106 protein-coding genes, 1 tRNA gene and 1 other RNA gene (1 of these 108 only partly in view) are annotated in these 113487 nt (G+C 73.7%); 36 read left to right on the forward strand and 72 right to left on the reverse strand.

All coding sequences use genetic code 11. The features are described from left to right. Nucleotides 1-423 precede the first annotated feature (423 nt). From NFX44_RS27655 to NFX44_RS27690, 8 genes are all read right to left on the reverse strand, one after another. Nucleotides 424-2376, reverse strand: coding sequence for a VWA domain-containing protein (locus tag NFX44_RS27655; protein WP_262286532.1), 1953 nt, complete (start codon nt 2374-2376; stop codon nt 424-426). A 2-nt stretch (nt 2377-2378) separates the two neighbouring features. After that, entirely contained in the window at nt 2379-3824 is a 1446-nt protein-coding gene (locus NFX44_RS27660; protein WP_262286533.1) for a magnesium chelatase, read from the reverse strand. Between the two features lie 49 nt (nt 3825-3873). Then, the gene (locus tag NFX44_RS27665) at nt 3874-4968 is read right to left on the reverse strand and encodes a hypothetical protein (RefSeq protein WP_262286534.1); all 1095 of its coding nucleotides are present in this window, start codon (nt 4966-4968) and stop codon (nt 3874-3876) included. 75 nt (nt 4969-5043) lie between these two features. Continuing rightward, the gene (locus tag NFX44_RS27670; protein ID WP_262286535.1) at nt 5044-5694 is read right to left on the reverse strand and encodes a response regulator transcription factor; all 651 of its coding nucleotides are present in this window, start codon (nt 5692-5694) and stop codon (nt 5044-5046) included. Next, nucleotides 5691-6941, reverse strand: coding sequence for a sensor histidine kinase (locus NFX44_RS27675; protein ID WP_262286536.1), 1251 nt, complete (start codon nt 6939-6941; stop codon nt 5691-5693). The genes NFX44_RS27670 and NFX44_RS27675 overlap by 4 nt, the downstream gene beginning before the upstream one ends. 58 nt (nt 6942-6999) lie before the next feature. Next, nucleotides 7000-7497, reverse strand: a complete 498-nt coding sequence (locus NFX44_RS27680; protein WP_154230147.1) for a hemerythrin domain-containing protein — start codon at nt 7495-7497, stop codon at nt 7000-7002. Nucleotides 7498-7502: 5 nt separating this feature from the next. Beyond that, nucleotides 7503-8057 (reverse strand): aldo/keto reductase, encoded by a 555-nt coding sequence (locus tag NFX44_RS27685; RefSeq protein ID WP_262286636.1) that lies wholly within the window; start codon nt 8055-8057, stop codon nt 7503-7505. After that, complete coding sequence (locus NFX44_RS27690; RefSeq protein WP_262286537.1) at nt 7976-8473, reverse strand: aldo/keto reductase; 498 nt, start codon at nt 8471-8473, stop codon at nt 7976-7978. The genes NFX44_RS27685 and NFX44_RS27690 overlap by 82 nt, the downstream gene beginning before the upstream one ends. A gap of 97 nt (nt 8474-8570) precedes the next feature. Between NFX44_RS27690 and mgrA the strand changes: the two genes are divergently transcribed. Further along, nucleotides 8571-9560: an L-glyceraldehyde 3-phosphate reductase gene (gene mgrA / locus NFX44_RS27695; RefSeq protein ID WP_262286538.1), complete on the forward strand. Its 990-nt coding sequence runs from the start codon at nt 8571-8573 to the stop codon at nt 9558-9560. 10 nt (nt 9561-9570) lie between these two features. Here mgrA and NFX44_RS27700 read toward each other — a convergent pair whose 3' ends face one another. Beyond that, complete coding sequence (locus NFX44_RS27700; RefSeq protein ID WP_262286539.1) at nt 9571-10500, reverse strand: lytic polysaccharide monooxygenase; 930 nt, start codon at nt 10498-10500, stop codon at nt 9571-9573. Between the two features lie 173 nt (nt 10501-10673). Here NFX44_RS27700 and NFX44_RS27705 point away from each other — a divergent pair, with 173 nt between their 5' ends. Both NFX44_RS27705 and NFX44_RS27710 read left to right on the forward strand, forming a co-directional pair. Then, on the forward strand, nt 10674-12923 hold the full coding sequence (locus NFX44_RS27705; RefSeq protein ID WP_262286540.1) for a DUF4153 domain-containing protein: 2250 nt from the start codon (nt 10674-10676) through the stop codon (nt 12921-12923). Between the two features lie 159 nt (nt 12924-13082). Next, nucleotides 13083-14150 (forward strand): glycerophosphodiester phosphodiesterase family protein, encoded by a 1068-nt coding sequence (locus NFX44_RS27710; protein WP_262286541.1) that lies wholly within the window; start codon nt 13083-13085, stop codon nt 14148-14150. 44 nt (nt 14151-14194) lie between these two features. Here NFX44_RS27710 and NFX44_RS27715 read toward each other — a convergent pair whose 3' ends face one another. Continuing rightward, nucleotides 14195-14536 (reverse strand): VOC family protein, encoded by a 342-nt coding sequence (locus tag NFX44_RS27715; RefSeq protein ID WP_262286542.1) that lies wholly within the window; start codon nt 14534-14536, stop codon nt 14195-14197. Nucleotides 14537-14606: 70 nt separating this feature from the next. After that, on the reverse strand, nt 14607-15254 hold the full coding sequence (locus NFX44_RS27720; protein ID WP_262286543.1) for a dihydrofolate reductase family protein: 648 nt from the start codon (nt 15252-15254) through the stop codon (nt 14607-14609). A gap of 137 nt (nt 15255-15391) precedes the next feature. Between NFX44_RS27720 and NFX44_RS27725 the strand changes: the two genes are divergently transcribed. Next, complete coding sequence (locus NFX44_RS27725) at nt 15392-15748, forward strand: hypothetical protein (protein WP_262286544.1); 357 nt, start codon at nt 15392-15394, stop codon at nt 15746-15748. After that, on the forward strand, nt 15745-16191 hold the full coding sequence (locus NFX44_RS27730; protein WP_262286545.1) for a MerR family transcriptional regulator: 447 nt from the start codon (nt 15745-15747) through the stop codon (nt 16189-16191). Before NFX44_RS27725 ends, NFX44_RS27730 begins: the two co-directional genes overlap by 4 nt. Before the next feature lie 46 nt (nt 16192-16237). Here NFX44_RS27730 and NFX44_RS27735 read toward each other — a convergent pair. Then, nucleotides 16238-16310, reverse strand: a tRNA-Ala gene (locus NFX44_RS27735). Nucleotides 16311-16399: 89 nt separating this feature from the next. Next, nucleotides 16400-16990 (reverse strand): YqgE/AlgH family protein, encoded by a 591-nt coding sequence (locus tag NFX44_RS27740; RefSeq protein WP_262286546.1) that lies wholly within the window; start codon nt 16988-16990, stop codon nt 16400-16402. Nucleotides 16991-17121: 131 nt separating this feature from the next. Between NFX44_RS27740 and NFX44_RS27745 the strand changes: the two genes are divergently transcribed. Further along, nucleotides 17122-17925: an S-methyl-5'-thioadenosine phosphorylase gene (locus tag NFX44_RS27745; protein WP_262286547.1), complete on the forward strand. Its 804-nt coding sequence runs from the start codon at nt 17122-17124 to the stop codon at nt 17923-17925. Nucleotides 17926-18034: 109 nt separating this feature from the next. Further along, nucleotides 18035-19630 (forward strand): benzoylformate decarboxylase, encoded by a 1596-nt coding sequence (gene mdlC, locus NFX44_RS27750; protein WP_262286548.1) that lies wholly within the window; start codon nt 18035-18037, stop codon nt 19628-19630. A 1-nt stretch (nt 19631) separates the two neighbouring features. Here mdlC and NFX44_RS27755 read toward each other — a convergent pair whose 3' ends face one another. The 10 genes from NFX44_RS27755 to pruA form a co-directional block, all read right to left on the reverse strand. Next, entirely contained in the window at nt 19632-20609 is a 978-nt protein-coding gene (locus NFX44_RS27755; protein WP_262286549.1) for a hypothetical protein, read from the reverse strand. 39 nt (nt 20610-20648) lie between these two features. After that, a complete protein-coding gene (locus tag NFX44_RS27760) occupies nt 20649-21101 on the reverse strand; it encodes a hypothetical protein (RefSeq protein ID WP_262286550.1) in 453 nt (150 codons plus the stop codon). 117 nt (nt 21102-21218) lie between these two features. Continuing rightward, nucleotides 21219-21881, reverse strand: coding sequence for a hypothetical protein (locus tag NFX44_RS27765; protein WP_262286551.1), 663 nt, complete (start codon nt 21879-21881; stop codon nt 21219-21221). A gap of 83 nt (nt 21882-21964) precedes the next feature. Next, nucleotides 21965-22341: a transfer-messenger RNA gene (gene ssrA, locus NFX44_RS27770) on the reverse strand. Between the two features lie 106 nt (nt 22342-22447). Next, a complete protein-coding gene (smpB, locus tag NFX44_RS27775) occupies nt 22448-22927 on the reverse strand; it encodes an SsrA-binding protein SmpB (protein WP_154230133.1) in 480 nt (159 codons plus the stop codon). Between the two features lie 111 nt (nt 22928-23038). Further along, nucleotides 23039-23914, reverse strand: coding sequence for a permease-like cell division protein FtsX (gene ftsX / locus NFX44_RS27780; protein ID WP_262286552.1), 876 nt, complete (start codon nt 23912-23914; stop codon nt 23039-23041). A gap of 65 nt (nt 23915-23979) precedes the next feature. Continuing rightward, complete coding sequence (gene ftsE, locus NFX44_RS27785; protein ID WP_262286553.1) at nt 23980-24660, reverse strand: cell division ATP-binding protein FtsE; 681 nt, start codon at nt 24658-24660, stop codon at nt 23980-23982. A gap of 118 nt (nt 24661-24778) precedes the next feature. Beyond that, entirely contained in the window at nt 24779-25900 is a 1122-nt protein-coding gene (gene prfB / locus NFX44_RS27790; protein ID WP_262286554.1) for a peptide chain release factor 2, read from the reverse strand. Between the two features lie 99 nt (nt 25901-25999). Next, nucleotides 26000-26515 (reverse strand): PadR family transcriptional regulator, encoded by a 516-nt coding sequence (locus tag NFX44_RS27795; RefSeq protein WP_107078404.1) that lies wholly within the window; start codon nt 26513-26515, stop codon nt 26000-26002. A gap of 176 nt (nt 26516-26691) precedes the next feature. Further along, nucleotides 26692-28320, reverse strand: a complete 1629-nt coding sequence (pruA, locus tag NFX44_RS27800) for an L-glutamate gamma-semialdehyde dehydrogenase (RefSeq protein ID WP_262286555.1) — start codon at nt 28318-28320, stop codon at nt 26692-26694. A gap of 417 nt (nt 28321-28737) precedes the next feature. On the opposite strand from pruA, the gene NFX44_RS27805 reads away from it, so the two are divergent. Then, the gene (locus NFX44_RS27805) at nt 28738-29763 is read left to right on the forward strand and encodes a hypothetical protein (protein ID WP_262286556.1); all 1026 of its coding nucleotides are present in this window, start codon (nt 28738-28740) and stop codon (nt 29761-29763) included. A 12-nt stretch (nt 29764-29775) separates the two neighbouring features. Here the strand turns inward: NFX44_RS27805 and NFX44_RS27810 are convergent, their stop codons facing one another. After that, a complete protein-coding gene (locus NFX44_RS27810; protein WP_262286557.1) occupies nt 29776-30285 on the reverse strand; it encodes a hypothetical protein in 510 nt (169 codons plus the stop codon). A 209-nt stretch (nt 30286-30494) separates the two neighbouring features. On the opposite strand from NFX44_RS27810, the gene NFX44_RS27815 reads away from it, so the two are divergent. Beyond that, nucleotides 30495-30722 (forward strand): AlpA family transcriptional regulator, encoded by a 228-nt coding sequence (locus tag NFX44_RS27815; RefSeq protein WP_262286558.1) that lies wholly within the window; start codon nt 30495-30497, stop codon nt 30720-30722. 102 nt (nt 30723-30824) lie between these two features. Then, nucleotides 30825-31448 (forward strand): Rv3235 family protein, encoded by a 624-nt coding sequence (locus NFX44_RS27820; protein ID WP_262286559.1) that lies wholly within the window; start codon nt 30825-30827, stop codon nt 31446-31448. 74 nt (nt 31449-31522) lie between these two features. On the opposite strand, the gene secA is transcribed toward NFX44_RS27820, so the two are convergent. After that, nucleotides 31523-34426 carry a preprotein translocase subunit SecA gene (gene secA, locus NFX44_RS27825; RefSeq protein WP_262286560.1) on the reverse strand — a complete coding sequence of 968 codons (2904 nt, stop codon included), beginning with the start codon at nt 34424-34426 and terminating at the stop codon, nt 31523-31525. Nucleotides 34427-34586: 160 nt separating this feature from the next. On the opposite strand from secA, the gene NFX44_RS27830 reads away from it, so the two are divergent. Together NFX44_RS27830 and NFX44_RS27835 are read left to right on the forward strand one after the other, a co-directional pair. Further along, entirely contained in the window at nt 34587-35753 is a 1167-nt protein-coding gene (locus tag NFX44_RS27830) for a GNAT family N-acetyltransferase (RefSeq protein ID WP_262286561.1), read from the forward strand. Next, nucleotides 35750-36856: a GNAT family N-acetyltransferase gene (locus tag NFX44_RS27835; protein WP_262286562.1), complete on the forward strand. Its 1107-nt coding sequence runs from the start codon at nt 35750-35752 to the stop codon at nt 36854-36856. Before NFX44_RS27830 ends, NFX44_RS27835 begins: the two co-directional genes overlap by 4 nt. A 67-nt stretch (nt 36857-36923) precedes the next feature. On the opposite strand, the gene raiA is transcribed toward NFX44_RS27835, so the two are convergent. The 5 genes from raiA to mtrA all read right to left on the reverse strand — a co-directional run bounded on the left by raiA (nt 36924) and on the right by mtrA (nt 42775). After that, nucleotides 36924-37568, reverse strand: a complete 645-nt coding sequence (gene raiA / locus NFX44_RS27840; protein WP_262286563.1) for a ribosome-associated translation inhibitor RaiA — start codon at nt 37566-37568, stop codon at nt 36924-36926. Nucleotides 37569-37818: 250 nt separating this feature from the next. Then, nucleotides 37819-38514, reverse strand: a complete 696-nt coding sequence (locus NFX44_RS27845; protein WP_262286564.1) for a ComF family protein — start codon at nt 38512-38514, stop codon at nt 37819-37821. 7 nt (nt 38515-38521) lie between these two features. Continuing rightward, entirely contained in the window at nt 38522-40324 is a 1803-nt protein-coding gene (locus tag NFX44_RS27850; RefSeq protein ID WP_262286565.1) for an LpqB family beta-propeller domain-containing protein, read from the reverse strand. After that, a complete protein-coding gene (gene mtrB, locus NFX44_RS27855) occupies nt 40321-41994 on the reverse strand; it encodes an MtrAB system histidine kinase MtrB (RefSeq protein ID WP_262286637.1) in 1674 nt (557 codons plus the stop codon). The genes NFX44_RS27850 and mtrB overlap by 4 nt, the downstream gene beginning before the upstream one ends. Nucleotides 41995-42085: 91 nt before the next feature. Further along, nucleotides 42086-42775: an MtrAB system response regulator MtrA gene (gene mtrA / locus NFX44_RS27860; protein WP_046564340.1), complete on the reverse strand. Its 690-nt coding sequence runs from the start codon at nt 42773-42775 to the stop codon at nt 42086-42088. A 200-nt stretch (nt 42776-42975) separates the two neighbouring features. Here mtrA and NFX44_RS27865 point away from each other — a divergent pair, with 200 nt between their 5' ends. Genes NFX44_RS27865 through NFX44_RS27885 form a run of 5 tightly spaced genes read left to right on the forward strand, consistent with a single transcriptional unit; the run spans nt 42976 to nt 48023 of the window. Further along, nucleotides 42976-43809 (forward strand): hypothetical protein, encoded by an 834-nt coding sequence (locus NFX44_RS27865; RefSeq protein ID WP_262286566.1) that lies wholly within the window; start codon nt 42976-42978, stop codon nt 43807-43809. Then, nucleotides 43806-44444, forward strand: coding sequence for a DUF4129 domain-containing protein (locus tag NFX44_RS27870; protein WP_262286567.1), 639 nt, complete (start codon nt 43806-43808; stop codon nt 44442-44444). The genes NFX44_RS27865 and NFX44_RS27870 overlap by 4 nt, the downstream gene beginning before the upstream one ends. Then, complete coding sequence (locus NFX44_RS27875) at nt 44441-45730, forward strand: DUF4350 domain-containing protein (protein WP_262286568.1); 1290 nt, start codon at nt 44441-44443, stop codon at nt 45728-45730. Before NFX44_RS27870 ends, NFX44_RS27875 begins: the two co-directional genes overlap by 4 nt. Then, a complete protein-coding gene (locus tag NFX44_RS27880; RefSeq protein ID WP_262286569.1) occupies nt 45727-46716 on the forward strand; it encodes a MoxR family ATPase in 990 nt (329 codons plus the stop codon). The genes NFX44_RS27875 and NFX44_RS27880 overlap by 4 nt, the downstream gene beginning before the upstream one ends. Then, nucleotides 46713-48023: a DUF58 domain-containing protein gene (locus tag NFX44_RS27885; RefSeq protein ID WP_262286570.1), complete on the forward strand. Its 1311-nt coding sequence runs from the start codon at nt 46713-46715 to the stop codon at nt 48021-48023. Before NFX44_RS27880 ends, NFX44_RS27885 begins: the two co-directional genes overlap by 4 nt. Here NFX44_RS27885 and NFX44_RS27890 read toward each other — a convergent pair. Then, nucleotides 48001-48954, reverse strand: a complete 954-nt coding sequence (locus NFX44_RS27890; RefSeq protein WP_262286571.1) for a stage II sporulation protein M — start codon at nt 48952-48954, stop codon at nt 48001-48003. The genes NFX44_RS27885 and NFX44_RS27890 overlap by 23 nt on opposite strands. A 35-nt stretch (nt 48955-48989) precedes the next feature. Here NFX44_RS27890 and NFX44_RS27895 point away from each other — a divergent pair, with 35 nt between their 5' ends. Continuing rightward, the gene (locus tag NFX44_RS27895) at nt 48990-49964 is read left to right on the forward strand and encodes an RDD family protein (protein ID WP_262286572.1); all 975 of its coding nucleotides are present in this window, start codon (nt 48990-48992) and stop codon (nt 49962-49964) included. A gap of 5 nt (nt 49965-49969) precedes the next feature. Here NFX44_RS27895 and efeB read toward each other — a convergent pair whose 3' ends face one another. The 15 genes from efeB to NFX44_RS27970 all read right to left on the reverse strand — a co-directional run bounded on the left by efeB (nt 49970) and on the right by NFX44_RS27970 (nt 67610). Continuing rightward, nucleotides 49970-51298, reverse strand: a complete 1329-nt coding sequence (efeB, locus tag NFX44_RS27900) for an iron uptake transporter deferrochelatase/peroxidase subunit (RefSeq protein ID WP_262286573.1) — start codon at nt 51296-51298, stop codon at nt 49970-49972. Continuing rightward, nucleotides 51295-52425, reverse strand: a complete 1131-nt coding sequence (efeO, locus tag NFX44_RS27905) for an iron uptake system protein EfeO (RefSeq protein ID WP_262286574.1) — start codon at nt 52423-52425, stop codon at nt 51295-51297. Before efeO ends, efeB begins: the two co-directional genes overlap by 4 nt. Nucleotides 52426-52453: 28 nt before the next feature. Then, nucleotides 52454-53443 (reverse strand): iron uptake transporter permease EfeU, encoded by a 990-nt coding sequence (gene efeU, locus NFX44_RS27910; RefSeq protein ID WP_262286575.1) that lies wholly within the window; start codon nt 53441-53443, stop codon nt 52454-52456. A gap of 211 nt (nt 53444-53654) precedes the next feature. Further along, nucleotides 53655-55154, reverse strand: coding sequence for an adenosylhomocysteinase (ahcY, locus tag NFX44_RS27915; RefSeq protein ID WP_262286576.1), 1500 nt, complete (start codon nt 55152-55154; stop codon nt 53655-53657). A gap of 297 nt (nt 55155-55451) precedes the next feature. Then, nucleotides 55452-56603, reverse strand: a complete 1152-nt coding sequence (gene manA, locus NFX44_RS27920) for a mannose-6-phosphate isomerase, class I (protein WP_262286577.1) — start codon at nt 56601-56603, stop codon at nt 55452-55454. 2 nt (nt 56604-56605) lie between these two features. Next, nucleotides 56606-57619 (reverse strand): cation diffusion facilitator family transporter, encoded by a 1014-nt coding sequence (locus NFX44_RS27925; protein WP_262286578.1) that lies wholly within the window; start codon nt 57617-57619, stop codon nt 56606-56608. 93 nt (nt 57620-57712) lie between these two features. Next, a complete protein-coding gene (locus NFX44_RS27930; protein WP_262286579.1) occupies nt 57713-58909 on the reverse strand; it encodes an SIS domain-containing protein in 1197 nt (398 codons plus the stop codon). Then, a complete protein-coding gene (locus tag NFX44_RS27935) occupies nt 58906-59115 on the reverse strand; it encodes a Trm112 family protein (protein WP_262286580.1) in 210 nt (69 codons plus the stop codon). Before NFX44_RS27935 ends, NFX44_RS27930 begins: the two co-directional genes overlap by 4 nt. A 178-nt stretch (nt 59116-59293) precedes the next feature. After that, entirely contained in the window at nt 59294-60265 is a 972-nt protein-coding gene (locus NFX44_RS27940; RefSeq protein ID WP_262286581.1) for a hypothetical protein, read from the reverse strand. Nucleotides 60266-60572: 307 nt separating this feature from the next. Beyond that, complete coding sequence (nfi, locus tag NFX44_RS27945) at nt 60573-61301, reverse strand: deoxyribonuclease V (RefSeq protein ID WP_262286582.1); 729 nt, start codon at nt 61299-61301, stop codon at nt 60573-60575. Between the two features lie 144 nt (nt 61302-61445). Beyond that, nucleotides 61446-62024 carry a DinB family protein gene (locus tag NFX44_RS27950; protein ID WP_262286583.1) on the reverse strand — a complete coding sequence of 193 codons (579 nt, stop codon included), beginning with the start codon at nt 62022-62024 and terminating at the stop codon, nt 61446-61448. Nucleotides 62025-62078: 54 nt separating this feature from the next. Continuing rightward, complete coding sequence (locus NFX44_RS27955) at nt 62079-62522, reverse strand: hypothetical protein (protein WP_262286584.1); 444 nt, start codon at nt 62520-62522, stop codon at nt 62079-62081. After that, entirely contained in the window at nt 62519-66508 is a 3990-nt protein-coding gene (locus NFX44_RS27960; protein ID WP_262286585.1) for a toxin glutamine deamidase domain-containing protein, read from the reverse strand. The genes NFX44_RS27955 and NFX44_RS27960 overlap by 4 nt, the downstream gene beginning before the upstream one ends. Nucleotides 66509-66835: 327 nt before the next feature. Further along, nucleotides 66836-67192, reverse strand: a complete 357-nt coding sequence (locus tag NFX44_RS27965; protein ID WP_262286586.1) for a hypothetical protein — start codon at nt 67190-67192, stop codon at nt 66836-66838. 4 nt (nt 67193-67196) lie between these two features. Further along, nucleotides 67197-67610 carry a YbaB/EbfC family nucleoid-associated protein gene (locus NFX44_RS27970; protein WP_262286587.1) on the reverse strand — a complete coding sequence of 138 codons (414 nt, stop codon included), beginning with the start codon at nt 67608-67610 and terminating at the stop codon, nt 67197-67199. Between the two features lie 81 nt (nt 67611-67691). Between NFX44_RS27970 and NFX44_RS27975 the strand changes: the two genes are divergently transcribed. Then, nucleotides 67692-68924: an SUKH-3 domain-containing protein gene (locus NFX44_RS27975; RefSeq protein WP_262286588.1), complete on the forward strand. Its 1233-nt coding sequence runs from the start codon at nt 67692-67694 to the stop codon at nt 68922-68924. Between the two features lie 6 nt (nt 68925-68930). Here the strand turns inward: NFX44_RS27975 and NFX44_RS27980 are convergent, their stop codons facing one another. Beyond that, a complete protein-coding gene (locus tag NFX44_RS27980; RefSeq protein ID WP_262286589.1) occupies nt 68931-70370 on the reverse strand; it encodes an aldehyde dehydrogenase family protein in 1440 nt (479 codons plus the stop codon). A 141-nt stretch (nt 70371-70511) separates the two neighbouring features. Here NFX44_RS27980 and NFX44_RS27985 point away from each other — a divergent pair, with 141 nt between their 5' ends. Together NFX44_RS27985 and gabT are read left to right on the forward strand one after the other, a co-directional pair. After that, nucleotides 70512-71948 (forward strand): gamma-aminobutyraldehyde dehydrogenase, encoded by a 1437-nt coding sequence (locus tag NFX44_RS27985; RefSeq protein ID WP_262286590.1) that lies wholly within the window; start codon nt 70512-70514, stop codon nt 71946-71948. A gap of 3 nt (nt 71949-71951) precedes the next feature. Beyond that, nucleotides 71952-73220: a 4-aminobutyrate--2-oxoglutarate transaminase gene (gene gabT, locus NFX44_RS27990; protein WP_262286591.1), complete on the forward strand. Its 1269-nt coding sequence runs from the start codon at nt 71952-71954 to the stop codon at nt 73218-73220. An 82-nt stretch (nt 73221-73302) separates the two neighbouring features. Here the strand turns inward: gabT and NFX44_RS27995 are convergent, their stop codons facing one another. Next, nucleotides 73303-73740: a hypothetical protein gene (locus tag NFX44_RS27995; protein ID WP_262286592.1), complete on the reverse strand. Its 438-nt coding sequence runs from the start codon at nt 73738-73740 to the stop codon at nt 73303-73305. Nucleotides 73741-73844: 104 nt separating this feature from the next. Between NFX44_RS27995 and NFX44_RS28000 the strand changes: the two genes are divergently transcribed. Genes NFX44_RS28000 through NFX44_RS28010 form a run of 3 tightly spaced genes read left to right on the forward strand, consistent with a single transcriptional unit; the run spans nt 73845 to nt 76137 of the window. Then, on the forward strand, nt 73845-74249 hold the full coding sequence (locus NFX44_RS28000) for a GntR family transcriptional regulator (protein WP_262286593.1): 405 nt from the start codon (nt 73845-73847) through the stop codon (nt 74247-74249). Nucleotides 74250-74260: 11 nt separating this feature from the next. Further along, the gene (locus NFX44_RS28005; protein WP_262286594.1) at nt 74261-75151 is read left to right on the forward strand and encodes an ABC transporter ATP-binding protein; all 891 of its coding nucleotides are present in this window, start codon (nt 74261-74263) and stop codon (nt 75149-75151) included. Then, on the forward strand, nt 75148-76137 hold the full coding sequence (locus NFX44_RS28010; protein ID WP_262286595.1) for an ABC transporter permease: 990 nt from the start codon (nt 75148-75150) through the stop codon (nt 76135-76137). The genes NFX44_RS28005 and NFX44_RS28010 overlap by 4 nt, the downstream gene beginning before the upstream one ends. 70 nt (nt 76138-76207) lie before the next feature. On the opposite strand, the gene NFX44_RS28015 is transcribed toward NFX44_RS28010, so the two are convergent. From NFX44_RS28015 to NFX44_RS28045, 7 genes are all read right to left on the reverse strand, one after another. Continuing rightward, nucleotides 76208-76891 carry a septal ring lytic transglycosylase RlpA family protein gene (locus NFX44_RS28015; protein ID WP_262286596.1) on the reverse strand — a complete coding sequence of 228 codons (684 nt, stop codon included), beginning with the start codon at nt 76889-76891 and terminating at the stop codon, nt 76208-76210. Between the two features lie 81 nt (nt 76892-76972). Further along, a complete protein-coding gene (locus NFX44_RS28020; RefSeq protein ID WP_262286597.1) occupies nt 76973-77608 on the reverse strand; it encodes a M15 family metallopeptidase in 636 nt (211 codons plus the stop codon). Continuing rightward, nucleotides 77605-78741: a D-alanine--D-alanine ligase family protein gene (locus NFX44_RS28025; RefSeq protein WP_262286598.1), complete on the reverse strand. Its 1137-nt coding sequence runs from the start codon at nt 78739-78741 to the stop codon at nt 77605-77607. Before NFX44_RS28025 ends, NFX44_RS28020 begins: the two co-directional genes overlap by 4 nt. Then, a complete protein-coding gene (locus NFX44_RS28030; protein WP_262286599.1) occupies nt 78738-80843 on the reverse strand; it encodes a pyridoxal-phosphate dependent enzyme in 2106 nt (701 codons plus the stop codon). Before NFX44_RS28030 ends, NFX44_RS28025 begins: the two co-directional genes overlap by 4 nt. 100 nt (nt 80844-80943) lie before the next feature. Continuing rightward, complete coding sequence (locus NFX44_RS28035) at nt 80944-81996, reverse strand: HAMP domain-containing sensor histidine kinase (protein ID WP_262286600.1); 1053 nt, start codon at nt 81994-81996, stop codon at nt 80944-80946. Next, nucleotides 81993-82658: a response regulator transcription factor gene (locus tag NFX44_RS28040; protein WP_262286601.1), complete on the reverse strand. Its 666-nt coding sequence runs from the start codon at nt 82656-82658 to the stop codon at nt 81993-81995. The genes NFX44_RS28035 and NFX44_RS28040 overlap by 4 nt, the downstream gene beginning before the upstream one ends. 183 nt (nt 82659-82841) lie before the next feature. Further along, complete coding sequence (locus NFX44_RS28045; protein ID WP_262286602.1) at nt 82842-83702, reverse strand: hypothetical protein; 861 nt, start codon at nt 83700-83702, stop codon at nt 82842-82844. A 131-nt stretch (nt 83703-83833) separates the two neighbouring features. Between NFX44_RS28045 and NFX44_RS28050 the strand changes: the two genes are divergently transcribed. The 4 genes from NFX44_RS28050 (at nt 83834) to NFX44_RS28065 (ending at nt 87553) form a co-directional block, all read left to right on the forward strand. After that, complete coding sequence (locus NFX44_RS28050; protein ID WP_262286603.1) at nt 83834-85117, forward strand: GAF domain-containing protein; 1284 nt, start codon at nt 83834-83836, stop codon at nt 85115-85117. A gap of 40 nt (nt 85118-85157) precedes the next feature. Beyond that, a complete protein-coding gene (gene adh, locus NFX44_RS28055; protein ID WP_262286604.1) occupies nt 85158-86663 on the forward strand; it encodes an aldehyde dehydrogenase in 1506 nt (501 codons plus the stop codon). After that, nucleotides 86663-87010: a DUF779 domain-containing protein gene (locus NFX44_RS28060; protein WP_262286605.1), complete on the forward strand. Its 348-nt coding sequence runs from the start codon at nt 86663-86665 to the stop codon at nt 87008-87010. Before adh ends, NFX44_RS28060 begins: the two co-directional genes overlap by 1 nt. Before the next feature lie 99 nt (nt 87011-87109). Continuing rightward, nucleotides 87110-87553, forward strand: coding sequence for a hypothetical protein (locus NFX44_RS28065; RefSeq protein ID WP_262286606.1), 444 nt, complete (start codon nt 87110-87112; stop codon nt 87551-87553). Between the two features lie 3 nt (nt 87554-87556). On the opposite strand, the gene speB is transcribed toward NFX44_RS28065, so the two are convergent. From speB to NFX44_RS28100, 7 genes are read right to left on the reverse strand one after another with little or no spacing between them, the layout of a single operon-like run. Then, nucleotides 87557-88564, reverse strand: a complete 1008-nt coding sequence (gene speB / locus NFX44_RS28070) for an agmatinase (RefSeq protein ID WP_262286607.1) — start codon at nt 88562-88564, stop codon at nt 87557-87559. Further along, entirely contained in the window at nt 88561-89763 is a 1203-nt protein-coding gene (locus NFX44_RS28075) for a saccharopine dehydrogenase family protein (protein ID WP_262286608.1), read from the reverse strand. Before NFX44_RS28075 ends, speB begins: the two co-directional genes overlap by 4 nt. Further along, the gene (locus NFX44_RS28080; protein ID WP_262286609.1) at nt 89763-91184 is read right to left on the reverse strand and encodes an FAD-binding oxidoreductase; all 1422 of its coding nucleotides are present in this window, start codon (nt 91182-91184) and stop codon (nt 89763-89765) included. Before NFX44_RS28080 ends, NFX44_RS28075 begins: the two co-directional genes overlap by 1 nt. Further along, nucleotides 91181-92053: an ABC transporter permease gene (locus NFX44_RS28085; protein ID WP_262286610.1), complete on the reverse strand. Its 873-nt coding sequence runs from the start codon at nt 92051-92053 to the stop codon at nt 91181-91183. The genes NFX44_RS28080 and NFX44_RS28085 overlap by 4 nt, the downstream gene beginning before the upstream one ends. Continuing rightward, nucleotides 92050-92961: an ABC transporter permease gene (locus NFX44_RS28090; protein WP_262286611.1), complete on the reverse strand. Its 912-nt coding sequence runs from the start codon at nt 92959-92961 to the stop codon at nt 92050-92052. Before NFX44_RS28090 ends, NFX44_RS28085 begins: the two co-directional genes overlap by 4 nt. Continuing rightward, nucleotides 92958-94112, reverse strand: coding sequence for an ABC transporter ATP-binding protein (locus NFX44_RS28095; protein ID WP_262286612.1), 1155 nt, complete (start codon nt 94110-94112; stop codon nt 92958-92960). The genes NFX44_RS28090 and NFX44_RS28095 overlap by 4 nt, the downstream gene beginning before the upstream one ends. A 5-nt stretch (nt 94113-94117) precedes the next feature. Beyond that, the gene (locus NFX44_RS28100; protein WP_262286613.1) at nt 94118-95302 is read right to left on the reverse strand and encodes a spermidine/putrescine ABC transporter substrate-binding protein; all 1185 of its coding nucleotides are present in this window, start codon (nt 95300-95302) and stop codon (nt 94118-94120) included. Nucleotides 95303-95511: 209 nt separating this feature from the next. Here NFX44_RS28100 and NFX44_RS28105 point away from each other — a divergent pair, with 209 nt between their 5' ends. The 4 genes from NFX44_RS28105 to NFX44_RS28120 all read left to right on the forward strand — a co-directional run bounded on the left by NFX44_RS28105 (nt 95512) and on the right by NFX44_RS28120 (nt 99617). Further along, the gene (locus NFX44_RS28105) at nt 95512-96024 is read left to right on the forward strand and encodes an Lrp/AsnC family transcriptional regulator (RefSeq protein WP_151464013.1); all 513 of its coding nucleotides are present in this window, start codon (nt 95512-95514) and stop codon (nt 96022-96024) included. A gap of 148 nt (nt 96025-96172) precedes the next feature. Next, on the forward strand, nt 96173-97519 hold the full coding sequence (locus tag NFX44_RS28110; RefSeq protein ID WP_262286614.1) for an aspartate aminotransferase family protein: 1347 nt from the start codon (nt 96173-96175) through the stop codon (nt 97517-97519). Then, a complete protein-coding gene (locus NFX44_RS28115; protein ID WP_262286615.1) occupies nt 97504-98241 on the forward strand; it encodes a pyridoxamine 5'-phosphate oxidase family protein in 738 nt (245 codons plus the stop codon). Before NFX44_RS28110 ends, NFX44_RS28115 begins: the two co-directional genes overlap by 16 nt. Beyond that, complete coding sequence (locus NFX44_RS28120; RefSeq protein WP_262286616.1) at nt 98241-99617, forward strand: FAD-binding oxidoreductase; 1377 nt, start codon at nt 98241-98243, stop codon at nt 99615-99617. The genes NFX44_RS28115 and NFX44_RS28120 overlap by 1 nt, the downstream gene beginning before the upstream one ends. Nucleotides 99618-99750: 133 nt before the next feature. On the opposite strand, the gene NFX44_RS28125 is transcribed toward NFX44_RS28120, so the two are convergent. After that, the gene (locus NFX44_RS28125) at nt 99751-100122 is read right to left on the reverse strand and encodes a DUF3499 domain-containing protein (protein WP_262286617.1); all 372 of its coding nucleotides are present in this window, start codon (nt 100120-100122) and stop codon (nt 99751-99753) included. Nucleotides 100123-100275: 153 nt separating this feature from the next. Here NFX44_RS28125 and NFX44_RS28130 point away from each other — a divergent pair, with 153 nt between their 5' ends. Then, entirely contained in the window at nt 100276-100725 is a 450-nt protein-coding gene (locus NFX44_RS28130; protein WP_091260118.1) for a metallopeptidase family protein, read from the forward strand. A gap of 102 nt (nt 100726-100827) precedes the next feature. Here the strand turns inward: NFX44_RS28130 and NFX44_RS28135 are convergent, their stop codons facing one another. From NFX44_RS28135 to NFX44_RS28160, 6 genes are all read right to left on the reverse strand, one after another. Beyond that, a complete protein-coding gene (locus NFX44_RS28135; protein ID WP_013284161.1) occupies nt 100828-101088 on the reverse strand; it encodes a WhiB family transcriptional regulator in 261 nt (86 codons plus the stop codon). Nucleotides 101089-101581: 493 nt separating this feature from the next. Continuing rightward, a complete protein-coding gene (locus NFX44_RS28140; RefSeq protein WP_262286618.1) occupies nt 101582-101923 on the reverse strand; it encodes a phospholipase in 342 nt (113 codons plus the stop codon). A gap of 15 nt (nt 101924-101938) precedes the next feature. Next, the gene (locus NFX44_RS28145) at nt 101939-103336 is read right to left on the reverse strand and encodes a DUF4331 domain-containing protein (RefSeq protein WP_262286619.1); all 1398 of its coding nucleotides are present in this window, start codon (nt 103334-103336) and stop codon (nt 101939-101941) included. Between the two features lie 90 nt (nt 103337-103426). After that, nucleotides 103427-103708 carry a hypothetical protein gene (locus NFX44_RS28150; RefSeq protein WP_262286620.1) on the reverse strand — a complete coding sequence of 94 codons (282 nt, stop codon included), beginning with the start codon at nt 103706-103708 and terminating at the stop codon, nt 103427-103429. 153 nt (nt 103709-103861) lie between these two features. Continuing rightward, nucleotides 103862-106369: a bifunctional FO biosynthesis protein CofGH gene (locus tag NFX44_RS28155; RefSeq protein ID WP_262286621.1), complete on the reverse strand. Its 2508-nt coding sequence runs from the start codon at nt 106367-106369 to the stop codon at nt 103862-103864. Between the two features lie 80 nt (nt 106370-106449). Further along, entirely contained in the window at nt 106450-107361 is a 912-nt protein-coding gene (locus tag NFX44_RS28160) for a hypothetical protein (protein ID WP_262286622.1), read from the reverse strand. A gap of 99 nt (nt 107362-107460) precedes the next feature. Between NFX44_RS28160 and cofD the strand changes: the two genes are divergently transcribed. Both cofD and NFX44_RS28170 read left to right on the forward strand, forming a co-directional pair. Continuing rightward, the gene (gene cofD, locus NFX44_RS28165; protein ID WP_262286623.1) at nt 107461-108408 is read left to right on the forward strand and encodes a 2-phospho-L-lactate transferase; all 948 of its coding nucleotides are present in this window, start codon (nt 107461-107463) and stop codon (nt 108406-108408) included. Next, on the forward strand, nt 108405-109490 hold the full coding sequence (locus NFX44_RS28170) for a coenzyme F420-0:L-glutamate ligase (RefSeq protein WP_262286624.1): 1086 nt from the start codon (nt 108405-108407) through the stop codon (nt 109488-109490). The genes cofD and NFX44_RS28170 overlap by 4 nt, the downstream gene beginning before the upstream one ends. Before the next feature lie 17 nt (nt 109491-109507). Here NFX44_RS28170 and NFX44_RS28175 read toward each other — a convergent pair whose 3' ends face one another. Next, a complete protein-coding gene (locus tag NFX44_RS28175) occupies nt 109508-110512 on the reverse strand; it encodes a helix-turn-helix transcriptional regulator (protein WP_262286625.1) in 1005 nt (334 codons plus the stop codon). Between the two features lie 252 nt (nt 110513-110764). Then, nucleotides 110765-111826: a DUF4185 domain-containing protein gene (locus NFX44_RS28180; RefSeq protein WP_262286626.1), complete on the reverse strand. Its 1062-nt coding sequence runs from the start codon at nt 111824-111826 to the stop codon at nt 110765-110767. Nucleotides 111827-111865: 39 nt separating this feature from the next. Between NFX44_RS28180 and NFX44_RS28185 the strand changes: the two genes are divergently transcribed. After that, on the forward strand, nt 111866-112438 hold the full coding sequence (locus NFX44_RS28185) for an NUDIX hydrolase (protein ID WP_262286627.1): 573 nt from the start codon (nt 111866-111868) through the stop codon (nt 112436-112438). Between the two features lie 12 nt (nt 112439-112450). Here the strand turns inward: NFX44_RS28185 and NFX44_RS28190 are convergent, their stop codons facing one another. After that, nucleotides 112451-113487, reverse strand: the 3' portion of a protein-coding gene (locus tag NFX44_RS28190; protein ID WP_262286628.1) for a mannose-1-phosphate guanylyltransferase. It continues 55 nt past the right edge of the window; the window shows 1037 of its 1092 coding nt (coding positions 56-1092); its start codon lies off the right edge, out of view; it ends in the stop codon at nt 112451-112453.

Consider the following 113487-nt stretch of genomic DNA (forward strand, 5'->3'; position numbering starts at 1 on the left):
TCCCGGGGTGCACCCGGGTCGGCGGGCGGTCGCGGAGGCCGGTCACCCCGTCGGGCGGGGCGTGGTCCTCGGTCGTTCACCGGGTATAACGACCCCCACCGGCCGGCCATTCCGCCGCCGGGATGCCACCGGTCACCCCGCAAACCGGACACCACGCCCACCCGCGCACGATCGGTGGAACGTCACGGGTGCATCCGGGCCCCGGAGACACCCACAGCGTTCCACCCACCACCCGAAGCCGGGCATGAACCGGACATCCGGCCCAGGCTGACTGCCCGCGCGTCGGCGCAACGTGACGACGTGAATGGATCGGCGCGTCGGCGCCAGCCCCACCCACAGGCCACCCGCCCACCCGTGCCGGGACGACGAACCGAACCCCGAGCCCCGACCGACCTGGCCTCACGGCGAACAGCCGCAGGACGCTCAGTGGCGGCCGTGGCGTGCGCGGAGGTAGTCGGAGACCACGTACTCGCCGAGGTCGTCGAGGTCGGGGGTGAACATCCGGCCCTTGGAGCGCCGGGCCACCGCATCCACGAAGCGGCGCAGGCCCGGGTCGTCGCCGAGCATGAACAGGTTCAGCGTGGCGCCGTACCGGGTCAGCTTGTCCACCTCGCGGATGGTCGCCTGGATGGTCTCCGGCAGCGGCGGCCAGTGGAAGTACGCCTCGCCGTCGGACGGGTCGAGGTGGGCGGTGGGCTCACCGTCGGTGACCACGAGCACGACCGGCTCGGCGCCCGGGTGCCGGCGCAGGTGCCGCCCGGCCAGCCGCAGCGCGTGCTGGAGGTTGGTGCCCTGCTCCATGTCGGGCTCCACCGCGGCGAGTTCCTGCTGGGTCAGCGGCATGGCCTCCCGGCCGAAGCCGATGATCTGCAGGGCGTCCTGCGGGAAGCGGGTCGCCATGAGGTGCGAGAGGGCCAGCGCGGTCTGCTTCATCGGCCCCCAGCGCCCCTGGGAGATCATCGAGTACGACAGGTCGACGCAGAGCGCCACGGCCGCCGAGGCACGCCGCTCGGTCTCCATGACCTCGAAGTCCTCGACGGCGAGCTGCACGGGCACCCGGGGTCCGGCCCGGCGGACCGCGCGGGTGAGGGTGCGCACCACGTCGAGGGGCTGCTCGTCGCCGTACTCCCACTGGCGGGAAGCGCCGCTCACCTCGCCGGCCGCGCCCGCGGAGCGCAGGTCGTGCTGGCCGCGGGGGCCGGCGGTCAGGTCGGCGAAGACCCGGCGCAGGGCGGTGCCGGCGAGCCGGCGCAGCGCCTTCGGGCTGAGCGTCAGCCCCTCGGCGTCCCGGGTCACCCAGCCCTGCCGGCGCAGCTCACGCTCCAGCTCCTGAAGCCGGCGTACGTCGTCGGCGGCGTCCCGGCCCAGCGTCCGGGCGACCGCCTCGACGTCGACGTCGTCCAGCGTGGCGCCGGGGTGGTCCTGGTCGAGGGAGTCGAGCAGCTCGTCCAGCTCGGCGATCTCGCCGAGCGCGCCGGTGGCCTCGCCGTAGCCGAGCTGCTGGTCGCCCCGGACCCGCTCGCCGCGGCGCCAGTTCAGGTCGGGGCGCAGCGACCGCAGGTGGTCGTCGAGCTGCGACAGTTCCCCGGCCAGCTGCTCGCCGAGGGACTGGCGCATGAGCCCGGCCAGTTCCTCGCGCTGCCGGTCGGACAGCGACCGCATGAGCCGCTCCCCGGCCGCCGACCGGCGGGCCAGCACGTCGATCAGCTCGTCGACGTCCTTCGGCTGCTCCGGGAAGAACTCGCCGTGCCGACGCATGAACTCGGCGAACGCGTCGGTGGTGTCCTCGGACCGGGCGTGCCGGGCGAGCAGGTCGTTGAGGTCGCGCATCATCTCGGCGAGCTGCCGCTGGGTGGCCGGGTCGCCGGCGGCCCGTGCCGCGTCGCGCAGCCCGGCGAAGCGCTGCTCCAGCACCTCGCCGCGCAGCCCGTCGAGGATCCGTTGGTAGCTGGCGCGTGCCTCGCCGCTGGCCCAGTCGTACCCGGACAGCTCCTCGACGGCGCGGGCCGTCGAGCGGGGCAGGTTGTCCAGCACCGCCTCGGCGAAGCGGGCGTCGTCGCCGTCCCGCCCGCGCAGCTCCTCCCGCTCGGCGGCGAGGGCCTGGTCGAGCAGCGCCTGAGCGCGGGTCACCGCGCCGTCCAGGTCGCCCCGGCGCAGCGCCTCGCGGCGCAGCCGGCGGGCCCGGGCGGCCAGGTCGTCCAGGCCGCCGCGACCCTGCGGGCCGCGCCGCAGCAGGTCGCGCAGCGCCTCCCGCAGGCTGCCGCCGGCGAGGACCTCCGAGCCGACCGCGTCCACCGCGGCGCGTACGTCGTACGGCGAGGCGAGCGGGTCGGGCCCGCCGCGCCACTGCCCGTACCGGAACCGGTTGCCGGCCACGGTCAGCCCCGGCCGCCGTAGACGGTGCGCCCGGACTCGGTGACGTCCTTGCCCAGCCGGCGGGTGAGGTGCAGCCCCTCCAGGACGAACTCGATCCCGGCGGCGGCCTCCTCGGGGGTGGGCGCGTCGCCGAGGCCGAGCCGGTCGAGCACCTTGGCCAGCCCGGGAACGGTGCCGACCTGGCCGAGCAGCTCCGCCGAGGAGACCAGCTCGCCGGTCTCGATCTCGGTGCCCTCGGCGACCAGCGCGGTGAACCCGGAGAGGTCCAGCCCGGCCAGGCGGGCCCGGAACGTCTCGGCGGTGGCGGTCCGCAGCAGGTGGCCGAGGACCTCGATCTCCCGCCCCTCCTCGCCGCTCTCGAACTCGACCTTGCCGCGCAGCGTGGAGGTCACCGAGACGGCGTCGCCGACCCGGGCGACCGGGGCCTCGTGGGCGGCGGCGCCCAGCAGGCCGGCGCGGCGCAGCGCGGCGGCGGCGACGGTCTCGGCGGCGGCGATGGCGAACCGGGCGGAGACGCCGGAGCGCGGGTCCACCGACGGTGATTCCCGGACGGCGCGGGCGAAGCGGGCGAGCACCTCCAGCACGTGCTCCGGGACGGTGGCGACCAGGTCGGCCTCCTGCCGGATCAGGGCCAGCTCCAGCTCCACGTCGAGCGGGTAGTGGGTGCGGATCTCCGCGCCGAAGCGGTCCTTGAGCGGGGTGATGATCCGGCCCCGGTTGGTGTAGTCCTCCGGGTTGGCGCTGGCCACGAGGAGCAGGTCCAGCGGGAGCCGGAGCTGGTAGCCGCGGACCTGGATGTCGCGTTCCTCCAGCACGTTGAGCAGCGCCACCTGGATGCGTTCGGCCAGGTCGGGCAGCTCGTTGACGGCGAAGACGCCCCGGTTGGTGCGCGGCACGAGCCCGAAGTGGATGGTCTCCGGGTCGCCGAGGGTACGCCCCTGGGCGAGCCGGATCGGGTCGACGTCGCCGATGAGGTCGCCGACGCTGGTGTCCGGGGTGGCGAGCTTCTCGCCGTAGCGCATCGAGCGGTGCAGCCAGCCGATCGGCAGGTCGTCGCCGCGCTCGGCGACCAGGGCGCGGGACGCCGGGGTGAGCGGGTGCATCGGGTGCTCGTTGAGCACCGAGCCGGGGATCACCGGGGTCCACTCGTCGAGCAGCGCGCCGAGCGAGCGGATGAGCCGGGTCTTGCCCTGGCCGCGCTCGCCGAGCAGCACCATGTCGTGGCCGGCGAGCAGGGCCCGCTCGACCTCGGGCAGCACCGTGTCCTCGTAACCGACGATGCCGGGGAAGCGCTCCTCGCCGGCGCGCATCCGGGCGAGGAGGTTGTCGCGGAGTTCCTGCTTGACCGTGCGGTGGCGATGGCCGGAGGCCCGCAGCTCGCCGAGCGTGCCGGGCAGGTCGGCGGGCGGGGCCGGGGGAACCTGGTTGGGCGCAGTCACCCGACCCACGCTATCTCGGTCGGGTGACCAGGCGCCGCCTTCGGGGACGGTCGGACCGTCACGGACGGGGAACGGGCCGCCCGCAGCGGGCGCAGCCGCCCCGCCGCCGCAGGTGGTACGCCAGGGTGGCCGCCCCGAGCGCGGCGCCCCAGAGGGGCCAGAGCAGCATCGGCGCCGAGGCGAGACTGAACCCGCCGGCCAGGTGCCAGAACTGGGCGTTGCTCATCAGGCCGAGGGTGGCCGCCGTCACCGACAGAGCCACCAGCGTCGCGGGGACGACCGCCAGCTTGATCGGCACCCGCCGCCCGGCCAGCCCCGGCAGCCAGCGCGGGAACCGCTCGCCCCAGGGGCGGACCAGCCCGAGGGTGAGGATCGCCCCGACGGTGGCGAATCCGCCCAGCCCGGCGCCGGCCCAGACCAGCCCGGTCTCCCTCATCTCGGCGAGGAAGTCCCGGGAGATGCCGAGCGGAATGCCGGCCGCCCAGGCGAACCGGGTGACCGCGTAGGCGAACGGGATGACGGCGGCCGTGTACGCGGCCCAGCGCCCCCAGCGGGCGGCCGCGGCCGGCGTGGTCCAGCCGCGCTCGTGGTCGTCCCGGCCGCAGGCCGGGCAGGCGCCGGCGGTCCGGCGCTGCCAGAGCAGCAGCGCGCCGGCCAGCAGGACGCCCCCGACGAGGGCGGCGCACCGGGCGGCCAGCGGCCAGTCGAAGATCTGCCCGTAGTCGACGGGCGGCCAGCCGAACGGCGCGCCGATGAGCAGGATCGGCAGGTAGCCGAGCACGATCAGCACCCGGGCGTCGGGGACGACCACGGTCAGCGCGAACGCGACCGCCCAGCCGTAGCCGAGCAGCAGCGCGCGGGGCAGGCCGGGCCGGCGTACCGTCGCCGGGCCGCTCATGGCCAGGGCCGCGACGGCCGCGAGCAGCAGCACCCCGGCGAAGAGCGGGGCGCCGACGTCCACCGGCAGCAGCCGGAGCAGGCTGACGTCGCCGCCGTGCGGGTCGTTGGCGCCGAACGGGTAGCCGGCGCCGGTCAGCGTCGAGAGCAGGGCGAGAACGCCCCAGCCGCCGAGCCAGGCGGCGGCGAGCGGTGCGGCCAGGTCGAGCCGCGTCCGGGCGGCCCGACGGGGTGGGGAATCGGTCGTTGTCGTCATGCTCTCAGCGTCGGCCGGTCGGCCCCCGGATCCCTCCCGCGCCGGGGTGGACCACCTCCCCCGCGGGAGGGACGGTCAGCCGGTCGGCACCACGAAGCCCGACTCGTACGCGGCGATCACGGCCTGGGTCCGGTCCCGCACCCCGAGCTTGGCCAGCACGTTGCCGACGTGCGTCTTGACCGTCTCCACGCCGACGACCAGCCGCTCGGCGATCTCCGGGTTGGACAGCCCGGCGGCCATCAGCCGCAGCACCTCGCCCTCCCGCTCGGTGAGCCGGGCCGCGCGCAGCCCGTCGCCGCCCCGGCCGCCGTACGCGCCGGCGAGCCGGCGGATCGCCGCCGGGAACAGCAGCGACTCGCCGGCGGCCACCACCCGGATGGCCTCCACCACCTCGGCCGGGCGGGCCCGCTTGAGCAGGAAGCCGCTCGCGCCGGCGCGCAGCGCCTCGTAGACGTACTCGTCGTTGGCGAAGGTCGTGACGACCAGGACCCGGGGCGGGTCGGCGGAGGCGGCGAGCAGCCGCCGGGTGGCCTGGATGCCGTCGATGGACGGCATCCGGACGTCCATGAGCACCACCCGGGGTCGCAGCCGGGCCACCAGCGGCGGCACCTCGGCGCCGTCGGCGGCCTCGCCGACCACCCGCAGGTCCGGCTGGGCGTCCACGATCGCCCGCAGGCCGACCCGGATCAGCTCGTCGTCGTCGACGATCAGCACGTCGATGGTCACCCGGTCTCCCCTCTCGGCGCCGGCAGGGTGACCCGGACCCGCCAGCTGTCGCCCTCCGGGCCGGCGGTGAGCTGCCCCCCGAGCAGCAGCACCCGCTCCCGCATGCCGTCGAGCCCGCGCCCGCCGCCACCCGGCCCGGTGGTGCCGCGCAGCCCGTTGACCAGCTCGATCTCCAGGCGACCGTCGGGTACGGCCACCCGCAGGCGCACCGGCCCCCGGCCGTGCCGGGCCGCGTTGGTCAGGCCTTCCTGCACGATCCGGTACCCCTCCCGGGACACCACGGCGGGCAGGCCACCGAGCGTCCCGCTGACCCGGGAGTCCACGGCCAGGCCGGCGGCCCGGGTGTCGGCGACCAGCCGGTCCAGCCCGTCCAGGGTGGCCTGCGGCGCGGTGGACGCGGGCGCCTGCCCGTCGGCCGTCTCCCGGAGCAGCCCGAGCACGTGGTCCAGGTCGTCCATCGCGCGGCGGCTGGTCTCCTCGATGGCGCGCAGCGCCCGCCGGGTGAACTCCGGGTCGCTGTCGAGCAGCTCGCGGGCGGCCCCGGCCTGGAGGGTCGCCACGGTCAGCGCGTGCCCCACCGAGTCGTGCAGCTCGCGGGCCAGCCGGTTGCGCTCGGCCAGCCGGGCGGACCGGGCCTCCAGTGCGGCGATCCGCTCGGCCTGCGCCGGGCCGAGCAGCACGGGCGCCATCGAGGCGGCGAGCGCGCCCAGCCCGGCGACCACGTACCCGAGGGCGACCAGCAGGACCAGCCCGGCCAGTCCCGCCACGACCGGGCGGCCCGGGTCGAACGGGCCGAAGCCGTCCTCGACGGTGGCGCCGGTGTCCACGCCGGTCAGCCCGGCGAGGAAGACCAGCGCCATGGGGAACGCGCTGATCGCCGCGAACAGCACCAGCGCGCCGGTGAGCAGATGCAGGGCGATCCAGAGCGCCGCGCGTACCCGGGTCTCCCGGTCGATCCGGTGGCCCGGGGCGGGCTCGGGGAGGTCGACGGCGAGCAGCGCCCGGGCGGCGGCGATCTCCAGCGCCCGGCTGCCGGCGAGGAACACCGGCACGGCGGCGATCCCGGCGGCGACCAGCAGCAGCCCGCCGCCGACCGGGCGGGGCACGTCGGCGTTGCCGAGCAGTTGCGCGAACGCCGCCGCGAGCAGCGCGTACGGCAGGGCGAGCACCCCGCCGAGGAGCAGGAACACGGCGCGCCGCCAAGTGCTCCCGCGCACCAGCGGCGCCAGCACGCCCGGGACCGTCACCCGGTCATTCTGCCGCCCGGAGGCGGCCCGCCGACTCCCCCGAGACGGGGAGATCCGGTCAGCGGTGGTCCTGGACGTACCGCTCCGGGTCCTTGTCGCGGAACGGCAGGTTGCGCCCGTTCTTGTGCTCGCCGTAGAAGGTCAGCCACCGCTGCCCCAGCTCGGCCCGCAGCTCGACGCTCGCGTGCCGGCGGAAGTCCGGCAGCGCCTCGTCCTCCTCCTCGGCCAGGTGCTCGCTGTTCTCCCGGCGGGCCCGCCACACGGCCGCCCACCAGGCGTCCGAACCGACCTCGTGGAGCTTGGACTCGGCGACGGCATCGCGGATCTTGTTGTGGTCGCCGATGGCGTCCTCGGTCTCCTCGGCGCCGTCGTCGCCGTGCTTGACCAGGTGCGGATAGAGGATGGCCTCCTCCGCCTCGGCGTGGATGTCCAGGTGCAGGGCCAGCGCCTCCCAGACGGCCAGCAGCTCGGCCGGGTCCCGGGCGTCGTCCAGCCGGGCGAAGCCACGGCGGAAGGCGGCGTGGTCGTCGAGGATCAGTGCGGTGATGTCGTCCATGGTGGTCACTTCCGGATGCGGGCGCGGATGAGCTTGGGTACGGCGGCCAGCCCGGTGACCGGGCGGAACGCGTGGGCGGCGGTGGCCAGCGCGGCGTACTCGTCGTCGGCCAGGTCGATCTCGGCGGCGGCCGCGTTGCGTTCCACCTGCTCCACGCTCGACGCGCCGGGGATGGCCACCACGGTGGGGCGGCGGAGCAGGTACGCCAGGGCGACCTGGCTGGGCGTGGCGTCGCGCGCGTCGGCCACCTCGCGCAGGGTGGCGATCAGCTCGGTGCCCCGGTCCAGGTTCTCCGGCAGGAAGTACGGGTTGGCCCGCCGGACTGCCCCGGCGGGCGGGTTCCGGGCGTCGTAGCGGCCGGAGAGGAAGCCCTGCCCCAGCGGGCTGTACGCGATGACGATCCGGCCGGCCTGCTCCGCGTACGGGATCAGGTCCTCCTCGGGGCCGCGGTCGACCATGCTGTAGCGGACCTGGTTGCTCAGCACCCGGCGGCCCAGCGCGGCCTCGGCGAACCGCCAGCGGCGCAGCGTGTAGTTGCTGACCCCGACCTCGCCGACCAGCCCGACGTCCTGGAGCGCGCGCGCATGCCGCGCATCGTGGTGGTGTCGGCGACCACCGGGTTGGGCTGGTGCACCTGGTAGAGGTCGATGCCGGTGACGCCGAGCCGGGCGGCGGAGGCGACCGCCCGCTGCTGCACCACCGGGGCGAGCGGCAGCACCGGGAACACCTTGCTGGCGACCACGACCTTGGCCCGGTCGTCGCCGAGGGCCGCGCCGAGGATGCGCTCGCTGCGGCCGAAGCCGTAGATCTCGGCGGTGTCGAAGAGGGTGACGCCCAGGTCGAGCGCCCGCCGGACGATCTGCGCCGCCCGGCGTTCGTAGTCGGGGCCGTAGCCCCACTCGCGCGAGCCGAACTGCCACGTGCCGAGGCCGATCTTCGAGATGGGCTTGGGGGTGTCGAGCGGGACGTAGCGCATGGACTCGAAGCTACCCAAGCGGACGGGACCGCACGCCGGTTCCGCCGGCCCACCTCCGCGCCGACCTGGGCGCCGGCCCCCGACTAGGGTCGGAGAGGTGACCTACCTCGCCAGCGAAGACCGTTACGACTCGATGATCTACCGGCGCAGTGGCCGGAGCGGCCTGCGCCTGCCCGCCATCTCGCTCGGGCTGTGGCACAACTTCGGGCCGGACCGCCCGTACGAGCGGCAGCGGGACATCGTCCGGCGCGCCTTCGACCTCGGGATCACCCACTTCGACCTGGCCAACAACTACGGCCCGCCGCCCGGCGCCGCCGAGGAGAACTTCGGCCGGCTGCTCGCCACCGACCTGAAGCCGTACCGGGACGAGCTGGTCATCTCCAGCAAGGCCGGCTATCTGATGTGGCCCGGCCCGTACGGCGAGTGGGGCTCGCGCAAGTACCTGATCTCCTCGCTGGACCAGTCGCTGCGCCGGATGGGCCTCGACTACGTCGACATCTTCTACTCCCACCGGTTCGACCCGGACACCCCGCTGGAGGAGACGATGGGCGCGCTGGACGCGATCGTGCGCTCCGGCAAGGCGCTCTACGTGGGCATCTCCAACTACAACTCGGAGCAGACCGCCCGGGCTGCCGGCATCCTCCGCGAGCTGGGCACCCCACTGCTGATCAACCAGCCGTCGTACTCGATGCTCAACCGCTGGACCGAGGCCGACGGGTTGCTGGACACGCTGGAGCAGGCCGGCGCCGGCTGCATCGCCTACAGCCCGCTGGCGCAGGGCCTGCTCACCGACCGCTACCTGGGCGGCATCCCCGCCGACTCCCGGGTGCGCACCAGCGTCTTCCTCAACGAGAGCGACCTCAGCGAGGAGCGGATGGCCACCATCCGCGGGCTCGCCGGGGTCGCCGAGCGGCGCGGCCAGAGCCTGGCCCAGCTCGCGCTGGCCTGGGCGCTGCGCGACCCCCGCATGACCAGCCTGATCATCGGGGCGAGCAGCGTGGCCCAACTGGAGGGGAACGTGGCCGCGCTGGACAACCTCGACCTCGGCGCCGAGGACCTGGCCGAGATCGACCGCCACCTGGGCTGACGGCGGGCGCTCACCAGATCCGGCGGCGGCCGGCGCGGTGGCTGCGGACCCCGCACGGCCGGCCCACCGGCACGCTGCCGGCCCGCCGCAGCCGCATCGCCACCACGACGACGAGCAGCACGGTGACCCCGGCCGCCGCGCCGACCACGAGCGGCCGGGGGAACCGTCCGGTGTCGGTCACGGCCGCCACCGGCACCCCCGCCGCCGGGTCGCCGGCCGCGTCGCCGGTTGCGGCCCTCGGCACGGTACGCGGGGCCGCCGCGCTCGCCGGGGGTGACGCCGACGACCTGGTACGCGGCTCGGACGCCGCCCCACCGGACGGCGACCGGAACACCACGTCGGAGCAGGAGTAGTAGGTGTCCTGGGTGTTCGAGTTCTGCCAGATGGTGTAGATGATGTGCCGCCCGGTGCGCCCCGCCGGCAGCCGCCCCGGCATCTGGTAGGCGCCGTCCCGGATCGGCGGGTCGGTGACCGTGAGGAACGCCTTCTCCGCCAGGTCCGCCCAGGTCAGCCGCCGCGTCGGCGCGTACGAGGCGGTAGTGGCGTAGAACCGGAACGTGCCCTTGTGCGGGATCGTGGTGCGGTAGCGGAAGGTGTAGCGGGCGCCGGCCGTGAGCGTGGTGGCCGGCCAGTCTGCCCGGGGCAGGTCCAGCCCCCGGTACGCCGACAGCCCGCCGCTGCACAGCTCCCCGTCGGGGATGCGCTCCCGGTCCCGCCCGTCGATCCGGGCCACCCGGATGTTGTCCCACTCCCGCACGGCGGCCCCCTCGACGATCGCGGCCCGGCAGGCCGGCGTGTCCGCCCGGCCACCCTCCGGACCGCAGGCGGCGGCCCGGCTCAACGGGCTGGTGGGGGCGCCGTGCGCGCTCGCCGGCACGCCGGTGAGCAGCAGGGTCGCGGTGACGGCGGCGAGCCCGGCGAGCGTGCGGCGTACGGCCATGTCATCGACCTCCCGCGCACTGGTACGGGCGCCGGGCGGCAAAGGTTCGATCCGCGCGCCGGCGTGCCGGACCCCACGGCCGGCTCGGGTGTGCTGACCGAACGGCCGGGCGGGGCGGCGGCGGAGCGGCGTGGGCCCTACAGTGACGAAACCCCGCGATCAAGGAGCGAGCCGTGTCCGAGCCGCCACAGACGCCCGAGGCGCCCCGACCCGCTCCGGCGGCCGGGTCCGACGTCACGCCGCACCTGCTCGTCGTGCCCGACGTGGCGGGCGCGCCGCCCGCGGTGCCGTGGCCCGGCCCGGAGGGGCAGCCCGCCTGGGCGATCCCGGTGGTCGTGCCGCCCGGCACCCGCGGCTACGCGCTGTTCGTGCCGCTGGTGCCCGTGGCGGAGGGCCAGCCCGCCGCGTCCGCCGAGCAACCGGCCGCCCCGCGGTTGCTGGTCCCCGCGCCCGGGGTGCCCACCCAGGCCACCCCGCCGGCCGTCGAGACCCCGAGCCGCGCGGCCCCGTCCGATCCCACGGCCGGCGCGGCCGCTCCTACGGCCGACCCGACTTCGACGACCCCGGCGGCGTCCCCGCCCGGTGCCGGTGGCGCCGGCACGGCGACCGACGATGCGGGCACGCCGGCCCCCTCCCCCGTCGGGCAGCCCAGCGCGGACGCCGGACCGACACCGGCCACCGAGGTCGGGCCGGAACCGGGGACCGAGCCGGAACCGGAGGCCCGCCCTGGCCCGGCGACCTCGACGGCCCCTGCTCCGCCCGCGGCCTCGCCGGCGACGCCACCCGTCGCCGAAGCTCATCCGGCCGCCGCCGTCCAGGCTCAGCCGATCGCCGCAGCCCCGCCGTACCCCGGGCACGGGGTGCAGCCCTGGGGCGGCTACCCGCCCGCGCCCGGCTGGACGCCCCGGCCCCGCACCCCCCGCACCTCGTTCCTCGGCGCGCGCTGGCCGGGCCCGAAGCAGGCCACCGGCCGGTCCGTCCCCCTGGCCGTGCTGGCCGGGGCGCTCGGCACCGCGTTCTTCGTGCCGCTGAGCCGGGTCGGCATCGGCTGGTTCCTGGGCTGGCTCACGCTGACCCTCGGCGTGCTGGTCGCGGTGCGCCGGCGCACCGCCGGCCTGCCCCGCACCGAGCGGCTGATCCGCGGCGGGTGGGCGGCGGCGGCACTGGTCCTGCTCGCCGTGCTGGCCTTCCGCAACGCCTGGTGGCTGGTGACGTTCTGCGTGCTCGGCGCGCTGGGCTGCGCCACCCTGGCGATCGTGGGTGGCCGGCTGGTCCGTTCGATCCTGTTCGGCCTGGTCGCCACGCCGTTCGCGGCGCTCCGCGGCCTGCCCTGGGTGCGGCGGCACGTCACCGCCTCACCGGAGGCCGGGACCGTCCGCAAGATCACCGGCTCGGTGGTCGCCACCGTGCTGGTGCTGCTGGTCTTCGGCAGCCTGCTCGCCTCGGCCGACGCGGCCTTCTCCGAGGTGCTCAACGCGATCGTCCCCGAGATCAACATCGGTACGGTGTTCCGCTGGATCTTCCTGGCCGCGGTCGGTGGCCTGATCGCCGTCGCGGCGGTCTACACGCTGGCCGCCCCGCCCGACCTGTCCACCGTGGACCGGCCGAGCGCCCGCCGACTGGGCGCGCTGGAGTGGGCGCCGGCCATCGGCGCGCTGACGCTGCTCTTCGCCGGCTTCGTGATCGTGCAGTTCACCGTGCTCTTCGGCGGCCAGCGGCACGTGCAGAAGGTCGCCGGGTTGAGCTACTCCGAGTACGCCCGCAGCGGCTTCTGGCAGCTCCTCTTCGTCACCCTGCTGACCCTGGCCGTGCTGGGCGGGGTGAGCCGCTGGGCCAGCCGCGAGCGGCCGGTCGAGCGCCACCTGCTGCGCGTCCTGCTGGGCCTGCTCAGCGCCCTCAGCGTGGTCATCGTGGTGTCGGCGCTGTCCCGGATGTGGACCTACCAGAAGGTCTACAGCTTCACCGGCGAGCGGATCTTCGTGATGGCGTTCGAGCTGCTGCTCGGCGCGATCTTCCTGATGATCCTGGCGGCCGGCGTGCGGTGGCAGGGCCGGTGGATCCCGGGCACGACCGTAGCGCTGGCCGTGGCGATGCTGCTCGGCCTCGCGGTGCTGAACCCGGAGGACTACGCGGCGAAGCGCAACATCCTGCGCTACGAGCAGACCGGCAAGATCGACGCGTGGTACCTGCGGGCGCTCTCGGCCGACGCGACGCCCGCGCTGACCCGGCTCCCCGACCGGGTCCGCCGGTGCACGCTGAGCTGGATCGCCGACGACCTGGAGGAGCCCGACCCCTGGTACGCCTGGAACCTGGGCCGGCACCGGGCCCGCCAGGCCCTCGACCGGGTCGGGCCGGGCGCGATCGGCGGCCCGAAGGACTGCCGGCGGGCCGACCAGTTCGACCTGCCCAAGTCCCGCCGGTGACCCTGCCGGCCGGGCCGCGGCACGCCGTGGCCCGGCCGGGGGCGCACCCGGCCCGTCCGCGAACGTTCACCGCCCCCTCACGTGAGGGCCACGGCGGACACCGACCCCGCACCTACCTTCGGCTGCGCGAACGTCAACCGAAGTAGCGGAGGTTCCTCCATGTCCGTCCGTCAGCTCATGACGGTGCTGGCCGCCGGGGCGGCGCTGGCCGTGCCCACGGCCGCCCACGCGGCCCCCGGCGCCGGTCCCGGCGTGCTGCCGCAGAAGACCCACTTCGACCTGCAGGCGCACCGGGGCGGGATCGGGCTGACCACCGAGGAGACGCTGGCCGGCTTCGCCAAGGCCATGCGCCTCGGCGTCACCACGCTGGAGCTCGACACCCAGGTCACCGGGGACGAGAAGGTGGTCGTCACGCACGACCGGCAGGTCAGCGCGCAGAAGTGCCGCGACACCGCCCCGGTGACCCCGGGCGACCCGATGTACCCGTACGTCGGGAAGTACATCAAGGACCTGACCCTGGCCCAGATCAAGACCATGGACTGCGGCTACCAGCAGCTGCCCGGCTTCCCGGAGCAGGAGCAGATCGCCGGGGTCCGGATGGCCGAGCTGCGGGACGTGCTGAGCCTGGTGAAGAGCTGGCGCGCCCACCAGCTCACGCTGAACATCGAGACCAAGGTGGAGGCGGGCGCGCCCGAGCAGACCGCTCCGCGCGAGCTGTTCGTCCGCCGGGTCTTCGAGGAGATCCGTGCCTCCGGCATCGAGGACCAGGTCACCATCCAGTCCTTCGACTGGGGCGCGCTGCGGGTGATGCACCGGCTCGCGCCGCGGTGGCCGCTGGTGGCCCTGACCAACTACGACTTCCTCCAGGTCGGCAAGCCCGGCGCCTCGCCGTGGCTGGGCGGCCTGGACGCCGACGACTTCGGTGGTGATTTCGTCCGCACGGCGGCCGCGATCCCGGGCGTGACCGCCCTCTCCCCCAACTACGGCTTCCCGCAGAACGGCACGGTGGCCGACCCGGCCTTCCGCTTCTACCCGGACGCGAAGATGATCGCCGACGCGCACGCCCGCGGCCTGAAGGTCGTGCCGTGGACCTGCGACGACCCGGCCACCGTGGCGGCGCTCATGGACCTGGGCGTCGACGGGATCATCACCAACTACCCGAACCGGGTCCGGCAGCTCATGGCCGAGCGGGGCATGCGCCTGCCGAAGGCGTACCAGCCGCGCTGACCCCACCGGCGGCGCCCGTCCGGCAGGGCGGGCGCCGCCGCCGGTCAGCCGGGGCCGCCGCCGAAGCCGATCTCGTTGCCGTCCGGGTCGCGGAAGATGGCCTTGCGGACTCCGTTGTCGTACGTCTCGCACTCGGCCGGCGTCAGGCCGCGCTCGGCGATCTGCGCGAGGCGGGCGTCGAGATCGTCGACGAAGACGGTGTGCATGGCGTGGCCGGCGTGCTCGGGCCGCACGTCGATGTACAGGAACCGGTGCTCGGCGAGCTCCCACACCGCCTCGGTGTCGTTCGGCAGGAACGCGGGTGGCGCGCCGAGGAGCCGCTCGTACCAGGCCGCCGCCGCGCGACGGTCGCGGACAGGAAGGCCCGCGAACAGGTCTACGGTCATGTGGCCATGCTAGGGATGAGAGAGCTTCTCCGCCGAAACGCAGGCTTGCCAGCGTGCGCGCGGCCGGTGGTCATCGTCGCCAGAACAGCAGGTGGGTGACCCCGCTCGGGCTCGGCACCGACTCGAGGTGGAAGCGGTCGAGAAGCTCGTCGGGGCTCTCCCACAGCCGCTCACCGCGACCGAGGTCGACGGGGGCGACGACGATGTGCATCTCGTCGACCAGGTCGGCCTCGAGGAATTCTCGGATGGTGGCGACTCCGCCGCCGAGGCGTACGTCCCGGCCGTCGGCCGCCTGCTTCGCGCGTGCCAGCGCCTCGGCCGGGCTGGCGTCGAGGAAGTGGAACGTGGTGTCCGCCAGGGTGAACGACGGGCGCTCGTGGTGGGTGAGCACGAAGACCGGCACGTGGAACGGTGGGTTGTCCCCCCACCACCCCTGCCAGTCGTGGTTCTCCCAGGGGCCGCGCTGCGGGCCGAACTTGTTACGGCCCATGATCTCGGCGCCGATGTTGCGGTCGTAGTCGCGGGTCAGGTAGTCGTCCAGGCCACGGGTGCCCCCGGGCTCGGTGCGGTACACGAAGCTGGCGGTGGCGGCACGCCAGGCGAACAGCGCGGTGGGGTCCGCGTGGCCGAAGGGCCGCTCCAGGCTCTGCCCCTCGCCGGCGCCGAACCCGTCGCGTGACACGGCGAAGCTCTGCACCCTCAACAGCTGCTGTGGCACGAATCCCCCTCTGGCGAGCACCGTCTGTTGGCAACCTACAACCTGTCGCGCCTGGAGCCTGCTCAGCGGGCACGACGGACACCCTCACCGGCTCGGGGCTTGCATCCGGTACCTCGGTACAGGCTTACCGTCGGAGGATGAGTGACCACGACATCACGACGGACGAATCCTGGGTGCCGGATGCGTGCACCCTGCCGACGGCCGAACGGCCGCTGCGGCTCGCCGAGTTCGATCAGTTCTTCCGCGCCGCGGTCCGGGGTGCCGATCGCGTCTCGGCAGAGCACCTGCGGTTGCGGCTCGACGGCGGGGAGCACGTCGAGGAGACGGCGCGGGCTCTGACGGCCCGTGAGTCGTCGTGCTGCTCGTTCTTCGCCTTCGACATCGCGCGACACGGCCCGGACCTGCTGACGCTGGACGTCCGGGTACCAGCGGCGCATGTCGACGTGCTCGACGCCCTCGCCGCGCGGGCCACGGCTGTCCGGGCCCCGAGATGACCGGATCGGGGCTGCGCAGCGGCGAACTGGCCGACGCGGCCGGTGTCAACCCGCAGATGCTGCGCTACTACGAGCGCCGGGGGCTCCTCGCCGCCCCGCGGCGGTCGCCGGGCGGGCACCGGCTCTACCCGTCCGACACGGTCACCGTGTTGCGGGTCATCAAGATCGCCCAGCGCCTCGGGTTCACCCTCAGGGAGGTGGCCGACCTGCTGGACGCCGGCCGGCACCGGCACCGCCGACCCGACAGCGGCCTCCGGGCACAGGCCAGGGAGAAGCTCGTCGAGGTGGAACAGAAGCTGGCCGACCTCACCGTCATCCGCGACACGCTCCGCGCCGCCGTCTCGGCCGGTTGTGACGATCTGGTCACCTGCGCCGGCAGCTCCAGCTGCCCGCTTCCCTTCGCCGAACTCACCGAGGGCCGGCGGGAACCGTGTCCGGAATGACGAAAGGGCGTCCGTCATGTCTGACGAACGCCCTGATCGCGAAGGGTGGAGCCGAGGGGACTCGAACCCCTGACCCCCACACTGCCAGTGTGGTGCGCTACCAGCTGCGCCACGGCCCCTTGCGGTCGTCCCGGTCGCCCGGGCACGGAGAGAACTATACACACGCCGGTTGGCATGGTCATCTCGCGGGGGTCTCCCGGCCGGTCGCTCAGTTCAGGGCCACATCCGGGGGGAAGTGGGCGACCGCCGCCATCATGCCGCCCTGCCGGCGCAGCACCATCGGCCACAGGTCGTCCGGGCGGTCGACGAAGGCGTCACCGGGGAGGGCGTCGAGCACGAACCAGGACCCGTCCTCGATCTCCCGCTCCAGCTGCCCGGCGCCCCAGCCCGAGTAGCCGGCGAAGACCCGGATCCCGCCGACGGCGTCGCGCAGCTTCTCCGGGTCGACCGAGAGGTCGACGGTGCCCACCGCGCCGGACACCCGGTGGAAGCCCTTCACCGGCTTGATCGGGTGGCGCATCCGGGCCAGGCAGATCGCCGAGTCGGGCTGCACGGGGCCGCCCTCGAAGAGGACCGCGGGATGCCGGGCCAGGTCGCTCCAGTCGCCCAGGACGTCGGCCACCGGCACCTCGGTGGCGCGGTTCAGCACCACGCCGAGGGCGCCGCCGGGTTCGTGGGCGACCAGCAGCACGACGGTGCGGTCGAAGTTCGGGTCCTTCAGCGCAGGCGTCGCGACCAGCAGCCGCCCGGTCATGGAATCCATGGCTCGGCCACCGATCGCCTGTCCCTCACCCTGCATGTCCGACACCCGTCAGCCGTACGCCGCGACCAGCCGCGCTGTCAACGCCATGCAAGGCACCATAGCCTGCGCTCCGCCCGCTGGCTAAGGTCTGACCGGCGGGTGATCGTGTGGGATCGAGGGAGGGTCGGATGGCGGCTACGGCCGAACTGGCGGTGATCGGCGGGTCGGGCCTCTACGCCCTCCTCGACGGCGCCACCGAGCACGTGCTGGAGACGCCGTACGGGGCGCCGTCGGATCCGATCACCATCGCGGAGGTGGCCGGCCGGCGGGTGGCGTTCCTGCCCCGGCACGGGCGCGACCACCGCTACCCGCCGCACCTGATCCCCTACCGGGCCAACCTGTGGGCTCTGCGGTCTCTGGGCGTACGCCAGGTGCTGGCCCCCTGCGCGGTCGGCGGGCTCCGGCCGGAGCTGGGCCCGGGCACGTTCGTGGTGCCGGACCAGCTCGTCGACCGCACCAGCGGGCGGGCCCAGACCTACTACGACCAGGGCGCCGTGCACGTGTCCTTCGCCGACCCGTACTGCCCGGCCGGGCGGCGGACGCTGCTCGACGCGGCGGCCGGGCGGGGCGTGCCCGCCGTGGACGGCGGGACGGTGGTGGTGGTCGAGGGGCCGCGCTTCTCGACCCGGGCGGAGTCGCGCTGGTTCGCCTCGATCGGCGGCACGGTGGTCAACATGACCGGCCACCCGGAGGCGGTGCTCGCCCGCGAGCTGGCCCTCTGCTACACCTCGATCGCCCTGGTCACCGACCTGGACGCGGGCGTCGAGGCGGGCGAGTCGGTCACCCAGGAGGAGGTCTTCCGGGTCTTCGCGGAGAACACCGACCGGCTGCGCGGGGTGCTGCTCGACGCGGTCGCCGCGCTGCCCGCCGAGCGGGACTGCCCCTGCGGGCGGGCGCTGGACGGGATCAAGCTCCCGTTCCCGCTGCCCTGAGCGCCGGGAAGCGCCCGAAAAACCACGCTCGGCCCGATAGATTCGGCTGGTCGGGGAGCTGATCACCGGGCCGTCCCCGGCACGCGCGGGGGACGGGAGGCAGCCGGCGATGGCAACGGTCCGCGACACGACCTACGACCTGCTCCGCGCCCTGGGCCTGACCACCGTCTTCGGCAACCCCGGCTCCACCGAGGAGCCGTTCCTCAAGGACTTCCCGGCCGACTTCCGCTACGTGCACGCGCTGCAGGAGGCGTCGGCCATGGCCATGGCCGACGGCTACGCGCAGGCCACCGGCCGGCCCGCGCACGTCAACCTGCACACCGCCCCGGGCTTCGGCAACGGCATGGGCAACCTGGTCACCGCCTGGCACAACCGGACGCCATTGATCGTCACCGCCGGCCAGCAGACCCGGGAGATGCTGCTCATCGAACCCCGCCTGGCCAACCCCCGGGCGGTCGAGCTGGCCCACCCGTACGTCAAGTGGGCCCACGAGCCGGCGCGTGCGCAGGACATCCCGGCGGCCTTCATGCGGGCGTACGCCTCGGCGGTGCAGCCACCGGCCGGGCCGGTCTTCCTCTCCCTGCCGATGGATGACTGGGACCGGCCGGCCGACCCGCCGCCGCAGGTGCGGACGGTGGCGACCCGGATCGCGCCGGACCCGGACCGGCTGCGCGGCTTCGCCGCCACGCTGGCCGCCTCCCGCGCTCCGGTGGTGGTGCTCGGCGCGGCGGTCGACCGGGCCGACGCCTGGCCGGTCGCCGTGGCGCTGGCCGAGCGGCTGGCCGCGCCGGTCTGGGCCGCCCCGGCGCCGGAGCGGGCCGTCTTCCCCGAGGACCACCCGCACTTCCGGGGTGTCCTGCCGTACGCGATCGGCCCGCTGGCCGAGGCGTTGCGCGGCCACGACACGGTGCTGGTGGTGGGCGCTCCGGTGTTCCGCTACTACCCGCACGTGCCGGGCGACTACCTGCCCGGCGACGCCCGGCTGCTGCACGTCACCGACGACCCGGACGAGGCGGCCCGGGCCCCGGTCGGGGAGAGCCTGCTCGGCGACGCCGGGCTGACCATGGCCGGGCTGGTGGAGCTGCTGCCCCCGGCGGACCGGCCCCCGCCGCCGGCCCGGGAGGCCCCGGCGCCGGCCGGGTCGGCGGACCCGCCGAGCGCCGACGCCCTCTTCACCGCGCTGGCCGGGCAGTGGCCGGCCGACGGGGTGCTCGTGCAGGAGTCGCCGTCCAACCTGGCGGCGTTGCGCCGCCGGCTGCGGATCGGCCGGCCCCGGTCGTACTTCACGATGGCCAGCGGCGGCCTCGGGTTCGGCCTGCCGGCGGCGGTGGGCATCGCGCTGGCCGAGCGGGACAGCGGGCGCGGCCGGCCGGTGGTCGCGGTGATCGGCGACGGCTCGTTCCACTACTCGGTGCAGGCGTTGTGGACCGCCGCGCAACTCGGCCTGCCGCTCGCCGTCGTGGTCGCGGTCAACCGGCAGTACGCGATCCTCAAGGCGTTCGCCGAGCTGAAGCACACGCCCGGGGTGCCGGCGCTGGACCTGCCGGGGCTGGACGTGACCGCGGTGGCGCGCGGCTACGGCTGCGCCGCGGAGGTGGTGGAGTCGCTGGACGGGCTCGGCCCGGCGCTGGCCGCCGCGCTCGCGGCCGACCGGCCGACCGTGCTGCCCGTGCCGATCAGCACCGACGTGCCACGGATCCTGTAGGTCAGCGGCGTACGACGAGCGGGGTGCCGCTGGCGACGTCGAGCACCGCCCGGTCGCCGAGGGGCGCCTTCAGCGTCACGGTCAGCGGCTTCATGACCAGTTGCATGGTGCACGCCCCGGTGGAGCGGACCACCCCGGCCCCGAGCACCACGACGTCGTCCCGCTCCAGCACCAGCGGGGTTGGCGGCCCGTCGCAGGCGCCCGTGCCGACCCGGTAGTCGATCCGGTTCCCGTCCACCGCGCGCAGGTCGGTCGCCGCCACGACACCGTCGTCCGCCGGGCGGCTCGGCGCGATCCCCTCCGGCGCGGTCCCGACCGCGCTGGGCGCCACGGCGAGGCGCGCCACCGGCACCCGGAGGCCCTCCACGGTGAACAGCCAGGCCGGCACGTCGGCCTCGCCCCGGCTGGTACGCACCGACGCGCTGCCCAGCGTCACCGCGGTGACCGTCAGCGGCACGCACGGGCTGGGCGCCTGGGTGGCGACCCAGCCGTCCGGGCCGGGCTCGATGGTCGGACCGCCCTTGGGCCGCCCCGGCCCGGGTGTGCTCGGCCGGCCCTCGCAGGGAGGCGGGTCGCCCTGGTCGAGCTGGGCGTACGCCTCGGCGGCGCTGACCAGCGGGACGCGCAGCGTGCCGTCCGGGAAGCGGATCGTGCCCTCGGCGGGCCGGGCGGTCGGGACAGTGATCTGGTCCCGGTACCAGCCGTTGAGGAAGGCCTGCTTCGTCTCGTCGTCGAAGCCGGGGTCGCCGGTCAGCACGGTGGCCTCGTCGAGCGGGACGTACCCGCTGCGCCACGCGGGCCCGGGGCGCCACGCGTCGGCCACCTCGGTGGCCCGCTGGTCGAACGCCTCCCACCGGTGGTCGGGGCCGGAGGCCGACGGACCACCGGCGACCGGCGGGCCGGCGGGGTCGGCGCCGGGCGCGGCGCAGCCGGCCAGGACCAGGAGCGGTAGCCCGAGCAGGGCGAGAGAGCGACGCATGCTGGTTGGACGCGGGCCTTTCCCGGCCGGTTCCCCCGGTCAGTCCTCCCCGCCCAGGTCGGCCTGGTACGCCTCCCAGAGCAGGTCCGCGCCGCGCTGCCGGTGCCGGTCGAGCGCCCGCAGCAGGTTCCGGGCCTGCTCCCGCAGTTCCTCGGCGGGCACCGAGGGCAGGCGCACCGCGTGCTGGAGCGCGGCGATGGCCGCCGCGATGGCGGTGTGCTCGCCGGCCAGCAGGCGTACGCCCCGGTCCAGCCGCGGCGCCTGGTGAAGCAGTTCGGCGTAGAGGCCGGCCGGGCCCTCGGTGAGCCGGACGTGCTCGGCGAAGCCCCGCCGGACCGGGCCGAGCCGGCCGACCATGTGCTCCCGCCAGCGCGGCTCGGCCGGCGCCGAGGCGAGCGCCCGGGCGAGGTTACGCAGGTCGCCGGGGAGCGGGGGCCGGGGGTGGGGCACGGCCGTGACCGTGGACGGCTGCTGGATCGGATTGGTGGCCATGGCACCTCCCGCGCTGCTGCGCTACCGCGTACAGCGATGGTGAACCCGGGTTCCCGAGCTGTCCAGGAGGGGTGGAAGCCTCATCTGCCCCATCTGCCCCGCCGGTCACAGGGGCCTCTACAGCCCCAACGGACTCGCCGCCATGGTCCGCAGGCGGCCGGCGAGGGCGTGCGCGTCGGCGTCCCGGCCCTGGTCCGGCCGGCCCGCCGTGATCGCCTCGGCGAGCGCCCGCAGCTCGTACGCCGGCAGGTTGCCCAGCCCCGGGCCCTGCAACGGGATGGTGACCCGCCGGCCGCTGTCCCGGTCCCGGGCGATCAGGCTGGGCACCCGCACCACGCCGTCGTCGCCGACCCGGTGGGCGATCGTGCCGCCGCGCACCTCGGCCGTGGCCAGGTCGACGGTACGGATACCGAGCGCGCCCCGGACCGACGCCCGGGTCCCGTCCAGCCAGGCGGCCGTGCGCAGCACCCGCAGCACCAGGTAGAGCCCGAGCAGCACGAACGGGAGCCCGCAGAGCCCGGCGTAGCGCAGCGGCGTGGGCGTGGCGGCGGCGCCGTCGTGCAGGTCGGGCGGGAGCAGCTCGGGCGGCAGGTCCCGGACGTCGTCGTACGAGGGGACCGGCTCGCCGAAGCCGGTGACCCGCCGCAGCAGGTCCTCGGCGACCAGCGGCAGCAGCACGAAGGCCGCGCCGAAGGCGGCGAACAGGACACCCACCACGACGGCCATCCCGCGTTGGCCGGATGCCGCGCCGACGGAGAGTCGGATCCGCTCGTTCGTCACAGGCGGAGCCTAGAGCGCCGGCGCAACCGGGTCCGGACACGACTGTGCGCCCCGGTCCGGTGGACCGGGGCGCACAAATCAGGTGGTGGAGGTGCCGGGAATCGAACCCGGGTCCTTCGCCGCCTTGTCAGGGCTTCTCCGAGCGCAGCTCGCTGTGCCTCTACTCGGCCCCACCGATCACGCGAGCGAGTCGGTGTGACGGGCCCAGTCGCTGATTAATCTCGCCGCACGGACCCCGCGACCGGGTCCGGTTGGCCAGCCTTCTAGCTGATGCCGGCGAACTGGGTCGAAGGCGCTCCCAGGCCGACAGACTTAGCTACTCGCCTCAGGCGGCGAGAGCGAAGTCAGCGCGATTGTTCTTGGCGCTTATTGGTTTCCGACGAACGATTCTCGAGACGACGTCGGCTTCCTCGGCTCGCTTCCCCTGCCGCAACGTACGAAGTCGAAACCAGTCACCCCCTCGACGGGCTGCCCCTGTCGGCAGCATCACCAAGCCTAACGCCTGGCGCAACCGGATTCATTCCGAGGCCGGCCCGAAGCCCGGCAACCGAACAAACCCGGACATCTTACTCAGCCATGCCCTTGCCGCGCCGGCCCACCACCCGGGCGATCTCCCGGTCGGCGTCCCGCTTGGCCAGGTCCTGGCGCTTGTCGTACGACTTCTTACCCCGGGCCAGGCCGATCTCCACCTTCGCCCAGCCGTCGGAGAAGTAGACCTGCAGCGGCACCATGGTGAGACCGCTCTCCCTGGTCTTGCCGATCAGCCGGTCGATCTCCAGCCGCTTGAGCAGCAGCTTCCGGGTCCGCCGGGGCTCGTGGTTGGTCCAGGTGCCCTGGGTGTACTCCGGGATGTGCATGCCGTGCAGGTAGAGCTCGCCGTCACGTTCCTGGGCGAATGCGTCGACCAGCGACGCCCGGCCGGCCCGCAGCGACTTGACCTCGGTGCCGGTCAGCGACATGCCCGCCTCGTACGTGTCGAGGATGGCGTAGTCGTGCCGCGCCTTCTTGTTGGAGGCGACCACCTTGCGACCCTTTTCCCGTGGCATCGGCGCCACCCCCTTCCCGGTCCAGAGCGAGATCATGCTACCCGAATGACAAGGACCCTCCCGCGCCGTTTATTCCGGCGCGGGAGGGCCCTCGGAGAGCCGTACCGGTAACTAGACCCGCAGGTAGAAGCGGAGCGTGACCCAGGCGGTGACCGCGCTGACCAGGCCACCGACGGCGGCCATCAGCGGGAAGGTCAGGAAGATCTCGGACCAGGAGATCGGGGTGATCAGGCCCTCCAGGGCCGCCATCGAACTCCCCGCCGCGAGTGTCTTCAACGCGATCAACGCGAGGAGGCCGAGGATCGAGCCGATCAGACCGGCGACCACCGCCTCCAGCACGAACGGCGCCTGGATGAACCAGTTGGAGGCGCCGACCAGCTTCATGACCGCGACCTCACGCCGCTTGCTGTACGCGGCCACCTGAATGGTGTTCGCGACCAGCAGCAGGGCGGCGATCGCCATGACGATCGCGACGGCCAGCGCGCCGTTCTGGAAGCCGGTGAGCACGCCGAAGACCTTGTCGAGCAGCTTGCTCTGGTCGACGATCGTGTCGATGCCCTCGGAGGCCTTGTACTCGTCGTAGATCTTCTTGTACTGCTCCGGGTTGTTCAGCGTGAGCCGGAACGACTCGGGGAGCTGGTCCGGCTTGACCGCGTTCACCAGGTCCGGCGCGTCGGCGTACATCTGCTGGAAGCGCTTGTACGCCTCCGTCTTGTCGACGTACGTGACTTCCTTGACCATCGGGTCGGCCTTGAGCTTGGTCTCGAGGTCGGTCCGCTGCTGTTCGTTGACGTCGGTCTTGAGGAAGATCGAGACCTGGACGTTCTCGTAGTAGAGGTCCTTCATGTCGCCGACCTTCTGGTACAGAAGGCCGCTGCCGCCCAGCATGAACAGCGACACCGCCATGGTGATGATCATGGCGAGGGTCATGGTGACGTTCCGCCACAGTCCGACCAGTACCTCGGACAGGACATACTTCATCCGCATCGGGATATTCCTCCGGCTCTCCGGCGTGAGGTGTTCGTCGTCAGGGTCTGCGAGTCGTCAGCGGCTCAGCCGTAGACGCCGCGGGCCTGGTCGCGCACGATGCGGCCGCTCTCGATCTCGACGACGCGGCGGCGCATCTGGTTCACGATGTTGGAGTCGTGCGTGACCATCACGACGGTCGTGCCGGTGCGGTTGATCCGGTCCAGCAGGCGCATGATCTCGATCGAGGTGTCCGGGTCCAGGTTTCCGGTGGGCTCGTCCGCCAGCAGGATCAGCGGCCGGTTCACGAACGCCCGGGCCACCGCGACCCGCTGCTGCTCACCACCGGAGAGCTCGTGGGGGTAGCGGTGCTCCTTCCCACCGAGACCGACCAGCTCCAGCACCTCGGGGACGACCCGGCGGGCGACCGCCTTGGTCTTGCCGATCACCTCCAGCGCGAAGGCCACGTTCTCGTAGGCCGTGCGGTTCGGCAGGAGGCGGAAGTCCTGGAAGACGCAGCCGATGGAACGCCGGAAGTGGGGTCGCTTCCAGGAACGCATCGACGTGACGTCCTTGCCGTTGACGACGACCCGCCCCTTGTTGGGGGTGACCTCGTGCAGCAGCAATTTGATGATCGTGGACTTGCCGGAGCCGGATGGACCGATGAAGAAGACGAACTCGCCCTTCTCGATCGAGACGGACACGTTGTCGAGCGAAGGCCGGGACGCCTTCGGGTACGTCTTCGTCACTTGCTCAAGCTGAATCACGGGTCGAGAGTCTACGCGGTGTAACCGGGGAGCCAAGCCCCCCGCCCCTCCGAAGCGAGTCGCGTCATCGATTCAGCCGGTCAGACAGAGATCGATGACGCGCTGCGTCGGAGATCGATCACGCACCGTCAGCGGTGAGCTGCTGCTGCTTCCGCCAGCGGATACCCGCCTCGATGAAGCTGTCCAGCTCGCCGTCGAAGACCGCGGACGGATTGCCCGTCTCCTGCTCGGTCCGCAGATCCTTCACCATCTGATAAGGGTGCAGAACGTACGAGCGCATCTGGTCGCCCCAGGAGCCGGCGGCGTCGGTCTTCAGGCCCTGGAGCTTGGCCTGCTCCTCCTGCCGCTTGCGCTCCAGCAGCCGGGCCTGGAGCACCCGCAGCGCCGAGGCCTTGTTCTGCAGCTGGGACTTCTCGTTCTGGCAGGTGACCACGATGCCGGTCGGGATGTGGGTGATCCGGACCGCCGAGTCGGTGGTGTTGACGCTCTGGCCGCCCGGGCCGGAGGAGCGGTAGACGTCGATCCGCATCTCGTTCTCGGGGATCTCGATGTGGTCGGTCTGCTCCACGACCGGCAGCACCTCGACGCCGGCGAAGCTGGTCTGCCGGCGGCCCTGGTTGTCGAACGGGCTGATCCGGACCAGCCGGTGGGTGCCGGACTCGACGCTGAGCGTGCCGAACGCGTAGGGCACCTTGACCGTGAAGGTGGCCGACTTGAGGCCCGCCTCCTCGGCGTACGAGGTCTCGTAGACCTCGGTCGGGTAGCCGTGCCGCTCGGCCCAGCGCAGGTACATCCGGAGCAGCATCTCGGCGAAGTCCGCCGCGTCCACGCCGCCGGCGCCCGCCCGGATGGCGACCAGCGCCTCCCGGGAGTCGTACTCGCCGGAGAGCAGGGTGCGGACCTCCATCTCCTGGATGGCCTTGGTCAGCCCGGTGATCTCCGACTCGACCTCGGTGAGGGTGCCGCTGTCGGACTCGGCCTGGGCCAGCTCCAGCAGGACCCCGGCGTCGTCGAGCCGGGAGCGGAGGCTGCCGAGCTTGGAGATCTCGCCGTTGACGTACGACAGCTGCGACGTCACCTGCTGCGCCTTGGCCTGGTCGTCCCACAGGTCCGGCGCGGAGGCCTCCTGCTCCAGGCGGGCCTTCTGCTCGCGAAGCTTGTCGAGGTCGAGTACGGCCTCGATGTTGCGTAGGGTGGCGTCGAGTTCCTTGAGCTGTTCGGCGTAATCGGCAGCGGTCACGACAGACAAGACTACTGCGCGTGCGAGCAGTGAGCTTGCGAGCCCCGCAGGCAGGCGCGAAAAGTCGCACCGCCAGGTCGCCCTGGCTGCGGCAGGTGGTCAGCCGACCGGGGCGCTCTTGAGCCAGGACAGCGCCGCGCGGTGGTAGGCGACGGCGAACTCCAGCGCGCTGGCGTCGTAGTCGTCGCCTTCCTTCTTGGCGTTCTTGACCTGCTCGCGCACCGCCGCCAGGGCCTCGGTGTGGTACTCGTTCGCCGACGCGTAGAGGTTCTTGAGCTGGCTAGCCGAGTGCAGGTTGCCGAAGGCGATCCGTAGCGCTATCGGGTTACGGATGGTGTCCCGGCCCGGGTTCTCCGCGAGCCAGCGGGAGAATGTCCGTTTCCCGGCCGCCGTGATCGCGTACGGCTGGCTCAACCGCGGCCCGGGCTTGCCGAGCCGCACGAGACCCTTCTCGGCCAGGACCGGAAGCTCGCGGTAGACCTGGCTGCGGGTCATCGACCAGTACGGCGCCAGCCGGCGCTCGGCGGCGGCCATCAGTTGACCGCCTGTCATCGGGCCGTCGTGCAGCAGGCCCAGCAGGGCCGCCGCCGTCGGGTTGACTCCGGATTCCGCCATGCCCTCTAAGCTGCCACTTTGTCGGACCTGGCGTCCAGGATTTGCCGTTTTCGCCGCCCTTCGGGTCGTCCGATGTGCACTGTCGGCCGACGACAGTCCGCCGGGGACGTCCGGCCCCTCCCCCGCCCGGCCGGTCGCCGGTGACGCTGGGTGCGCCACCGGCGACCGCGCGCAGGTCAGCCCATGTGCGGGTAGCCGTGCTCGGTCGGCGGGACGAAGGTCTCCTTGATCGTCCGCGGCGACGTCCAGCGGACCAGGTTGTGCCACGAGCCGGCCTTGTCGTTGGTGCCGCTGGCCCGGGCGCCGCCGAACGGCTGCTGCCCGACCACCGCGCCGGTCGGCTTGTCGTTGATGTAGAAGTTGCCGGCCGCGTAGCGCATCTTCTCCGCCACCTGGTCGACCACCCGGCGGTCGGTCGCGAAGATCGACCCGGTCAGCGCGTACGGCGCGATCGACTCGGCCTGGTGGACCACCTCGTCGAAGCGGGCGTCGTCGAAGACGTGCACGCCGAGGATCGGGCCGAAGTACTCGGTGGTGAAGGTCTCGTGCGCGGCGTCCGAGCACTCGAAGAGGGTCGGCCGGACGAAGTAGCCGACCGAGTCGTCGGCGGTGCCGCCGGCCAGGACCCGGCAGCTGTCGTCGCCCTTGATCAGCTCCAGCGCGGCGGTGTGCCGGCCGAACGCCTTGTCGTCGATCACCGCGCCGCCGAAGTTGCTGAAGTCGGTGACGTCGCCGTAGGTGAGCGAGTCGGCGGTGGCCGCCAGCCGGTCGCGCAGCCCGCCCTCCCAGATGGACCGGGGGATGTACGCCCGCGAGGCGGCCGAGCACTTCTGGCCCTGGTACTCGTAGGCGCCCCGGATCAGCGCGGTGTGCAGGGCGTCCACGTCGGCGCTGGTGTGCGCGACCACGAAGTCCTTGCCGCCGGTCTCGCCGACCAGCCGCGGGTAGCCCCGGTAGCGGGCGATGTTGTCCCCGACCGTCTTCCACAGGTGCTGGAAGACCTTGGTGGAGCCGGTGAAGTGGATGCCGGCCAGGTCCGGGTCGGCGAGTACGACGTCGGAGACCTCCTCGCCGCGCCCGGTCACCATGTTGATCACACCGGGCGGAAGGCCGGCCGCCTCGAACAGCCGCATGGTGAAGTGGGCGGCGAACTGCTGGGTCGGGCCCGGCTTCCAGACCACGGTGTTGCCGAGCAGCGCCGGCGCCGAGGGCAGGTTGCCGGCGATCGCGGTGAAGTTGAACGGGGTGACCGCGTAGACGAAGCCCTCCAGGGGCCGGTGGTCGAAGCGGTTCCACACACCCGGCGAGGACAGCGGCTGCTCGGCCAGGAGCTTGCGGGCGAAGTAGACGTTGAACCGGAGGAAGTCGATCAGCTCGCAGGCCGCGTCGATCTCGGCCTGGACCACCGTCTTGGACTGGCCCAGCATGGTGGCCGCGTTGAGCGTGTCCCGCCAGGGACCGGAGAGCAGGTCGGCGGCGCGCAGGAAGATCGCGGCGCGCTCCTCGAACGGCAGCGCCCGCCACATCGGCGCGGCGTCCTTGGCGGCCTTGACCGCGGCGCGGGCGTCGTCGTGGGTGGCGTGGCCCGTGACGCCGAGCACGTGGGCGTGCTTGTGCGGCTGGACCACGTTGATCGGGTCACCGGCGGCCATCCGCTGCTCGCCGGCGATGGTCATCGGCAGGTCGATCCGCTCGGCGGCCAGGTCGGCCAGTCGCCGCTGGAGCCGCTCCCGCTCGGCGCTGCCGGGCTCGTAGGTGTGGACCGGCTCGTTGCGCGGCTCGGGTACGGAGAACACGGCGTCCATCACAGGCTCCTGTGCGATCTCGACGGCGGTGGCGAAATCGGACCCGCGGGCGCCGGCCGGGTGGCCGGGTCGCCGGGCGCCGCTCGCGGGGTACCGGTCGCGGCGGCGGGACCTCGGCCAATTCTTTCATGCGAGGAGGCCGGCCCCACCTGCACCGCCCCGGTTCGGGTCGCCCCGGCCCGGGGCACCCGGACGCCACGCCGCACACCGGACCGTAGGCGACAAGCCACTCTCTCCCGACGAATCCTCGGTTGGCCCGATCGCTCGCCTGGGATCCGTCGCCGCCCGGCCCGGCGACCCGGGATCGACGACACCGGCCGGCCGGGCCCGGAGTGGGGCCGGCCGGCCGCGTACGCTGGATGACCGGTGACCTGCCCGGCCGTCGCGGCCGACCCGGCGTCCGTCGAGAGGGAGACGATGAGCAAGCAGCCCGGCAGCTCCACGGCCGCGGAGCCGGACCAGCCCGCCACCGAGCGGACGGTCGCCACGCCGGCCGGATCCCCCTCGGACGGGAGCGCCGAGGCCGCGCCCGCCGCCGGTGGCCGCCTCACCCACGCGCCCGGCGCCCTGGTGCTGGCCGTGCTGTCGCTCGGCTGGCTGGCCGCCATGCTCTGGTCCACGCGGGCGGCGATCGCCTCGGCCGCGGCCGGGGTCACCGCGCTCAGCCTCTCCGCGTACGCCCTGCCCGGCGTGATCACCGCCGCGCTGGTCGCCGGCGCCGCCGTCGCCCTGGCGGCGACCAACCGGCTGGACCGGGCCACCCTGCGCTTCCTCGTCGCCGTCGGCGCCGGCCTGCTGGTCGGGCTCGCCGCCGCGGTCGCGGTCAACCTGACCTACGCCGACAACGCGACCACCAACACCATCGCCGGCACCACCGCCGCCGCGGCGATCATCGGCGGGGCGGCGGCCGGTGCGCGCACCGCCCGGGTGGTCGGCGGGCTCGCCGCCGCCACCCTGGCCGCGCAGGTCTTCGTGGTGCTGTTCAGCCGCGCCCGGGACCCGCTCTCCGACCTGTTCGGCGCCGGCGACACCCAGCAGTCGGTGCTCGACGCCGCGAAGTGGGTGTCCCGGACCGAGTCCCTGCTCGCCGGGCTGATCGCCGGTCTCGTGGCCTATCTCTACCTGGCCTGGGCCCGCCGCCGCGCCGAGCGTCGGGGTGGGGCCGTCGCGGAGCTGCGCTGGCCGGCGTACCTCGTGGCCGGGGCCGGCGCGGGCCTGCTCCTGCTACTCACCGAGGTGATCATCCGGGTCGGCGGACGCGGGCTGCTCGACCTGGCGGCCGCGCTCAGCGAGGCGGACCAGGTGGCGCAGACGGCGCTGGGCACCTCGCGGGTGGACAACGGCATCTGGGTGCTCTTCGTGGGGGCGCTCACCACGCTCATCCTGTTCGGCCGCACCCTGGGCCCGCGCGCCGTGGAGGACGAGGACGAGTCCGACTCCTGAGGCGCCGCGGCCTCAGGAGACGTCGCGCAGCAGCAGGTCCAGCTCGGTCACGTCGTACCACTCCAGCTCGTGGTCCTCGGCGCCGTCGACGGTGAACTGGGCGTCCGGGTCACCGGCCTGCGCCTCGGCCACCACCTCGGCGGCGGCGGCCACGTCGTCGACCGCGTCCCCGCCGTCCACGTGGATCGCGGCGACGGACTTCACCGGCACCGGGCCGGAGAGCCGGACCACGCTGGAGCCCAGCTCGCCGCCGACCCGGCCGACCGCGCGGGCCGGCAGGTCCACCGAGACGACGACCCGCCGGCGGGGCGCGCCCGGATCGGCCCGGAGCAGCAGCAGGGCCTCCTGGGCCGCCCGGGTGAAGGCGACGTACTCCAGCTCCTCCTCGTCGCCCTCGGCGTACCACTCCCGCAGCTCCGGGGTGACGGCGTGCGCCTCCTCGCCGGCCAGGCCCTCCTCGCGCAGCCGGGCCAGCATGGGGACGGTCGCCGGCACGTACACCCGGACAAGCTCGTCGGTCACCGGTGTCTCCCCGCCCTCAGGCTGCCGGCCGGCGGACGCCGGCTCCGGGCGCCGATCATGCCGTACGCCGTGACCGTCATACACCCCGCACCCGTCGCGGAGAAGTTCCGCGCCGGTGTGTCCTCCGGCCGGATTCGCCGTGCCCGGCCTGGGGTGATCGGGCTCCTGATGGCAAACTGAAGCAAACGTAGCCAACCCCGGGAGTCACCGTGGAGCCGAGGTTCCTGCTGCTGTCCGACGTGGCCGCCGAGCTGAACGTCTCGGACTCGCAGGTCTACCACATGGTGCGCAGCGGGGAACTGCCCGCCATCAAGATCGGCGGCCGGGGCCAGTGGCGCGTGGAGCGCGCTCAACTGGAGCAGTACATCCAGCGGAAGTACGCCGAGACCGCCGAGTGGGTACGCGGCAACCCGCTCACCGACCGGGACGTGGAGTGACCACCCGATGGCGCACCGGCATTGACGATGGGCGTTGCCCTGCCCGAGAATGAGAAGTGATCGAAGGCAAACGAAGGCAAACGCAAGGAACAGGGGTTGAGGATGGCCGACACCCGCCGCCCGCTGGCACCGCGTCCCCCCGTCCGGCTCCGGCCCGCCCCGCCGCTCGACCCGCCCTGCACCGACCAGGATCCGACCTGGGGCGACAGCTGGGGGAACGTGGATCAGCTCGCCCTCGACCTCTTCGACCCGCGTCGCCGGGACCCCGACCGCCCCGCCGGCCGAGCCGCCGACCGGTCGACCGGCCGGGGCGCCGACGTCCGGCCGGTGCCGGCCGGGCCGGGGCGCTCGGCCGGCCCGCCGACCGCCGCCCTGGTGACCGCGACCCCCGAGGCGGCCCGGGCGGCCCACCGGTTCGTCCGCACCTTCCTGGAGATCGCCAACGGCTACCGCCCACCCGGGCAGCTCCGGCCGCTGTGCCTCCCCGAGGCCGCCGCCCGGGTGACCGCCGAGCTGACCCGCGCCGCCCGCCGGGTGGGCCCGCCACGCCGCCGCGCCACCCGTCCCGTCCTCCACCTCCGCCGGCTACGGGTGTGCGAGCCCCGGACCGGCGCGGTCGAGGCCGCCGCCGTGCTCGCGGGCACCGGCGGCGCGAGCTGGGCGATCGCCCTGCGCCTGGAACACCGCCGCGGCACCTGGCTCTGCACCGTCCTCGACGCCCTCTGATCCCGGCCCGACCCGGGGGTGGAGACGGCGACGGGCCCCGGCCGGTGGCCGGGGCCCGTCGGGGCTGACGCTGGTCAGTTGCCGCCGTTGGGGGCGCCGTGGCAGCGCTTGTACTTGCGGCCCGAGCCGCACGGGCACGGCGCGTTCCGGGACGGGCCCTCGCCCGCGCCGTCGACCTGGCCGGGCGCGGCCCGCCGGGCCGTGCTCGCCGCGACCGCCTGGCCGCTCGTCCCGGCCGTCCGGCGCGGGGTGGAGGCGGCGGGGCGCTCCGAGGTCTCGGGGCGGCCGATGCCGAGCGCCGGCGCCTGCTCCTCGGCGCGCTCGAGCACCGGCGCGCCGCGGCCGGCCTCGCCGTCGACCGACGGCGCCGAATACTGCAGGCCCTGCTGCTGCGGCGTGCGGTTGAGACCCTTGGCCCGGACCTCCACCGGCTTCTCCAGCAGCTGCACCTCCTCGGCCTCCGGCTCGGGCTCCTCGACCTGCACCTCCAGGTTGTAGAGGAAGCCGACCGTCTCCTCCTTGATGCCGTCCATCATGGTGGCGAACATGTCGAAGCCCTCGCGCTGGTACTCGATGACCGGGTCGCGCTGGGCGTACGCCCGCAGGCTGATGCCCTCCTGGAGGTAGTCCATCTCGTAGAGGTGCTCGCGCCACTTGCGGTCGATCACCTGGAGCAGGACCATCCGCTCGAGCTGGCGGACCGCCTCCTCACCGAGCGTCTCCTCACGCCGGTCGTACGCGGCGTGCGCGTCCTCCTTGAGGCGGGCGAGCAGGAAGTCCTGGTCGAGGCCGGCCCGGGAACCCACCTCCTCCTCCAGCTCGTCGACGGTGATGCCCACCGGGTAGAGCTGCTTGAGGTTGGACCAGAGCTGATCGAGGTCCCAGTCCTCGGCGTAGCCGTCGCTCGTGGCACCCACCACGTACGCACCGACCACGTCGTCGATCATGTTGCGGACCTGCTCGGAGAGGTCCTCGCCGTTGAGCACCCGGAGGCGCTCGGCGTAGATCACCTGGCGCTGCTTGTTGAGCACCTCGTCGTACTTGAGGACGTTCTTGCGGATCTCGGCGTTCTGGCCCTCGATCTGGGCCTGGGCGCTCTTGATCTGGCGGGTGACCATCTTCGACTCGATGGGCACGTCCTCCGGGATGTTGAAGCGGTCCATCACCGCCTCGACGGCACCGGCCCGGAAGCGCTTCATCAGGTCGTCCTGCAGCGACAGGTAGAAGCGGGACTCGCCGGGGTCACCCTGGCGGCCGGCGCGACCGCGCAGCTGGTTGTCGATCCGGCGGGACTCGTGCCGCTCGGTGCCCAGCACGTAGAGGCCACCGGCGGCGGCGACCTCCTCCGCCTCGGCGTCGCAGGCCTGCTTCCAGGTGGGCAGGACCTCCTCCATCGCCTTGGCGTACTCCTCGGGCTGCTCGACCGGGTCGAGGCCGCGCTGGCGGAGTTCGTTGGCGGCGAGGAACTCGGGGTTGCCGCCGAGCAGGATGTCGGTGCCGCGGCCGGCCATGTTGGTGGCGACGGTGACCGCGCCCTTGCGCCCGGCCTGGGCGACGATCTCCGCCTCCTTGGCGTGGAACTTCGCGTTGAGCACCGAGTGCGGGATGCCGCGGCGGCGCAGCATGTGGGAGAGGATCTCCGAGTTCTCCACCGAGACCGTGCCGACAAGCACCGGCTGGCCGTGCTCGTGCCGCTCGGCGATGTCCTCGACCACGGCGTTGAACTTGGCCTTCTCGGTCTTGTAGATGACGTCCGCCCGGTCGAGCCGGACCATCGGCCGGTGCGTCGGGATGGTCACGACGCCGACCTTGTAGACCTTGTTGAACTCGCTCGCCTCGGTCTGGGCCGTGCCGGTCATGCCGGAGAGCTTCTCGTAGAGGCGGAAGTAGTTCTGGAGGGTGATGGTGGCCAGGGTCTGGTTCTCCTGCTTGATCTCCACCCCCTCCTTGGCCTCGATCGCCTGGTGCATGCCCTCGTTGTAGCGACGGCCGTGCAGGATGCGGCCGGTGAACTCGTCGACGATGAGGACCTCGCCGTCGCTGACGATGTAGTCCTTGTCGCGCTTGTAGAGCTCCTTGGCCTTGATCGCGTTGTTCATGTAGCCGACGAGCGGGGTGTTGACCGACTCGTAGAGGTTGTCGATGCCGAGCCGGTCCTCGATCTTGGCGACACCGCGCTCGGTGATGGCGATGGTCCGCTTGGCGTGGTCGACCTCGTAGTCGCCCTCACCGTCGGTGCCGGCCTGGAGGCGGGCCACCACGGAGGCGAACTCCTGGTACCAGCGGGCGGAGTGCTCGGCCGGACCGGAGATGATCAGCGGGGTCCGGGCCTCGTCGATGAGGATCGAGTCGACCTCGTCGACCACGGCGAAGAAGTGGCCGCGCTGAACCAGCTCCTCCTTCGACCACGCCATGTTGTCGCGCAGGTAGTCGAAGCCGAACTCGTTGTTGGTGCCGTAGGTGATGTCGCACTCGTAGGCCGCGCGGTGCTCGGTGGCCGGCCGGTTGGGCAGCACCACGCCCACGGTCAGGCCGAGGAACTCGTGCACCCGGCCCATCCAGGCGGCGTCGCGCTCGGCCAGGTAGTCGTTGACGGTGATCACGTGCACGCCCTTGCCGGCGAGCGCGTTCAGGTAGACCGGCATGACCGAGGTCAGGGTCTTGCCCTCACCGGTCTTCATCTCGGCGATGTTGCCGAAGTGCAGCGCCGCGCCACCCATCACCTGGACGTCGTAGGGCCGCTGGCCGAGCACGCGGGCGGCCGCCTCCCGGCACACCGCGAACGCCTCGGGCAGCAGGTCGTCGAGGGTCTCACCGTCGGCGAGCCGCTCCCTGAACTGGTCGGTCATGTCCCGCAGCTCGTCATCGCTGAGGTTGACGTAGTCGTCCTCGATCGAGTTGACGGCGGCGGCGATGGCCTTGAGCCGACGCACCATACGGCCCGCGCCAGCGCTAAGGACCTTTTCCAGAATCGACACGGATCAACGCTCCCCTAGACAGTCTCGAACCATCGTAGGCGCTCCGACGCGGCGATGGTCACTGGTGGCGGCGGTCCGAGCCTGCGAACCCGACATAACGCCAAGCGGGGGCGCCGAGCGGCGGTAATCGGGTTACGCCGTACGCGAACGATCCGGCACGATGGCTCGGGTGGAGCCTGTGGAGATCGTCGAGGACGGCCTGCTGCTGCGACCCTGGCGGGCGGAGGACGCCGACGCGGTGCACCGCGCCTGCCAGGATCCGGACATCCAGCGCTGGACCACCGTACCTCGCCCGTACCTGCCCGAACACGCCCTCGCCTTCGTGACCACGATCAGCGGGGCGGCCTGGGCGGACGGCACCGGGGCGCCCTTCGCGGTCTGCGACGCGGAGACCGGCGAGCTGCTCGCCTCCTGCGGGCTCGTCTCCGTCGACCGCGGCCTGGACTCCGCCGAGGTGGGCTACTGGACCGCGCCCTGGGCCCGGGGCCGGGGCGTGGCGGTGCGCGCCACCCGGGCGGTCGCCCGCTGGGCGTTCGACGCGCTCAAGCTGCGCCGGGTGATCTGGCAGGCCGAGGTCGGCAACCACGCCTCCCGGCTCGTCGCGCTCCGGGCCGGCTTCCGGGTCGGGGGCGAGCTGCGGTTGGCTCATCCGGCGGTCGACGGCCGCCCGGAGGGCTGGATCGGCTCCCTCTTCCCGGCCGATCTGGCCGCGCCCGGCGAGCCCGCCCCGTACGGCCCCGACACCCTCCAGGCCCGCCGGGCGGCCGTCTTCAGCCGGCCCCAGCCGGTCCTGTTCGCCACCGCCGGCCCCACCGAGCTGCGGCTGCGCGCGTTCGAGGAGCGTGACATCGACGCGCTCGTGACTACCTGCCGGGACGAGGACACCATCCGCTGGACCACGGTGCCGCACCCCTACCGGCGGGAGCACGCCGAGGGCTTCCTGCGGGACATCGCCGAGGCGACCTGGGCCCGGGGCACCGGCGCCTCCTACGCGGTCGCCGACGCCGAGGACCACTACGTCGCCTCGATCGACCTGCGCATCTCCCCCGGCGACCCGCTCGTCGCCGACGTGGGCTTCATGACCGCGCCGCACGCCCGGGGCCGGGGCTACCTGCCGGCCGCGCTGACCGCGCTCTGCGCCTGGGGCTTCACCACCCTCGGCCTGGCCCGGATCGAGTGGCGGGCCAACGTCGGCAACACCGCGTCCCGGCGGGCCGCCGAGAAGGCCGGCTTCACCGTCGAGGGCACCCTCCGCGGCGGCGTCCAGCACCGCGGGGAACGGCAGGACGTCTGGATCGGCGGGCTGCTCCCGCAGGACCTGCGGTGACGCCGGAGACCATCGAGGCGTACGGGGTGCGGCTGCGGCCGGACCGGCTCACCGACGTGACGGACCTGGCCGCCGCGTGCGCCGACCCGGTCATCCGGCGGTTCCTGCCCGGCCTGCCGGACCCGTACACCGAGGAGAGCGCCCGGTGGTGGATCACCGAGGGCGCGCCGGCGGCCCGGGCCACCGGCGGCGCGACGTACGCGATCGCCGACCCGGCCACCGACCGGCTGCTCGGTGCGGCCGGACTCAGCCACCCGGTGACGGAACGCCGGCAGGCGGAGATCGGCTTCTGGGTCGCGCCGTGGGCGCGCGGGCGGGGCGTCGCCACGGCCGCCACCCGCGCGCTGGCCGAGGCGGCCTTCGCCGCCGGCACCGTCCGGCTCGAACTGCTCGCCCACGAGGAGAACACGGCCAGCCAGCGGGTGGCGCTGGCCACCGGATTCCGGCTCGAGGGGGTACGCCGGTCGGCCGGCCAGGGCCGGGACGGTCGGCACGACCTGGCCGTCTGGGTACGCCTCGCCGGCGACCCGCCCGGCCCGACCGCGCGGCTGCTGCCGGACCTGCCCGGCGGCCGGCTCACCGACGGCGTGGTGACGCTGCGACGGCTCGGGCCGGAGGACGCCGACCCGCTGTACCGGCTGCACACCCGGCCCGAGGTGGTGGCGAGCCGGGTCCCGCCGGTGGCGCCGGCCCGGGAGGCCATCGAGCGGCGCTGCCGGCTGGCGGAGAGCCACTGGCTGGCCGGCCGTTCGGCCGACCTGGCGATCATCGACGCGGCGACCGGCGCGGTGGCCGGCGGCTGCGCCCTCGTCTACGACGAGCCCGCCACCGGCCAGGCCATGCTCGGCTACAGCATGCTGCCCGAGGCGCGCGGCCGAGGGCTGGCCACCCGGGCGGTACGCCTCGTCGCCGCCTGGGCGTTCGAGATCGGCCTGGCCCGGCTCTGGGCCGGCACCGGGCCGGAGAACCTCGCCTCGCAGCGGGTGCTGGCGAAGGCCGGCTTCCGACGGGAGGGGCTGCTGCGCGGCCGGCTACCCGGTCCGGACGGGACCCGGGTCGACACGCTCGTCTTCGGCCGGCTGGCGGGCGACCGCGCCGACTGACGGCGGAAGCCGCGGTGGTCACCCACCACGGCTTCCGGCCGGTTGTGTCCCGCGGGGTGGTCAGGGGTCAGGTGTCGAGCGAGATGATCCCGTAGTCGTAGGCGTGCCGGCGGTAGACCACGCTCGGGCGGCCCGACTCCTTGTCGTGGAACAGGTAGAAGTCGTGGCCGACCAGCTCCATCTGGAACAGCGCGTCGTCGACCGTCATCGGCTCGGCGGGGTGCACCTTCGCCCGCGCGATGTGCCAGGGCTGGTCGTCGTGTTCCTCGTAGCCGCCCTCGTCGGGCCGTTCCGCGACGGCGGTGGCCGTCCCGTGCCCGTTCCGGGCCGCCAGGCCGGGCCCCTCCAGGTCGGCCACCGGCAGGTCGGCGGTGGCGGCGGCCACGGAGAGCGGCGCGTGCCGGCCGCGGTGCACGCGGCGGCGGTCGGCCGCCCGGCGGAAGCGGGTGTCCAGCTTGGCGATGGCGGCATCAAGCGCGCTGTAGAAATCATTCGTGCAGGCCTCGGCCCGGATCACCGGACCGCGCGTCACGCAGGTGATTTCCACCCGCTGGCAATGATCGGCCTGGCGCGGATTGCGCTCGTGGAACAACTCGACGTCCACGCGAATGAGCTTGTGGTCGTAGCGTTCGATCTTCGCGAGCTTTTCGGCTACGTGCACCCGGTAATGGTCCGGCACTTCGACGTTACGGCCCTTGACCACGATGTCCACGTGACCTCCCTTGTTCGGACGGTCGTTCGGTCCGGATCTTCCGGTCGACGCGCCTGGGAGAACCCCGTTCGGCGTCGACCGATGATGTACGGCTACGCCTCCTTCCAATGCCGGGGGAAGGTTGGCAACCCTCCTACCCCCGACACGAAAACGCTAACTCCTGTTCGGCCACCAGTCACCCCCAGTTGCCGAGAGAGGCCGCGAAATTTAACAGCTCATACACCATGGGGTGAAACGGAAACACGAAGCGTCACTGATGGTGCCGCTTTTGCGTTGCGGCGAGCACGGCCGCGGCCTTTGGCGTCATTCCCGCTTCGCGCAGGAGGCGGCTCACCGCGGCCAGCGTGGCCCCCGTGGTGACGATGTCGTCCAGCAGCACCACCGGACCGGCCACCCCGCCGGTCCGGCGCAGCCGGAACGCCGCCTCGGCCGCGGCGGCCCGCCCGGCGCTGTCCAGCGCCACCGAGTCGGGCCGGGGCAGCGCACGCAGCGGCCGGAGCACGCGTACCGGCCAGCCGGCCGCGCCCAGCCGGGCCGCCGCGTGACGGGTCAGCCGGTCCAGGTGGTCGCCGTACCGGGCCCGGGCCGCCCCCGCGGTGTCCGGCACCGCCACCAGGGTCACCGGGCGTCGCCCGCCGGCCGCCGCGGCGACCACCTCGGCCAGCAACGCGCCCAGCGGCCGGGCCAGCCCGTGCCGGCCCCGCTCCTTGTACGCCAGCAGCCCGTTCCGCAGCGGGCCCGCGTACGGGCCGAGGGCGACGCAGGGCGGCAGGCCCGCCGGGGCCGGATCGGGTCGGGTCGGCGCGGGGGTCAGCGCCTCCAGCTCTCGCGCGCAGCCCGGGCAGAAGCCCTGCCGCAGGCCGGGGACGCGCTCCCCGCAGCCGGCGCAGCCGGCCGGCAGCACCAGGTCGGTCAGATCCGACCAGAGTCCGCCCAGGCCCGGCACCGGCGCCTCAGTAGAGGAAGAAGGGCGCGGTCGGGTTGGTCGCCCGGCTGCCCGCCGGCACGTCCAGCACCTGTTCCCGCCTGATGATGTCGAACGGGTTGTTCCGGTAGGCCGCCCGGTTCGCCTCGTACATGTACGACAGCGACGGCAGCCCGCCGACCGCTCCGCCCGGGTACGCGGCCAACTGGGTCACCTCGGCGCCGATGTCCCGCTTGAGCGCGGTCTCCTGGGCGCCGTCGACCGTGGCCTGGTGGATGGCCGGTCGCCGGTCCGCCTCGTTGCCGGCGAGGACCAGTTCGTTCTCCGCCACCCAGTCGACGGCGCTGATGCCGGTGAGCAGGGTGACCAGCCGGCGGGGCCGGCCCACGCTCACCACGCCGCCGTCGACGCTGACCGCGGCCACGTAGAGGACGCCTCCACTGACCAGCGCGATCCGATGTCCGTCGAGGGACCCGGCGACCGCGACGACCGGGCCGGGGACGGCCAGCGGCACGGGGCTCATCGCCGCCGCCCCGTCGAACCGGTAGAGCTTGCCGTCGGCCGCCACGAGACCGGCCGGATGGTTCTTGTCCACCGAGCGGAGCCACGTGGGCCGGCCGATCACGCCGTATGTCCGGGCGCCGGTGTTGAACACCGTGACCGGGTCCGGGCCGGATCCGACCCGAAGGCGCTGCCGGCGATCCGTGCCCGTGACCACCAGCGCGGCCAGCACCTGGTCACCGGAATGCGCGAGCGCCGCGGAGACCACGTTCCGGTTGTCGGCGGGCGCCAGCGGAACGGCGGCTCTCGGCTCGTTGGCGATGGCCAGCGGGCGGATCGCGCCGTCGTAGACGCTGAACCGCGCCGGGAGGTCTCCGGCCGGGTACGCGGCGTGCCCCGCCCGCTCCTGCTGGAGGTCGACGGTGCGCCGCTTCTGGTTCTGGATCTTCAGGTCGAGCTGGCCGCTCAACTCCGGCAGCGACCAGGCCAGCTGGGTGGCGAGCAGCCCGAGCCGTTCGTCGTTCGCCCCCGGCATGGTGAGGTTGACCTCCCAGTGCCCGTCCGCGCCGGTGGCGTTGTTGATCGGCCGGGTGCCGTCGGGCAGCCCGGTCACGCCGGAGGCCAGCCAGTCGGACGGGCCGCCGGTCAACCACTTCACCACCTCGGTGACCCGGCGCTCGGCCGGCACCGACGAGGGCAGGTAGCGCAGGTCGGGCACCAGGCGCGACCGGTCCGGGTTCCAGAAGTAGATGGTGCGCGACCGGTAGTACTCCCGCAGCGCGGTGTCGCTGACCAGCAGCACGTTCGTCGGCACGGCGGTGAGGAGCAGCCCCGGGCTGGTGGGATCGGCCCGGCGCAGCTGGAACACGTACTCGGTCTCGAGGGCCTCCGGCGGCGCCAGAGTGCCGTCGGCGCGCAGCACGCCGACCTGCTGCACCTTGACGGTCACCCGGCTGGTGCCCTGGTTGTTCGGCGGGGTGACCTCGGGCTTCTCCCGGAGCCGGACCACGGTCAGCTCGATCTCGCTGCTCTGCTGCTTCTCCGGGAGCAGGCTCTTCGCCTCCTGCGCGATGAACTCCTTCGCCCGGGCGTACGCCTGGTCGCGCTCACCCGCGGCGGCCGCCCGCAGGTAGTTCTCGATGAACGGGCCGGGCTCGGCGCTGTCGGTCGGGGTCGGCGGCCGCGCGGGGCTGCCGTTGACCGTGCCCGCCTCGGCGGCCGGACCCGAGCCGTCGACCTGCACCTCGCTCTCGGCCGGGATCCCGCAACCGACCACGCCGGCCGGCAGCAGCAGGCCGGCCAGCAGCGCCGCCAGCGCCCGGCGCCTCATGACGTCACCTCGGCCCGGTCGCCCGGCTCCGCCGGCCCGACGGCCAGGGCGCCCGCGCCGCTGCCCGGGCCGATGGCGAGCGGGCCGCCGTCGCGCGGACCGCCGAACGGCAGGGTGGCGTCGGCGGGCACGAGCCGCAGCGGTGAGGTGGTCAGCCGGTCCCCGGCGCGGGCCGGAAGGGTCAGCCGGAACTGGGCGCCCTGCCCCGGAGCGCCCCACGCCTCCAGCCAGCCGCCGTGCAGCCGGGCGTCCTCCAGGCTGATCGAGAGACCCAGCCCGGTGCCGCCGGTCTGCCGGGCCCGGGACGGGTCGGCCCGCCAGAACCGGTTGAAGACCAGCTTCTCCTCGCCGGGCTTGAGCCCGACGCCGTGGTCCCGCACGGTGATCGCCACCGCGCTCTGGTCGACGCCGAGGGTGATCCGCACGGGCTTGGCCTCGCCGTGCTCGACGGCGTTGCCGACCAGGTTGCGCAGCACCCGCTCGACCCGGCGCGGGTCGACCTCGGCGATCACCGGGCTGTCCGGCAGGTCCAGCTCGATGGCCACCCCGACCCGCTCGGCCAGCCCGGCCAGCCGCTCGGTCACCCGGTGCACCACCGGCACCAGGTCGGTCGGCTCGCTGTCGAGCATGGCGAAGCCGGCGTCGAAGCGGCTGATCTCCAGCAGGTCGGTGAGCAGCTCCTCGAACCGGTCCAGCTCGGCCTGGAGCAGCTCGGCGCTGCGCGCCACCGCCGGGTCGAACTCGTCCCGCTCGGCGAAGATCAGGTCGGCGGCCATCCGGACCGTGGTCAGCGGCGTCCGCAGCTCGTGGGAGACGTCGGAGGTGAAGCGGCGTTGCAGCCGGGACATCTCCTCCAGCCGGAGGATCTGCCGCTGCAGGTTGGTCGCCATCTGGTTGAACGAGGCGGCGAGCAGGGCCAGGTCGTCCTCGCCGTTGACCACCATCCGCTGGTCGAGCAGGCCGGCGGAGAGCCGCTGGGCGGTCCGGGCGGCCACCCGCACCGGGGTCACCACGAGGCGGGTGACCAGGGCGGCCAGCAGGCCGAGCAGCAGCACCAGGGCCGCGCCGGTGGCGACCACCGTGGCCCGGGCGTCGGCCGCGGTGGCGTCCTGCCGGGACAGGGGTACGAGGTAGTACAGCTCCAGTTGGCCGAACCGGGTGGGCACCGGGGAGCCGTAGACCAGGTATTTGGTGCGTTCGCCACCGAGCGAGCCGGTGCGGATCTGGTGGGCGACGTTGCCGGCCGCCACCGAGGCCCGCAGCTTCTGGCTGATCATCGGGCGCACCTGCACGTCCGGGGAGGTGCGCGGCGCGATGTTGGTGAAGTTGTCGGCGGTGATCGCCACCACCACGCCGCTGGTCTGCGCCGGGTCACCGCCGGCCAGGTAGTTGACCGTGCCGTCGATGGTGTCCTGGAGCTGAGCCTCCTGCGGCTGGCTGTAGAGGTTGAACTGCTTCGAGGCGTAGTCGCTGCCGTTCTGCAGCCGCAGCAGCACGTCGGTCTCGGCGTTCTCCAGCAGGATGTTGGTGAGCTTGTCGGCGATCAGGTACGCGAAACCGCCCACCAGCAGGCTGGACGCCACCAGTGTGATGGTCACCACACGGAGCTGGAGCGACCTCCGCCAGGTCTGGTGCGCCCCGGCCGCGAGCCGGGCCGCGCGACCCGCCAGGAGGCGCCACAGCGCCCGCACGGCACGGAGCCGGCGGGGCGCGATGGTCGGCGAGTCGCGGGGCGGGGAGGTCACCACAGTGCTGACCAGGCTATCCGGTGCCCGCCTTGTAACCCACGCCCCGAACGGTGAGGATGATTTCGGGTCGCTCCGGATCCGGCTCGATCTTGGCGCGCAGCCGCTGCACGTGCACGTTGACCAGGCGGGTGTCGGCGGCGTGCCGGTAACCCCAGACCTGCTCCAGCAGCACCTCGCGGGTGAAGACCTGGCGCGGCTTGCGGGCGAGAGCGACCAGTAGGTCGAACTCCAGCGGGGTCAGCTTCACCTCCTCGCCGTCCCGGCTGACCGTGTGCGCCGGCACGTCGATGGTGATCTGGTTGCCGGGCGGCCCGATGGTGAGCAGCTCCGGGGCCACGTCCTCGCCCCGGCGCAGCCGGGCCCGCATCCGGGCCACCAGCTCCTTGGGCTTGAACGGCTTGACCACGTAGTCGTCGGCGCCGGACTCCAGCCCGAGCACCACGTCGACCGTGTCGCTCTTGGCGGTCAGCATGACAATGGGCACGCCGGACTCGCCCCGGATGGCCCGGGCCACGTCGATGCCGCTCATGCCGGGAAGCATCAGGTCGAGCAGGACGATGTCGGGCCGGCTGTCGCGGAACGCGGCCAGCGCCCGTTCCCCGTCCGCCACGAAGGACGGCACGAAGCCCTCGCTGCGCAGGACGATGCCGAGCATCTCGGCGAGTGCGGGGTCGTCGTCGACCACCAGTACCCGGGCTCTCATGGGGTTTATCGGTCCATCCCCGTTCGTTGAAGAGGGTTCGGCGTCTTCACGGCACCGTAGCGCCGAGGGCGGCCCGGCACCACAGCTGACCGCGTGGCGCGCCCGGACGGACGGGTCCACCGGACGCGGACGCGCCGTGCAACCATGATCCCTCGGGCGTGTCGTCGCCCGCCACCTCCGCCCGCCCGCCAGGAGTACCCGTGCCCGACGTCGGCCCGACCGCGGTGCTCCCACGCCGCCCGCTGACCGTCGGCGAACTGCTCGACTCGGCCGTCCTGCTGCTGCGCGACCAGGCCCGGGTGCTCGTCCCGCTCGCCGTCCTGCTGGCCCTCGGCGAGCAGGCCCTCCTGCACCCGCTGCGGGTGCTGGCCGGCGCCCGGCCGCCCGAGTGGTGGCCCGACCCGGACCGGTTCGGGTGGTACTGGCTGCTGCTCGCAGTCGGCGCCGGCACCGAGGCCATGATCATCGCGCTGCTCGGCAATCCGGCCGCCCGGGCCGCCGGGGCCGCGCTGCTGGGCCGCCGCAGCGGGCCACGCGAGCTGCTCCGCGACGCCCGCTGGGCCGCCACCCTGCTGGCCGGCGTCGCGGTCGGGTGCACGGTCCTGCTCGCCGGGCTGGCCGGGCCCGCCTGGTTCGTCGCGTACGGGCTGCTCGGCGCGCTGGTGCCGGTGCTCGCGGTGGACCGGGTGCCGGCGTACCGGGCGCCGGGGCGGGCACTGCGGCTGGCGGTCCGGGTCGGCGGGCGGGCCGCCGCCATCCGGCTGCTCGGCTACCTGGGCTGGTGGCTCATCCGGCTCGGCATCGGGCTGGGTGTCTACCACGGGCTCGGGCTGCTGGGCCTCTTCGACGTCTCCGCCTGGGCGCTGCCGGTCGCCACCGTCGCCTGGGTGGCGGTGAACGCGGTCGCGTACCCGGCGCTGGCCTGCCTGGACGCGGTGCTGCACCTGGAGACCCGGATGCGCACCGAGGGGCTGGACATCCGGCTCTCCCGGGCCTCGGCCCCGGAACCCGTCCTGCTGGCGGTGCCAAGGTGAGCCGGTGGTGGACCGAGACGGCCGCCGCGCTGGGCGACGCCGTGCCGCTGCCCCTGGCCGCCCTGCTCCTGCTGGCCGGGGCGCTGCTGGTCGCGCTGGCCTGGTACTCGTTCCCGGCCTGGGTGCCCCGCCGGCTGCCCCGGATCGGCCGGCCCCGGCTGCCCCGGCTCCGGCTCCGGCTGCGCCTGCCCCGCCTGCGGCTGCCGAAGTTGCGACTGCCGAAGCTACGACTGCCGAAGCTGCGGCGCCGCCGGGCCCGGCCGGACGCCCCGGTGGTGCCGGTGCCCGCGCCCCGGGCGGCCGAGCCGGCGACGGCCGCCCGGGCGGGCCTCGCCGACCGCCTCGCCGCCGAGGGCCGGTACGCCGAGGCGGTCCGGGAACGGCTGCGCGAGATGGTCCGCCTCCTGGTGGCACGACAACTCGTGGAGCCCCGCCCCGGGCTGACCGTCACCGAGCTGACCGCGGCCGTGGCCCGGGTCCGCCCCGAGGTGCGGCCCACCCTGCACACCGCCGGCGCGATCTTCTCCGACCTCTGGTACGCCCAGCGCCCGGCCACCGCCGCGCACGACCACCGGATGCGGGACCTCGCCGCCGACCTGCGCCGCGAACTGGCCGCCGAGGGGGACCCCCGGTGACCGCCACCCTCGACCCGGCTCGGCCGGCGGCCCCGCCCACGCCCCGCCGCCGGTGGCACCGGGTGCTGGTCCCGATCGGGCTGGCCGTGCTGCTGATCGTGGCCACGCTGGTCCTGCACGCCGTGGACCAGCCCGACCCGGACGACCCGGGTTTCCTCGCGCCGGCCGCCGCCGGCGACGACGGGGGCAGCCGGCTGGCCGAGGCGCTGCGCGGCCAGGGGGTGCCGATCCGCCGGGAGACCGACACGCTGGACGCCCTGCGGGCCGCCGGAGCGGTCCCCACCACCCTCTTCGTGCCGGCCCCGGACCTGGTGCACCCGGACACCCTGGCCGCCCTGACGGTGCTGCCGCCCGGCAGCCGGCTGGTGCTGGTCGAGCCGTCCCGCCGGGTGCTGACCGGGGTGGGTCTGCCGCTCGAACCGACCGACCGCCGGTGGGCCACCCGGGCCGTGCCGCCCGACGCCGACGGCGGGCCCTGCCGGCTGCCCGAGGCGCTCCGGGCCGGCACCGCCGCCGTGGACCACCAGCGCTACGCCGGGCCGTACGGCGCCGACCGCTGCTACGCGGGCGCGCTGCGGCGGATCTCCTGGGGCACCGAGGTGGTGGTGATCGGGGCCAGCGACCCGTTCCGCAACGACCGGATCGACGAGTGGGGCAACCGTGCCCTCGCCACCGGCCTGCTCGGCGGCGACCGCCCGCTGGTCTGGCTGGACCTGCCCGGCCCCGCGCCCGCGCCGACCGGCCCCGGCTGGTCGCCGAGCCCGGACGACGACGGGACGCCACTGCCCCGGGACACCGGCGGCCGCGACAACCGGGCGGACCCGCCGCCGAGCTGGCACAACCCGCTCTGGGACGCGTTCCCGCCCTGGTTCTGGGCGATCCTGGCCCAGCTCGCCGTGGCCGGGCTGCTCCTGGTGCTCTGGCGGGCCCGCCGGCTCGGCCCGCCCGTGCCGGAGCCACTGCCGGTGACGGTCCGCGCCGCCGAGACGGTGCTCGGCCGGGCCCGCCTCTACCGCCGGGCCGGCGCCCGGGACACCACCGCCGCGACGCTGCGCACGGCCGCCCTGGACCGGCTGCTGCCCCGGCTCAACCTGCCCCCGGACACGCCGCCCGACGAGGTGGCCGCCCGGGTCGCCGCGCACGCCGGGGCCGACCCGGAGCGGGTGGCCGAGCTGCTGCACGGCGCCGCCCCGGAGAACGACCGGGAGCTGCTGGAGCTGGCCCGCGACCTGGACGCCCTGACCCGTACCCTGGCCCCCCACCCGACCGAAGGAGACCCCCGGTGACCGGACCCGTCATCGCCGCCGCGTCGCCCACCGCGCAGCCCGACGCCCGCGCCGCCCTGCACCGGCTGCGGGCCGAGGTGGCCAAGGCCGTCGTCGGCCAGGACGCCGTCGTCACCGGCCTGGTCATCGCGCTGCTCTGCCGGGGGCACGTGCTGCTGGAGGGCGTGCCCGGGGTCGCCAAGACCCTGCTGGTACGCACGGTGGCCGGCGCGCTGGACCTGGAGTCCAAGCGGGTGCAGTTCACCCCGGACCTGATGCCCGGCGACGTCACCGGGTCGCTGATCTTCGACCCGCGCACCGCCGCCTTCACCTTCCGGGAGGGGCCGGTCTTCACCAACCTGCTCCTCGCCGACGAGATCAACCGCACCCCGCCGAAGACCCAGTCGGCGCTGCTGGAGGTCATGGAGGAGCGGCAGGTCTCCGTCGAGGGCGAGCGCCGCCCGCTGCCCGACCCGTTCATCGTGGCCGCCACCCAGAACCCCGTCGAGTACGAGGGCACCTACCCGCTGCCCGAGGCGCAGCTCGACCGGTTCCTGCTCAAGCTGACCGTCCCGCTGCCCGCCCGGGACGAGGAACTGGGTGTGCTCCGCGCGCATCACGCCGGGTTCGACCCGCGCGACCTGCGCGCCGCCGGCGTACGCCCGGTGGCCACCGCCGCCGACCTGGCCGCCGCCCGGGCGGCGGTGCAGGCGGTGCACGTGGCCGAGCCCGTGCTCGGCTACATCGTGGACCTGTGCCGGGCCACCCGGGCTGCCCCGGCGCTGGAGCTGGGCGCCTCGCCCCGGGGCGCCACCGCCCTGCTGGGCACCGCAAAGGCGTGGTCCTGGCTGGCCGGCCGGGACCACGTCACCCCGGACGACGTGAAGGCGGTCGCCCGGCCCACCCTGCGGCACCGGCTCCGGCTGCGCCCGGAGGTGGAACTGGAGGGCGTCACCGTGGACGCCGTGCTGGACGCGGTGCTGGCCACCGTGCCGACACCGCGATGACCTGGCGGGCGGGTCTGCTGCTCGCCGTGAGCGCGGCCACCCTGCCGGCCTGGCCGGCGCCGTTCCTCGGCGTCGCCGTCCTGACCGCGGGGGTGCTGCTGCTGGTCGCCCTCGACTGGGCCCTCGCGGCGCCGCTGCACGGGGTCACCGCCACCCGCGCCGGTGACCGCGCGGTCCGGCTGGGCGGGACCGCCACGGTCACCCTGCACCTGGCCAACACCTCGGCCCGCACCCTGCACGCCCAGGTACGCGACGCCTGGGTGCCCTCGGCCGGGGCGCGGCCCGACGTCCCCGCCGGGCAGGTGCTCACCGTCGCACCGGGCGGCACGGCCCCCCTGCCGGTGCGGCTCACCCCGGCCCGGCGCGGCGACCGTCCCGCGGTGGCGCTGACCGTCCGTTCGCTCGGGCCGCTGCGGCTGGCCTTCCGGCAGCGCACCGGCCGCCCGGCCACACCACCGTGGACGCTGCGGGCGCTGCCCCGCTTCGACTCGCGGCGGCACCTGCCCGAGAAGCTGGCCCGGCTCCGGATCATCGACGGCGTCCAGGTGACCCGGGGGCGCGGGCACGGCACCGAGTTCGACACCCTCCGCGAGTACGTGGTCGGCGACGACGTCCGCTCGATCGACTGGCGGGCCAGCGCCCGCCGCTCGGACGTGCTGGTCCGCACCTGGCGGCCGGAGCGGGACCGTCGGTTGGTGTGCGTGCTGGACACCGGGCGCACCTCGGCGGTCCGGCTCGGCGACGAGCCCCGGTTGGACACCGCGATCGACGCGGCGCTGCTGCTCACCGCGCTGGCCGCCCGGGCCGGCGACCGGGTCGACCTGCTCGCCGCCGACACGGCGATCCGCGCGCGGGTGACCGGCAGCGGCCGGCCCGCCCTGCTCGCCCGGCTGGTGGACGCGGTCGCGCCGCTCCAGCCGGCGCTCGTGGAGACCGACTTCGAGCTGATCGCCGGGGAGGTGCTGCGCCGGGAACGGCAGCGCAGCCTCGTGGTGCTGTTCACCGCCCTGGAGGCCGGCGCGCTCGGCGAGGGCCTGCTGCCGGTGCTGCCCCGGCTGGCCGCCCGGCACCGGGTGGTGCTCGCGGCCACCCACGATCCGGTGCTGGTCGGGCTCACCACCGCTCCGCCCGCGAGCCCCGACGACGCGTACGCCGCCGCGGCGGCCTGGCGCGCCCTCGCCGAGCGGGACCGGGTGCGGGCCGCCCTGTCCCGGCACGGGGTGACCGTGGTGGACGCTCCCGCCGACCGGCTCGCCCCGGCGGTCGCCGACACCTACCTGCGGCTCAAGTCCCTCGGCCAGCTCTGACGGCCCGCCCGCCGAGCAGCAGCGCGTACGCCAGGAAGGCCAGCCACACCGTGCCGCCGATCGCCACCCGGACGGCGACCGGCAGCGGCGCCGGGGTCACGAACGCCTCCAACAGCGCGGAGACCGCGAAGAGCCCGACCAGGCCGGCGGCGACCACGATGGCCGAGCGGCCCGCCTCGGCGACCGCCCGGCCCCGGCTCAGCTGGGCCGGCGGCGCGATCCAGGCCCAGGCGGTCCGCAGCCCGACCCCGGCGGCGACGTAGATGCCGGTGAGCTCCAGCAGCCCGTGCGGGGTGATCATGCCGAAGAACACGTCGGCCCGGCCGTAGGAGACCATCACCCCGCCGACCACGCCGACGTTCAGCGCGTTCTGCCAGAGCAGCCAGAACACCGGCACCACGAGCACCCCGGCCGCCAGGCACTGCGCGGCCAGCCAGGCGTTGTGCGTCCACAGGTGGAACGCGAAGGTCGGCGCGGTGAACTCGGTGTAGTAGCCGGCGAAGCCGGAGTCGACGAGCTGCCGGGCCGCCTCGGCCCCGATGAACGCGGCGGCGGTGTCCGGGTGGCCGGCGACGAACCAGATGAGGAAGGCGGTGAGCGCGCTGAACCCGGTGGCCACTGCGCACCACCAGGGCCAGGCCCGGTAGAGGGCGGCGGGCAGGTCGGCCACGAGGAACCGGCCCACCGCCGCCCAGGAGGCCCGGGGGCGGCCGGTGATCCGGGCCCGCGCCCCGAGCACCAGGTGGGAGAGGCGGCCGACCAGCGCCGGTTCCGGGGCCCGGCTGCGCAGCGCGGAGAGATGGGTGGCCGCCCGCTGGTAGAGCGCCACCAGCTCGTCCACCTCCGCCGCGTCCAGCCTGCGCCGGCTGATCAGCTGCTCCAGCCGCCGCCACTCGGCGCCGTGCTCGGCCACGTACGCGTCGAGATCCACTCGTCCTCCCCCGTCCGGCGCCCATAGTGTTCACTGTGCGAGTGCGCGCGCAACCACCCCCACCGGCACCGTGGGCCGACGCCGGCCTGATCAGCGGCGAGGCGGTGGAGCTGGACGTCCGGGCGGCCCGGCTCGGCTCCCGGGTGCTCGCCCTGCTGATCGACCTGGTGGCCCAGCTCGGGGTGGCGCTGCTGCTCAGCGCGGCGTTGTCCGTGCTGGTGCTCAGCCTGCCGGGGGACATCATGGATGCCGCGCTGGCCGGCGGGATGCAGCTCGTGCTGGTGGTGCTGGTGCTGGTCGGCTACCCGGTGCTGATGGAGCGCTTCGCCGGCGGCCGGACGCTGGGCAAGCTGGCCGTGGGGCTGCGGGTGGTCCGCGCCGACGGTGGCCCGGTCGGGGTCGGCCAGTCGCTGACCCGGGCGCTGGTGGGCGTGGCGGTGGAGTGGCCGGGGCTGGTGCTGCCGCTGCTCAGCTGGGCGGCGAGCGTGACCGTGATGCTGAGCGACCCCCGCGGGCGGCGGCTGGGCGATCTGGTGGCCGGGACGCTTGTGGTGCACACCCGGGCCGCCGGCGGGTGGCGGCCCGCCCCGCCGCCCGTGCCGCCGCTGCTCGGCTGGGCGGGCACCCTCGACCTGACCCGGGTGGACGACGGGCTGGCGCTGGCTGTCCGGCAGTACCTGGGCCGGGTGCACCAGCTCGCCCGGCCGGACCGGGTCCGGCTGGGCCGGGAGCTGTGGGCGGAGGTCGCGGCGGTCACCTCGCCGCCCCCGCCGTGGGCCGCGCCCGAGCCGGCCTACCTGGCGGCGGTGCTGGCCGAGCGGGGTCGCCGGGCCGCGTACCGGCTGGGGCGGTCCCGGGCGGTCACCGCCACGCTCTGGCCCGAGCTGATGCCCGCGCCGGCCACCGCGCCGGCGCCGGCCGTGCTGCGGCCCGCCGCGCCGTCGCGCGCCGTCCCCCACCAGCCCGATCCGGTACGCGGGAAGCCCACCTCGGTCGACGCCCCGCGCTGACCCGGTCAGGAGAAGAGGGCCCGGCCCCACCAGTCGGCGGCGTCGCGGACGCCGGGCGGGCAGGCGAACAGGCCGCTGGAGACGTGCCGCAGGTATTCGTTCATCGCGTCGTTGCGGGCGAGCCGGGTCTGGATCGGCACGAACTGCCGGCGCGGGTCCCGCTGGTAGGCGATGAAGAAGAGCCCGGCGTCGAGCCGGCCCAGCCCGTCCGAGCCGTCCACGAAGTTGTAGCCGCGGCGCAGCAGGCGGGCGCCGTCGTTCTGGTCGGGGTGGGCGAGCCGGACGTGCGCGGTCTCGGCGATCACCGGCTCGCCGTCGTCGCCCTTGGCGACGAAGTCCGGCTCGTCGAACTCGGCGCGCTTGCCGAGCGGCGCGCCGGTGCCCTTGGTCCGCCCGACGATCATCTCCTGCTCGGCCAGCGGGCTGCGGTCCCACGTCTCGACCAGCATCCGGATCTTGCGGGTGACCAGGTAGGACCCGCCGGTCATCCAGTCGGCGCCGTCCCCGGGCTGGGCCCAGAGCTGCTCGCGGAGCAGGTCGGCGTCCTCGGCCTTGAGGTTGGCGGTGCCGTCCTTGAAGCCGAACAGGTTGCGCGCGGTGGCCTGTCCCCGCGACGTCGAGGAGGTACGCCCGAAGCCGAGCTGGGACCAGCGGACGCTGACCACGCCCATGCCGATCCGGGCCAGGTTGCGGATGGCGTGCACCGCCACCTGCGGGTCGTTGGCGCAGGCCTGGACGCAGATGTCGCCGCCGGAGAGCTCCGGCTTGAGCGCGTCACCGGCGAAGTGGGGCAGGTCGGCCAGGGCGGCGGGCCGCTTGTCGGCGATGCCGAACCGGTCCCGGCCCTGGGCGTCGCGGAACAGCGTCGGGCCGAAGCCGACGGTGATGGTGAGCTGCGACGGGGGCAGCCCGAGCGCCTCGCCCGTGTCGTCCGGCGGGGCCTCCGGCACGCCGTCGACGGCGCCGATCAGCCCGGCGTCCTTGCCGGCGGTCATCCGGGCCGCGGCGGCGGTCCACTCCTGCAGCAGCGCGACCAGCCGCGCCCGGTCCTTGGTGATGACGTCGAAGGCGACGAAGTGCAGCCGGTCCTGGGCCGGGGTGGTGATGCCGGCCTGGTGCTCGCCGTGGAACGGGACCGCGCCGGCCGCCGTCTCGGTGGCGGAGGCCTGGTCGCCGCCGCCGAACAGGGCGCCCGCGCCGACCGCCACCCCGGCCACGCCGGCCACGCCGGCTCCGGCCAGGGTGATGGCCCGGCGCCGGGACACCCCGGTGGCGCGGGTCGCCTCGTCGGTGCTCGCTTCGCTCATCACGTCACCTCCGTACCGGGTCGTCATCGGGCGACGACCGCGGCCACCTTGCTGATCGGCTCGGCCAGGGCGTTGATGCTGTCCGACAGTTCCTTGAGCTCGGCCTTGCTGAGCTGGGTGTGCAGCTTCCAGCCGTCGCCGGCCCGGTGCTTGCCGAGGGCGGTCTCGACGGCGGCGAACTCGGTGTCGAGCTGCTTGACCAGGTCGGGAGAGCGCTGCTCCAGGGCGGGACGCAGCGCGGCGATGGCCGCCTTCGAGCCCTCCAGGTTGGCGTTGAAGTCCCAGAGGTCGGTGTGCGAGTACCGCTCCTCCTCACCGGTGATCTTGCCGCTGGCGACCTCGTCGAGGAGGGCCTTAGCGCCGTTGGCGAGCTGGAGCGGGGTGAGCTTCTCGGCGTTGGCCTTGGCCACGATCGCCTTGACGTCGACGAGCAGCTGGTCGGCGATGGCGCCGTCCTTGCTGACGTCGCCGGTGGTCCACAGGTCCTTCTCGATCCGGTGGAAGCCGGTGAACTGCATCCCCTCCTCGATGACCTCCTCGCGGCCGTCGATCTTCGGGTCGAGGTCGCCGAAGCTCTCCGCGACCGGCTCGATCCGCTCCCAGTAGGTGCGGGCCACCGGGTACAGCTCCTTGGCCCGGGCCACGTCGTTGGCCTTGACCGCGGCCACGAACTCCTCGGTCCTGGTGAGCAGGGCGGCGGTCTGGCTCTGCACGTAGCGCTGGTAGCTGGCGGTGGCCTGGCTGAGCGCGGCGTCGGGGGCGACGGTCGCGACGGTGCCGCTGACCTTCAGCGCGCCCCGGATGCCGCGGCCGCTCATGCCGGGCTTGCAGGCGGTCTCGTACGCGCCGGCGGGCAGTTCGACGCGCAGCTCGCGGCTCAGGCCGGGGGCGATGTTCTCCACCTCGCCCATCACCCGGTCGCCGGCGGCGTAGACGTAGAACTCGTTGACCTTGGACCCGGAGTTGGTCACCTTGAAGGTCACCTGCCCGGCCTCGATCTCGGTGTTGTCGACCTCGCAGGCGCTGTCGGTGGCCTTGACGGCGATCGGGCCGCCCGCCTTGGCGTCGGAGTCGTCACCGCCCCCGCACCCGGCCAGTCCGGCGACGGCGAGCACCCCGGCGGCGGCGGGCACGACGAATCGAGTGGTACGCATCGGTGGTGTCTCCTCGGAAACGGGCGGGTCAGGCGCGCTGGGGCGCGGTGTCGGTGGAAGCCTCGGTGGCGGCCGGCTCGGCCGGCTCGGCCGGCGTGGTCGCGGCGTCGGCGGCCGGGGTCGGCTCGGGCGCGGCGGCGGCGGCCGGGGTCGGCTCAGGCGCAGCGGCGGTGGCCGGCGGGGCGGCGGGCGCGGCGGGCCGGGCCGGGGCGGCCGGCTTGCGCAGGAAGAGGACGAGCACCGGGACCGCGAAGGCCACCCAGGCGATCGTCTCCAGCACGGTCGGGGCGGCGGTGATGTTGAACATGCCCGCGAGCAGCGCGCCGTACCAGGCGTTCGGGTCGAGCGTCGAGGAGATGTCGAAGGCCTGGTTGTTGAGGCCGGGCAGGACGCCGGCCTCCTGGAAGTCGTGCACGCCGTACTTGAGGATGCCGGCGGCGACCAGGATGAGCAGCGCGCCCGTCCAGGTGAAGAACTTGCTCAGGTTGATCTTCAGGGCGCTGCGGTAGAGCAGGAAGCCGATCACCACGGCGGTGGCCACGCCGCCGGCCAGGGAGAGCAGCGCGCCGGCGCCGGTGCCGCCGGCCGCGCTCTGCGCGGCGGAGTAGAAGATGAGCGCCGTCTCCAGGCCCTCCCGGATCACCGCGAGGAAGGCCATGCCGGCGACCGCGAGGGAGCCGACGGCGAGCGCCTCGGTGAGCTTGCCGCGCAGCTCGCCGGCGATCGTCCGGGCGGCCTTGCGCATCCAGAAGATCATCCAGGTCACGAAGACCACGGCGGCCACCGAGGTGACGGCCTCGAACAGCTCGCGGTCCTCGGAGCGGGCCAGCAGCGAGGTCGAGGTGTACTCGATCAGCCAGCCGAAGACGACGGAGAGCACCACGGCCAGGCCGACACCGGCCCACACCTGCGGCAGCCGGTCACGCCGTTGCGACTTCACGAGGAAGGCGACCAGGATGCTGACCACCAGGGTCGCCTCCAGGCCCTCCCGCAGGCCGATCAGGTACGTGGCGAACATCGGTACTCCGTAGTCAGTAAGGCACGCCTCAGTTAACTTAGGGCAGCCATACCTTCCTCCTGATCCGGCTGGCCGTCAAGTCGTTCACGGCCATGTCACCCGAACCGTCCGCAGCCCGACACGCGCAGATCACCGCGGCTTTCCCCCGCGTACGCGAAGGGACCGGGACGGCCGCGCGGCGGCCGGCACCGGTCCCCTCCGGGTGCGGAACTCAGTAGCGGTAGTGCTCCGGCTTGAACGGGCCCTCCTGGGACACGCCCAGGTAGGCGGCCTGCTCCTTGGTGAGCGTGCTCAGCTTGGCGCCGAGCGCGTCCAGGTGCAGCCGGGCGACCTTCTCGTCCAGGTGCTTGGGGAGCACGTACACCCCGACCGGGTACTCGTCGGTCTTGGTGAAGAGCTCGATCTGGGCGATGGTCTGGTTGGCGAACGAGTTCGACATCACGAAGCTCGGGTGGCCGGTGGCGTTGCCCAGGTTCAGCAGGCGGCCCTCGGAGAGCACGATGATGGCGTGGCCGTCCTCGAAGCGCCACACGTCGACCTGCGGCTTGATGTTCTCCCGCGTCACGTCGGCGCGCTTCGACAGGCCGGCCATGTCGATCTCGTTGTCGAAGTGGCCGATGTTGCCGACGATGGCCTGGTGCTTCATCCGGGCCATGTGCTCGTGGGTGATGACGTTGAAGCAGCCGGTCGCCGTGATGAAGATGTCGGCCTGCTCGACCACGTCGTCCAGGGTGGCCACCTGGTAGCCGTCCATCGCCGCCTGCAGGGCGCAGATCGGGTCGACCTCGGTCACCACGACCCGGGCGCCCTGGCCGCGCAGCGACTCGGCGCAGCCCTTGCCCACGTCGCCGTAGCCCATGACGACGGCCATCTTGCCGCCGATCAGCACGTCGGTGGCGCGGTTGATGCCGTCGATGAGCGAGTGACGGCAGCCGTACTTGTTGTCGAACTTGCTCTTGGTCACCGAGTCGTTGACGTTGATGGCCGGGAAGAGCAGGGTGCCGGCCCGGTGCATCTCGTAGAGCCGGTGCACGCCGGTGGTGGTCTCCTCGGTCACGCCCTTGATGCCGGCGGCGATCCGGGTCCAGCGCTGGCCGTCCTCGGCGAGCGAGCGGTGCAGCAGCTGGAGGATGACCGCGTACTCCTCGGAGTCGGCCGACTCGACCGGCGGCACGACGCCGGCCTTCTCGAACTCGGCGCCCTTGTGCACGAGCAGGGTGGCGTCGCCGCCGTCGTCGAGGATCATGTTCGGGCCCTGCCCGTCGGGCCAGGTGAGCACCTGCTCGGTGCACCACCAGTACTCCTCCAGGCTCTCGCCCTTCCAGGCGTAGACCGGGACGCCGGCCGGGGCCTCGGGGGTGCCCTCCGGGCCGACGACGATCGCGGCGGCGGCGTGGTCCTGGGTGGAGAAGATGTTGCAGGACGCCCAGCGGACCTGCGCGCCGAGCGCGACAAGGGTCTCGATCAGGACGGCGGTCTGGATGGTCATGTGCAGCGAGCCGGTGATGCGGGCGCCGGCGAGCGGCTGGGCCTCGGCGAACTCGCGACGGATCGACATCAGCCCGGGCATCTCGTGCTCGGCGAGCCGGATCTCCTTACGCCCGAACGCGGCGAGCGACAGATCCGCCACCTTGTAGTCGCCCTCGGCGAGGGTGCTCGGCCGGGCTCCGGACGACGAACCACTGGGGGCCGCCGGGAGGGTGCTGGTCATGGAAGCTCCTGTCGAACGATGACTGCGCAGCCTTCCACCTTACGCGCGTGGACTTCTTCTCCCCGGCCCGGTTGGCCGACGGCGCGGTGACCGGTCGGCGGACAGCGCACGGGGCGGTCGGTCGTGAACGGACTTTCCGCTCACGGCCCGGCCGCCCCGTGCATCCCCCCGGTTTGGTTCCCCCGCGCGTTACCGAGACCTTCGTCGCGACAACGCTGCGTACCCATAGAGTCACACCACGTCATCACTGCGTCAAGCCATTTCGGGAAAGTCGGACTTGAGTGGCTGGCTGACCGCTCAGCGCACGCCTGCGGTGGCGACGAAGCCCTCGCCGTCGCCGCCGAGCACCAGCGGGCCGCCCGCCGCGGCGCCGATCGCCGCCTGGCCGGCCGTCAGGGTGACGCGACCCACCCCGTCGTCCACGACGAGCTCGCCGGCGCCGCAGAGCACCACCCGCGGGCCGGGCAGCGCCAGCCGCGCCTCCGGGCCGCCGGGTGTCACCTCGACCCGGTGCAGCGCGAAGTCGTCCACCGGCACCGGCCAGGTCACCACCCCGGGCGCCACCGGCTCCGGCCGGACCACCGGCTCGTCGAGCACCTCGAAGCGCAGCACCCGCAGCAGCTCGTCCACGTCCACCCGCTTCGGGGTGAGGCCACCGCGCAGCACGTTGTCGCTGGCCGCCATGATCTCGACGCCCGTGCCGCGCAGGTAGGCGTGCAGGTTGCCGGCCGGCATCCAGATCGCCTCGCCGGGCGCCAGCCGGACGTGGTGCAGCAGCAGCGCGACCACCACGCCCGGGTCGGCCGGGTAGTCGGCCGCCAGGGCCCGGGCCAGGTCGGCGTCCGGCCCGGCGACCTCCGCCGCCAGCACGTCCGCCACCAGCCCGGTCCGCTCCGCCGCCGGCCAGCTCAACAGCAGGCGTACGGCCTCCCGCAGCCCCGCCGGCCCGGTGCGCAGCGCCGCCACCACCGGCTCCAGCCCCGGTACGCCGAACGCCGCGATCGCCGCGGCCGACTCGGCCGGGTTGCGGAAACCGCACAGCGCCTCGAACTCCGACAGCGCGACCAGCAGCTCCGGCTTGTGGTACGGGTCGACGTAGTTCACCCGGTCCGCGTCCGCGGCGTAGCCGGCCCGGGCCTGCTCGGCGTCCGGGTGGGCCTGGAGGCTCAGCGGGGCGTCCGCGGCCAGCACCTTCAACAGGAACGGCAGCCGGGTGCCGAACCGGCCGACCAGGTGCTCGCCGAGCCAGTGCGCCGGCTCGGCGTCCAGCAGGTCGGTGAGGCTGGCCGGGCTGCCGTTCCGGTCCACCGTGGCCGGGGCGCCCGGGTGGGCGCCCAGCCACAGCTCGGCCTCCGGCCCGGCGCTCGGCACCGGACGCCCCTGCAACTCGGCGATCGCGGTGCGGGAGCCCCAGGCGTAGTCCCGGATCCGGCCCTGCAGCAGTTCCATGGTCAGCTCCCGGGCCGTCCGGCGACCTCGTCGCCGCCCGCGTCGCCGTCCGGCTGCGGGACGGCGGTGTGCGCCGCCTGCCCGGTGCCCGCCCGGTCCGCCGCCACGCTGTAGATGTCCGGCTCCAGGTAGATGACCCGGGCGATCGGCACGGCCGCGCGGATCCGCGCCTCGACGGCGTTGATGCCCCGGGCGAGATCCTCGGCGGTCTCGCAGGCCGGCACCCCGATCTTCGCGGCCACCATCAGCTCCTCCGGGCCCAGGTAGAGCGTCTTCATGTGGATGATCCGCTCGACCTCCGGCCCCTCGGTGACGGCCCGCTCGATCTTGGCCAGGTCGCCCCGCTCCGCGCCCTCACCGAGCAGCAGGCTCTTGGTCTCGATGGCCAGGGTGATCGCGATGATCACGAGCAGTACGCCGATCATCGCAGTGCCGGCCGCGTCCCACATGCCGTTCCCGGTGATCAGGGTCATCCCCACGCCGAACAGCGCGAAGACCAGACCGATCAGCGCGCCGAAGTCCTCCAGCAGCACCACCGGCAGCTCCGGGGCCTTGGCCCGGCGGATGAACCGCACCCACGATTGGTTGCCGCGAATGTGGTTGGACTCCTGGATGGCGGTCCGGAACGAGAAGCTCTCCATGCCGATCGCGATCACCAGGACGGCCACCGGAACCCACTGCCACTCGGTGATCGGCTCCGGATGCTGCGCCTTGTGGTACGCCTCGTACAGCGCGAAGAGGCCACCGACGCTGAACAGCACGATCGCCACGATGAACGCGTAGATGTAGCGCTCCCGGCCGTAGCCGAACGGGTGTTCCGGGGTGGCCTCCCGCTTGGCCCGCCGGCCGCCGAGCAGCAGCAGGCCCTGGTTGCCCGAGTCGGCCACCGAGTGGATCGACTCGGCGAGCATCGACGAGGAGCCGGTCAGCAGGAACGCGATGAACTTCGTGACGGCGATGCCGACGTTGGCCGCCAGGGCGGCGACGATCGCCCGAGTCCCGCCGTTGGCGCTCACGCCCCCGCCTCGCTTCGCTCCGCGGCGCTGCCGAGCTCGATGGTTCGCCCGCTCCGCTCGCTCACGCCACTCCCCGCCCGATGCCGCACGTGCTCACTGGTTCGCCAGCTCCTTCATCTCGGTGATGGCCGGCACGGCCATCGGGTCCAGTCCGTGTGCCAGGGCGAGGTAGACCGAGGCGAAGTCCGGGACCGCCATCAGCGAGGCGAGCCGCTCCAGCGCGGACCCGCCCTCCGCGGTGACCACGTCGCAGCGCACACCGCGCCGCTCGGCGAGGGTCTGCACCGCGTCCGCCCGGCGCTCCTCCACGGCCAGCGGCTCGTCGGTGTCGTCCTCGGCGTTGAGGCCGCCGTCGCGCAGCAGCACCAGCCGCAGCCGGGTGGCGTCGCCGTCGGTCTCCTCGGGGTCGGCGAAGATGTCCCGCTCCCCCTCGACCAGGCCGCCGAAGACGCCGTCGAGCAGGCCGACCCGGCCCCGGCCCGCCTCGCCCAACGCCCCGGTGACGACCGGGTAGCGGGCGTTGGCGGAGAGCGTGTCGCCGAACCGGCGGGCCGCGACGGTCGCCAGCGGCGACGAGCCCCAGACGATCGGGATCGACCCGGACAGGCCCAGGGCCAGCGACTTCGCCGGGTTGACGAAGGACTCGGCGGTGGGCCGGCACCGGTCGGCGTCGGCGTCCAACCGGGCCGCGGTCTCGGCCAGGTCCGCCTCGTTGACCTTCACGAGCCCGAGCGTACGGGCGGCGAGCAGGACCGGCACGGTGAGCGCCCAGAGGCTGGCCCGGGCCGGGGCACGCCGGGGCACCGGGATGAACGGCGCGCGGGCCCGCTCGGCCACCGACTGGAGCTGCGAGTCCGGCGCGCCGACGGCGACCAGGCGGGCGCCCCTCCGGTGGGCGGCCTCGGCGGCGCCCAGCGCCTCGGGGCTGCGGCCGGAGGCGCTCACCGCGATGACCACGTCCGCCGCGCCCACCCAGCCGGGCACCCCGGCGCTGCGGTGCGGGATCACCGGCACCGGGCAGCGCGGCCCGGCCACCGTGGCCAGCACGTCGCCGGTACGCCCGGCCGTGCCGATGCCCGCGATCACCACCGCCCGGGGGCGGCCCTCGTCGGCGAGGACGGTCAGGTTCGCCTCGGCGGCCAGCGCCGCCGACTCACGGACCTGCGCGCCGGCGGAGGCGGTGAACCGGAGCATGCCGCCCGGGTCGTGCTCGGCCAGCCGGTCCGGATTGTCCAGCAATGACTCGTCCGCGTGCCGGTGCCCGCTGACCCCGGCCGTACCCTCCATCATCGCGGCGACCCGGAGCCGCGCGTGTCGTCCGCCGCGGGGCCGCCACGGGCCTCGTCGAGGAGCAGCACCGGGACGTCGTCCCGGACCTCGAAGATCCGACCGCACTCGGTGCAGGTCAGCGTCTGGGCCTGCGGGTCGTAGTCGAGCGGTGCGTGGTGCGTGTCCGGGCAGGCGAGGATCTCGAGCAACTGCGGGTCCAGGGCCACGGCGCGGCTCCTTCCACGTATGCGGTCTCACCGGTCGGCGGTGCCGTCCGGCGCACGCGATCTTATCGGCGAACCAACCCGGGCACCGCGTCACATCTCGGCACCGGGTGCGCGGCCACCCGGTCAGGTCGCCGTCACCCACCGTCACCGTAACCCCGGCGACCCGCCGGGTTCCGGTTCAGCGGGGCACGCGGGGCAGCACGGTGGTGGCGTCACCACCCGCGGCGGCCGGCGGCTCGCCGTCCGGCCGGTCGGTCGTGGCCGAGGAGGCGCCGTAGACGCTTCCCGTCGAGGCGGGCGGCTGCTGTCCGTACACCTGGCCGGCGGGCGCGCCGGAACGGTAGGTCGTGCTGCCGCGCGGGAGCGGGACCGGCGGATGACCGGCGTCCGGCTGCCCGTCCGTCTTCTCCGCGCGGTTGCGGCGGACCAGCAGCACGATCAGCGCGACGCCGACCAGTACCAGTGCGATGCCGAACCACATGATCGGGGAACCTCCGGAGGACGAGTCGTCGGCCTCGGTGCCGGCGGCCGGGTCGATCGCGGCGGCCACCGCCGAGGTGGTGCCGGACTCCGCCGGCGTGGTCGCGACGGCGCTCGGGGTGGGGGTCGGCGACGGCTTGCGGGACGGCGTCGGGCTGGGGCTGGCGGTGGGCTCCGCACCCACCACACGGGCCGCGGTGGCGGACCGGCCGAGGACCCGCCCGTTCGCGGCGCTCGCCTCGCCGACCACGTCCAACCGCCCGCCGGTCACACCGGCCAGGAAGGCCACCCGGTAGCGGACCGTGATCCCCTTGCCCTTGCAGAGGGCCGCGTTGGCGGGCGACGTCTGTCCCGTGGCGACCGCGCCGCCACCGCCGGACACCGGCACCGGCACCCACCGGCCACCGCTGGCCACCTGCACGTGGACCTGGTCCGCCCGCAGGCCGTCGAGCCGCAGCCCCAGCGCGGTGCGGAGCAGTACGCAGCCGTCGGTGCGCTTGCGCACCTCGACCGCCACCGTGCCCGCCGAGCCACCGGCCGTGAAGCGGCTCGCCGAGCGCACCTCCACCCGGTCGTCAGCGGCCAGCGCCGGGGACGCCGCGCCGGCCACCAGGCCGCCCAGCATCACACCGACCGTGGCCCACCGCGCCGCGTGTCGCCTCACCGACATCTCCACCTCACCGCTTCCGCCCCGGACGGGATCCGCCGGTCAGGTTACTACCGGCCCCGAGTGGCACCTGCCCATCGAGCACCCCGCATGTGTGCCGCGACACCCCCGCGACACCCGCTCCATCCTCGACGCGACCCGACCCGCCCGCATGATCAAATCCGGCCGTCCACGGCCGGAGTCACCATCGCCGATGGCCGGCGACGCGGCGGGAATCTTGGACACTTACCCACGCGGTACGAACGACAACCGTCCAAGATTCACACCGCCGCCTGCACGATCGGGCCGGGCCGGGTGCGGCGGCCGGCCGTCAGGCGCTCGCGGCCGGATCGCCCTCGTCGGCCGGCGCGGCGGTCCGGAAGTCTTCGGTAAGGGCCCGGCGGCAGAGCCGGTCGGCCGTGCGGGTCGTCTCCGGCAGCCGGTACCGGGATGTCGACGCCAGCACCCGGTCGACCGCGTTGTCCAGACTCATCCGGTGCCCGACGCTGACGAACACCGGCTTCACCCCGTCGCGGGTCCGCAGCACCCGACCCACCACCTCACCGCCGTCGCGCAGCGGCGTCCAGGCGCCCCGCTCCGGCGCCGGCTCGTCCCAGACCCCGACCAGCGGCGTCTTCGCCACCCCGATCGAGGGCAGCCCGGTCACCAGCCCGAGGTGGCAGGCCAGCCCGAACCGGCGCGGATGCGCCAACCCGTGCCCGTCGCAGATCAACACTTCCGGCCGGGCCGTCAACCGGTCCAGGGCCGACAGCAAGGCCGGCAGCTCACGGAAGGCGAACAGCCCCGGCACGTAGTCGAACGCCGGCCGGCCCACGCTCACCGCCTCGTCCACCACGGCGAGCGTGGCCGCGTCCAGCACGGTGACGGCCGCCGCGAGCCGGTCACCGCTCTCGGCGTAGGCGACGTCCAGCCCGGCGACCGTCGCGGGCGCCGTCGGCCCCGGCCCCACCAGGTCGACCCGCGACCGCAACTCCTCCTGTACGCGCAACGCCTCCGCCACGTCGGCCGGCGGGCGGTACGGCACTCCACCGCCCGTCACGGCCGGCCGTCCCCCCGGTCGGCGTCGCGACCGCAGTACGGCCCGGCGCCCCGGCCCGGATTCGGCCGGCCGGACCGGTGGTACGTCCGGTCGGCGTCGGCCTCGGCGCCCGTCATCGCCCCACCGTAGCCAACCCTGTCCGGGTCACTGGCCGATGCGGCCGTCGATCAGCTCACGCAGCAGGTCCGCGTGGCCGTTGTGCCGGGCGTACTCCTCGATCATGTGCACCAGCAGCTCCCGCAGCGAGATCTCCCCGTCACCGTGCCGCCCCTTGACGTCCAGGTTCGGGGCCGAGGCGACGAACCGCTCCGCGTACGCGACCTCCTCCCGCCAGGCCGCCCAGGCCTGCTCGACCACGGCCGGGTCACCCACCGCGCCGTGGAAGTCGGCGTCCCGGTCCGCCTGGTGCCGCCAGATCCGCGGTGCGTCCTCGCCCGCCATGGTGCGGCGGAACCAGCCCCGCTCCACCTCCGCCATGTGCCGGACCAACCCCAGCAGCGACATGGGCGACGGGGGGACCGACCGCCGGGCCAACTGCTCGGCGTCGAGGCCCGCGCACTTGAGTTCCAGGGTGAGGCGCTGGTCCCGCAGGTAGTTGACCAGGATGCTCAGCTCGTCGTCGAACCCGCCCTCCGAACGGGGGTCGTCCTCCGGCTTGACGAACATGTTCGACCAGGCGAACTGAGGAGTGGGCCGGTCGGCATCGGTACCCGCGTCAGACATGCCCGGACCTTCTCGCCCTGGGACGGCGGCCGGCAAGGCATTTTGCCGGCGGGGTCAGGAGGCGGCGGTGGCGATGGTGGGGTCTGCGCCCGGATCACCGGCCTGCTGAAGCTGCTCCTCGAACATCACAAACGTCCGCCGCCGAATCCCCCTGATCAGCGCCTGCTCCTCCAAGGTCGGGTAGCGGCGCTCACGGCCCAAGGTCTCCTCGATCGCCCTCACGGTCTCGTAAAGAGCAAAGACCGGCCCCTCACCACGGAGGTAGCGGCCACGGTCATGCTCCGTGAGCTGAACGAACTCCTCGCGCGATATCTCGTTGACCTCATCTCCTCCAACGAAGAACACCTTGTCGATCAGGTTGTTCGCAGCCTTCCAGCCACCTGTGTCCTTGGACAGCCGCCATCCAGCAACGCCGCCGTCGCTGGTTTCGACCAGCTTCAGAGGGGACTCGTAGTAGTTGAAAAATCTCGGCAGGGTCAAGCCTCTCTGCTGACTCATTGCGGTGGCGCCTCCCCGGTCGTCTCATTCAGTGCTCGCCAATAGATGTCCTGCGCCCGTCGCAACAGTCCGTCCCGGAGAGCTCGCTCACGTTCCGTCAATGGTCGACCGTCAGCTTCGGAAATCACCTCAAGATCACGTCGAACCTCGTACAGGGCATGCTCCCACTCCGCGATCTCGTCGAGCGAATTCAGGTGTAGCCGAAGCTCCGCAACATGACCATTGGACATGCGGAGGTTCAACAGCACATCGCGATAGCCACTCTGCTGCGGCTTGAGGAATCGGTCCTTGATATGGAGGATCACCACGTCCGGGTCGGCGGACAGTCGGTCCAATGATCGATAGATGTCATCGAGTCGACGGAACTGCACCTTGGCGCCAGCCAGATCCTTCAGCTGGGCCGCATCGTTCTCATACTCCACGAGCTTGTCCAGCACCCGTTCCCTGCTCTTCGGCTCTGTTCTCCAGTCGGGTTGCCCATCGTCCCCGGCAACAGCGATGGCAAGTTCGGTTAGTTCCTGTTGCGCCACAGTCGCATCGACATAGAGCTGATCGACGTAGGCGAGCCGGTAGGTCTCGTCGTCACGCCGTGAGTCGTCGAACCCCAGCTGGATGTTCGATTGTCCGCGACTCGCGATTGCAGCAGCGATCCGGCGCTGGTCCTCGGTGACGGGTGTCGGTAGTGGCTTCGTCGCCTTCGGCGTGATTACAGCGCCGGGCCCATGAGTTGCGATGTCGTTCAGGACGTCGCCCAGCACGTCGATCGCCTCTTGGTGGCTGGCCAGGTGGTGGAGGGTGATCGGACGGGCGGTCAGCGAGTTGGCGAGTTCCGGTGTCGAGAGGATCATCCGGACCAGGTCGGGGCGCTGCGCGAGCTGCCGTACCAGGGTCTCGGCCAGCAGTCCCTCGTGTCGGGGTGGCGCCTCCCAGGTGTGGTCGAGCATCTGCCTGACCCGCGGGTCGGCGAGCAGTCGCGTCAGGTCACCGGCCGCCGCCGGATCCAGTTCCGGCACCAGCCGTTGCAGCGTCGGCCCGTCGGCGTGTTGCGCCAGCTCGACCGGCGTCACCCCGGCGGCGAAGACCTCGTCCAGGCTGCCGCTCGCGGCCAGTGCGTCCCGCACGTACAGCCCGGCGGCGATCCGGTCGGCGTGCGCGTCACGGTGCGCGTTCCGCGTCCGGATCGCTTCCGGCTCGGTGTCCGGAGCGCTGCCGGGGAACGAGGTGCCGTCCGGCCGGTGGTGGAAGGTGGTGGTTTCGCCGAGCAGGTGGACGTGGTTGAAGTCCGGCGAGTCGCCATCGTCGGGCGCCGGCGGGGGTGGTGGTTCGACTGGTCGGGGCGGCGGCGATGGTTCCACCGGGTCGGGCAGGACGTTGTAGTCGCCCGGCGGCCGGCCCGCGAGCGGCATCGGATTACCGTCGGGACCGAGCACCAGCGCGTCGACGCCCACCACGTTGTGTGGGTCGCGGACACCACTGTGGGTGTAGAGCGGATGCCTGCTCATCCGGCCGGTCTGCGGGTCCAGGTAGAGGACCGAGCCGTCCTGGTTCAGCGCCACCCAGGCGTGGGATCCCCCGCCCTCGTAGGTGGTGATGAGGAACGCGTAGCTGCCGTGGCCGCCCGCCAGGAGCTGCCCGTGCAGATCGCGGTAACCGCCCTCGACCACCCGACGCGTCTCGTGGTCGGGGACGCCCGGCAGGGCGGCGGGACAGAGATTCTGGAACCGCCCGCCGGTGGTCTCCTCGACCCGACGCGGGCCGTCCGCCTCACCGCCCACCGGGCGATGGACGTCCCCCAGGAGGTAGCCGTCGAAGGTACGCGGCGCGGAGACCCGCGGCCGGCCGTGCATCCAGGTCTCGAAGAGCGACAACGTGCAGTCCAGGCAGTTGATGCCCCGGGTGGCGTCCGCCGCGGGTCCGCCGTCGTTCGCCAGCCGGAACCACCCGCCCCGGCGGGGGTCGGCGGTCCGCACCACCCTGCCGTCGGGGTGCCGCGGCATCTGGCGCTCCAGGTCGGTCTGGTGCAGCGCGAGCGGTGGCCGGAGGCCGCCCCGCATGCCGTACCGGCGCGAGCGGTCGATGGGTGGTGGACGGCCGTCGCCGGTGAGCGCCGAGTGGTCCGCCGTCTCGACGGCACCCAGCGCGAGGTCGGCGACATCGTCATTGATCCGGTAGAAGTCGACGTCGTCCTCGACCATCACCTCGGCCGGCACCACCGACCCGGCGAGGACACGCTGCGCCTCCTCACGCAGTTCGAGGGCCTCGATGCTGGCTTCGCGCGCCTCCCGATACCACCGGGCGGCGGCCAGGTCCCGGCCGGCGCGATCGAACTCGGTGGCCTGTGCTCCCCAGTCGCTTGCCCGCTCCTCGTGGTAGTCAGCGCGCTCGCGAAGCCAGTCCGCCCGCTGCTGGCGGCGGCTCTCCTCGTACCACTCCCGCTGCGACCGGAGATAGCCGTGGTAGCGACGCCTGTCGAGGGCCTCCCGATCGGCGGTGAGTCGCGCCGCCCGTTCCTGGGGGGTCATCCGGCGCGGTGGCGGCGGGTCAGAGGGGCCGGGCAGTGTCGGCGGAGGGTCGGACGCGGGACGCGGTGGGGCCAGCGCCTCCAGCAGAGGAAAGCGGGGGTTCGGCACAGGCCGGGGGTCGGGTCCGCTGACCGATGCCCCCGGCCCTGGGCCAGCGACCGGTGCGGGGTTCGGGTGCGCCGACGGGGCGGCCAGCGAACCGACCTGCCCGGTCGTGGTGCCCACCGGTGTCTGGTCCGCGGGCGCCGGTATCGGCCCGTGCGCGGGTGGGGCAACGGCGGCAGGCGGGCCGACCACGGTCGGCGGGGCCGCCGCCTGCATCGGCGCGGTCTGGGTCGGCGTGCCGACGCCGGGCAGCCCGGAGGTCTTGACCGGACCGGACGTCGGCTCGGCGGTGTCGGAACCGGGCGCCCCGGCAACGGGCGTTTCGACGGCCACGGCCGAGAGCGTCGGCCCAGCCGAGGCCCGCGCTGCGCTCGTCGTCGCGTCCGCGGTCGGAGGGTCGGTCGTCACCGCCACGTCCACCCGGTGAGCCGGGGTCGCGCCGACGCCCGCCGCAACGCCGACGGATGGGAGGTGCGCCGGAGGCCCGTCGCCGACGAGCGAAGACGGAGGGTTCGACGCCGAGGCGGATTCGGCCGTTCCGGGATGAGGCACCGGGCCGGGATCTCCGGGGAGCGTGACCGGGTCCGGCATCCGCTGGGAGGGAATGGCGCCGGCGGACGGCGGGAGCCCCAGGTCCACCGGCTGCGCGGGCAGACCGGCCAGCTTCTCGTCGAGCCGGTGATGCAGTGCGCTGTCGGCCTGCGCGGTGGCGGAGCCGCTGACGCCGGAGGCCGCGGCACGGGCGATGTCCTCCAGCGACAGGTCCTGACCGGTGGCGAGCCCCGCCGCGCTCTCGGCCAGGGTCTCGCCGGCCATCTCCCGCCCGAAGTGCTCCCCGATCCGGGCAAACCCCTCGTGCGCGTGCCGCCCGAGGCCGGCCAGCGGCGCCGCCGCCCCACCGGCGAAGCCACCGAGCCCCGACATGCCCACGTCGGTCAGGTCCAGGCCGTCACGCCGGCCCGTGGAGTTCTGGTACGCCTGCGTCGCCAGGCTGGTGCCGGCCTCCTGCCCCGCCTCGACCAGTCCGGCCAGCACGGCCCGGCGGGCGAGTCCGCGGGCGCCACTCTTGACGACCTCCTTGGCGGCCCGCTCGCCGGCCTCCTTCAACCCCTCCTTGACGGCTTTATGGGCCAGCTGGGCCACCAGCCGCTTGAAGATCTGCTGCACGGCGACGCGGCTGGCCGTGATGGCGGCGCCGGCCGCCGGCGAGGCGGCGCCCATGGTCAGGACCGTGGCCACCGCGAGCGAGAGCAGCTCGACGACCAGGATGCCCAGCTCGATCCAGGCCTCGAGTTTGGCGCCCTCGATGTCGCAGCCGCACGAGTCGACCAGCTTGCCCAGCTCGCCGGTCGCCGCCACGAGGACGTGCAGCGGCGCGTCCTCCCCCTCGGCGACCTTGCCCCAGGCGATGTCGAACGCCTGCGCCACCAGGCCGACGCCGCCATATCCGCTGCGGACCTCGTCGGCAGCGGTCGTGGCGTCGTTCAGCGGGCCGGCCAGGACGTCGGTGACGCCGTACCACTGGTCGGCCAGGTCCCAGACGGCCCGTTCGTTGCCCTCCGGCCACTCGACGCCGACGACCCAGTCCAGCGCCTCGTAGATCCAGCCGGGCACGTCCCAGGGGCAGTAGTCGAGCGGGTGCGGGATCGGGCTGGGCAGCGTGCTCACGCGCGGATCCTCCGGTGGTCAGCGCCAGGGCCGGTGCGGGTTGTGCTGCTGGTGCGGGATCCCGCCGATCTGGCGGGCGTTGGTCAGGTCGGTCTCGACCGTGGCGACGACGGAACGCACCACGTCGGCGCCCAGCCCTTCGAGGGACCGGCCGAGAATCTCCCAGGCGCGCAGCAGGGTCTCCGCGTAGCCCTGGTAGTGCCTGTCGAAGGCGGCGCCGATGTCGTCCCGACCCCACGGGCGCTGCGCGCCGGCCGCCGCGATCGGGTCGCCCGCCTCGTGCCGGGAGGCGGTGACCGCCTCACCGGCCAGGGCCAGGTCGGCACCGCCGCGCCGGGCCCGGTCCGGGTCCAGCCAGATCTCCCCGCCGGACATGCGGTCACTCGCCGCGGGACAGGACGGCGTCGGCCCGGCCCAGCAATGCCCCGAAGTCATGGGTACGCAGGAACTCCACCGACGGCGAGCCGGGCGGCAGGTAGCCGGCGACCAGCTCACGGGTCGCGGTGACCGCGGCGCGGGACGCCCGCAGGACGGTGTCGGTGATCTTCCGGCTGAGCGCGGAGGCGTCCCGGTCGCGGAACACCGAGGGAGCGACCTCGACGCTGATCAGCTCGCCGCGGGCGCCCACGACCGCCGTCACCTGCCCGTCGTCGGAGCGCTCGGTCACCCGCAGCTCCGCGAGCCTGATCTGCAGTTCGTCCAAACCAGACCGAAGTCGCTGGTACTGGCCGTACACCTCGTCGAACCGCGCACGCAGCGCGCGGTTCGCATCCCGGTCCGCGCTCTCGGCCACCGCCGCTCCCCTTCCGTCACCGTCAGTAGGGCCGACCATACCGGGCGCCACGGAATCCGTGGGGTCCGGTAACTTCAGGCTGTGATCGAACGACAGCAGGTCGAGGAACTCGCCGCCGTCTGGGCCCGCCGGGATTCTGAGCGCCTGGGATTCCCGTGCACGCCGTTCGTCGAGGAGTTCGACCTGGGTTACCTGGTCACGTCCACGGTGGCCCCCGAGGCCCGGGCCCTCCCCGGTGACCTGCCGACCACGGTCATCGACAAGGAGACCGGCGAGCTGTCGACCTGGCCACGCGTGCCGACCGCCGCCGTCGAGCAGATGTTCCGGCAGCGCCGACAGGCCGCGCCGCGGGCACCGCGCACCGTCGACCCGGCCGGCCAACTGCTCCGGGGGATCACGCGGTTGCCCACGCCCGGCGCCGCGGCCCACCTCACCGTCGACGGTCGCACGCACGTCGCGCACGGCGCCAAGGGCGACGTCGAGCTGCGCCACCATCCGCTTGTCGTGTCCTATCTGGACGGGCTGCCCGCCGGCCACCTGGTCCGCGGCGGCGAGCGGCACGCCGAGATGATCGTCGTCTCCGACGTCCTGCACGATCATGACCACGCACTGACGTCCGCCGGTCGCACCCCGCTCGGCCTGGAAGAGGCCAGATCACTTCTCGGCAAGGCCCGGATGGGGTCCTTCCGTATCCGGGAACCGGGGGACCCGGCCGGCGGCCCGGGCGAACTCCGCTGCGAGTCCTGCATCAGATTCCTGGTGCACTTCAACGTCCTCCCCTGGCCCGAACTGGCCTACGCCGAGGAGTGGCACGCGGAGCCGCAGAACGACCCCGAACCCGGCCGGTTTCCGACCGAGGTGGCGAACGCCCTCGTGGTCGCCGGCTGGCAGCCGCACTTCGGCGACGAGGTGTCAGCCGCCGCCTCCGTCCAGAAGGTCACGGAGGTCAGCGGGAGCCGGCACACACACCACGCCTTTCCGGCCGCGTTGGAAACCATCACCGCCTTTCCCGGCCTGGTCGGTGCGCGACAAGGGCCGGGCGAGGAAGTGTGGATCTCCCGGTTCGACATCCGTCCCCGCAAGATGGCCCACACCGCCGACACCCTCGCCGATTTCGGGGCGGTGCTCGGTGTCCGGCTGTTCCCGCTCGGCAGCGAGCGGCAGGAGAGCATCATCGCCGTCGACGAGCACGGCCGGATCTTCGCGCTCGATCAGGCCGGCGAATGGTTCCTCGGCCCCGACATCGACGCCGCCCTCACCACCCTGCTGCTCGGTCGCGCTCCCGCCCGGGTCCGCGACGACGGCACCTGGTGAGGCGCGTCAGAGCTTCACGCCGGTCAGCACCATGACCCGCGGCTCGGTGTAGTCGTCCATGGCGCTGCGCAGCCCCTCCCGCCCCACGCCCGAGCCCTTCACCCCGCCGTACGGCATCTGGTCGGCCCGGTAGGACGGCACGTCCCCGACGATCACCCCGCCGACCTCGAGCGTCCGGGCCGCGAGGAACGCGGTCTGCAGGTTGTGGGTGAACACGCCGGCCTGCAACCCGTACGCCGAGTCGTTGACCGCGGTGAACGCGGCCTGGGCGTCGGTGACCGGGGCGACCACCAGCACCGGCCCGAACACCTCCTCGGTGCACACCTTGGCCGACGACGGCACTCCGCTGAGCACGGTGGGCGGGTAGGTGGCGCCGTCCCGGCGCCCGCCGACCTCGATGGTGGCCCCGGCGGCGACCGCCTCGTCGACCCAGGCCTCGACGCGTTCGGCGGCTTCGACGGACACCAGCGGGCCCACGTCGGTCAGTTCGGAGGCGGGGTCGCCGGTGCGCAGCTCCTCGACGGCCGCGACGAGCCGGGGCAGGAAGCCGTCGTAGAGCCATTCGTGCACGTACACCCGCTGGACGGCGATGCACGACTGGCCGGCCTGGTAGTTGGAGAAGGTGGCGATGCGGTGCGCGGCGAAGGTCAGGTCCCCGTCGGACGACCAGTCCTCGCAGATCACCGCCGCGGCGTTGCCGCCGAGTTCGAGGGTGACGTGCTTGTCGGGGGCGGCCCGGCGGATGGCCGCGCCGACCGGCCCGGACCCGGTGAACGACACGACGGGCAGCCGGGGGTCGGCGACCAGTTCGGCGGCGCGCTCGTTGGGCAGCGGCAGCACCGAGAACATGCCCTCGGGCAGGTCAGTCTCGGCCAGGATCTCGCCGAGCAGCAGCGCGGAGAGCGGGGTGGCCGGGGCCGGCTTGACGACGATGGGTGCGCCGACGGCGATGGCCGGGGCGACCTTGTGCGCGACGAGGTTGAGCGGGAAGTTGAACGGGGCGATCCCCAGGACCGGGCCGCGGGGCACCCGCCGGACCAGTGCGATCCGGCCGGTGGCCGCCGGGTCGGTGTCGAGGCGTTGCAGCTCGCCGGAGAAGCGCCGGGCCTCCTCGGCCGCCCAGCGGAAGGTGGAGACCGCGCGGCCCACCTCGGCCTTCGCCCACTTCACCGGCTTGCCGTTCTCGGCGGTGATCAGCGCGGCGACCTCGTCGGCCCGGTCGGCCAGCCGCCGGGAGACGTGGTCGAGGGCGGCCGCGCGGACGTGCGCGGGCAGGGCCGCGGCCGCCGCCGCCACGCCGGCGGCTGCCGCGACGGCGGCTTCGACCTGGTCGGGCGTGGCGAGGGTGGTACGCCCGACCGTGCGGCCGTCGTACGGGTGGGTGACGGTGAGCTCGCCCTCGCCGTGGGCGGGGCGGCCGGCGACATAGAAGGCTCTCGGCTCCACGCTGCGCAGCGTAGACCACGCAAGGCCGCGCGGAAACAGTTGCTCAAACCCTTGTCTGCCTCGGATTTAGTAGCCAAGATGGCAGTCAGATTGCGATAACCTCCGCTGACCTTCGCCCCGGCCACCCCTCGGAGACACCTGATGAGCGATCAGCAGCAGCTGCGCAACTTCGTCAACGGCGAGTACGTCGACCCGGTGGACGGCGGCTTCGCCGACCTGATCGACCCGTGCACCGGCGAGGTCTTCGCCCAGGCGCCGGTTTCCGGGGCCGCGGACGTGGACGCGGCCATGAAGGCGGCCGCCGCCGCGTTCGAGGGCTGGCGGGACGCCACCCCGGGCGAGCGGCAGAAGGCCCTGCTGAAGCTCGCCGACGCCGTGGAGTCCCGGGCGGCCGAGCTGGTCGACGCCGAGGTCCGCAACACGGGCAAGCCCCGCCAGCTCACGGCCGACGAGGAGCTGCCGCCGGCGGTGGACCAGTTCCGGTTCTTCGCGGGCGCCGCCCGCCTGCTGGAGGGGCGCTCGGCCGGCGAGTACCTGGCCGGGCACACCTCGTATGTGCGGCGGGAGCCGATCGGCGTCTGCGCCCAGGTCACGCCCTGGAACTACCCGCTCATGATGGCGGTCTGGAAGATCGCCCCGGCCCTGGCGGCGGGCAACACGGTGGTGCTGAAGCCCTCCGACACCACGCCGGTGTCGACGCTGCTGCTGGCCGAGATCGCGTCGGAGTTCCTCCCGCCGGGCGTGTTCAACGTGGTGTGCGGCGACCGGGACACCGGCCGGGCGCTGGTGTCGCACCCGACCCCGCAGTTCGTCTCGATCACGGGGTCGACGCGGGCCGGCATGGAGGTCGCCGCGGCGGCCGCCCCGGACCTCAAGCGGACCCACCTGGAGCTGGGCGGCAAGGCCCCGGTGGTGATCTTCGACGACGCGGACGTGGCGGCGGCGGCCGAGGCCATCGCGGTGGGCGGCTACTTCAACGCCGGTCAGGACTGCACGGCCGCCACCCGGGTGCTGGCCGGGCCGGGCATCCACGACGACTTCGTGGCCGCCCTCGCCGAGCAGGCCCGCAACACGAAGACCGGCGCGCCGGACGACGAGGATGTGCTCTACGGTCCGCTGAACAACGCCAACCAGCTCGGCCGGGTACGCGGGTTCGTGGACCGGCTGCCGGACCACGCGAACGTCGAGACCGGCGGCTCCCAGCTCGGCGAGCGCGGCTACTTCTACGCGCCGACCGTGGTGTCCGGGGTCCGTCAGGCCGACGAGATCATCCAGGACGAGGTGTTCGGGCCGGTCATCACCGTGCAGCGCTTCTCCGACGAGGACGAGGCGGTGCGCTGGGCCAACGGTGTGGACTACGGCCTCTCCGCCTCGGTGTGGACGAAGGACCACGGCCGGGCCATGCGGATGACGCGCCGGCTGGACTTCGGCTGCGTCTGGGTGAACACGCACATCCCGTTCGTCTCGGAGATGCCGCACGGCGGTTTCAAGCACTCCGGGCACGGCAAGGACCTCTCGGTCTACAGCCTGGAGGACTACACCCGGATCAAGCACGTCATGCACAACATCGAGGGCTGAGCCTTGTCGAGCGAGGAACTGCACAAGCGCCGTGGGGCGGCGGTGGCCCGCGGTGTCGGCAGCACGATCACTTCCTACGTCGACCGCGCGGGCGGCGGCACGATCACCGACGTCGACGGGCGGGAGTGGATCGACTTCGCGGCCGGCATCGCGGTGGCCAACGTGGGCAACTCCGCGCCGCGGGTGGTCGAGGCGGTCCGGGCGCAGGTCGAGCGCTTCACGCACACCTGTTTCATGGTTGCGCCCTACGAGTCGTACGTGGCGGTCTGCGAGCAGCTCAACGCGCTGACGCCGGGTGACTTCGAGAAGCGCTCGGCGCTGTTCAACTCGGGCGCCGAGGCGGTGGAGAACGCCGTGAAGATCGCCCGGCACGCCACGGGGCGGCCGGCGGTGGTGGTCTTCGACCACGCGTACCACGGCCGGACCAACCTGACCATGGCGCTGACCGCGAAGAACATGCCGTACAAGCACCGGTTCGGGCCGTTCGCCGGTGAGGTCTACCGGGTGCCGATGTCGTACCCGTTGCGCGACGGCGGCCTCGACGGGGCGACCGCGGCGGCCCGGGCGATCGAGATGGTGGAGAAGCAGGTCGGCGCGGAGAACGTGGCGGCGCTGCTGATCGAGCCGATCCAGGGCGAGGGCGGTTTCGTGGTGCCGGCCGAGGGGTTCCTGCCGGCGCTGCGCGAGTGGGCGACCGCCACCGGCGTGGTGTTCGTGGCCGACGAGATCCAGACCGGGTTCTGCCGGACCGGCGACTGGTTCGCCTGTCAGCACGAGGGCGTGGAGCCGGACCTGATCACCCTGGCCAAGGGCATCGCGGGCGGGCTGCCGCTCGCCGCGGTCACCGGCCGGGCGGAGCTGATGGACGCGGTGCACGTGGGCGGCCTCGGCGGAACGTACGGGGGCAACCCGATCGCCTGCGCGGCCGCGCTCGCGGCCGTCGAGACCATGCACGAGCTGGACCTGGCCGCCGCCGCCCGGCGGATCGGCACGGTGATGGTCGACCGGCTGCGCGCGATCGCCGCCCGCGACCCGCGCGTCGCCGAGGTGCGTGGCCGTGGCGCGATGCTCGCCGTGGAGATCGTCCAGCCCGGCACGCTGACCCCGGACCCGGCCGCCACGGCGGCGATCTCGGCGGCCTGCCACGCGGCCGGGCTGCTCACCCTGACCTGCGGTACGTACGGCAATGTGCTGCGCTTCCTGCCCCCGCTCGTCATCTCCGACGACGAACTGGCCCGCGGTCTGGACATCCTGGAGGCCGCCTTCGGCTGACCGGGGTCAGCCCTCGATCGTGGAACACCACGGGTGTCGATCCCCCCCAGGTGCCGCCCGTGGTGTTCCACCCGTCCCCCGCCTACAGGCACATCCAGCAGTAGGCGTCGAGCCCGTCCGCGCCGGCAGCACGCGCGACCCGGCGCAGCTCGGCGACCAGCTCGACCAGCGGGTCGACCTCCGGCTCGCCCAGCCACTCCTCGGCGGTGCGCCACTGCGCGGCGACCGGCCGCAGGCGCTCGTCCGGCAGGGCCGCCAGTTCGGCGACGAAGTCCGGCGCCAGCCGGATGAGGTACGGCCCCTCGTCGTCGTGGCCGTCGATCCGCTCCCCGCCGGCGTGCAGCCCGGCGCGCGGCGACCCGAGCCGTCCCGCGCGGATCGCCTCCCACAACGCGCCGCCCAGCACGAACGGCTCGACGTTCTTGCAGCGCAGTGGATCCAGCTCGTCGTCCGGTCCGGTCGCGGCGGCGGCCCGCGCCCGCTCCGGGGTGGCCGCGAAGTATTCGGTCAGGATGCCCACGCTCGGCACGCTAGGCCCCGCCCCCGACACTCCCGTCGAGAGACCCCACGACGGCGGATCCTGTTCTATAGTCTTACTGTCGTAGGACAATAGAAGGGCGTCGCGTGATCGAGTTCGTACTGGACGGCCGGTCCAAGGTGAACACCTATGTGCAGCTGATCCAGCAGGTCAAACAGGCCCTGCGGGTGGGGCTGCTGACGGCTGGCGACCAGTTGCCGAAGGTCCGCGACGTCGCGCAGTCGCTGGCCATCAACCCGAACACGGTGCTGAAGGCGTACCGCGAGCTGGAAATCGAAGGCCTGGTCGAGGGACGCCCCGGCGTCGGCACCTTCGTCCGCCGGACCCTCGCCGGCTCGTCGCTGGCCGATCAGGCCGAGCTCCGCGAGGAGCTGGTGGCCTGGCTGCACCGCGCCCGCGCCGCCGGGCTCACCCCGGAAGACGTCACCGCCCTGGTCGAGACCACCATGCGGGCCGGCACGACGCGCGCCGAACCCGCCTCAGCAGGATGAGAGGACAGCTGATGGAGATCGCGCTGGAGGCCGAGCAGCTCGGCAAACGGTACGGGAGAACCTGGGCGCTGCGGGACTGCTCGCTGCGCCTGCCCGCCGGGCGGATCGCCGCCCTCGTCGGCCCCAACGGTGCTGGTAAGAGCACCCTGCTGCACCTCGCGGTCGGCCTGCTGAGGCCGGACGCCGGCTCGGTGCGGATCTTCGGCGAAGCGCCGTACGCCAACCCGTCGGTGCTGCCCGAGATCGGCTTCGTCGCCCAGGACACCCCGCTCTACCGGGACTTCACCGCGGCCGAACTGGTGGAGGTGGGCCGCCGGATGAACAAGCGCTGGGACGGGGCTCTCGCCCGCAACCGGCTGGCCCAGCTCGGCATCCCGCCGAAGCTGCCCGTCGGCAAGTTGTCCGGCGGCCAGCGGGCGCAGGTCGCGCTGGCGCTCGCACTCGCGAAGCGACCCCGGCTGCTGCTTCTCGACGAACCGGTCGCCAGCCTCGATCCACTGGCGCGCCGGGAGTTCCTGCAGTCGCTGATGGGCAGCGTCGCCGACTCCGAGACGACCGTGCTGCTCTCCTCGCACCTGCTGGCCGACCTGGAGCGGGTCTGCGACTACCTGGTCGTGCTGCAGGCCGCCCGGGTGCACCTGGTGGGCGCGGTCGACGACCTGATCGCCGGACACCGCCAGCTGGTCGGGCCCCGGCACGGCGGCGAACCGATCGAGGGGGTCGACGCCGTGGTTCGGGCGAGTCACACGGCCCGGCAGTCGACGCTGCTGGTCCGTACGACCGGCGAGGTCCTTGCTCCGGAGTGGACGGTGCACGACGTGACGCTGGAGGACCTCGTACTGGCGCACCTCGCCGAGGGCGAGACGACCACGAGCCACGCGGCCTGGGAGGTGCCGGCATGATCTGGCTGGCCTGGCGGCAGCACCGCAAGCAGCTGCTCTTCACCCTCCTCGGGTTCGCCGCGCTCGCGGCCCTGATGATCCCGATCGGCCTGTCGATGCGGCACAGCTTCACCGAGCTCGGGCTGCCGGACTGCGTCAGTCAGCTGGCGCGTCCGGGGGTCGACCAGGCCACCGCGGATGGCTGTGAGTCGGGGTTCCGCCGATTCACCAACCAGTACCAGAGTTTGAACCTGGTGGCGGTCCTGCTCGTCGTCCTGCCGGTGCTCGTCGGTCTGTTCTGGGGCGCCCCGCTGGTCGCCCGGGAGGTGGAGCACGGCACGCACCGGTTCGCCTGGACGCAGGGCGTCGGCCGGACGCGGTGGGCCCTGGTGAAGTTCGGTCTGGCCGTCGTGGTCACGGTGACCCTGGCCATCGGCTACGGACTGGGCATGGCCTGGTGGGTCAGCCCGCTGACCCAGGCCGCGCATGAGGGCCGCCTCGGCTTCATCGTCTTCGACCTGCAAGGCATCGCCCCGATCGGCTACACCCTCTTCGCGGTGGCGCTCGGCATCTTCGCCGGCACCCTGTGGCGCCGGATGCTGCCCGCCATGGGTGTCACCCTGGCCGCGTTCATCGGGGTTCGGGCGGCGGTGGCGATCCTGGCCAGACCGCACTACCAGCCCGCCCTCACCCGCACCTTCCCGATCGAGGGGGCCGAACCGCTGCAGGAGTCCCGGGGGAACTGGGTCCTCGCCAACGGTGTGCGCGACGCCGACGGGAAGATGGTGGCGGCCGACACCCGGATCATGTGCCCGCCGGGTGGCCAGGGACCGGACGGCCGCCGCTGCGGGGCTGACATCGGCGCCGGACCCGGCTCCTACAACTGGGAGCTCTACCAGCCGGCCGACCGGTTCTGGCTGTTCCAGTGGATCGAGACCGGCATCTTCGTCGCCCTCGCCGCCCTCCTGCTCTACCTCGCCGTACGCCGGCTCCGCCGGATCGCCTGAGCGGCCCGGCCGGGTGGAACGCCCCGGGGCAGCCGCCCCGGCGTTCCACCCGGCGCCGGACCGGGCGCGGTCAGCGCAGCAGCTCCACCACGTTGCGGCGGACCAGGTTCTTGCCCGGCTCCCGGATCAGGTCCATGGCCGCGGCGTTGAGCAGCACGCAACTTCCCGACGGCCCGGTGACGGTCACGGTCGCCGCCCTGCCGTTGTCCAGGTTCGTCACCCGCAGCCGGGTGCCCACCGGGAACTGCCCGCTCGTGGCGGCCGGCGCCCCGCCCTCGGCGGAGAAGGTGATCGCCCCGCCGCAGACGCTGGCGGGCGCGCCGCCGGGCCGGGCGTTGCCCGGCCGGGCCTCACCGATCGGAGCCGCGCCGCCCGGCCCGGCCGCGCCGGCCGCCGGCGCGCCGCCGTCGAGGCGTTCCACCAGGTTGCGGCGGATGACGTTCTTGCCCGGCTCGCGGACCAGGTCCATGGCCGCCGCGTTGAGCAGCACGCAGCTGCCCGACGGGCCGGTCACCGTGACGGTCGCGACCTTGCGGTTGTCCAGGTTGGTCACCCGCAGCCGGGTGCCCACCGGGAAGCGGTCGCTGGTGGCCGCCGGCGCCCCGCCCTCCGCCGAGAAGGTCACCGACCCCGCACAGGCCGACTGCCCGGCCGGGGTGGTCTCCGCGAACCCCATCCCCGTGCCCACCGCGACGACCGCCGAGGCGGCCAGTGCCACGGTCGCCGCCAGCACGTGCTTGCGCTGCACCCTCACGTTGTCTCTCCCGTCGTCCGGTGGTCTCGTTCGACGCCTGGTACGGACGGGAGGGCCGGACCGTTCAGTCGGGGCGGCCGATCACAGCGGACCGTAACGGGTGTGTGGCGCTCCGGTGAGCAGCGCCCAGTAGCGGTCGCCGTAGGACCAGTGCCACCACTCGGTGGGGTAGTTCACCAGCCCCGCACCGCTGAGCGCGGCCACCAGGACCTGCCGGTTGCGCCACGCGCTCACCGGGATGTGCCGGGCCGCCGTGAAGCAGGCGTCGGCGCTCTCCTCGGGGGTGGCGTCGAGGGCCGTGCCCATGTCCAGCTCGATCCCGTCGGCGTCGCACAGGGTGAGGTCGACCGCCCCACCGGTGCTGTGCGGCGCCACCTCGACCGGCGAGACGAACTTGGTGGTCTCCCGGTGCAGCCGGTCCGCCGGCCAGTCCGGGTAGCGCCGGCGCAGCTCGTCCCGGTAGCCGGTGAAGATGTCGAGCTGCGCCCGGTACGGCCGGTACCCCTCGACGACCAGGAGGCGCAGGCCGGCCGGCAGCGCGCGCTGCGCGGCCAGCAACCGGTCCGCGACCCCGCGCCGCACCCGGGCGTACGCCCCGGCGGGGTCGGCGGCCCGGGTGTCCAGCCGCAGCTCCGGCAGTTCCCGCAGGTCGACCAGCGGTTCGCCGTCGTCCCGGCTGGACACGGCGGCGACCCGGGGATCGGAGAGCAGGATCATGCCGCACCGCCCCGGGGGTGTGCACCCGCCGGCCGGGCCTCGTGCCGGGTGAAGGCGAGCGCGACCAGCCGGTCCACCACCTCGGGGTAGTCGACGCCGGACTCGGCCCACACCTTCGGGTACATCGAGTGCGTCGTGAAGCCGGGCAGGGTGTTCAGCTCGTTGACGAACAGGTCCCCGGTCGTCTCGTCGTAGAGGAAGTCGACCCGGGCCAGGCCCCAGCCGCCGATCGCCGTGAACGCCTGCACGGACAGCTCCCGGATCCGCTCGGTGACCTCGTCGGGCAGCGGCGCCGGGACGGTCATGGGGTCGGCGTCGCCGAAGTACTTCTGCCGGTAGTCGAACCAGCCGCCCTCGACCCGGACCTCGCCGACCGCCGACGCCTCCGGGTGCCAGCCGCCGAGCACGCCGCACTCCAGCTCCCGGCCGGTCACGCCCTGCTCGACCAGCACCACGTGGTCGTGCCGGAGCGCCTCCTCGACCGCCGCCGTCAGGTCGTCGCCCTCGGCCACCCGGGAGATCCCGATGGAGGAACCCATCCGGGCGGGCTTGACGAACAGCGGTCGGCGCAGACCGACGACCAGCTTCTCCGGGTCCTCCGCGGCCCGCCAGGTCGGCGCATCGAACCAGACGTGCGGGGTGGTCGGCACCCCCTCGGCCCGCAGCGCCCGCTTCATCGCCACCTTGTCCATCCCGACGGCGGAGGCGAGGATCCCACACCCGACGTACGGCACCCCGAGCGATTCGAGCAGCCCCTGCACCACCCCGTCCTCGCCGTACGGGCCGTGCAGCACCGGGAAGACGACGTCCAGCTCGGCGTCCACCGCGCCGGGCGCGTCGGCCGCGGTGACCGCCACCGTTCCGGCGCGCGCCCCGGCCCGCAGTTCCACAGCCGGGCCCGTCACCGGCAGCCGGTCGTCGATGGCCAGGCCGGCGCCCACGCTGGCGCAGCGCTCGGCGAGCACCGGCTCGGGCACCAGCCGCAGACCGCCGGCGCGGGTGATCCCGAGCGCGACCACCTGGTGACCTCGCTCGACAAGTGCCCGGGTCACGCCGAGCGCCGAGGCGCAGGAGACCTCGTGCTCCGCCGACGGGCCACCGAACAGGACACCGATCCGAATCGCAGCGCTCACGCCGCCACCCCTTCCATCCGAGCGAGGCCGGCGACGGGTGCGCCCGCCAGCCGGGCCACCAGTTCCGCCTCGACATTGCCGCCGGTCAGCACCACGCCGACCGTCCGGTACCGCCCGCCCTCGGGGCCGCCCGCGAGCCGCAGCGCGCCGGCGAGCCCGGCCGCCCCGGACGGCTCGACGAGCACCTTCAGCTCCAGCAGGAGCAGCCGGAACGCGTCGGCGATCGCGTCGTCGTCGACCCGGACGACGCCCCGGACGGCGTCCCGCGCCACCGCGAACGGCAGGTCACCCACGCAGCTCGGGCGGAGCCCGTCGGCGATGGTGGGGGCCGGCACGACCGGGGTGGGCCGGCCGGCGGCGAGGCTCCGGGCCAGCGAGTCGCAGCCGACCGGCTCGACGCCGTACACCTCGATCGGGGTGCCGGAGGCGGCCAGGCAGGCTCCCGCGACGCCGCCGCCACCGCCCACCGGCACGACGAGCGCGTCCAGCGGAGTGCCGGCGCGCTCCGCCTCCTCGATCAGCTCCAGGCTGGCGCTGCCCTGGCCGGCCACCACGTCCGGGTGGTCGTACGCGTCGACCAGCGGGTGACCGTCGGCGTCGGCGACCTGCCGGGCGACGGCCAGCCGCTCCTCGACGGTGGTGCCGGCGAGGACGACGCGCGCCCCGGCCGCCCGGGCCCGGGCCACCTTGACCGGCGCCGCGTCGACGGGCAGCACCACGGTCGCGGCCAGCCCGTGCCGGCGGGCGGCGAGGGCCACCGCCACGGCGTGGTTGCCGGTGCTCTGCGCGACCACGCCGGTGTGGCCGTTCGCGGCGAGCCGGCCGACCGCCAGCATCGCGCCGCGCATCTTGTAGGAGCCTCCGGTCTGGAGGTTCTCCGCCTTGAGCAGGACCCGGGCGCCGGCCAGCCGGTCGATCGCCGGGCAGTTCAGCACGGGGGTGCGCACCACCCGGCCGGACAGCCACCAGGCGGCCTCCTCGACGCGGGCCCGGTCCGGCAGGGCCGGAGCGTGGCTGGTGGACATGGTCTCTCCTTCTCGGTTGTGGTCGGTGCCGGCGCGGCGCGGCAGGTCGAACAGCCAGTGCGCGCCGGCCGCGGTGAGTCCGCGGTGGACGGCCAGGCTGAGCGCCAGCACCACGGCGGTGAGCAGGACCGGGTAGCCGGCCATGAGCAGCGCCCGCCCCGGTCGGTTCAGCTCGGCGACCGGGCCGGCGAGGAGCCGGTGCAGCAGCGCGAGCACCGGCATGTGGATCACGTAGATCGGCAGCGTGCGGCGGCCGAGCCGGGCGAGCGCCCCGCCGACCACCCGGAGCCGGGCCGTGCGGGCCGCGGCCGTGACGCCGAACGCCACGGCGACGACCGACACCAGCAGCCGGACACCGGGCCAGCCCTCGGCCCCGGCCAGCGCCATGGCGGCCAGGGCCACGGCGTACGCCGTCCCGGTGCCGACCAGGCGGCGGGTGCTCGCGCCGGCCGCCCAGCGCTGGAGGTACGGCCGCAGGTGCACGCCGGCGAGGAAGAACACCAGGTTCTGGTAGACCTGCCCCCGGTTGCCCGGGCTGTCGAGCAGGCCGGTCGCCGCCACCGCGGAGAGCGCGCCCGAGGCCGCGAGCAGCACCGCCGGGTGGACCCGGCGCAGCGCCTTGGCCAGCGTGAAGTAGAGCGCGAGCGCGTACAGGTACCAGAGGTTCGAGGGCGTGACGGTGAGCTGGGCCAGCAGGCCACCGGGGCTGGTTGCCCGGTCGGTCGGGAAGTCCGGCACGAGCGCCAGCAGGGCGGTGTGGATGAGCAGCCAGGTCGCGTAGAGGTGGAGGTTCCGGGCGATCCGGGGGCGGGCGGCGATCCGCCACGGCCGGGCGACGGCGTTCGCCGCGAAGATCCCGGAGAGGGTGAAGAAGAGCGGCATCCGCAGCGGGAGCAGTTGCTCGCCGAGCAGCCCCCAGGCACCCGGCACGGGCAGGTCGATCCGCCAGTCGATCAGCAGGTAGTGCTTGACGATGACGTGCCAGAGCACCACGAGGATGATGCAGGCGCCCTTGGCCACGTCGGCCCAGACCGCCCGGTCGGCCGGTGTCGCGGCCTGCTCGGTACGGGTCGGCACGGCGGTCTCCTCTCCCGGCGTCGCACGCCGTCGGTCGTTTTCGGGCAGGGGGCATCGCGGGATGCCGCGAGGGCGGTTCCCGGAGGCCGGAAGGGGTGGGTCAGCGCACCGCGGGTAGCTGGACGTCGACCCGCAGGCCGCCGTCCTCACCGGGCCGGGCGGCGATGATGCCGTCGTGTGCCTGGGTGATCGAGCGGGCGATGGCCAGGCCGAGCCCGGCGCCGCCGCCCTGGTTGGTCCGGTCCCGGGCCAGGCGCCGGAAGGGTTCGAAGAGGCCGGCGACCGCCTCGCCCGGCACGGTCTGGCCGGTGTTGAGGACGGTCAGCGCCGGGTCACCGTCGACGGCGACGGTGAGCCGGCCGCCGGGCCGGTTGTACTTGATGCCGTTCTCCACGAGGTTGCCGACCAGGCGCTCCAGCAGCACCCGCTCGCCCGGCACGACCCGGGGCGCCAGCCGGCTCTCCACCGTCACCCCGGCCTCGGCCGCCCGGTCCGCGTACGCGGCCAGCACGGTGGTGACGATCTCGTCGAGGCGCTGCGGGGTGGAGGAGCGCAGCCCCTGGTCGCTCTCGCTGAGCGCGAGCAGGCCCTCGATGAGCCGCTCGTTGCGCTCGTTGGTGGCCAGCAGCTGGGCCGTGAGCAGGTCGAGCTGCTCGGCGGTGAGCGACTGGGCCATGCCGACCTCGATGAGGGTCCGCTGCACCGCGAGCGGCGTGCGCAGCTCGTGCGAGGCGTTCGCGGCGAACCGCCGCTGCCCCTCGTAGCCGGCCGTGACCCGGTCCATCATGTCGTCGATGGCGCGGGCCAGCCGGGCCAGCTCGTCCCGGCCGCCGCGGCGGATCCGGTGGCCCAGGTTCTGCGGCCCGAGGTCGGCGATCGGGTCGGCGAGGTCGCGCACCGGGCGCAGGCACCAGCGGGCCGCGCCCCAGACCGCGAACACCCCGGCCAGCAGGACCAGCAGCTCGATCAGCCCGGGAAGCACCGGGACGAGCGGGCGGGCGGGCTCGCACACCGCGCCGATCGTCTGCAGGTCGCAGAATGCCTGCGCCCGCCACCACAGCTGGCCGAGCAGCTGCTTGCCGAGGCCGGGCAGCCAGTAACCGCCGAGCAGGGCGAGTGCCCCGACCAGCAGGACGCGACGGCGGGGGCTCACGCCGGCTCGCCGATCCGGTAACCGGCCTTCGGCACGGTCTGGATGACCGAGGGCTGGCCGAGCTTCTTGCGCAGCGTCATCACGGTGACCCGGACCGCGTTGGTGAACGGGTCGGCGAACTCGTCCCAGGCCTGTTCGAGCAGCTCCTCGGCGCTGACCACGCCGCCGCCGGCCCGCATGAGCACGTGCAGGACGGCGAACTCCTTGGGGCTCAGGCCGAGCGGCCGCCCGTCCCGGGTGACCGTGTGCCGGGCCACGTCGAGCACCACCCCGTGCCGCTCCAGCACCGGCGGCACCGCCGGGGCGGACCGCCGGCCCAGCGCCTGCACCCGGGCCACCAGCTCGGCGAAGGCGAACGGCTTGGTCAGGTAGTCGTCGGCGCCCAGCCCGAGGCCCGCCACCCGGTCGCGGATGCCGGCGGCGGCGGTGAGCAGCAGCACCCGGGTGCCGGCCGCGGAGCCGGCGAGGCTGCGGCACACCTCGTCGCCGGTGGCGCCGGGCATGTCCCGGTCGAGCACGGCCACGTCGTACCGGTTGACCCCGATCCGCTCCAGCGCGCCGTCGCCGTCGTAGCAGACGTCGACCGCCATCGAGAACCGGCGCAGCCCCTCGGCGACCGTGTCCGCCAGCAACCGCTCGTCGTCCGCCACCAACACCCGCACCGCTGTCCGCTCCCCCGTGCTCCGGTCATCCGTCCCGCATACGGTCCCAGGCAGGAGATAAGGGTTCCGTAAGCGCCGCCGGAGCAATCCTCCACGTCGGCGGCCGGGCACCGGCGCCCGTCGTGCCGTCTGGGGCGTTCGTCCCGACCGGGAGGGCCACGGGTGACCGGGGAGTGACCCGGATCACCGTGGCCGGGTGATCCCGAGGGTGCTCTGCGCGGGAAGCAGGCCGGTGGCCACGACCGCCTGGGTGACCGGGGCGACGAGTTGGGCGAACCGGCCGACCGCCGGCCCGAGCGCCCGCCAGGGCGCGGCGGCCAGCTCGTCGGTCCGCCGCTCCACCTCGTCGCGGAGCCGGCGGCCGGCCTCGGTGGCCACCCCGTCGCCGTCGACCAGGCCCCGGGCGGCCAGCCGGTCCCGGGCGGCCGCCCACTCCTCGGCCGCCCACCGGCGGCTGGCGAAGACCTCCACCGGGGCGGCGCCGACCGCGGCGAAGGAGACCAGCGACTCGGCCGGGTCCAGCCCGGCGGTCCGCAGCGCCGCGATGTGACCGTCGCCCCGGTGCTCGCGCAGGATCGTGACCGCCTGCCAGAGCGCCAGGTGCGGCGCATCCGGCCAGGGCAGGTCGGCGTTGGCGGCGGCCAGCGGACGGCCGCCCAGGTCGGCGGCGCGCACCGCGCGGCGGGCCAGGGTGGCGGCCTCGGCCAGCTCGGCCGACTCGACCCGGTCGCCGAGCAGGGCGCGCAGCGCCCGGTCCACGCCGGACAGCCGGGCGGCGAGCACCTTCGCGGGGTCGGCGGTGACCCAGACTGCCGGCACGTACTCGGCGACCATCCGGGGGCTGAAGCTGTAGTAGGTGGCGGCGACCAGGTTCGGGCCGGCCGCCCCGAGCGGGGCGCTGCGCAGTGCGAAGTAGCCGGGCCAGCGCTCGTCGGTGGCCAGGCCGAGGCCGGCGGCCTCCTCGGTCAGCTCGGGCGCGTAGTAGACCAGCGCGTGCACGGGCTCGATGAGCTGCCACATCCTGCGGACCATCGCGAGTTCCATCCCGACCTCCCCGGATCGCATCTTGTCGTCGTCAAGTTTGGGAGCCGGCCCGGAACTTGTCAATGACAAGTTCGGCGACGGCTTGGCGATCGGCGGTGAGCTGGGTCACCATGGGCGCGAGGAGGTCGCCGATGGCTGACCCGTGGCTCGCCCTGGAATTCGGCGCCGATCCGGCCGAGCGGATCGCTCAGGTCGGCGCCGCCCACGAAGCGTTCCTCACCGCCGGCACCACCACGGGCCGGGTCCGCGACGTGGTCCGCCGGTCGTGGGAGCGGTCCGCGCTGCTCGACCCGGAGGCCACCGCCCCGGTCGACCTCACCGACGACGCGCTGGCGAGCTACCGCGCCGCCCACCCCCTGCACCGCGTGCTGCCCCTCTTCCGCGACCTGCTCGGCGGCATCGCCCTGGACGGCGCGCACCTCATGGCGGTCTGCGACGCGGACGGACGGCTGCTCTGGGTGGAGGGCCACCCCGGCGTGCTCCGGCACGCCGAGCGGATGAACTTCGTGCCCGGCGCGCGCTGGGACGAGGCCCACGCCGGCACGAACGCGCCCGGCACCGCCCTGGCCGTCGACCACAGTGTCCAGATCTTCGCCACCGAGCACTTCGTCCGGCCGGTGCAGCGCTGGACCTGCGCCGCCGCCCCGATCCACGACCCGACCACCGGCCGGCTGCTCGGCGCCATCGACATCACCGGCGGAGACCACCTGGCCACCCCGCAGAGCCTGGCCCTGGTCCGGGCCACCGCCCGGGCCGCCGAGGCGTTCCTGGCCGGCGCCGCCCCCGCCGAACCCGACGTGCTGCACGTTGCCGCCCTGGGCCGAGACGAGGCGGAGCTGCGCGTGGCCGGCCGGCGGATCCGGCTCGGCCGCCGGCACAGCGAGCTGCTGGTGCTGCTCCTCGACCACCCCGAGGGGCGCACCGGGGAACAGCTCGGCCTCGACCTCTACGGCGACGACCGGCTGCACCCCGTCACCCTGCGCGCCGAACTGTCCCGGCTGCGCCGGGCCCTCGGCGACGAGCTGCTCGACTCCCGCCCGTACCGGCTGCGGCCGGCCGTGCGCGCCGACTTCCGTACCGTCACCGAACTGCTCGAAGGTGGCGACGCGGCGGGGGCGCTGCGGGCGTACGCCGGGCCCCTGCTGCCCGGGTCGGACGCGCCGGGAGTGACGCGACTGCGCCGGCTGGTCGACGGCCAGCTCCGCGCGGCCGTGCTGGCCGCCGCGGACCCGGCGCTGCTCACGGCCTGGACCGCGACGCCCACCGGCGCCGACGACCTCGCGGCCTGGCAGGCCCTGGCGCGGGCGTTGCCGCCGGGTGCGCCGCGCCGGCCGCTCGCCCTGGCCCGGGCCCGCCAGCTCGCTGAGGAGTACGACCTGCCGCGCGCAACGTTGCTGCAACGTCGCGGAAACTAACGTCCCCGCCGTCCACCCCTGACGGACGGCGGAGGTACCCATGACGCGCTACGACGCCCCCACCCACTGGCAGTCCCGCTACGACCACTTCATCGGCGGCGAGTACGTGAAGCCGCACGGCGGCCGGTACTTCGAGAACCCCACTCCGGTGACCGGGCAGACCTTCTGCGAGGTGGCCCGGGGCACCGCCGAGGACGTGGAGAAGGCCCTCGACGCCGCGCACGGCGCCGCCGACGCCTGGGGCCGCACCTCGGTCGCCGAACGGTCGCTGATCCTCAACCGGATCGCCGACCGCATGGAGGAGAACCTGGAATCCCTCGCCATCGCCGAGACCTGGGAGAACGGCAAGCCGGTACGCGAGACCCTGGCCGCCGACATCCCGCTGGCCATCGACCACTTCCGCTACTTCGCGGGGGCGGTCCGGGCCCAGGAGGGCTCGCTCGGCGAGATCGACGACGACACGGTGGCGTACCACTTCCACGAGCCGCTCGGCGTGGTCGGGCAGATCATTCCGTGGAACTTCCCGATCCTCATGGCGGTCTGGAAGCTCGCCCCGGCGCTCGCCGCCGGCAACGCCGTGGTGCTCAAGCCGGCCGAGCAGACCCCGGCCTCGATCCACTACCTGCTCTCGCTGGTCGCCGACCTGCTCCCGCCCGGCGTGGTCAACGTGGTCAACGGCTTCGGCGTCGAGGCGGGCAAGCCGCTGGCCTCCTCGCCCCGGGTGGCGAAGGTGGCGTTCACCGGCGAGACCACCACCGGGCGGCTGATCATGCAGTACGCCAGCGAGAACATCAAACCCGTCACCCTGGAGCTGGGCGGCAAGAGCCCGAACATCTTCTTCGACGACGTCAGCGCCGCTTCTGACGACTTCCGGGACAAGGCCCTCGAAGGCTTCACCATGTTCGCGCTCAACCAGGGCGAGGTCTGCACCTGCCCGTCGCGGGCGCTGATCCAGCAGGGCCACTACTCGGACTTCCTGGCCGCGGCGGTCGACCGGACGCAGCAGGTCATTCAGGGCCACCCGCTGGACACCGACACGATGATCGGGGCGCAGGCGTCCAACGACCAGCTGGAGAAGATCCTGTCCTACCTGGACATCGGCCGGCAGGAGGGCGCCAAGGTGCTGACCGGCGGCTCACGCGCGGACCTCGGCGGCGAGTTGTCCGGCGGCTACTACGTCGAGCCGACGATCTTCGAGGGCGACAACTCGATGCGGATCTTCCAGGAGGAGATCTTCGGTCCGGTGGTCTCGGTGGCCTCCTTCGCCGACCTGGACGACGCCGTGAAGATCGCCAACGACACCCTCTACGGGCTGGGCGCCGGCGTCTGGACCCGGGACATCAACACCGCGTACCGGGCCGGGCGGGCGATCCAGGCCGGCCGGGTCTGGACCAACTGCTACCACGCCTACCCGGCGCACGCCGCGTTCGGCGGGTACAAGCAGTCCGGCATCGGCCGGGAGAACCACAAGATGATGCTGGAGCACTACCAGCAGACCAAGAACCTGCTGGTCAGCTACTCCCCCAAGAAGCTGGGCTTCTTCTGATGGGCGACCCCGTCACCCTGACGCCCGCGGCGGCCGGTCTCATCCGGTCGCTGCGGGCGGCCCACGGGCCGATCATGTTCCACCAGTCCGGTGGCTGCTGCGACGGCAGCGCCCCGATGTGCTACCCGGCCGGTGAGTTCCGCACCGGCGGCTCCGACGTGCTGCTCGCCTCGCTGGAGGTCGACGGCGTGCCCGAGCCGGTCGAGTTCTGGATGTCCACCGCCCAGTGGGAGCTGTGGAAACACACCCGGCTCACGGTCGACGTGGTGCCCGGCCGGGGCAGCGGCTTCTCCCTGGAGGCCCCGGAGGGCGTCCGCTTCCTCATCCGCTCCCACCTGGCCCGCTGACTGTCCGAGATCTTTCAGCTCGCCGGCGCCGCGCCGGTGGGATGCTGACGCCGGTCCACATCGGAGCAGCCCGCACCACCGCCAGACAGGAGCCCGCGCATGCGCCCGGTCCGACAGTCCCTGCTCGCCGGCGGCCTCGCCACGCTCGCCACCGCCGTCACGCTCGGCCTCGCGCCCGGCGCCGCCGTCGCCGCGCCGGCCCCGAGGATCTCCGTCAACTGGTTCGGCACGGCCGACGTTCCCGCGCACACCGCCACGGTCGGCGGCCGGTACGCCTGCGGCGCCGAGCGGGGCCTGGCCTACATCGAGGTCCACCTCGACCAGCGGGTCCGCCGGGGTTCGATCACCGGCTTCGGGTTCGGCGTGATCGGGGCGTGCACCGACGACCGGACCGGAGGCACCTGGACGGCGAACATCCCCGCCGACCGGGGCGCCTTCCGCGGCGGGCCCGCCACCGCCATCGCCCGTCTCGTCGTCGAGCCCAACTCGCTCACCGAGACCACCGAACCACTCCGCCTCGTCCGACACTGCGCCCGACACTGACGATCAGCGGGCGTCGAGGAGGGGTTGTCGCGGGTTCCAGGGGTCGCCGCCGGCGGCGTCGCGGCGGCGGCGGGCGATGGCCGACAGGGCCTCCAGCACCACCCGGTTGCCGAGGTACGCGGTGATGTCGGCGTGGTCGTAGGGCGGGGCGACCTCGACCACGCCGACCACCGGCAGCTCGTAGCAGACCCGGCGGACGGCGTCGAGGAGCTGCCGGGAGGTGAACCCGCCCGGCTCGGGGGTGCCGGTGCCGGGGGCCATGCCCGGGTCGACCACGTCCACGTCGACGGAGAGGAAGACGCCCTCGCACTCGTCGGTGGCGATCGCGAACGCCTCCGACAGACAGGAATCCAGCCCGCGCGCCACCACCTCGGTCATCTCGTACGAGCGCATCCGCTGCTCGGCCATCCAGGACAGGGTCTCCGGTCCCGGCCAGTAGCCGCGCAGGCCGATCTGGAGGAAGCGGTCGCCGCGTACCGCGCCGGACTCGATGAGCCGGCGCATCGGCTGGCCGTGCCCGTGCAACGAGCCGAACTCGATGTCCCCGGTGTCGGCGTGCGCGTCGAAGTGCACCAGGGACACCCGGCCGAGCCCGTGGTGCCGGGCCACCCCGGTGGCGTCCGGCAGCGCGATCGAGTGGTCGCCGCCGAGCACGATGGGGATCGCCCCGGCGGCGGCGACCGCGTGCACGGCGGTCTCCAGCGCGGCCAGGGAGCGCTCGATGTCGCCGGAGAACATCTCGACGTCGCCCGCGTCGTAGACGCACAGGTCCTGCAACGCGTCCACGCGCAGGGCCAGGGAGGGCCGGGAGCCGTCGTGCGGCAGGTAGCAGGCCTGCCGGATGGCGGACGGCCCGAACCGCGTGCCCGGCCGGTGCGAGGTGCCGCCGTCGAAGGGCGCGCCGACGATCACCACGTCGGCATCGGCGTACGTCACCGGCTCCTCGAGGGTGCACGGCGGCACGCCGAGGAACGTCACGTCGGGGCCGAACATCGGGCCGTAGCGGGTCACCGCTCCTCCATTCCCCAGGGCGAGCCGTAGCCGGTGAGCAGGTCGAGGAAGGGTACCGGGGGCAGCGCCTCGGGGCCGAGCACGCCGGTGCCGGACCAGGCGCCGGTGGCCAGCAGCTCCAGGGCCACGACGGGGTTCACGGCGGTCTGCCAGACCACCGCCTGGTGGCCGTACTCGGCCATCGACCACTCGTTGTCGACCACGTGGTAGAGGTAGACCCGCCGTGGCCGGCCGTCGACACCGGTCCCGGTCACGTACGTGCCCGCGCAGGTTTTGCCGCGCATCCGGTCTCCGAGCGTGGCCGGGTCGGGCAGGCAGGCGGCCACGACGTCGCGGGGAGAAACCGAAGCGCCGCGCACCCGCACCGGGCGGGTCGAGTCCAGGCCGAGCTTGTGCAGGGTCTTCAGCACCTCGATGAACTCGTCGCCGAGGCCGTACTTGAAGGTGACCCGCTTGGCCTTGACCCAACGCGGGATGAGCAGCACCTCCTCGTGCTCCACGTTGACGCACTCGACCGGGCCGATCCCCTCGGGGAACTCGAACACCTCGGGCTCGGAGAACGGCGGGGTGGTGAACCAGCCCCGGTCGGCCTCCCACACGACCGGCGGGTTGAGGCACTCCTCGATGGTGGTCCAGATGGAGAACGAGGGGGCGAAGTCGTAGCCGTCGACGGTGAGGTTGGCGCCGTCGCGTACCCCGATCTCGTCGATCTCGGTGAACAGCTCGTCGGCGGCGTAGCGGGCGAAGACGTCGGAGAGGCCCGGTTCGACGCCGATGCCGCAGAGCGCCAGCCGGCCGGCCTCCGTCCAGGCGGCGGCCGCCGCGAACTGCTCGTCACCGAGCTTCACGCCGGTCTCGGCGTGCGGCGCGTCCGGGTGCGGCCGGGACAGCGACATCGCCATGTCCAGGTAGTCGGCGCCGGCGGCGAACGCGCCGTCGAAGATCGGCATGACGAAGCGCGGGTCGACCGCGTTCAGCACGTGGGTGATCCGGTGTTCCCAGCAGAGCGCGGCGACCGCCTCGGCGGAGGAGGCGTCGACGGTCGCGGCGACGAACCGGTCGCCGTGGCCGGCCACCGCCCGCGCGGAGCGGGCGGGGTCGTGGTCGGCGACCACCATGGTCTCGAAGAAGGAGCGGCGGGCGGCGATGGATACGGCGGCGGAGCCGACGCCACCGGCGCCGACGAGGAGGATACGCATCAGGAGTCGAACCCCAGTCCAAGACGATCGAGAGTACGGAGCCAGAGGTTGCGCCGCCCCTCCCGCGCGTCGGCGCGGGCGAGCGACCAGCGGGTGAGGTGGATGCCGGTGGCCCGGATCGGCTCCGGCGGGAACGGCAGCGGCTTGCGGCGGACCAGGTCGAGCCGGGTCAGCGGGGTCTCCTCCCCGCCGAGCAGGTCGAGCATCACCCGGGCGCCGAACCGGGTCGCCCCGACGCCGAGCCCGGTGTACCCGGCCGCGTACGCCAGCCGCCCCTCGTAGGCGGTGCCGAAGAACGCGCAGAACCGGGTGCAGGTGTCGATGACGCCGCCCCAGCGGTGGCTGAACCGCAGCCCGTCCAGCTGCGGGAAGGTGGTGAAGAAGTGCGACGCCAGGGCCGTGAAGGTGGCCTCGCGCTGCTCCAGCTCGGGGGCCATCCGGTTGCCGTAGTGGTAGACCGCGTCGTACCCGCCGAACAGGATCCGGCCGTCGGCGGTGATCCGGTAGTAGTGGAACTGGTTGCCGGTGTCCGCCAGCCCCTGCCGGTTGCGCCAACCGATGGCGTCCCGCTGGGCGGGCGTCAGCGGCTCGGTCATCAGCGCGTAGTCGTAGACCGGCACCAGCCAGGCGCGCAGCCGGCGCAGCAGCGGCGGGAACGCGTTGGTGGCCAGCACCACCTGCCGGGCCCGCACGGCGCCGGGTGCGGCGTCCGGGCCGCCGGCCGTGGCCGCGCGCAGCGCGCCGCCCTCGCGGGCCAGCCCGGTGACCCGGGTGTGCTCGTGGATGCGGACGCCCAGGTCGAGGGCGGCGCGGCGCAGACCCCAGGCCAGCTTCGCCGGGTCGAGCAGCGCCACCCGGTCCCGGTCCCACATCCCGCCCAGGTACGTCGGCGAGGCCACCTCGGCACGCACCTCGTCCCGGTCCAGCAGCCGCACGTCGTGGCCGTACCGGCGGGCCAGCTCGGCGTCCTCCGCGAGGCCGGCGAGCTGGTACGGCTCGACAGCCACCGCCAGCTCCCCGGTGCGTTCGAGGTCGCAGTCGATGCCGTGCTTCGCCACGGTGGTGGCGATGGCGTCCAGGTTCTCCCGGCCGAGCCGTTCCAGCTCGGCGATCTCGCCGGGCCACCGCTCGGCACCGTTGGCGAGGCCGTGGGTGAGCGAGGCGGCGCAGAACCCGCCGTTGCGCCCGGACGCCGCCCAGCCGCAGGTGCCCGCGTCGACCAGGAGCACGTCCCGGCCGGGATCGGCCTCCTTGGCGAGCAACGCCGTCCACAGCCCGGAGTATCCGCCGCCCACCACCAGCAGGTCGGCGTCGTGCGTGCCGGCCAGCGGCGGCAGCGGGTCAGGGCGTTCCGGCCGGTCGAGCCAGTACGGGACGGGCGCGGCGTCGGCCAGCGCCCGGCCGGTATGCGGGAGGTTCATGACGCGCTCTTGGGCGCTCCGACGGCGGCGACAGGCGCCGCGAGGGCAGCCCGCCGGGCCCTGCGGCCCCGCAGCGTGGTGGCCCCGACCAGCAGCAGCGCGATCGCGAACATCGCCGTGCCGATGACGTTGACCTGCGGCGGGATGCCCCGCTGGGCGGCGCCCCAGACGTACATGGGGAAGGTGACCGTGGTGCCGGCGTTGAAGTTCGTGATGATGAAGTCGTCGAAGCTCAGCGAGAAGGCCAGCAGCGCGGCGGCCACGATGCCGGGCAGCACCAGCGGCAGGGTGATCCGCCGGAAGGTCTGCCACTCGCTGGCGTAGAGGTCCATGGCGGCCTCCTCCAGCCGCCGGTCCATTCCGGCGAGCCGGGCCTTCACGGTCACCACCACGAACGACACGCAGAACATCACGTGCGCGATGACGATGGTCCAGAAGCCCTGCGGGATGCCGAAGCCGAAGGTGGCCCGCAGCTGGCCGTCCGACCAGACGAAGAGGGCGAGCAGCGAGGTGCCCATCACCAGCTCCGGCGTGGCCATCGGCAGGAAGATCAGCCCGTTGATCCCGGAGCGCCCCTTGAAGCTGTGCCGGACCAGGGCGAACGCCATGAGCGTGCCGAGCACCGTGGAGACCAGCGTGGCGATCAGGCCGATCTCCATGCTGCGCACCACGGCGTCGCACATGTCGGAGGTGGCGCAGGGCTGCGTCCAGTTGTCCAGGGTGAACTCGTTGAAGTCGTAGGACAGCCGGCTGGACGGCCGGTTGAAGGACAGCCCGGCGACCACGAGGATCGGCAGCGAGAGGTAGGCCAGGACGAGCAGGGCCACCCCCATCACCCACCGGTCGGCGAGCCAACGCCTGAGTTTCACAGCACCTCCTCCGTGCCGGCCTTGCGCAGGTAGACGAAGACGATCGCCAGGATCGCCGCCATCAGCAGGAACGACAGCGCCGCGCCCTGCGGGTAGTCCAGCCGGACCAGGAACGCCGAGTCGATGACGTTGCCGATCATGTACTCGTTCGGGGTGCCGAGCAGCTCGGCGTTGATGTAGTCGCCGGTGGCCGGGATGAAGAAGAGCAGCGTGCCGGCGATCAGCCCGGGCATCGACAGCGGCAGGGTGACCCGCCGGAAGGCGCGAAGCGGGCTCGCGTACAGGTCGCTCGCCGCCTCCAGCAGCCGGGGGTCGAGCCGCTCCAGGCTCGCGTACAGCGGCAGCACCAGGAACGGCAGGAAGTTGTACGTCAGGCCGAGCACCACCGCGAACGGGGTGGCCAGCAGTCGGCCGTCGGCACCGAGCAGGTGCACGTCCCGCAGCAGGCCGACCAGGGCGCCGTTGTCGGACAGGATGGTCTTCCAGGCCAGGGTGCGGACCAGGAAGCTGGTGAACATCGGCGCGACCACGGCGACCAGCAGCAGGTTCTTCCACCGGCCGGCCTTCTGCGCGATCGCGTACGCCAGCGGGTAGCCCATGAGCAGAGCCAGCAGCAGCGCGATCGCCGAGTAGACGAACGAGCGGGTGAACTGCGGCCAGTACACGCTGAGCGCGTCCCAGTAGTTGCCGACCTCGCCGGTCAGCACGTAGCCGGTGGCCAGGGATCCGCTCGGGTCGTAGAGGCTGGCCATGGCGAGCTGGATCAGCGGCAGCACGAAGAAGACGAGCAGCCAGGCACCGCCGGGCAGCAGGAGCAGGTACGGCAGCAGCCGGCTCCGCCCCCGCCGGGGCCCCGGCGGCGCGGCCGGTTGCCCCGCCGGGGTCGGTACGTGGGCCAGGGCGCTCATGACAGCGCACCCACCGGCGGCTCGTCGAGCACGGGGCTGGTCTGGTCGTCCTCGCCGGCCGCCCGGGGCAGCAGGAAGGCGTGCCGCGGGTCCCAGTGCGCGGTCACCGGGGCGCCGACGGGCAGCCGCCCGCCGTCCCCGCTGTTCGCGGCGAACGCGGACAGCTCGCTGCCCCACGCCGTGCGCACGAGGTACTGGGTGCTCACCCCGACGTACGAGGCGTCGGTGACCACCCCGCCGACGTGCTGGTGGCCGGCGGGCACCTCGTCGGGCCCCGCGGCCAGGTGCAGCTTTTCGGGACGTATCCCGAGGAAGACCGTTCCCTGGTCGGTCCGGGCCCGCCCGGCGGGCACCGAGAAGCGCGCGCCGTGCGCGGTGACCGCCACGTCCTCGCCGCTGCGGCCGGCGGCCTCGCCGGCCAGCAGGTTGGACTGGCCGAGGAAGTTCGCCACGAACGCGGTGGCCGGGTACTCGTAGAGGTCGGCGGGGGCGCCGAGCTGCTCGATCCGGCCGGCGTTCATCACCGCGACGGTGTCGGCCATGGTCATGGCCTCCTCCTGGTCGTGGGTGACGTGCACGAAGGTGATGCCGACCTCGGTCTGGATCCGCTTCAGCTCGATCTGCATCTGCCGGCGCAGCTTGAGGTCGAGCGCGCCGAGCGGCTCGTCCAGCAGCAGCACCTGCGGGTGGTTGATGAGCGCCCGGGCCAGCGCCACGCGCTGCTGCTGGCCGCCGGAGAGCTGGGCCGGCTTGCGCCGGCCGTAGCCTTCGAGCTGCACCAGCGCCAGCATCCGCTCGACCTGGTCGGTCACCTTGCGGATGCCGCGCCGACGCAGCCCGAAGGCCACGTTCTCGTGGATGTCGAGGTGCGGGAAGAGCGCGTAACTCTGGAACACGGTGTTCACCGGCCGCTTGTACGGCCGCAGCCCGGCGATGTCCCGGTCACCCAGGAGCACCTGCCCGCTGGTCGGTTCCTCCAACCCGGCGATCATCCGCAGGGTGGTCGTCTTGCCGCAGCCGGAGGCCCCGAGCAGGGCGAAGAAGGAACCCTGCGGGATGGTGAGGCTGAGGTCGTCCACCGCGGTGAAGACGCCGAACCGCTTGGTCAGGTTGGCCAGCCGCAGATCGCCGGCCGGTGTCTCGTGTCCCATTGTCCTCACGCCCCGATGACCTGCTGGAACTTGGTCTCGTACTCCTTCTCCCGCTTCTCGTCCAGGGCCATGAAGACCTTGGACTTCGACAGCATCGCGTCGTCCGGGAAGATGAGGGTGTTGCTGGCCAGATCCGGGTCGATCTTCTCCATCTCCGCCTGTGCGCCCTTGACCGGGCAGATGTAGTTGACGTACGCGGCGAGCTGTGCGGCGACCGCTGGGTCGTAGTAGTAGTTGATCAGCTCTTCGGCGTTCGCCTTGTGGGTGGCCTTGTTCGGCACCAGCATGTTGTCCGACCAGAGCATCACGCCCGACTCGGGCACCACGAACTTGATCTTCTCGTCCTCGAAGCCGAGCTGGATCACGTCGCCGGACCAGCCGATGCACGCGGCGATGTCGCCCTTGGCCAGGTCCGGGGCGTAGTCGTTGCCGGTGAACTTGCGGATCTGCTTGGAGTCCACGGCCTTCTTCAGCTTGTTCAGCGCGTCGTCGAACTGCGCCGTGGTGAAGTTCGCCGGGTCGTGCCCGTTGGACTGGAGCAGCAGGCCCATGGTGTCCCGCATCTCCGACAGCGCGGTCACCTTGCCCTTCAGGTCGGGGCGGGTGAGCAGCTCGTCGACGGTGCGGATCTCCTTGGCCACCTTGGCGTTGTACGCGAGCCCGGCCAGGCCGGACTGCCAGGGAATGGCGAGCTGGTTGTCGCTGTCGAAGGAGCGGTTGCGGAGCGACGGCAGCAGGTTCGCCTCGACGTTGGGCAGCTTCGCCTTGTCCAGCTTCTGGATCCAGCCGAGCCGGATCATCCGGGCGGCCATCCAGTCGGTGAGGACCATGATGTCGCGCCCGGTGGTCTGGCAGCCGGCGAGCTGGTTCTGCACCTTGCCGAAGAACTCGTTGTTGTCGTTGACGTCCTCGGTGTACGTCACCTGGATCCCGGACTTCTTGACGAACGCGTCCAGGCTGGGTCGCTTGGACTCGTCCTTCTCGTCCACATCCATGTACTGCGGCCAGTTCGAGAAGGCCAGCTTCTTTTCGGTGGCGGAGAGGTCGTCGCTCTTGCAACCGGCCTCGGTCTGCTGTGCGCCCTTGGTGCCACAGCCGGCCAGCGTGCCCGCCGTGGCGAGCAGAGTGGCCGAGCCGAGGGTCCCGGTGAGCAGACCACGCCGGGTGAGGTGCCGGTGGGGACTACGCATGTGACGACTCCTAGGGGGGTCATCGTCGGCGGCGGGACGGGGGTGGCTCGCCGGCGGGAGGGGTCAATGGCGATGGACGACTGATCCTGACATGAGGTGACCTTCCTTACAAGGGATTCCGTTGTGGGAATAGCGATCGACCACGAAATACGCCAGACTGCGCCGGGGCACTACGCTCAGCACGAGGATTCGGACATGGGGAGCGGACGATGGCCAACCGGCAACTGGAGAACGGCAACGGCAGCCGTCGGGTGACCGTGCGTGAAGGCGCGAGTCACGCTCTGCTCGATGACGTGGCCAAGCAGATCATCGAGCAGCTCCAGGAGGACGGGCGGCGCCCGTACGCGACCATCGGCAAGGCGGTCGGCCTCTCCGAGGCGGCCGTGCGGCAGCGGGTGCAGCGCCTGCTCGACGCCGGGGTCATGCAGATCGTGGCGGTGACCGATCCGCTCCAGCTCGGCTTCCCCCGCCAGGCCATGATCGGCCTGCGGACCGACGGTGACCTGGAGAGCGTGGCCGACCGGCTGGCCGAGTTCGAGGAGATCGACTACGTGGTGATCACCGCGGGGTCGTTCGACCTGCTGGCCGAGGTGGTCTGCCGCAACGACGAGCACCTGCTGGAGATCCTCCAGAAGCTGCGCGGCGTGCCGGGCGTGGTCTCCACCGAGGCGTTCGTCTACCTCAAGCTGCGCAAGCAGACCTACAGCTGGGGAACGGCCTGATACGGAATCCGTTGCGGTGACAAACACCGCGCGCTGAATCCGTTGTCATTTGCCCCTGATGCTTGCGTGATCGGCATTGGCTGTGGGATAACCGTGGGCAGAGCGGCCGGTGTCACCCCTGACCGGCCCGAGACCCGATGGGGCTGACATGGCCAACGCCACCGACCACCTCTGGATGCACTTCACCCGGATGGCCAGCTACTCCGCCGGTGAGGTCCCGACCATCGTGCGCGGTGAAGGCGCGTACGTCTGGGACTCGCAGGGCCGCCGGTACCTGGACGGACTCGCCGGGCTCTTCGTCGTCAACGCCGGCCACGGCCGGACCGAGCTGGCCGAGGCGGCCGCCAAGCAGGCCGGCGAACTGGCCTACTTCCCACTGTGGTCGTACGCCCACCCCAAGGCCGTCGAGCTGGCCGAGAAGGTCGCCGCGCTGGCCCCCGGCGACCTGAACCGGGTCTTCTTCACCACCGGCGGCTCCGAGGCCGTCGAGGCGGCGTGGAAGCTGGCCCGGGCCTACTTCAAGCGCACCGGCCAGCCGAACAAGTACAAGGTGGTCAGCCGCTACATCGCCTACCACGGCACCTCGATGGGCGCGCTGTCGATCACCGGCCTGCCCGGCATCAAGAGCGACTTCGAACCGCTGGTGCCCGGCGGCATCAAGGTGCCGAACACCAACTTCTACCGGGCGCCCGAGCACGGCGACGACCCCGAGGCGTTCGGCCGCTGGGCCGCCGAGGAGATCGGCCGGGCCATCGAGCGGGAGGGGCCGGACACCGTCGCCGCCGTCTTCCTGGAGCCGGTGCAGAACTCCGGCGGCTGCTTCCCGCCGCCGCCCGGCTACTTCGAGCGGGTCCGGGAGATCTGCGACGCGTACGACGTGCTGCTGGTCAGCGACGAGGTGATCTGCTCCTGGGGCCGGCTCGGCGAGTACTTCGGCGCCGTCCGGTACGGCTACCAGCCGGACATCATCACCACCGCCAAGGGCATCACCTCGGGCTACGCCCCGCTCGGCGCGATGATCGCCAGCGAGCGGCTGATGGAGCCGTTCCTCACCGAGACCGGCATGTTCGCGCACGGGGTGACCTTCGGCGGCCACCCGGTCTCCTGCGCGGTGGCCCTGGCCAACCTGGAGGTCTTCGCCCGCGAGGACCTCATCGGCCACGTCCGCGCCAACGAGGGCGCCTTCCGGTCCACCCTGGAGAAGCTCAACGACCTGCCCATCGTCGGCGACGTCCGGGGCGACGGCTACTTCTACGGCATCGAGCTGGTCAAGGACAAGACCACCCGGGAGACGTTCGACGAGGCCGAGTCGGAGCGGCTCCTGCGCGGCTTCCTCTCCACCGCGCTCTTCCAGGCCGGGCTCTACTGCCGCGCCGACGACCGGGGCGACCCCGTGGTGCAGCTCGCCCCGCCGCTGATCGCCCAGCAGCAGCAGTTCGACGAGATCGAGCAGATCCTGCGCGCCGTGCTGACCGAGGCATGGTCGCGCCTCTGACCGGCGGTCCGGACGGGGCCGGTTCCCAGGACACCGGGAGCCGGCCCCGTCCCGTCGGGCCTCCCGCCGGCGACACCGGGGACCGGGCCGCGACAGCCGCCGTCGGGGGCACCGACCGGACCCGGGTACGCCGGCTGCCCGACCTGGCCGTCCACGACCGGGCCACGTTGCACGCCGTCCTCGACGCCGGCCGGGTCGCGCACCTGGCCGTCGCCGACGGCGGCCAGCCGTACGCCCTGCCGGTGGCGTACGCCCGCGACGGTGAGCGGGTGCTCGTCCACGGCTCCACCGGCAGCCGGCTGTTCCGGCACCTCGCCGCCGGCGCGCCGGCCTGCCTCACCGTCACCCTGCTCGACGGCCTGGTGCTGGCCCGCAGCGCCTTCGAGTCCTCGATGAACTACCGCTGCGCCATGGTGCTCGGCACCCTCACCCCGCTCAGCGGCGAGGCGAAGTCGGCCGCGCTGCACCGCCTCTCCGAGCACCTGCTCCCCGGCCGCTGGGCGGAGATCCGGCCGCCCTCGGCGAAGGAGCTGGCCGCCACCCTGGTGCTCGCCCTGCCGCTGGACGAGTGCTCGGTGAAGGTCAGCGCCGGCCCGCCCGACGACCCCGAGGACGACCTCGACCGGCCGGTCTGGGCCGGGGTGGTGCCGGTCCTCGAGAGCTACGGGATCCCGCAGCCCGACCCGCGGCTGCGCCACGACCTGCCCCCACCGGAGTGGTGATGCGCTACCAGGAGCTGTCGTACTGGCTGTCCAGCGTGGCCGAGCCGCTGACGCCGCGCCCCGGCCTGCCCGGCGACACCGACGCCGACGTGGTGATCGTGGGCGCCGGCTACACCGGGCTGTGGACCGCGTACTACCTCGCCGCGGCCGACCCGACGCTGCGGATCGTGGTGCTGGAGAAGGAGATCGCCGGGTACGGCGCCTCCGGCCGCAACGGCGGCTGGTGCTCCGCCCTCTTCCCCACCTCCCTGCCGGCGCTGGCCCGCCGGCACGGCCGCGACCGGGCGCTCGCCATGCAGCGGGCCATGCACGAGACGGTCCACGAGGTCGGCCGGGTGGTCGCCGCCGAGGGCATCGACTGCGACTGGACGCCCGGCGGCACCGTCGTGCTGGCCCGCACCGACGTGCAACTCGGCCGGGCCCGGGCCGCCGTCACGGAAGCCCGCGAGCACGGGCTCGACGACGCCGACCTGGTCCTGCTCGACGCCGCCGAGGCCGCCGCCCGCTGCCACGCCGAGGGGGTACGCGGCGGCACGTACACACCGCACTGCGCCGCCGTGCACCCGGCGAAGCTGGTCCGCGGCCTGGCCGCGGCGGTGGAACGCCGGGGCGTCCGCGTCTTCGAGCGGACCCCGGTGACCGCGCTGCGACCCGGGGCGGCGGTGACCCCGGCCGGCGTGGTCCGCGCGCCGGTGGTGGTCCGGGCGACCGAGGGCTTCACGCCGGCCCTGCCCGGCCAGCGGCGGGCCGTCGCGCCCGTCTACTCGCTCATGGTGGCCACCGCACCGCTGCCCGAGGCGACCTGGGCGGAGATCGGGCTGACCGAGCGGGAGACGTTCTCCGACTACCGGCACGTCATCATCTACGGCCAGCGCACCGCCGACGGCCGGCTCGCCTTCGGCGGGCGGGGCGCCCCCTACCACTACGGCTCCCGGGTCCGCCCCGACTTCGACCGCGAGCCCCGGGTCTTCGCGGCGCTGCGCCGCGTGCTCGGCGAACTCTTCCCCGCCCTCGGGCGGGACGTGCCGGTGACGCACACCTGGGGCGGGCCGCTCGGCGTGGCCCGGGACTGGGCCGCCTCGGTGGGGCTGGACCGGTCGACCGGCCTCGGCTGGGCGGGCGGCTACGTCGGCGACGGCGTCGGCACGAGCAACCTGGCCGGCCGTACCCTGGCGGACCTGATCCGCGGCGAGCAGACCGACCTGACCGCCCTCCCCTGGGTCAACCACCGCTCCCCCCGATGGGAACCGGAACCCCTGCGCTGGCTCGCGGTCAACGCCGGCCTGAAGGTCATGTTCTCCGCCGACGAAGCGGAACGACGCACCAACCGCCCGTCCCGCCGAGCCGCAGCCTTCTCCCACCTCCTGGGCCACTGACCCGCACCCACCGCCGAACCCCGTCGATCATGAGGTTGGCGGCACCAAAGGAGATCGAACCCGCCGCCAACCTCATGATCACCGACTTCGACGACGTCCGGTCGGGACGCCGGCAGGCGCAGGCGGGGCGGGTTTAGTGGTTTGGGGGGATTACGCGTAGGTGGCCCCGGCGGCCCTGTTGCGGGGCCTGGGGGGTTGGGTGGTTGTCGTCCGACGGGGGGCGCGGGGGTGCCGGGCGGGCGGCCTCGCGGACGGCCTCGGCCAGGGCGACCAGGTCATCGGTGGTGGGCGGCGGGGGCTCGAACTCGCCCTCGTGGCGCACCACGTCCCAGCCACGCGGGGCGGTCAGGCTGCGGGCGTGCGGCTCGCACAGGTCGTACGTGTGCGGCTCGGCGAACGCGGCGAGGGGGCCGACCACCGCCGTGGACTCGTTGTAGACATAGGTCAATGTGGCGACCGCTTGCCGGGGGCAGCCGTTACGGGAGCAGCGCCGTGGTGACCTCACGGCGGCAGGGTATCTCCATTACCGGGTGCGGCGCACCGCTTCGCGTTGCGACACGCCCGTCATGGTGATCACATTCGTCCGATCGGCCGCTCGGCGCGCCGGGCCGGCGGCGCGACGGCGGGCGGCCCGGGTGCGCGGGCTACCCTGTGCGTCATGACGAGCCCGGAAAACCGCCGCCCCGGCTCCGGCCGGCGCACCCACCGCGACCGCCACGGGCGTGGCCTGCGGGGGCGGCTGGTGCCGGCCACCGTGCCGCTGGCCCGGACCAAGGCCGAGGTCTTCGACGACCTGGTGCTGGACACGGTGGAGACGCTCGAACGCCGCTTCGCCAAGGAGCTGGCCGGGGTCGAGTTCGCCGTCGAGGACGTCCCGCCGGACTTGAACGTCTACGACTCGGACGTGCTGGAGGACGGCGAGGTGCCGCTCGCCCGCCTGCTGCCCGGTCGCCCGGGCCGGCAGGAGGTGCCGCCGCGGATCGTGCTCTACCGGCGGCCGCTGGAGTTCCGCGCCATGGACCGCGAGGACCTCGCGGACCTCGTGCACGACGTGATCATCGAGCAGGTGGCGAACCTGCTCGGCGTCGACCCCGACGAACTGGCCTGAGCCCGCACCCGCCGACCGTCGCCGCGTCCCGGCCGGCCCCCGCCGGCCGGGTCGTCGGCCCCGGGCCCCGGGCGGCCCCCACCACCCGGTCCGGTACGCGCCTCAGGCGGCTACCCGCCGCTTGAGCTTGCGCCGCTCCCGCTCGGAGAGCCCACCCCAGATCCCGAACCGCTCGTCGTGGCCGAGCGCGTATTCGAGACACTCCGTCTTCACTTCACACCGCGAGCAGATGCGCTTCGCCTCGCGGGTCGAGCCGCCCTTCTCGGGAAAAAACGCCTCCGGGTCGGTCTGCGAGCACAGCGCCCGCTCCTGCCACTCCGGCGCGTTTCCGAGCAGGTCGGCCACCTCGAGCTGGCCGTCCATCCGTTGCCTCCTTGTCGCGCACCGGCGTCATCGCCGCTGCGACCCCCCACGCGAAAGGCGTGCTTGTTCGTCCGGTCACAATTTGTTGCGTTCCGCGCGAACAACCCCATTCAAATTACACGCGTGTAATGCGTGCGCCGTCAAGCCAAACTTGATAATGGAGTCGCCCTCCCGACACGTTCCGGACGGCCGTGGTGGCCGCCCGACCCTCGCAACCTGCCCTATCGATTCAGACCCCGGACGAGTAACGCCCTCCCCGGCGAGTTGCCCCAAGTTTTCTGCCGTGGCGCACCGGTGTGGACACCCCCGGAGGCCCCCGGTGGAGGCTTCCGGCGGGCCGCGCCCGGGCGGTCGTCGTGACACCGTCCAAGATCAGCATTTGTGGGGCACAAGGTTAACCCGGCCCGAGCGGTACCGCCCGTCGAGGCCGCAGACGCCGACCGCGCCCCGCCCACCATGTGGACGAGGCGCGGCCGTGCGGCTGCGTGGCCGGTCAGTCCATTCCCGGCGGTGAGCTGGCCGGCCAGACGAATTCGGCGATCGTGCCGCCGGTGACCGGGATCGCGCCAGCAGGGGTTTTTTCGTCCCACCAGACGGTATAGAGACCGGCCGGCAGGTCCGGGTAGACGGCGCTGTGGACCACCCCGTCGCGGACGCGCCGCTCGCGTACGGCCGAGTGGGTGCGCGGCTCGTCCCGGTCGGCGCGGCTGATCTCGATCTCGCGGCCGTGCAGGTCGCGTCCGGTGTGGATGATCAGCGCGCCGGAATCGCCGCCCAGGTCGAGCACGACGCTGCCGCTCTCCGAGGGACCGAGGGTGTGGTGCTGGCCGTGCACGTGCGCCCTCCCCGCTCAGGACTTCTTCGCCGGCGGGTTGTTGAACCCGTCGTACGGCGTGCCGAGGAACGGGAAGTCGCCCAGGAAGGGCGCGGTCACGTCGGCGGCGCTCAGGCCCGGTGTCACGGCGGTCGCCGCCGCGTCCGGCTTGAACGTCTTGTCGACCAGCGGCACGGTGAGCCCGGCGATGGCCCGCAGCGCGATGGTGACCACGTCGTCACCCACCCGCCGGCCGTTCGGGAAGCCCGCCAGGTCACCGCCGAGCACCCCGAACCGGTCCGGCTTGGGGCTGGGCCGGATCGCCGTGTTCAGCCGGAGCATGTCGGCCTGCAGGTCCCCGGTGGTGTTGGCGAAGCCGTCGATCAGCCCGGCCGGCACGCCGGTGAGCAGGATCGCCACCAGGTCGGCCCGCGGCTTCTTCGACTTGTTCAGCGCGTCCAGGCTGGGGAACACGCCCGGGTAGAGCGCGGGCAGGAGCGCGGCCAGCTCGGGATGCTCGACGAACTGGGCGAACCGCTTGTCCTCGGTGGGTGGCAGCGTGTTCCACAGGTCCTTCTTGGACATCGGCACGACGACCTCGTTGAACAGTGGGTTGCCCAGCCGGGAGACCTGGGTGAAGGGCCCGGCGGCCGTGTCCGCGGCGGCCCGGTCGCCGAGGACGCGGACCTGCTGGCGGGAGGCCGTCGTCCAGACGCCGATGGTCGAGGCGCGGTCGGCGTGGCCGTACCGGCTGGCCTTGCGCCGGACCTTCGCGAGCGGGACCTGCACGGCAATGCTGTGGACGTTCAAGCGGTCCAGCGCGTTGACCGGCTCGCCCTCGGTCTTGAACAGCTTCTTGCCGGCCACGTGCAGCTGCTGGAAGGGGCGCAGCGTGCCGAGGTCGAAGATGGCGCCCAGGTCGACGAAGAAGCCGTCGGCCCGCTGGCCGGCGAAGACCTTCTCCCCCGTCGACAGCCGGAACGTCGCCTGCCGCACCAGGTCCTGGTATCCGGGCGTGGACAGCGGGCCCACGTTGCACGGCGGGCAGGGCAGCTTGTGCGCCAGCACGTGCTCCCGGCCGTCGGCGATCCGGGTCAACCGGTAGAACTGGCGCCGGTTCCAGTTCTTGCTGTCCAGCGACTCGATCGGCCCGGTGTTGTAAAGAAAGCTGTTCGGATTCGTGATCTCCGTGGTGAATTCGAAACGATAGGTGACGTCCGGATTTCCGTCGCCGTCGTTGTCGACGTGAATCTCGTACCGGACGTCGTCGCCGAACTCGAAGAAGTTGGGGCCGCCGGAGGGGAGCTGCACCGGCACGTAGTTGGCGATCAACGTGACCGTGTCGGGCTGGCTCGGGCTGACGAACGCGTACAGGTCGGAGCTGTCGGCGACCGGATCCTTGGCTATCTCCGGGGCCTCACGGTGAGAGGACATGGCGGACCACACCTTCGTCGGGGGTAACGGAAGTCGGTACCGGCGCCGGTAGCCCGCGCCGGGAGGCCGCGCCCGGGGCGCGGGGGGCGGTCAGCGCCGGGCGGCGGCGCGGACCAGGCGGTCGGCCAGGCCGCGGTCGCGTACCTGGATCCGGGTCGTGCCGACGAAGACGTCCAGCGCGCCGGTGGCCGCGTCGCGGAGATGGACCACGATCGGCTCGTCACGCCGGCCCGCGGAGGGGGCGTTCTGCGCGGCGGACAGGCCCGGCACGGTGAGTGCGGCGGCGCCCAGGGTGGCGCTCGCGGCGGCGGTCAACGTCTGCCGGCGGGTCAGTCGCGGCCAGGGCCGCCGCTTCGGCTCATCAATGGTCATGGGCAACCTTTCCGGGCCGGCGCCGTAGCGCCCACGCTGGACCGGGGCCCGGACGCCGCCGGGTGCCCCGGGCTCGGGGATGCCGGCGGCGGTCCTCGCCGCAACCGCCGCCGGCATCCACTGGTACGGCCGGCGACGGGGAAAGGTTCGACGCTACGCGCCGACGTGACCGTACGCGGTCGTCCGCTTGCGGACCGGTCGGCCCGCCGCCGCCGCGATTCCCCGGAGCTGCTCCTCGGTGCGGGCCGAGCCGTTGCCCGAGCCGGCCATGCGGGAGATGGTCTCCTCCATGAGGGTGCCGCCCAGGTCGTTGCAACCACCCTGGAGCATGGCGACCGTGCCGGCGTCGCCGAGCTTCACCCAGGAACACTGGATGTTGGCGATGCGGCCGTGCAGCAGCAGCCGTGCCATCGCGTGCACGGCCCGGTTCTCCCGCCAGGTCGGGCCGGGACGGGCGATGCCGGCCAGGTAGATCGGCGCGTTGGTGTGCACGAACGGCAGCGCCACGAACTCGGTGAAGCCGCCCGTGCGGTCCTGCAGGCCGGCCAGCACCCGGAAGTGGGCCAGCCACTGGCCGGGGTGGTCGACGTGGCCGTACATCATGGTGGAGCTGGACCGGATGCCCAGCTCGTGGGCCGTGCCGACCACCTCGACCCAGGCGGCGGCCGGCAGTTTGCCCTTCGTGAGCACCCAGCGCACCTCGTCGTCGAGGATCTCGGCGGCGGTGCCCGGGATGGTGTCCAGGCCGGCCTCACGGAGCTGGAGCAGCCACTCCTTCACGGGCACGCCCGCCTTGGCGGCCGCGGTGACGATCTCCATGGGGGAGAACGCGTGGACGTGCATCCCCGGCACCCGCGTCTTGATCGCCCGGACGATGTCGGCGTAGCCGGTGACCGGCAGCTTCGGGTCGATGCCGCCCTGGAGGCAGACCTCGGTGGCGCCGGCCGCCCACGCCTCCTCGGCCCGGTCGGCGACCTGCGCCACGGAGAGCCGGAACGCGTCGGCGTCGCTCTCCCGCTGGGCGAAGGCGCAGAACCGGCAGCCCACGTAGCAGACGTTCGTGAAGTTGATGTTGCGGTTGACCACGTAGGTGACGTCGTCGCCGACCGCGTCCCGCCGCACGTCGTCGGCGATCCGGCACAGCTCGTCCAGCGCCGGGCCGTCCGCGCCGAACAGCGCCAGCGCCTGCGCCTCGCGCACCGGTTCCAGCAGCGCGGCCGGATCGTCGGCGGCCAGCCGCAGACCGGCGCGCAGGTCGGGGTCACTGGCCACGGCGACCGGCACGGCGACCTTCGCGGCCACCTCCGACCAGTCGCCGTAGACGTCGTCGAAGTCGCCCCGCCGGTCCCCGGTCCGACCGGTGGTGTCGATGGTGACGTGCAGGTCGGTCCGACCGCCGAACACCTCCTCCGGCTCCTGCCACGGCCGGCCCACCGGCCGGGCCGCCTCGACGGCCAGCCCGGTCTCCGGGTCGGCCAGGGCGGTGACGTGCGGCAGCAGGCGCGGGTCGAGCCACGGGTCGCCGGCCCGGACGTACTCCGGGTAGACGGTCAGCCGCTCGCGCAGGGTGAAGCCGGCCTGCCCGGTGCGCCGGGCCAGCTCGTCCAGGTGGGGCCAGGGACGCTCGGGGTTGACGTGGTCCGGGGTGACCGGCGAGACGCCGCCCCAGTCGTCGATGCCGGCGCGCAGCAGCAGGTCGTACTCGCCCTCGATGAGGTTGGGCGGCGCCTGGATCCGGGCCTTCGGGCCGAGCAGCACCCGGGCCACCGCCACGGTGGCCGCGAGGTCGTGCAGCTCCGCGTCGGGCATCCCGCGCATGGCGGTGTCCGGCTTCGCGCGGAAGTTCTGCACGATCACCTCCTGGAGGTGGCCGTACTCCCGGTGCGCCCGGCGGATGGCGAAGAGCGCGTCGACCCGCTCGGCCAGGGTCTCCCCGATGCCGATCAGCAGCCCGGTGGTGAACGGCACGCCGACCCGGCCGGCGTCGTCGAGCACCCGCAGCCGCACCGCCGGCTCCTTGTCCGGCGAGCCGTAGTGCGGGCCGCCCGGCTCCGACCAGAGCCGGGTGGCGGTGGTCTCCAGCATCATGCCCATGCTCGGCGCGACCGGCTTGAGCCGCTGCAACTCCGACCAGGACAGCACGCCCGGGTTTAGGTGCGGCAGCAGCCCGGTCTCCTCCAGCACCGCCACGGCGCAGGCGCGCAGGTAGTCGAGGGTGGAGTCGTAGCCCCGCTCGTCCAGCCACCGCCGGGCCGCCGGCCAGCGCTCCTCGGGGCGGTCGCCCAGGGTGAACAGGGCCTCCTTGCAGCCCTGGGCGGCGCCCTCCCGGGCGATGGCGAGGACCTCGTCCTTCTCCAGGTACGCGGCGGGCAGCCGGTGCGGCACGGTGGCGAACGTGCAGTAGTGACAGCGGTCCCGGCACAGCCGGGTCAGCGGGATGAACACCTTCTTGGAGAAGGTGACGACGCCCGGGCGGCCGGCCTCCCGCAGCCCGGCGTCGCGGATCTCCCCGGCGATCCGGAGCAGCTCGTCCAGGGCCGTGCCGCGCGCCGTGAGCAGCGCGCTCGCCTCGGCCACGTCCAGCGCCCGGCCGGTGGCGGCCCGGCCCAGGGCCCGCCGGACGCTCGCCTCGGTCGGCACGGGCTCGGTGCGATCAACCATCCGCCCAGCCTATGCGCTGGCCGGTCCGGACCCGCCCGCCCCCGACGAGGAGGCGGGCGGGTGGCCGGGAAAGCGGCGGTTCAGCGCGGGAAGTTCGGGTCCTCCCGGTCGAAGCGCTGCGTGCGGTCACCGTCCGGCGGGGCCGGCTGGCCGGGGTCGACCGGCTGGCGCGGGATCGCCTGGGTCGGGTCGGCCGACGGCGGCTGACCGAAGGGCGGCGCCGTGTGGGGGGCACCGCCGTACGGGGGCGCGGACTGCGGGCCGGCGAGGGGCGGACCCGACTGCGGGGCGCCGAACGGCGGGCTCGACTGTGGCGCGTGCGGCGGAGCGGTGTTGAACGGCGGCGCGGGCTGCGCCGGGCCGTACGGGCCGGGCTGGGGGTAGCCACCGGCCTGCTGCGGCCCGCCGGGGTACCCGCCCGGGGCCGGGTACCCGCCGGGGTGGCCGGGCTGCTGCGGCCAGCCGGGCTGCGCCTGGCCGTAGACACCGGGCTGCGGCTTCGGCTTCGGGACGTAGTAGAGGGTCCGCCAGATCTTGAAGACCACGAACGCGGCGATCGCGAACACGGCCAACCAGGCCAGCCGGGTGAGCAGGCCGAGGAAGGCGTCCAGCACCTCGCCGTCGGCGAGCCGGCCGACCAGCCAGATCAGGAGGGTCAGCGCGCCGAACACCGCGGCGACGGCGTACTCGACCAGCGCGACCTGGGTGATCAGCTTCGCCTTCGGCAGCACCGGGCGGACGTGGGTGGCGAGCAGCACGGCCAGCAGCGGCAGGACTGTCGACTCCAGGCCGATGAAGGCGAAGAAGGTGCTCCCGGCCCGGCCGCTGAACGTGCTGTAGTCGTCGACCGGCACCAGCAGGCGCAGCAGGCCGACGAAGAGCAGCACGGCGTTCGCGCCGAGCAGGACGAGCGCGGCCAGTTCGCGCAGTGGCTTGGTCAATTGGCTGGCCTGCGTGGTGTCGCCGGACGCGGGCTCGGCGGGGCTGGTCACGGACTCCCCCTGGGGACGAAAACGGACAGTTGCCGACGTGAGCGTAGTCTCTCCGGCCACCGGGCGATCGACGGCGGCGTGTGCGCAAGGATGGACGTCATGCGCATCGTGGTTCTGACCGGCGGCATCGGGGGCGCCCGGTTCCTGCTCGGCGTCCGGGCGTACGCCCGGGAGGTGGGGGCCGAGGTGACCGCCGTGGTCAACGTCGGCGACGATCTGCTGCTGCACGGGCTGAAGGTCTGCCCCGACCTGGACAGCGTCATGTACACGCTGGGCGGGGGCGCCGACCCGGAACGGGGCTGGGGCCGCGTGGGCGAGACCTGGACGGTCAAGTCCGAGCTGGCCGCGTACGGCGCCGAGCCGGCCTGGTTCGGGCTCGGCGACAAGGATCTCGCCACCCATCTGGTGCGCACCACCATGCTCAACGCCGGCTACCCGCTGTCCCAGGTCACCGAGGCGCTGTCCACGCGCTGGCAGCCCGGCGTACGCCTGCTGCCGGCCACCGACGACCGCCTGGAGACCCATGTCGTGGTCGACCTCGACGGCGGCCAGCGGGCGATCCACTTCCAGGAGTGGTGGGTCCGCCACCGGGCGGACGTGCCGACGCACCGGTTCGTCTTCGTCGGCGCGGAGACGGCGAAGCCGGCGCCCGGCGTGCTGGAGGCCATCCGGGCCGCCGACGTGGTGCTCGTCGCGCCCAGCAACCCGGTGGTGAGCATCGCGCCGATCCTGGCCGTGCCAGGGCTGCGCGACGCGATCGCCGACGGGCCGGCGCCGGTCGTCGGGGTGTCCCCGATCATCGGGGGCGCACCGGTCCGTGGCATGGCCGACCGCTGCCTGTCCGTGCTCGGCGTCGAGTGCAGCGCCGCCGGGGTGGGCGGCATCTACGGTGGCCGCTCGGCCGGCGGCCTGCTCGACGGCTGGCTGGTCGCGACGGAGGACGAGGGCACCGCGGTGCCGGAGGTGACCGTGCGCGCCGCGCCGCTGCGGATGACCGACGAGGCGGCGACGGCGGCGATGGTCCGAGCCGCGTTGGAGCTGATGTGAGGCTGGAGATCCTGCCGGTGCCCGGCATCGGCGACGTGACCGAGGGCGACGACCTGGCGGCGCTGATCGCCACCGCGGCGCCCTGGCTGCGCGACGGCGACGTGCTGGTGGTGACCAGCAAGGTCGTGTCGAAGGCGGAGGGTCGGCTGGTCGACGTGCCGGCCGACGGGCCCGAGCGGCTGGCCGCCCGGGACGAGGTGCTGGCCGGGGAGACCGCCCGCGTGGTGGCCACGCGCGGCACCACCCGGATCGTGCAGACCCACCACGGGTTCGTGATGGCCTCCGCCGGCATCGACGCGTCCAACGTGGACAAGACCCGGCTGGTGCTGCTGCCCAAGGACCCGGACGCCTCCGCCCGCGCGCTGCGCGCCACCCTGCGCGAGCGGTACGACCTCGACGTCGCGGTCATCGTGAGCGACACGATGGGCCGGCCGTGGCGCAACGGGCTCACCGACGTGGCGCTCGGGGTGGCCGGCATGCCGGCGATCCGCGACCACCGGGGCGAGATCGACCCCTACGGCAACGAACTCCAGCTCACCCAGATGGCCGTGGTCGACGAGCTGGCCGCGGCCGGTGAGCTGATCAAGGGCAAGTGCGACCAGGTGCCGGTCGCGGTGATCCGCGGCTACCTGGGCGAGACCCGGGACGACGACGAGGGCGCCGCCGCGCTGGTCCGGGACGCGTCGCTGGACCTGTTCTCCCTCGGCACCGCCGAGGCGCGCGCCGCCGGCCTGCGGGAGGCGGCCACCCTGGCGGACGGTCCCGGCCCGACCCCGGCCGACCCGGCCGCCGTCGACCGGGCGATCGCCGCCGTCGCCGGCGTGGTCGCGCCCGGCACCGTCTTCACCCACGTCACCGACGACGAGGTACGCGCCGGACTGGTCGCCACCGTGCCCGGCTGGCCGGCGCGGGCCACCGGCCTGGTCCTCGGCGCGCCACCGGCCCCGGTCGACGCGCCGGACCTGGTCCGTTTCGGCGCCGACCTGCAACGCCTGCGTACCGCGCTGGCCGCCGAGGCCGTCCCGTCGGCGCTGCTCCCTCCGCCGCCGGGAAGCACCGCCAGCGCGGCCCTCGCCGTCTGACCTCGCGCTCAGCGACCTCAGGCGTCGAGGACGGCCCGGCCCAGCGGGGTCAGGGTGTGCAGCACGGTGTTGCGGTCGCGGTGGCTGACCAACAGGCCGGCGTTGCGCAGCACGCTGGTGTGCTGGCTGGCCGCGGCCGCGGAGATGCGCAGCCGGCGGGCCACCTCGCCGGTGGTGCAGCCCTCGTCGGCGGCCTCCAGCACGGCCGCCCGGGTCCGGCCGAGCAGGGCGGCCAGCGCCTCCCGCTGCGCGTCGTCGGCGTCCCGGCCGGCGCCGCCACCCGCCTCAGGCGTGAGACCGCCGAGCCGGTCGACGGGGTAGACCAGCACCGGCGGCAGGCTCGGGTCGAGGAGCGCGACCGGGGTCCGGGCGCAGAAGAACGAGGGGACGAGCAGCAGCCCCCGCCCGTCGAGGTGCAGCTCCCGGCTGTCCGGGTAGTCGAGGACCTCCAGCACCCCGTCGGCCCAGCGCATGCTCGGCCGCAGGCTGGCCAGCAGCCCCTCGGCGCCGCCGTCGAGCATGGCCCGGGCGCGGCGCGCGCGGTCCGCCTCCACGGCGGCCTGGATCCGCGACCAGTACGGGGTGACGGCGAGTGACTGGTACCGGACCATCGAGTCGGTCAGGTGGCTGAGCACCTCGGGCTCGCCGCGGGCCAGGGCACTCGCCGACGCCGGCAGCGCGTTCTCCTCGGCGAGCCGGGCGAGGTCGCGGCGGAGCAGGTCGACCGGGGTGCCGCGAACCGCCTCCAGCCCGGCGTCCAGACCGTCCTTGCTGGCGTAGGGGGTGAGGAAGTCCGGGAAGTAGCCGCGGGGCGGGTTGAGCGCGAGCAGCAGGCGGTAGCTGTCGGCGGCGGTGTCCGTCTGCAGCCCGCGGGCCACCGTGCGTCGCCAGGCGGTCAGCAGCGGGTCACGCCCGCGACCCTGGAGCAGGTGCAGGCTGAGGACCAGTTCCCAGACCGGGTCCGCGACGGGGGCCACCCTGGTCCGCAGGATGTCCTCGCGGGAGAAAACGACCTTCAGCATGGAACTCTCCCGGGCGGACCGAGGGAGTGCCCGCCACGTTGAGCACTGTACCCGCCGGTACTTATCTCCATCTTTAAGCGTGGGATGAAAAACCTCGACGGTGCCCGGCCGGGTTGGGCAGACTTCCACTTGCCCGCCACGCCGGGACACGGCGTCACCGAACCGGCTGTGGACCAGCGGGCGCGCCGGTCGGCCGGACGGCACCACGAGGGTCTGCGGCTCATCTCCGTAGAGGTGTCGTCCGGCGACCGCTCAGCCGAGCCAGAGCGCCACCCGGTGATCCTCGTCGGTGACGTAGTAGCAGCGCCCGTCCAGCTCGGCCAGCCCCTCCACGTGGTGGAACGGCGCCAGCTCGGCCACCAGCTTCCCCGCCACCCGGGCGTCCGGGCCGACGTCGTGCCGGAACCGGACGTGCCGCGAGGTCACCTGGCCGCCGTGCGGGTGGTCGTCCAGCAGCACCGAGCCCTTGCCGACCGCGTCGATCGAGCCGATCACCGCCGCGTAGCCGCCGTCCGGTGTCGGCGCGACGGCCCGGAAGCCGGTCAGCGCGCCCGCCGGGGTCACCCCGGTCAGGGCGTACGCCCCGACGGCGCGCGGCCAGCCCGGCTCGGCGTCCCGGCCCGACCCGGAGCCGTCGCCGAACATGTCGGCCACACCGGCCAGCTCGACCAGGATGGGCTCGCCCTCGGCGGTCACCGGGAAGCGCAGCCCGAGCAGCACCGTCCCGGCCGGGGTGAAGGCCGCCGCCTCGACGTTGACGGGCAGGTCGTCCTCGGCCAGCCGGCTCACCCAGCTCTTGGCCCGGGCGGTGCCCCGGTCCCGCGTCTCCACGATGAACCGCTGCCGGACGCGCTCCCCCGCCGGCAGCGGAGTCAGCGGCGCGGCGGCGAGGGCGTCGTTGATCGCCCGGTGCAGCCGGAACCGGTTGCGCACCACGTGCAGCGGCAGCGTCCCGCCGGCCGCGTCGTCCTCGCGGAACCGGGCCACGAACGCGCGCCGGGGGCGCAGCGGGCCGGCCTTCGAGCCGAAGTGCGAGCCGAAGACGTACACCCAGCCGTCGTGGTGGGCGAGCGCCTCACCGTCCTCGGTGCGGCCGTTCTCCCGGCCGGCGTCGGCGGCCACGTGGTGCGCCACCCACTCGCCGTCGGCGCGCTCCAGCAGCAGCGCCAGGCACTGTTCCACCGGGCCCTCGTCGAGGACGGTCCAGAAGCCCCGGCGGGCGCCGTGCGCGCGCAGCAGCGCCGGGGAGCGGACGGGCAGCAGGTCGCTGGCCTCGTTGCCGGCCACGACGAACTCGACGAGTCGGAGGGTCACCGGGCCAGGGTACGGAGGGCGCGCCCGTACAGTGGCGGGGTGCCGGACACCGAGACGTACGCCGACCTGCATGCCGACGCCACGGCGGTGCTGAGCCGCTGGACGGCGACCAGCCCGGCGGCCGCCGCGAACCGGGATCGGACGCTGGCCCTGCTGGCGGCCGGACCGGTGGCGATGAGCCGGGCGCACCGGCCCGGGCACCTCACCGCGAGCGCGCTGGTGCTGGACGCGACGGGCGCCCGGGTGCTGCTCTGCCTGCACGGCAGGTTCCGCAAGTGGGTGCAGCTCGGCGGGCACTGCGAGCCCGGCGACCGGACCCTGGCGGCGGCCGCGCTGCGCGAGGCCACCGAGGAGTCCGGTATCGCCGGCCTGGTGGTCGACCCGGAACCGATCGATGTGGACGTCCACCCGGTGGCCTGCCAGGGCGGCTCGCTGCACTACGACGTCCGGTTCGCCGTGCTGGCCCCCGCCGGGGCGACCGAGCGGGTCAGCGCCGAGTCCGAGGCGCTGGGCTGGTTCCCGCCGGACCGGCTGCCCGAGCCGCTGGCCGACGGGACCGTCCAGCTGGTGGCGCCGGGGTTGGCCGCGCTGGCCCGGCGGGCCGCCGGCTGACCCGGCCCCCGGTCAGACCAGCCCCTCCTCGCCGCGCTCCTTGAGCTCGTCGACCACCTTCTTCACGTCCTGCGCCCGGTCGCGCGGGCAGACCAGCAGGGCGTCCGGGGTGTCGACCACGATCAGGTCGTGGACGCCGATCGCGGCCACCAGCCGGCCGGACTGCGGCACCACCACGAGGCCGCTGGTGTCCCGCAGCAGGACGCCGGGCTTGGCGTCGCCGCCCAGCACCACGTTGCCGGCGGCGTCCGCGGGGAGCACCTCGCCGAGGGTGTGGAAGTCGCCCACGTCGTTCCAGCCGAAGTCGCCCGGGACGGTCGCCACCCGGCCGGCGGTCGCCGCGCCCTCCATCACCGCGTAGTCGACGGAGATCTTCGGCAGGGTCGGCCAGACCGTGCCGAGGACGTCGTCCTGCTCCGGGGTGCCCCACGCCGCCGCGATCGCGGTGATCCCCGCGTGCATGGCCGGCTGCTGCCGGGCCAGCTCGGCCAGGAAGACGTCCACCCGCCAGACGAACATGCTGGCGTTCCAGAGGTGCCGGCCGGACCGCACGTAGCCCTCGGCCACGTCGGCGGCCGGCTTCTCCTTGAACTCGATGACCGGGCGCAGGGTGCCGTCGCCCGCCGGGTCCCCGGTCTCCAGGTAGCCGTAGCCCGTCTCCGGCCGCGTCGGGGTGATGCCCACCGTCATCAGCGAACCCTGCTCGGCGCCGCGGATCGCCTGCCGGACCACCTCGGCCCAGCGCGCCGGGTCACCGATGAGGTGGTCGGCGGCGAAGGAGCCCATCACCGCCTCCGGGTCACGCTCGGCGATCACCGCGGCGGCCAGCGCGATCGCCGCGCAGGAATCCCGCGGCGAGGGCTCGACCAGGATGTTCTCCTCCGGCACGCCCGCCAGTTGCCGTGCCACCGCCGCGACGTGCGCGGCCCCCGTGACCACCAGCGTGCGGTCCGGCGTGGTCAGCGGCGACAGCCGGTCGACCGTCGCCTGGAGCAGCGAGGCCGGGGTGCCGGTCAGCGGGTGGAGGAACTTGGGGTGGCCGGCACGGG

The organism is Micromonospora sp. MA102, from assembly GCF_025460765.1.
GTDB lineage: Bacteria > Actinomycetota > Actinomycetes > Mycobacteriales > Micromonosporaceae > Micromonospora > Micromonospora halotolerans.

Coding starts and splice junctions, on each gene's coding strand:
- NFX44_RS27665 (WP_262286534.1), bottom strand. CDS start 4,968: ATGACGACAACGACCGATTCCCCACCCCGTCGGGCCGCCCGGACGCGG.
- NFX44_RS27680 (WP_154230147.1), bottom strand. CDS start 7,497: ATGGACGACATCACCGCACTGATCCTCGACGACCACGCCGCCTTCCGC.
- NFX44_RS27690 (WP_262286537.1), bottom strand. CDS start 8,473: ATGCGCTACGTCCCGCTCGACACCCCCAAGCCCATCTCGAAGATCGGC.
- NFX44_RS27700 (WP_262286539.1), bottom strand. CDS start 10,500: ATGGCCGTACGCCGCACGCTCGCCGGGCTCGCCGCCGTCACCGCGACC.
- NFX44_RS27710 (WP_262286541.1), top strand. CDS start 13,083: ATGTCCGTCCGTCAGCTCATGACGGTGCTGGCCGCCGGGGCGGCGCTG.
- NFX44_RS27715 (WP_262286542.1), bottom strand. CDS start 14,536: ATGACCGTAGACCTGTTCGCGGGCCTTCCTGTCCGCGACCGTCGCGCG.
- NFX44_RS27725 (WP_262286544.1), top strand. CDS start 15,392: ATGAGTGACCACGACATCACGACGGACGAATCCTGGGTGCCGGATGCG.
- NFX44_RS27730 (WP_262286545.1), top strand. CDS start 15,745: ATGACCGGATCGGGGCTGCGCAGCGGCGAACTGGCCGACGCGGCCGGT.
- NFX44_RS27740 (WP_262286546.1), bottom strand. CDS start 16,990: ATGCAGGGTGAGGGACAGGCGATCGGTGGCCGAGCCATGGATTCCATG.
- NFX44_RS27745 (WP_262286547.1), top strand. CDS start 17,122: ATGGCGGCTACGGCCGAACTGGCGGTGATCGGCGGGTCGGGCCTCTAC.
- mdlC (WP_262286548.1), top strand. CDS start 18,035: ATGGCAACGGTCCGCGACACGACCTACGACCTGCTCCGCGCCCTGGGC.
- NFX44_RS27755 (WP_262286549.1), bottom strand. CDS start 20,609: ATGCGTCGCTCTCTCGCCCTGCTCGGGCTACCGCTCCTGGTCCTGGCC.
- NFX44_RS27760 (WP_262286550.1), bottom strand. CDS start 21,101: ATGGCCACCAATCCGATCCAGCAGCCGTCCACGGTCACGGCCGTGCCC.
- smpB (WP_154230133.1), bottom strand. CDS start 22,927: ATGCCACGGGAAAAGGGTCGCAAGGTGGTCGCCTCCAACAAGAAGGCG.
- ftsX (WP_262286552.1), bottom strand. CDS start 23,914: ATGCGGATGAAGTATGTCCTGTCCGAGGTACTGGTCGGACTGTGGCGG.
- NFX44_RS27795 (WP_107078404.1), bottom strand. CDS start 26,515: ATGGCGGAATCCGGAGTCAACCCGACGGCGGCGGCCCTGCTGGGCCTG.
- pruA (WP_262286555.1), bottom strand. CDS start 28,320: ATGGACGCCGTGTTCTCCGTACCCGAGCCGCGCAACGAGCCGGTCCAC.
- NFX44_RS27805 (WP_262286556.1), top strand. CDS start 28,738: ATGAGCAAGCAGCCCGGCAGCTCCACGGCCGCGGAGCCGGACCAGCCC.
- NFX44_RS27820 (WP_262286559.1), top strand. CDS start 30,825: ATGGCCGACACCCGCCGCCCGCTGGCACCGCGTCCCCCCGTCCGGCTC.
- NFX44_RS27830 (WP_262286561.1), top strand. CDS start 34,587: ATGGCTCGGGTGGAGCCTGTGGAGATCGTCGAGGACGGCCTGCTGCTG.
- NFX44_RS27850 (WP_262286565.1), bottom strand. CDS start 40,324: ATGAGGCGCCGGGCGCTGGCGGCGCTGCTGGCCGGCCTGCTGCTGCCG.
- mtrA (WP_046564340.1), bottom strand. CDS start 42,775: ATGAGAGCCCGGGTACTGGTGGTCGACGACGACCCCGCACTCGCCGAG.
- NFX44_RS27885 (WP_262286570.1), top strand. CDS start 46,713: ATGACCTGGCGGGCGGGTCTGCTGCTCGCCGTGAGCGCGGCCACCCTG.
- efeB (WP_262286573.1), bottom strand. CDS start 51,298: ATGACGACCCGGTACGGAGGTGACGTGATGAGCGAAGCGAGCACCGAC.
- efeO (WP_262286574.1), bottom strand. CDS start 52,425: ATGCGTACCACTCGATTCGTCGTGCCCGCCGCCGCCGGGGTGCTCGCC.
- efeU (WP_262286575.1), bottom strand. CDS start 53,443: ATGTTCGCCACGTACCTGATCGGCCTGCGGGAGGGCCTGGAGGCGACC.
- ahcY (WP_262286576.1), bottom strand. CDS start 55,154: ATGACCAGCACCCTCCCGGCGGCCCCCAGTGGTTCGTCGTCCGGAGCC.
- manA (WP_262286577.1), bottom strand. CDS start 56,603: ATGGAACTGCTGCAGGGCCGGATCCGGGACTACGCCTGGGGCTCCCGC.
- NFX44_RS27930 (WP_262286579.1), bottom strand. CDS start 58,909: ATGATGGAGGGTACGGCCGGGGTCAGCGGGCACCGGCACGCGGACGAG.
- NFX44_RS27940 (WP_262286581.1), bottom strand. CDS start 60,265: ATGTCGGTGAGGCGACACGCGGCGCGGTGGGCCACGGTCGGTGTGATG.
- NFX44_RS27950 (WP_262286583.1), bottom strand. CDS start 62,024: ATGTCTGACGCGGGTACCGATGCCGACCGGCCCACTCCTCAGTTCGCC.
- NFX44_RS27955 (WP_262286584.1), bottom strand. CDS start 62,522: ATGAGTCAGCAGAGAGGCTTGACCCTGCCGAGATTTTTCAACTACTAC.
- NFX44_RS27965 (WP_262286586.1), bottom strand. CDS start 67,192: ATGTCCGGCGGGGAGATCTGGCTGGACCCGGACCGGGCCCGGCGCGGC.
- NFX44_RS27985 (WP_262286590.1), top strand. CDS start 70,512: ATGAGCGATCAGCAGCAGCTGCGCAACTTCGTCAACGGCGAGTACGTC.
- NFX44_RS28005 (WP_262286594.1), top strand. CDS start 74,261: ATGGAGATCGCGCTGGAGGCCGAGCAGCTCGGCAAACGGTACGGGAGA.
- NFX44_RS28010 (WP_262286595.1), top strand. CDS start 75,148: ATGATCTGGCTGGCCTGGCGGCAGCACCGCAAGCAGCTGCTCTTCACC.
- NFX44_RS28020 (WP_262286597.1), bottom strand. CDS start 77,608: ATGATCCTGCTCTCCGATCCCCGGGTCGCCGCCGTGTCCAGCCGGGAC.
- NFX44_RS28045 (WP_262286602.1), bottom strand. CDS start 83,702: ATGGAACTCGCGATGGTCCGCAGGATGTGGCAGCTCATCGAGCCCGTG.
- NFX44_RS28050 (WP_262286603.1), top strand. CDS start 83,834: ATGGCTGACCCGTGGCTCGCCCTGGAATTCGGCGCCGATCCGGCCGAG.
- adh (WP_262286604.1), top strand. CDS start 85,158: ATGACGCGCTACGACGCCCCCACCCACTGGCAGTCCCGCTACGACCAC.
- NFX44_RS28060 (WP_262286605.1), top strand. CDS start 86,663: ATGGGCGACCCCGTCACCCTGACGCCCGCGGCGGCCGGTCTCATCCGG.
- NFX44_RS28065 (WP_262286606.1), top strand. CDS start 87,110: ATGCGCCCGGTCCGACAGTCCCTGCTCGCCGGCGGCCTCGCCACGCTC.
- NFX44_RS28075 (WP_262286608.1), bottom strand. CDS start 89,763: ATGCGTATCCTCCTCGTCGGCGCCGGTGGCGTCGGCTCCGCCGCCGTA.
- NFX44_RS28080 (WP_262286609.1), bottom strand. CDS start 91,184: ATGAACCTCCCGCATACCGGCCGGGCGCTGGCCGACGCCGCGCCCGTC.
- NFX44_RS28090 (WP_262286611.1), bottom strand. CDS start 92,961: ATGAGCGCCCTGGCCCACGTACCGACCCCGGCGGGGCAACCGGCCGCG.
- NFX44_RS28095 (WP_262286612.1), bottom strand. CDS start 94,112: ATGGGACACGAGACACCGGCCGGCGATCTGCGGCTGGCCAACCTGACC.
- NFX44_RS28100 (WP_262286613.1), bottom strand. CDS start 95,302: ATGCGTAGTCCCCACCGGCACCTCACCCGGCGTGGTCTGCTCACCGGG.
- NFX44_RS28105 (WP_151464013.1), top strand. CDS start 95,512: ATGGCCAACCGGCAACTGGAGAACGGCAACGGCAGCCGTCGGGTGACC.
- NFX44_RS28110 (WP_262286614.1), top strand. CDS start 96,173: ATGGCCAACGCCACCGACCACCTCTGGATGCACTTCACCCGGATGGCC.
- NFX44_RS28115 (WP_262286615.1), top strand. CDS start 97,504: ATGGTCGCGCCTCTGACCGGCGGTCCGGACGGGGCCGGTTCCCAGGAC.
- NFX44_RS28120 (WP_262286616.1), top strand. CDS start 98,241: ATGCGCTACCAGGAGCTGTCGTACTGGCTGTCCAGCGTGGCCGAGCCG.
- NFX44_RS28130 (WP_091260118.1), top strand. CDS start 100,276: ATGACGAGCCCGGAAAACCGCCGCCCCGGCTCCGGCCGGCGCACCCAC.
- NFX44_RS28135 (WP_013284161.1), bottom strand. CDS start 101,088: ATGGACGGCCAGCTCGAGGTGGCCGACCTGCTCGGAAACGCGCCGGAG.
- NFX44_RS28145 (WP_262286619.1), bottom strand. CDS start 103,336: ATGTCCTCTCACCGTGAGGCCCCGGAGATAGCCAAGGATCCGGTCGCC.
- NFX44_RS28150 (WP_262286620.1), bottom strand. CDS start 103,708: ATGACCATTGATGAGCCGAAGCGGCGGCCCTGGCCGCGACTGACCCGC.
- NFX44_RS28155 (WP_262286621.1), bottom strand. CDS start 106,369: ATGGTTGATCGCACCGAGCCCGTGCCGACCGAGGCGAGCGTCCGGCGG.
- cofD (WP_262286623.1), top strand. CDS start 107,461: ATGCGCATCGTGGTTCTGACCGGCGGCATCGGGGGCGCCCGGTTCCTG.
- NFX44_RS28175 (WP_262286625.1), bottom strand. CDS start 110,512: ATGCTGAAGGTCGTTTTCTCCCGCGAGGACATCCTGCGGACCAGGGTG.